Below are 114712 nucleotides of genomic sequence, written 5' to 3'. Positions count from 1 at the left end.
GTGGAGCCTGACCCACCCGAGCTATCTCGTGCTGCCCGAACCGCGCGACGCCGAGGACCTGGTCTCGGCGACACCGGCGCGGGTGCGGGGCGCCGGAGCCCTGGCGGGTCTCGCACGCACCGCGCAGGACGGCTCGGGGGTCGACATGTCGGTCTTCGACCGTGCGCTGATCCCGATGTACCGCGCGACCCGCGAGGTCGAGTCGTGGACCGTCATGCGGTGTGTGCGGCAGGTGCTCGACCAGCTCGATCACGTCGACGACCCGCTGCCCGAGTGGGTGCGCGACGAGCACGGCTTCGTGGGGCTCGACGAAGCGTTGCGCTCGATCCACCTGCCCGACACGAAGCAGGAGATCGACCGGGCGCGCGACCGCCTGCGGTTCGACGAGGCCGCCGCGGTGCAGCTCGTGCTCGCCGGACGCCGGCACGACGTCGAGGTGCGGTCGGCGCCGTCCTGCCCACGCCGCGAGGGCGGGATCGCCGACGAGTTCGACCGGCGGCTGCCCTTCGAGCTGACGGCCGGGCAGCTGTCGGTGGCCGACGAGATCGCGGCCGATCTCGCACGTGAGCACCCCATGAACCGGTTGCTCCAGGGTGAGGTCGGTTCCGGCAAGACCATCGTGGCGCTGCGGGCGATGCTGCAGGTGATCGACTCCGGTCGGCAGTGCGCGCTGCTCGCACCCACCGAGGTGCTCGCGGCGCAGCACGCGCGATCGCTCACGAAGATGCTCGGCGATCTCGCCGCGGCGGGCGAACTCGGTGCCCACGAACTCGCGACCCGCGTGACCCTGCTGACCGGCTCGATGGGTGTCGCGCGCAAACGGGCCGCACTCAACGAGGCGGTGACGGGCGATGCCGGGATCGTCATCGGCACGCACGCGCTGATCGAGGACACGGTGCAGTTCTTCGACCTCGGCCTGGTGGTGATCGACGAGCAGCACCGCTTCGGTGTCGAACAACGCGACGCCCTGCGCTCGCGAGGTCGCGACGGCGCGTCCCCGCACGTGCTGGTGATGACCGCGACGCCCATCCCGCGCACCATCGCGATGACGGTGCTCGGCGACCTCGAGGTCTCGACCCTGCGCGAGTTGCCCCGCGGGCGGTCGCCGATCGTCAGCCGCGTGGTCCCGGCGAAGGTGCATCCGAAGTGGGTCGACCGCGCCTGGGAGCGCATCCGCGAGGAGGTCGCCGAGGGGCGGCAGGCCTACGTGGTGTGTTCCCGTATCGGCGACGGTGATTCCGACGACGATGCGCTCTTCGATCCGGACGGGTCCGAGCCGTCGGGATCGGGGAAGGGCAAGCAGGCCCCGCCCGAGACCGTCTCGGTGCTCGAGCAGTTCGAGTTCCTCACCTCCGGTCCGCTGCGGGATCTGAGGGTGGGGCTGCTGCACGGTCGCCTCCCCGGCGACGAGAAGGACGCGGTGATGCAGGCCTTCAACGCCGCGGAACTCGACGTGCTCGTGTGCACGACCGTCGTCGAGGTCGGTGTCGACGTGCCGAACGCGACCGTGATGGTGATCGTCGACGCCGACCGGTTCGGTGTCAGCCAGCTGCACCAGTTGCGCGGTCGCGTCGGTCGTGGCGGCCACCAGGGTCTGTGCCTGCTCGTGACCGACGCGAAGCCCGCGACCCCGACGATGATGCGGCTCGAGGCCGTCGCCGGCACCACCGACGGTTTCGAACTCGCCCAGCTCGACCTGCAGCTGCGCCGGGAGGGCGACGTCCTCGGTGTCGCCCAGTCCGGCACGGTGTCGACGCTGCGGCTGCTCTCGCTCGTCGACGACGCCGACGTCATCGAGGCGGCCCGCGACTTCTCCCGGACGGTGACGGAGAAGGATCCCGGCCTCGAACACCACCCGGGGCTCGCGAGCATGGTGCGGGCCGCGCTCGACGCCGAGCGTGTGGCCTATCTCGACAAGTCCTGAGTCACGTCCCGTACCGGGTTACGTTCCGTACACCGTGCCCCAGAACCCGCGGTGAGGTTTCGGTGGCCGTGCCCGGCGTGTTGACGCCGTGTTACGGCGGAGCCGACTGCATCGTTCCAGTCGTGCCATCCGGACGCCTCGTCCCACGATGTGGAACGCGCGTCCGAGTCGGCATGTTACGGCGCGGTACCGTCGACCAATGTTCTCGAAAGTGCTTGTCGCCAACCGTGGCGAGATCGCGATCCGCGCGTTCCGTGCCGCCTACGAACTGGGTGCCGGGACGGTCGCGGTGTTCCCGTACGAAGACCGGAACTCCCTGCACCGGTTGAAGGCCGACGAGGCCTATCAGATCGGGGAGGAGGGGCACCCGGTCCGCGCATACCTGTCGGTCGAGAAGATCGTCGAAGCGGCCGTGTCGGCCGGCGCCGACGCGATCTACCCCGGCTATGGCTTCCTCTCCGAGAACCCGGACCTCGCTGCAGCGTGCGCGGAAGCGGGCATCACCTTCGTCGGTCCGTCGGCGGAGATCCTCGAACTGACGGGCAACAAGGCCCGCGCGATCGCCTCGGCGAAGGCCGCCGGCCTCCCGGTACTGGCGTCGTCGGAGCCGTCGTCGGATGTCGACGAGCTGCTCGCCGCCTCGGAGACGATGAACTTCCCGGTCTTCGTCAAGGCCGTCGCCGGTGGTGGCGGACGCGGCATGCGCCGGGTCGCCGAGCCCTCCCAGCTGCGCGAGGCCATCGAAGCCGCTTCTCGTGAAGCCGACGCCGCCTTCGGTGATCCCACCGTCTTCCTGGAGCAGGCCGTGGTCAACCCGCGGCACATCGAGGTGCAGATCCTCGCCGACAAGCACGGCAACGTCATCCACCTGTACGAGCGCGACTGCTCGGTGCAGCGCCGCCACCAGAAGGTCATCGAGCTCGCCCCCGCCCCGAATCTCGATCCCGAGCTTCGCGACCGCATCTGCGCCGACGCCGTGGCCTTCGCCAAGGAGATCGGCTACCAGTGCGCGGGCACCGTCGAGTTCCTCGTCGACGAACGCGGCAACCACGTGTTCATCGAGATGAACCCGCGGATCCAGGTCGAGCACACGGTCACCGAGGAGATCACCGACGTCGACCTCGTGCAGTCCCAGCTGCGCATCGCCGCGGGCGAGTCGCTCGACGAACTGGGCCTGTCGCAGGAAAGCATCACCATCCGCGGCGCGGCGCTGCAGTGCCGCATCACCACCGAGGACCCGGCCAACGGGTTCCGCCCGGACACCGGCCGCATCACCGGCTACCGCACCCCGGGTGGTGCCGGTATCCGTCTCGACGGTGGCACGTCGGTGGGCGCGGAGATCTCCGCCCACTTCGACTCGATGCTCGTCAAGCTCACCTGCCGCGGCCGCAACTTCGAGACCGCCGTCGCCCGCGCCCGCCGCGCGGTCGCCGAGTTCCGTATCCGCGGTGTCGCGACGAACATCCCGTTCCTGCAGGCGGTGCTCGACGACGAGGACTTCCGCGGCGGCAATGTCAACACCTCGTTCATCGAGGAGCGCCCGCATCTGCTGACGCTGCGCTCGTCCGCCGACCGCGGCACCAAGATCCTGCGGTACCTCGCCGACGTGACGGTGAACAAGCCGCACGGTGAGCGCACCACGACGGTGTACCCGCACGACAAGCTCCCCGCGATCGACCTGAACGCCGCGCCGCCGGCCGGTTCGCGTCAGCGCCTGCTCGAACTCGGCCCCGAGGGCTTCGCCCGTGCGCTGCGCGAGCAGAAGGCGATCGGCGTCACCGACACCACCTTCCGCGACGCCCACCAGTCGCTGCTCGCGACCCGCGTGCGCAGCAAGGACCTGCTGACCGTGGCCGGGCACGTGGCCCGGATGACGCCGCAGCTGCTGTCGATCGAGGCGTGGGGCGGCGCGACCTACGACGTCGCACTGCGCTTCCTGCACGAGGATCCGTGGGAGCGACTCGCGGCACTGCGCGAGGCGATCCCGAACATCAACCTGCAGATGCTGCTGCGCGGACGCAACACCGTCGGCTACACCCCCTACCCGGAGGCCGTAACCCGTGCCTTCGTGCAGGAGGCCGCCGACACCGGCATCGACATCTTCCGCATCTTCGACGCGCTGAACAACGTCGACCAGATGCGACCGGCGATCGACGCGGTGCGCGAGACCGGCACCACGCTCGCCGAGGTCGCGATGTCCTACACCGGTGACCTGTCGAACCCGAACGAGACGATCTACACGCTCGACTACTACCTGCGCCTGGCGGAGGAGATCGTCGAGGCCGGTGCGCACGTGCTGGCCATCAAGGACATGGCGGGTCTGCTGCGCGCCCCGGCCGCCGCGACGCTCGTGTCGGCGCTGCGCAGCAACTTCGATCTGCCGGTGCACGTGCACACGCACGACACCCCGGGCGGTCAGCTCGCCACCTACCTCGCGGCCTGGCACGCCGGTGCCGACGCGGTCGACGGTGCGTCCGCGGCCCTGGCCGGTACGACGAGCCAGCCCGCCCTGTCGGCGATCGTCGCCGCCGCGGCGAACAGCGAGTTCGACACCGGCCTCGACCTGCAGGCCGTGTGCGATCTCGAGCCGTACTGGGAGGCACTGCGGAAGGTGTACGCACCGTTCGAGTCGGGCCTGCCCGCACCGACCGGCCGCGTCTACACCCACGAGATCCCCGGCGGTCAGCTGTCGAACCTGCGTCAGCAGGCCATCGCGCTGGGACTCGGCGACCGCTTCGAGGAGGTCGAGGCCGCCTACGCCGGCGCCGACCGCCTCCTGGGCCGCCTGATCAAGGTCACGCCTTCGAGTAAGGTCGTCGGCGACCTCGCGCTGCACCTCGTGGGCGCGGGAGTCTCGGTCGACGACTTCGCCGCCGAGCCCGGCAAGTACGACATCCCCGATTCGGTGATCGGCTTCCTGCGCGGCGATCTCGGAACTCCGGCCGGTGGTTGGCCCGAACCCTTCCGCAGCAAGGCGCTGTCGGGCCGGGCCGAGCCCAAGCCGGTCACCCCGCTCGCGCCGGAGGAGGAGAAGGCCCTCGGCGGTTCGTCCGACGAGCGTCGCCGCATGCTCAACCGCCTGCTGTTCCCGGGCCCCGCGAAGGAGTTCGAGCAGCACCGCGAGACCTACGGCGACACCACCGAGCTGTCGGCCAACCAGTTCTTCTATGGTCTGCGGCACGGCGACGAGCACCGGGTGCGCCTGGACAAGGGCGTCGAACTGCTCATCGGTCTCGAGGCGATCTCCGATGCCGACGAGAAGGGCTACCGCACCGTCATGTGCATCCTCAACGGGCAGCTGCGCCCGGTGTCGGTGCGCGACCGCTCGGTGGCCGCGGAGATCCCTGCCGCGGAGAAGGCCGACCGCAACCATCCCGGTCATGTCGCGGCGCCGTTCGCCGGCATGGTCACCCTCGTCGTGTCCGAGGGTGACAGCGTCTCGGCGGGCGACACCGTCGCCACGATCGAGGCCATGAAGATGGAGGCCGCGATCACCGCGCCGCGCGGCGGACGCATCACGCGCGTCGCGATCGGACCGGTGCAACAGGTCGAAGGTGGCGACCTGCTCGTCGAGGTGTCCACGGGAGACAGCGCCGAGTGACACGGATCGTCGCCGGCCGGGCCGGGGGGCGGCGCCTGAAGGTGCCGCCCCGCGGGACCCGGCCCACCTCCGAACGGGTGCGCGAAGCCCTGTTCAGTTCGCTCGACGCACGCATGGACATCGACGGGGCCGCCGTCCTCGACCTCTACGCGGGGTCGGGGGCGCTCGGCCTCGAGGCGCTGTCCCGCGGCGCCGAGCACGCGATGCTCGTCGAGTCCGACGCGAAGGCGGCGGGCGTGATCCGCGAGAACATCGCGACGGTCGGACTGCCCGGTGCGGTGCTGCGTACCGCACCGGTGTCCGCAGTGCTCGCGGGCATCCCCGATCGCGTCTACGACCTCGTCCTGGCCGACCCGCCCTACGCCGTCACCGAGGAGGCCGTCACCGGCGTGCTCGGGGCGCTGGTCTCCGGGGGGTGGGTCGAGGACGGCTCGATCGTCGTGGTCGAACGGTCGTCGCGATCACCGGAAACGGTGTGGCCGCAGGGATTCGAGGTCGGCAGGTCGAAGCGCTACGGCGAGACCAGAGTGGAGATCGCCACCTGCTACGGTGCTGGGTCATGAGCCGCGCGGTCTGCCCAGGATCCTTCGACCCGGTCACCAACGGACACCTCGACGTCATCGGCAGGGTCTCGGCCCAGTTCGACGAGGTCGTCGTGACCGTCACGATCAATCCCAACAAGCAGGGGATGTTCACGATCGACGAACGCCTCGAGATGCTCTCCGACGCCACGGCGCACCTGCCGAACGTCACGGTCGACGCCTGGCAGGGTCTGCTCGTCGACTACGCCCGCGAACGGGGGATCACCGCGATCGTCAAGGGTCTGCGCGGCGCCAACGACTTCGACTACGAGCTGCAGATGGCGCAGATGAACCACAAGCTCACCGGCGTCGACACCCTGTTCGTCGCCACCAACCCGGTCTACAGCTACCTGTCGAGCTCGCTCGTCAAGGAGGTCGCGACCTACGGCGGCGACGTCTCCGAGATGCTGCCGGGTTCCGTGCACGATCGTCTGCTCGCGCGTCTCGCCGAGCGGGCCGCCGCGAAGTAGACCGACCCCTCCCGCACGACCTGTGACGGCCGTATCCCGACACACCGAGCGCAGGGCACACGAGCGTGCCCTGCGCTGCGGCAGACTGGACGGCGGCGCGACCGCACCGGTCGTGTCGAGCGAGTGATTGGGGTTGGGCGTGTACCGGGTATTCGAGGCACTCGACGAGCTGGTCGCAATCGTCGAAGAGGCACGTAGCGTTCCGATGACGGCGAGCTGCGTGGTACCGCGCGGCGATGTCCTCGAACTGCTCGACGACGTGCGCGATGCGCTGCCGCCCGAACTCGACGACGCGCAGGACGTCCTCGATCACCGTGACAAGCTGATCAACGACGCGCGGGCCCAGGCCGACAAGACGGTCGGGGACGCCGACGAGGAGGCACGCACCCTCCTCGAGGACGCGCGCGCCGACGCCGACCGCATGCTCGCGGACGCGAAGGCCCAGGCGGACCGGATGGTCAAGGAGGCCCGCGCCCACGCCGAGGAACTGGTGCGCGATGCGCAGGCCGAGGCCGACGATCTCGTCGCCGAGGGCAACAAGCAGTACGAGAGCGTGACCGGGCGTGCCCGCGTCGAGGCCGACCGTCTGGTCGAGTCCGGGCAGGCGTCCTACGAGCGTTCCGTGGCCGAGGGCGAGGCCGAGAAGGCGCGCCTGGTGTCGCAGACCGAGGTCGTGCAGGCCGCACACGCCGAGTCGGCGCGAGTCATCGATTCGGCCCACGCCGAGTCCGACCGTCTCCGGACCGAGTGCGACGAGTACATCGACGGCAAGCTGTCGGAGTTCGAGGAACTGCTCGGCACCACGCTGCGGTCCGTCGGCCGCGGCCGGCAGCAGTTGCGGCTGTCGGGTGCTCCCGACTTCGCGGAGGCCGATCACCGGGCGAGCCGTCGCCGCTGACCCGCGGGATTTTCGCTCCTGCCGCCCATCGCGTATCATGGAGCGGTTGCCCTATCACGACCGAGTCGTGTCCTGCGTCGTCCGAAGAAGGTGAGTTCCCCGTGTCCACCCGTGATTCCAGCACGTCCCGTTCCGGCCGGGACTCCGGGCTGGTGTTCGACACGCTCTCCCTGGGCCGTCGGCCCGGTTCGATGCGTACGGTCGAGCGGAAGGTGCCGTCACCCTCGCGCATCGGGCTCGATCTGATCGCGATCGAGGAAGGCTCCGAGATCGATCTCGATCTCCGCCTGGAGTCGGTGTCCGAGGGCGTCCTGGTCACCGGTAGTGTTCGTGCCGACGCCGTCGGTGAGTGCTCTCGGTGCCTCGAGTCGTTCACCGAGCCGGTGGACGTGTACCTCACCGAGCTGTTCGCCTACCCGAACAGCGTCACGGAGCAGACCACCGAGGACGACGAGGTGTACCGCGTCGAGAACGATCTCATCGATCTCGAACCGGTCCTCGTGAACGCGGTGGGCCTGGAACTTCCGCTGCAGCCGTTGTGTAGTGACGACTGTGCGGGATTGTGCCCCGAATGCGGCATTCGCCTGGCGATTGCGGAATCCGGGCACCGTCATGAGACAATGGATCCTCGCTGGGCTGGGTTGGCAGCCAAGTTCGGCGCGGGCTCCGAAGAACCCAGCAGTCAAATCGACAGCTCGAACAACGAGGAGAAGTAGACGTGGCCGTCCCCAAGCGCAGAATGTCGCGTTCCAACACCCGGTCGCGGCGCAGCCAGTGGAACACCACTGCGCCGACGCTCGTCACCTGCCCGAACCGGGGTTGCGGAGAGAAGAAGCTGCCCCACGTGGCGTGCCCGTCGTGCGGCACCTACAACGGCCGTCAGGTGACCGCGCCCGTCTAATCGGTATTCACGTGACGAGCAAGTCCTCCGAAACAGCTACCGAGGGCGGCGAAGAGAGCCACGAGTCTCTCCTCGCCGCCCTCGGCGTGCCTCTGGACGCAGAACTGCTGTCCTTGGCGCTCACCCACCGCTCGTACGCCTACGAGAACGGCGGGTTGCCCACCAACGAACGTCTCGAGTTCCTCGGCGATGCCGTCCTCGGGCTCGCGGTGACCGAAAAGCTCTACCTCACCCACCCGGACAAGTCCGAGGGCGAACTCGCCAAGATCCGCGCGAGCGTCGTCAACATGCACGCGCTCGCCGAGGTGGCGCGCGGCCTCGGAGAAGGTGGGCTCGGAGTGCACCTCCTGCTCGGCAAGGGCGAGGAGCTGACGGGCGGACGCGACAAGGCCAGCATCCTGGCCGACGGCATGGAATCGCTCCTCGGTGCCGTCCACCTCGCCCACGGCATCGATGTCGCGCGCGAAGTGGTTCTGCGCCTGTTCGCCGCGCTGCTCGAACGCGGCCCCCGTCTCGGTGCCGGTCTGGACTGGAAGACGAGTCTGCAGGAACTCACCGCCGAACGCGGTCTCGGTGTTCCGGCCTACGAGATCACCGCCACCGGTCCGGATCACGACAAGGAATTCACCGCCACCGCCCTCATCGGTGGCAATCCCTACGGCACCGGTGTCGGACGTACCAAGAAGGAAGCCGAGCAGAAGGCCGCGTCGGCTGCGTGGAACGCGCTGACCGAGGGCACTGCTGCCGCAGCCGGTGATGCCGGCACTTCCGATGAGCAGTCCGGATCCACCGACACGCCCACCGAGGGCAACTGACCGCAGGTGCCCGAACTTCCCGAAGTCGAGGTGGTCCGTCGCGGACTCGACGCGCACGTCGTCGGCGCGACGGTGGACTCGGTGCAGGTGCTGCATCCGCGTGCCGTCCGCCGGCACGAGCCCGGTCCGCGCGATCTCGCACTGCAGGTGACCGGTCAGAAGGTCGCCTCGGTCGAGCGTCGCGGCAAGTACATGTGGCTCGTGCTCGAACCGGCCGATCTGGCGCTCGTGGTGCATCTGGGGATGAGCGGGCAGATGCTCGTGCAGCCTCCGACCGTGCCGGACGAGAAGCATCTGCGTATCCGCGCAGTCCTCGACAACGGCGCCGATCTGCGCTTCGTCGATCAGCGCACCTTCGGAGGCTGGGCCCTGGCCCCGCTCGTGGAGGTGGACGGTGATCGTCTGCCGCTGCCGGTCGCGCACATCGCCCGCGACCCGATGGATCCCCGGTTCGACCCGGACGCGGTCGTGGCCGTGCTGCGCACCAAGCACACCGAGCTCAAGCGTGCGCTGCTCGACCAGACCGTCGTCTCCGGTATCGGCAACATCTACGCCGACGAAGCGCTGTGGCGCGCAAGGATTCACGGCAACCGGCCGACCGACGCGCTGTCGCGTCCGAAGCTCCGGTCGGCTCTCGACGCCGCCACCGAGGTGATGGCGGAGGCTCTCGGCCAGGGTGGTACGTCGTTCGACGCCCTGTACGTCAACGTCAACGGGGAGTCCGGCTATTTCGAGCGCTCCCTGAACGTCTACGGGCGCGAGAACGAGCCGTGCCGACGCTGCGGCGCGCCGATCCGTCGCGAGAAGTTCATGAACCGCTCGTCGTACAGCTGCCCGAAGTGTCAGCCACGACCGCGAACGGCCCGGTAGCGCACGCGCAGACCGGGCCGTTCGCAACGGTTCTCGTCAGATGTCGAAGAAGACCGTCTCGGCGCCGCCGTCCGGGGTGTCCTGCAGTCGGATGTCGATCGTGTAGACGGTGCGTCCGTCGCGCTCGGACCGCGACGCGATCAGCGTGTTGCGCCGCACCTCCCATTCGATGCCCTTCAGGACGGGATCCGCGGCGTTGAGTTCGGCCTCGTCCTCGAAGTAGACCCGCGTGTGCAGGCCGAGGTTGATGCCGCGCGCGAAGATCACCAGCAGGATGTGGGGTGCCGAGACGGAGCCGTCGGGGTTGGTGACGGCTCCGGGCTTGATCGTCTCGATCGTGAACACACCGGTCTCGAAATCGCCGCCGGTGCGTCCCCAGCCGCGGAAGTTGGGGTCGAGGTCCTTGTCCTGCGCGTCGTCCGGATGGGCGTACCGGCCGTGCGCGTTCGCCTGCCAGCTCTCGAGCAGGGCATCGCGCACCGGGGTGCCGGTGCCGTCGATGACGCGGCCCTCCAACACGATCCGCTCGCCCTCGGTCTCATCGGTGACGAGGACGTTGCCGAAGTTGTTGTCGAAGATGTCGAAGCCGGCCTGCTGCGGCGCCAGCCCGATGTGGACGTACGGGCCGCCGGTCTGCGAGGGCGTCTCCGGGAAACGCGTGACCATCGCGCGGGGGAGCAGCGGGGGCACGGGCCGGTAGGGGTCGGTGGGCAGGCTCATCGCGGGGCTCCCGGGAGGTCGGTGTTCTCGAAGAAGGTGGCGCGGCGACCGCGCAGGGTGATGTCCCAGCGGTAGGCGCGGGCGTCGAACGGCGCGTTGGAGGCGGGATCCTCCTGGGCGATCAGGCTGCGGAGCTGGTCCACGGTGGGGATCGTCCGCGCGATCGGGCACTTCTCGATGAGCGGGTCGCCCTCGAAGTACAGCTGGGTGATCAGGCGCTGCGCCCACCCGCGGCCGAGGATCGACACGTGGATGTGGGCCGGGCGCCAGGCGTTGCGGCTGTTGCCCCACGGATATGCGCCGGGCTTGATCGTCCGGAACTGGTAGTAGCCGTTCGCGTCCGTGAGCATCCGCCCGCAACCGCCGAAGTTCGGATCGATGGGAGCGAGATAGGTGTCCTTCTTGTGGCGGTACCGGCCACCGGCGTTGGCCTGCCACACCTCGACGAGTGCGCCCTCGACCGGATTGCCGAACTCGTCCTTGACGAAGCCGTGGACGATGATGCGCTCACCGATCGGTAGGCCGTCCTTGGAGAAGTTCAGGATCAGGTCGTTGTCGAGGGCGCCGAGTTCGTCGCTGCGGAAGACGGGGCCGGTGATCTCCGACAGGGTCGGCTTCGGCGTGATGAGCGCGTTCCGCGGTGCGCGCAGCACCGACGTGCGGTAGCCGGGGGTGAGCGCGGGTGGGTGCAGCGTGTGGTCGCGCTCGACGTATTCGCCGGTGGACATGCGATCTCCGATCTCTGAGCTGTGAGCACAACCATATGGCGAAGAAAAACTCATGTAAATTGACAAAAGAGCAGTTGATTCATAACTTCCAGTGATGCAATCCGAGTTCGGTCCGTCCTCGTCCGTCCCGGAGCAGGCGCGAAGAATCCGCCTCCGGCACCTGAGATGTTTCGTCACCGTCGCGCGCGAGGGTCAGGTCGGGCGGGCCGCCGATCTGTTGCAACTGAGTCAGCCGGCCGTCACGAAGACCCTGAACGAGCTCGAGGTGCTCGCCGGAGCGAAGCTCCTCGACCGCGGCCGGCACGGCGCGCGCCTCACAGCGGCAGGTCACCGCTTCCTGCGATACGCGCAGGACGTCACCACCTCACTGGACGCAGCAGTGGCCGCACTGGCGGGAGCGGCCGAACCCGCCCGCGAGCCGCTGCGGATCGGGGCCCTGCCCACCGTGGCCGGGTCCGTGCTCCCCGAAGCTCTGGTGGAGCTGCGCCGCGTGCGCGCTGATCTGGACATCCGGATCCGCACCGATCCCAATGCCGTCCTGTTGTCGGCGCTCGCCGCCGGCGCCCTCGACGTCGTCCTCGGACGCATGGCCGAACCGTCCCGGATGGTCGGGCTGTCGTTCGAGCTCCTGTACGCCGAGACGCTGATCCTCGTCGTCCGCCCCGGCCATCCTCTCGCCGGGCGTTCCGTCTCCGTCGCCGACGCACTCGAACACCCCCTGGTGGTCGCGACCAGTGGCACCGTGCCGCGCCACGCGACCGAGGCGTTGTTCGAGCGTCACGGCCTGCGATTGCCGGTCGGGCTCATCGAGACACTCGACCTCGCCGTGGCACGCGGGGTGGTCCGGCGCAGCGACGCCGTGTGGATCACCACCGAGCGTGCGGCCCGCGACGACCTCGCCGACGGGGTGGTCCGGCGCCTGGACGTGCCCACCGCGGGCACCGTCGAACCGGTCGGAGTGCTGCGACGCAGTGCCGACGCGTCGTCCGCCGCGGTCGAGGACTTCGTGACCATCCTCCGCGACATCCCCGTCGACGGGACATGGCAGGATTTCCCCCATGGCTGACCAGACTTCCGACCTTCCCGCCACCGAGCTGTGGGTCGAGCGCACCGGCACGCGCCGCTACACCGGACGCAGCTCCCGCGGCGCCGAGGTACTCATCGGCTCGGAGAGCGTCGAGGGCGTCTTCACCCCGGGCGAGCTGCTCAAGATCGCGCTCGCCGCGTGCTCCGGCATGGCCTCGGACTTCCCGCTGTCCCGCCGGCTCGGCGACGACTACGACGCGACGATCCGTGTCTCCGGTGCCGCCGACCGCGAGAACGAGGTCTACCCGCACCTCGAGGAGGAGATGGTCCTCGACCTGTCGGAGCTCGACGCTGCTGCGCGGGACCGGCTCATCGCCCTCGTCGAACGCTCCGTCGACAAGGTATGCACGGTGGGCCGCACCCTCAAGGCGGGCACCAAGGTCTCGCTGACGATCACCGCCGAGGACTGATCGATGAACGCCCCCGCAGACGTCGAACGGCTCACGGCGTGGGTGCACGGCCGCGTCCAGGGGGTCGGTTTCCGCTGGTTCACGCGTGCCCGCGCACTCGAACTCGGTCTCGTCGGGCACGCGACGAATCACCCCGACGGTCGCGTGATGGTCGTCGCCGAAGGCCCCCGTCCCGCACTCGAACAGCTCCTCGCGTGGCTGAAATCCGGCGACACTCCCGGTGGGGTGCGGCTCGTCGTCGAATCGTGGGATCCCGCGCGCGGCGACCTCACCGGTTTCGTCGAACGCTGACTTCGTCCTGTTTGTCCGTTCGGCTTGGTATCCTGCCGCGATCGGGTGGATGCGGCCGGGTGGTGCCGGTCGCGGTCGGCAAGGGGGAGACGCATGGGCAGGCGTGCACGTTCGACGATGGTGGCGGCAGCAGTCGCCGCTGTGGCAGTGACACCTCTGGGTGCAGCACCGGCGGCGGCCGATCCGGCTGCCTGCGCGCCGCGGACGGTCACGACGGTCGCGTCCGGACTCGGTGTCCTCGAGAATCTGGCGTTCGACGAGCGAGGCGGTCTGCTCGTCTCGGACACCTCCTTCGTCGGCCCCGGAGCGCTGCGCCGGATCGCTCCCGACGGCAGCATCACCACCGTGCTGCCCGAGGTGTCCGGTCCGGGCGGCATCGTCGTCGACGGTCCCACCGCGTACCTGAACGTGGGCAACACGACCGTCTCGGGGCTGGCCGGGACCGCCGACGGCACGATCGACACGCTCGACCTCGACACGGGTGAACGCGGCACCCACGGCACCGGGCTGGTCATGCCCAACGGCCTCGGCCGACTCTCGGACGGCTCGATGCTCGCCTCGCGCGATCTCGGCGAGGTCGGACTCACTCTCGTGCCCGCGGGCGGTGGCGACGTCCGTGTCGTCCGTACCGATCTCGGATCCGTCAACGGCATCGCCGTCGACGGCGACACGGTGTACACCGTGACGACCTTCGAGAACGTCAACCGGCTCCACATCCTCGACGCACGCGACCTCGAAGGACCCGTGCGCAGCATCGACCTGCCCGGGCCGGGCCTGCTCTCGATGCCCGACGACCTCACGATCGGCCCCGACGGAGCGCTGTACATCGCACTCAACCTCGCCGGCGCGGTCCTGCGGGTCGATCCGGCGACCGGGCACGGCTGCCGCATCGCCGAGGGCATCCCGCTGATGTCCTCGCTCGCCTTCGGTTCGGGACCGGGCTGGGACCCGAACGTCCTGTACACGACCGGTTTCGACGGGACGGTGCGCGCGGTGCACCCGGCCTAGGAAAGCGGTCACAACCCGCCGGTAGAGTTCTCACCCATGTACCTCAAGAGTCTGACGTTGAAGGGCTTCAAGTCCTTCGCCTCGTCGACGACTCTGCGTTTCGAACCGGGCATCACCTGTGTGGTCGGCCCCAACGGGTCCGGCAAGTCGAACGTCGTCGACGCACTCACCTGGGTGATGGGGGAGCAGGGCGCCAAGGCCCTGCGCGGCGGCAAGATGCAGGACGTCATCTTCGCCGGAACCGCCGGTCGCCCGCCGCTCGGACGCGCCGAGGTCACGCTCACCATCGACAACTCCGACGGCGCGCTGCCCATCGAGTACTCCGAGGTCTCCGTCACCCGCCGCATGTTCCGCGACGGCGCCGGCGAGTACGAGATCAACGGCAGTTCCTGCCGTCTCATGGACGTGCAGGAACTGCTGTCCGACTCCGGTATCGGCCGCGAGATGCACGTCATCGTCGGCCAGGGCCGCCTCGCTGTGATCCTCGAATCCCGCCCGGAGGACCGGCGCGCCTTCATCGAGGAGGCCGCCGGCGTCCTCAAGCACCGCAAGCGCAAGGAAAAGGCGCTGCGCAAGCTCGACTCGATGCAGGCCAACCTCGCCCGCCTCACCGACCTCACCGCCGAACTGCGACGCCAGCTCAAACCGCTCGGCCGGCAGGCCGAGGTCGCGCGTCGTGCCCAGACCATCCAGGCCGACCTGCGCGACGCGCGGTTGCGTCTGGCCGCCGACGACCTCGTCACGCGCCGCGCCGAACTCGCCGGGCACGACGAGCAGGAAAAGATGGTCCGGGAGCGACTCGACACCGTGCTCACGGCCTTCGACGACGCGAACGCCGAACTCGCCCGCCACGAACAGGCCCTCGCGCAGCTCACACCGGGTGCCGAAGCGGCGTCGCAGACGTGGTTCCGCCTGTCCGCCCTCGCCGAGCGTGTCTCGGCGACCGTGCGGGTCGCGCAGGAACGCGCCCGCCACCTGCACGCCGAACCCGAGGACCGTTCCGGTCAGGATCCCGACGAGATGGAGGCCCGCGCCGACCGGATCGCCGCGGAGGAAGCGGAACTGATCGAGGCCGTCGAGATCGCGCACGGCGCGCTCGAAGCGGCACGTGAGCAGCTCGCCGCGCAGGAGGAGGCCGCAGCGGCCGCCGAACGCGCGCATCTGGCCGCGGTGCGTGCCGTCGCCGACCGGCGCGAGGGCCTCGCGCGTCTCGCCGGCCAGGTCGAGACGATGCGCACCCGCGCCGAGTCGATCGACGCGGAGATCGCGCGCCTGACCGTCGCCATCGAGGAGGCCCGCCTCCGTGGCGTTGCCGCACAGGCCGAGTTCGAGACCGCTCAGGCACGCATCGACGATCTCGACGCCGGTGAGATCGATGCCGACGCGCAGCACGAACGAGCGCTCGAAGCGCAGCGGCTCGCCGACGAGCGGGTCGCCGAACTGCAGGAGGCAGAACGCGCCGCGGGCAAGGAGGTCGCCTCCCTCGGCGCCCGCATCGAGGCCCTGTCGATGGGCCTCGAACGTACCGACGGCGCGGCCTGGCTGATCGACACGCGGTCCGGCGACGGACTCGTCGGGCGCCTCGCCGACCGCCTCCGGGTGTCCCCGGGATACGAGGCCGCCGTCGCAGCCGCCTTCGGTGCCGCAGCCGATGCCCTCGAGGTGGAGTCGGCCGACGCCGCGATCTCGGCGGTCGCAGCGCTCGCCGACGCCGACCAGGGCCGGGTGGCGTTCGTCCTGCCCGGCGCAACCGGCCCCACCGACACCGGCGACCTGCCGACCGGTGCCCGGTGGCTCCGCGAGGTCGTCGAGTGTCCCGCCGACCTGCGCGGAGGCGTCGACGGCCTGCTGGCCCGCACCGTCGTGGTCGACGACCTGCCCACCGCCCTCGGGGTCAGCGCTGCCCGGCCCGACCTGCGCGCCGTGACGCGCGGAGGAGACCTCGCCGGCGCGGGCTGGGTGGTCGGCGGCTCGCACCGCGCCCCGAGCACCCTCGAGATCCAGGCGGCGATCGACACCTCCCGTGCCGGTCTCGAACAGGCCGAACGCCGCTCCGAGGAACTGGCCGCAGCCCTCGCGGGCGCACTCGCGGAACAGGCCGAACGCGCCGAACACGTCGAACAGACCCTCGCCGCCCTCAACGAGTCCGATGCGGCGATGTCTGCCGTCTACGAACAGCTCGGCCGGCTCGGCCAGGCGGCACGCACCGCCCACGCCGAATCCGGACGGCTCGCGTCCCAGCGCACCGAGGCCGAGAAGGAACGCGACGCGGCGCGGGAGAAGCTGGTCGAACTCGAGGAGCGACTGCGCCTGGCCGAGGACGACTCGGCCGGGAGCAGCGACGGTGCCGGCACCGATCACACCGCCGCCGAGCGGGAGATGGCCGCGGCCGCCCTCGCCGAGGTCCGGGCCGTCGAGGTCGAGGCGCGACTCGCGGCACGCACGGCCGAGGAACGCGCCGAAGCGCTTCGGGGCAAAGCGGATTCGCTCCGCCGCGCCGCGCAGGCCGAGCGCGAGGCACGTGCTCGTGCCGAACGTGCCCGGATCGCGCGTCGTCAGGCGGCGGCCGTCGCCGCGGCGGTGGCGGAATCAGGACAGCGACTCGCCGAACAACTCGACGTAGCCGTGGCGACGGCACTCGCCCAGCGCGACGAACTGAACCGGCGCCGCGCCGAGTGCGCCGAACAGCTCGAACGGGCCCGCGAACTCGTCCGCGAACTGTCCGCGCAGCGCGACCAGCTCACCGACGCAGTGCATCGCGACGAAGTGGCCCGGGCGCAGGCCTCGCTCCGGATCGAACAGCTCGAACAGACCATCCTCGAGCAGCACGGCATCGCCCTCGACGACCTCGTCGCCGAGTACGGCCCCGACGTGCCGCTGCCGCCCACGCCGCTGGAGATGGCCGAGTACGAGCAGGCACGCGAGCGCGGCGAACAGGTGGTCGCTCCGCAACCGATGCCCTACGACCGGGCCACCCAGGAGCGGCGGGCCAAGCGCGCGGAGAAGGATCTCGCGACGCTCGGGCGCGTCAACCCGCTCGCGCTGGAGGAGTTCGCGGCCCTCGAGGAGCGCTACAACTTCCTGTCGACCCAGCTCGAGGACGTCAAGAGCGCCCGCAAGGACCTGCTCGCCGTTGTCGAGGAGGTCGACGCGCGAATCCTGCAGGTGTTCACCGAGGCCTACGCCGACGTCGAGCGCGAGTTCGAACAGGTCTTCGCGAAGCTGTTCCCCGGCGGTGAGGGACGGCTCGTGCTCACCGACCCGAGCGACATGCTCACCACCGGAATCGAGGTCGAGGCCCGCCCGCCGGGCAAGAAGGTCAAGCGCCTGTCGCTGCTGTCGGGCGGCGAGAAGTCCCTGACCGCGGTGGCGATGCTGGTCGCGATCTTCCGGGCCCGCCCCTCACCCTTCTACGTGATGGACGAGGTCGAGGCCGCGCTCGACGACACCAACCTGCGACGGTTGATCGGGCTGTTCGAGCAGCTGCGCGAGAAGTCCCAACTCATCGTCATCACGCACCAGAAGCCGACGATGGAGGTCGCCGACGCGCTGTACGGCGTGAGCATGCGGGGCGACGGCATCACCCGGGTCATCTCGCAGCGACTGCGCGGACGCGAGATCGCGACACCGGTCCCCGAACCGGAGGAAGAGCTCCAGGCCTGACAGTATGGGTGCGTGAGTACCGGAGCCTGGATAGTCATCGCCGCCGCGCTGGCGGTCGTTCTCGTCGCGCTCGTCGTCGGTCTGACCCTCTACCGGCGGCGGCAGGTGTCGCTGAAGGCGCCCGAGACCCCGCAGCTCGATTCCGCCGAGACCAAGGACCGCTCGGGCGGTTACAAGGCGCAGAGCGGATTCAGTTTCTCGCAGGGCACGGCCGCGCCACCGGCGCCGGCCCCCCGGCCTGCGCCGAAACCGGCACCGAAGCCTGCGGCGAAGCCGGAGCCCGCGCCCCGCACGGTGCCGCTTCCGGAGGAGATCACCGAAGCTCCGCCGAGCGCACCCGCGGAGCCGAAGGCGGAACCGGCGCCTGCGCCGAAGGTGGAACCGAAGCCCGAGCCGAAGGCCGAGCCCAAGCCTGCAGAACCCAAGCCTGCAGAACCCAAGCCTGCAGAACCCAAGCCGGCCGAACCGAAGCCGGCCGAACCCGAGCCGGTCGAGCCCGAGGTCGCCCCGGAGCCGGAGCGTCCCGCTCCCGAGCCCGTCGAGCCGGAGGTCGCCCCCGAACCGACACCGGAACCGGAGGTCGCACCGGCGCCGGAGCCCGAGGTCGAGCCCGCCCCGGTGACGGAGACCGTCGCCGAACCCGAGGTCGTCGAACCGGAAATCGTCGAACCGGCCGGACCGGCCGCTGTTCCTCCGGCAGCCCCGATCGAGGAGATCGAACCCACCGCGGGTCGCCTCGTCCGCCTGCGCGGCCGTCTGGCCCGCTCGCAGTCGGCGGTCGGCAAGAGCCTGCTCGGTCTGCTCGGTGGCGGCGACCTCGACGAGGACTCCTGGGAGGAGATCGAGGACACGCTGCTCGTCGCCGACCTCGGCGCCGCGACGACCACCAAGATCGTCGACCGTCTGCGTGAGGAGATGGTCGTGAACAACGTGCGCAGCGAGGCCGACGCCCGCGCCGTGCTGCGCAGCGTGCTCGTCGACGAGCTCCGCCCCGAGCTCGACCGCTCCATCCGGGCCCTCCCGCACGAGGACCATCCCGCCGTGCTGCTCGTCGTCGGTGTCAACGGCACCGGCAAGACCACGACGACCGGCAAACTCGCCCGCGTGCTCGTCGCGGACGGACGCCGGGTGCTGCTCGGTGCCGCCGATACCTTCCGTGCCGCGGCCGCCGACCAGCTGCAGACCTGGGCCGAACGCGTCGGTGCCGAGGTCGTCCGCGGCAAGGAGGCAGCCGATCCCGCCGCGGTGGCGTTCGATGCCGTCGCGAGGGGCATCGACAACGGCGTCGACGCGGTCCTCGTCGACACCGCCGGCCGCCTGCACACCAAGACCGGCCTGATGGACGAGCTCGGCAAGGTCAAGCGCGTCGTGGAGAAGAAGGCCGCCGTCGACGAGGTGCTGCTCGTCCTCGACGCGACGATCGGTCAGAACGGCCTGATGCAGGCCCGTGTGTTCGCCGAGGTCGTCGACATCACCGGTGTGGTGCTCACCAAGCTCGACGGAACCGCCAAGGGCGGCATCGTCTTCCAGGTGCAGCACGAACTCGGCGTCCCGGTGAAGCTGGTGGGTCTCGGTGAGGGAGCGGACGATCTCGCCCCCTTCGAACCGGAAGCCTTTGTGGACGCTCTGCTGGGCTGATCCACACCGCGTCCGTCGCTCCGGCCGCTGTCCGCTCGTGCGGGCAGCGGCCGGTTCCGTCGGTGGAAATACGGTGTCCGAAAAGTGTGAAACAAGGATGAAACAAGGTCGGTTCCTGCGTTCACGCCCACGAAACAGCACGGCGCCTCCACGGAAACATCCGGGCAGCAAGCTTTCCCTCGACAACGCGCCGATCGGCGCGGCCTACAGGGAGGTTGCAAGTGGAGGAAGTGGTGAACACCGGCGACGCAGCGTGGATGCTGATAGCAGCGTCGCTCGTGCTTCTGATGACCCCGGGCCTGGCGTTCTTCTACGGCGGGATGTCCCGCTCCAAGTCCGTGCTCAACATGATGATGATGTCGTTCGGCTCCATGGCGATCATCGCGGTGATCTACGTCCTGTGGGGCTGGTCGATGTCCTACGGCACGGAGAACGTCCTCGGTATCTTCGCGAACCCGTTCGAACAGTTCGGTCTGCAGGGCGCCATCTACGATGACGAGGGTGGCTTCCTCCCCGGTCTCGGTGACTACCCGCAGATCATCGACATCGGTTTCCAGGTGACCTTCGCGATCATTACCACCGCCCTGATCAGCGGTGCGCTGGCCGAGCGCGTCAAGTTCGGTACGTGGATGGCGTTCGCGGCCATCTGGGTCACGTGCGCCTACTTCCCGCTCGCCCACATGGTGTGGGGTGGTGGCCTGCTGTCGGGTTCCGAGGACAGCATCGCTGCCGCACTGTTCGGCACCGTCGACGTCGACGGTGAGACGGTCGCCTCGGTCGCCCCGATCGACTTCGCCGGTGGCACGGTCGTCCACATCAACGCCGGTATCGCCGCTCTCGTCCTGGCCGTCGTCATCGGCAAGCGCGCCGGCTTCGGTCGCACCGCCTTCCGCCCGCACAACCTGCCGTTCGTCATGCTCGGCGCTGCACTGCTGTGGTTCGGATGGTTCGGCTTCAACGCCGGTTCCGCTTTCGCGGCCGACGGTCTCGCAGGTCTGGCCTGGGTCAACACCACCACCGCCACCGCTGCCGCCATCCTCGGCTGGCTCGTCACCGAGCGCATCCGTGACGGCAAGGCCACCAGCCTCGGTGCCGCGTCCGGTGCCGTCGCCGGCCTGGTCGCCATCACCCCCGCTGCCGGCTCGCTGAGCCCGGTCGGATCGATCGCCCTCGGCGTCATCGCCGGCATCCTGTCCGCCCTCGCCGTGGGTCTGAAGTACAAGTTCGGTTACGACGACTCGCTCGACGTCGTGGGTGTCCACCTCGTGTCGGGCCTGTGGGGCACGGTCGCCATCGGCTTCCTCGGCACCGAGACCGGATTGTTCTACGGTGGCGATTACAAGCAGCTCGTCATCCAGATCGTCATCGCAGTCGTCGCCCTGGTGTTCACCGCAGTCGTCACCGCAGTGATCGCCTTCGCACTCAAGCCCATGGGCTGGCGTGTGAGCGACGAGGAAGAGGCCCGCGGTATCGACGAAGCCGAACATGCGGAATCCGCATACGACTTCGCGCCGGCTCTCAAGTGATAAGAAGACCACGACAGCGAGCAGGGATGACAGCGGCCAGCGGGCTCTGGGAAGGATGAGGATATGAAGCTGATCACGGCGATCATCAAGCCGTTCACGCTCGAGGACGTCAAGGCAGGCCTGGAGCAGGCCGGTGTGCTCGGAATGACAGTCAGCGAGGTGCAGGGCTACGGCCGCCAGAAGGGCCACACCGAGGTCTACCGCGGAGCGGAGTACTCCGTCGACTTCGTGCCGAAGGTCCGCGTCGAGGTCGTCGTCGACGACTCCGCTGTCGACAAGGTCGTCGAGACCATCGTCGAGGCCTCCCGTACCGGGAAGATCGGCGACGGCAAGGTGTGGGTCACGCCCGTGGAAGCGGTGGTCCGGGTCCGCACCGGAGAACGAGGTTCGGATGCGCTCTGACCCCCAGGGGTCCGGCACTCGAGGCCCTGATCCCGCTGCTTCGGCAGCGGGGTCGGGGCCTTCGGTGTCCTCGGCCCGCACAACCGCACCGGCGGGCGCCGCCGATCTCGCGGCAGCCCGCGACACCCTGCTCTCCGGCGGCCCCCGCAGCCGCCGCCTCGACACCGTGGCCCTGCGTCACGCCCTCGTGGACCTGCACGAATTCTGGTTGACGACGAAGGGCTCCGAACTCGGCATCAAGCGCGAGGGAGGCTTCGCCATCGTCGCCGTCGGGGGTCTCGGACGCCGCGAGATGCTCCCGTACTCCGATCTCGATCTCATCCTCCTCCACGACGACATGGCGCCGTCCGTCGTGTCGAAGGTCGCCGACGAGCTCTGGTACCCGCTGTGGGACGCGCACATCAAGCTCGACCACAGTGTCCGGACGGTGCCCCAGGCCCTCCAGGTGTTCTCCTCCGATCTGACAGCCGCACTGGGAATGCTCGAGGCCCGGCACATCGCGGGCGACGCCCAGCTGAGCAATCTGCTCATCGGCGGTGTGCGACGTCAGTGGCGCACCGGCATCCGGTCCCGCTTCGACGAACTCATCGAGATGACCGAGGTGCGATGGCAGCGCAGCGGGCAGATCGCCCACCGGGCCGAACCCGACCTCAAGAGCGGTCGCGGCGGGTTGCGGGACGTGCAGTTGCTCAATGTCCTGTCCGTTGCGCAGCTCACCGACGGCATGCCGGGACTCGGACCCGACGTCCCGGGCGGAGGCCTCGCGGCCGCCCACCGGCGACTGCTCGACGTACGCACCGAGCTGCACCGCGTCGCCGGCCGCTCCCGCGACCAGCTGCGCGCCCAGGACGCCGACGAGATCGCCGCGGCGCTGCGGATCGGCGACCGTTTCGATCTCGCACGGGTGCTCACCGAATCGGCCCGCACGATCAGCTACTCCGTCGACGTCGGCCTGCGCACCGCGGCCAATTCGCTGCCGCGCAAGGGCCTGTCGCGGCTGCGCCGCGGACCGGTGCGGCGTCCCCTCGACGAAGGGGTCGTCGAGCACGGGGGAGAGGTGGCCCTCGCGCGCGACGCGCATCCGCGTCGCGATCCGGGCCTGATCACGCGGGTCGCGGCGGCCGCCGCGCAGGCCGGACTGCCGGTCTCGGCGGCCACGCTCACCCGGCTCGCCGATCACGCACCGGAACTGCGCGAACCCTGGCCTCGCGAAGCCCTTGACGACTTCCTGGTGTTGCTCGGCTCGGGACGTCGCGCGGTCGACGTCATCGAGTCGCTGGACCGCACCGGACTGTGGGGGCGGTTGCTCCCCGAATGGGGTGCGGTGCGCGACCTGCCGCCCCGCGACGCCGTGCACACGTGGACCGTGGACAGGCACCTCGTCGAGACCGCCGTCTACGCGAGCGAACTGACGACGCGGGTCGCCCGGCCGGACCTGCTCGTCCTCGGCGCGTTGCTGCACGACATCGGCAAGGGACGCGGCGGCGACCACAGCGTGGTCGGTGCCGAACTGGCCCTGCAGATCGGGCGGCGGATGGGCCTGTGGCCCTCGGATCTGGCGCTGCTCACCTCGATGGTGCGGCACCACCTGCTCCTGCCGCACACCGCGACCCGCCGCGACCTCGACGATCCGGAGACCGTGGCCGCGGTCGTCGACGCCCTCGACGGCGATCCGGTGCTGCTCGACCTGCTCCACGCGTTGGCCGAAGCGGATTCGCAGGCCACCGGCCCAGGAGTCTGGGGGGATTGGAAGGCGTCGCTGATCCGGGAACTCGTACGCCGCTGCCGCATGATGATGGCGGGCGACGAGCTCCCGGCGCCGGATCCGATCGATCCCGTCCTCGCGAACCTCGCCGAGGACGGTGCCCTGCACGTCGCGCTCGACCCGCGCGAGGACGGCCGCAGCTTCACCGCGACCTTCGTCGCGCCCGACGAGCGGGGCGTGCTCTCCGACGAGGCCGGTGTGCTCTCGCTGCACGGTCTGCGGGTGCTGTCGGCCTCGATCGGCAGCCACGCCGGCAGCACGGTCAACAGCTTCGTCGTGGCTCCGAGATTCGGCTCACCGCCCGAAGCGGCCCTGCTCCGGCAGGAACTCGTGCGGGCTCGCTCCGGCGATCTCGACCTCCTCGGTGCCCTCGAGGCCAAGGACCGCGCCGAACGCGAAAGCCGGCTTCCCGAGCGAACGGCCCGGGCGGTTCCAGTCAGCGCCGCTCTCGCGCCGCCGCGGATCATCTGGTTCGAAGGGTCCGAATCGGACCAGGTCGTGCTCGAGATCCGGTCGGAGGACCGGATCGGTCTGCTGTGCCGTCTCGCGGACGTCTTCGAGCGTGTCGGAGCCGACGTGCGGTGGGCGCGGGTGAGCACCTTGGGTTCGACGGTGATCGACTCGTTCTGCGTCGATCTCGCCGGTGCCCACACCCGTGTCTCTCGGGAACATCTCGAGAAGGAACTGCTGTCGGTCCTGCCTGCTCCCGAGCCGCCCGCGCCCGCCGACAGATCGTGACCGACGGATCGTGACCGCGCGGGTGGCCCGCCCTGTGGCGTGGCCACCCGCGGTCGCGACGGATCGGGAGCGGTTACCCTGGTTCGCAGCATTGTCCGCATCTTCGTCAGAGCTCAGGAGCGCATTCGGTGTTCGAATCCCTTTCCGACAGGTTGACAGGGGTCCTGAAGGACCTGCGCGGCAAGGGGCGGCTGTCCGACGCGGACATCGACGCGACCTGCCGTGAGATCCGCCTCGCCCTGCTCGAGGCCGACGTCGCGCTGCCCGTGGTGCGCGAGTTCATCAAGAAGATCAAGGTGCGCGCCAAGGGTGCCGAGGTGCACGGCGCGCTCAACCCGGCCCAGCAGGTCGTCAAGATCGTCAACGAGGAACTCGTCGGGATCCTCGGCGGTGAGACCCGTCGTCTGCAGTTCGCGAAGACCCCGCCGACGGTCATCATGCTCGCCGGTCTGCAGGGTGCCGGTAAGACCACACTCGCGGGCAAGCTCGCGAAGTGGCTCAAGGCGCAGGGGCACACCCCGATGCTGGTCGCCTGCGACCTCCAGCGCCCCGGCGCTGTGACCCAGCTGCAGGTGGTCGGTGAGCGTGCCGGCGTGTCGGTCTTCGCGCCCCATCCCGGCACCTCCATCGGCGGAGGCGAGAACGAACTCGGAGTCACCGCCGCCGACCCGATCGCCGTGGCCGAGCAGGGCATCGCCGAGGCGCGCAACAAGCAGTACGACGTGGTCATCGTCGACACCGCCGGTCGCCTCGGTATCGACCAGGAACTCATGGCGCAGGCCGCGGGCATCCGCGACGCCGTGCAGCCCGACGAGGTGCTGTTCGTCCTCGACGCGATGATCGGTCAGGACGCTGTGAGCACCGCCGAGGCGTTCCGCGAGGGTGTCGGCTTCACCGGCGTGGTGCTCACCAAGCTCGACGGCGACGCCCGCGGTGGTGCCGCGCTCAGCGTCCGCGAGCTCACCGGCCAGCCGATCATGTTCGCCTCCACCGGTGAGAAGCTCGAGGACTTCGACGTCTTCCACCCCGAGCGCATGGCCAGCCGCATCCTCGGCATGGGCGACGTGCTCACCCTCATCGAGCAGGCCGAGCAGGTCTTCGACGCCGAGCAGGCCGAGGCCACCGCCAGCAAGATCGGTTCCGGCGAGCTCACCCTCGAGGACTTCCTCGAGCAGATGATGGCCGTGCGGAAGATGGGCCCCATCGCCAATCTCCTGGGCATGCTGCCCGGAGCCGGGCAGATGAAGGACGCCCTCGCCAACGTCGACGAGAAGCAGCTCGACCGCATCCAGGCGATCATCCGCGGCATGACGCCGGAGGAGCGCGCCAACCCGAAGATCATCAACGGCTCGCGGCGACTGCGCATCGCCAACGGTTCCGGTGTGAAGGTCTCCGACGTCAACCAGCTCGTCGACCGGTTCTTCGAGGCCCGGAAGATGATGACGGCGATGGCCGGCCAGATGGGCATGCCGGGCGCACGCAAGAACCAGCGCAAGAAGGGCAAGAAGGGGAAGAAGGGCGGTCGCGGACCGACGCCGCCGAAGGTGCGGGGCGGTATGCCCGGCGGCTTCCCCGGTCTCCCGGGTGGCATGCCCGCCGGGATGCCCGACCTGTCGAAGATGCCGAAGGGCCTCGACGAGCTTCCTCCGGGTCTCGAGAACTTCGACCTGTCGAAGCTGAAGTTCCCCAAGAACTGAGCCGGGCCGGGGGATGACCGTGACCGAGGGTGATGCGCGTTCCTTCGTCGTGCGGGGCCGGTCGTTGGCCGACGGCGAACCCGTCGAGCTGTTCGTCGGGGCCGACGGAGCGTTCACGGACGAGCCCGGCCGCGACGCCGAGGTGCTCTGCGCCGACGGCTGGATCCTGCCGGGTCTCGTCGACGCGCACTGCCACGTCGGTATCCGGTTCGGCGGGGGAGCGGAGGACGAGGAGGGTCTGCTCGCGCAGGCCGTCACCGAACGCGATGCGGGTGTCCTGCTGCTCCGCGATGCCGGGTCGCCCGTCGACACCCGGGCCCTCGACCAGCGGGCGGACCTGCCCCGGATCATCCGGGCCGGCCGGCACATCGCGCTGCCCAAGCGCTACATCCGCGGGCTGCCCGTCGACCTCGAGGACGAGTCGCAGCTGCCCGACGAAGTGGCCCGTCAGGCCCGGGCCGGCGACGGCTGGGTCAAGCTCATCGGCGACTGGATCGACCGTGAGGTCGGCGACCTCGCTCCGCTGTGGAGCGACGAGATCCTCGTCGAGGCGATCGCCGCGGCCCACCGCGAGGGCGCGCGGGTGACGGCGCACGTCTTCGGTGAGGACGCCCTGCCCGGACTGCTCGCGGCGGGGATCGACTGCATCGAACACGGCACGGGCCTGACCGACGAGACCATCGCGACGATGGCCGCTCACGGCACCGCGCTCGTGCCGACACTGGTCAACATCGAGAACTTCCCGGACATCGCTGATTCGGCGACGCGATTCCCGGTGTACGCAGCGCACATGCGCGCCCTGTACGCGCGCCTCGACGAGACCATCGGCGCCGCCCACGAGGCCGGCATCCCGATCTACGCGGGCACCGATGCCGGTGGTCAGGTGCAGCACGGGCGCATCGCCGACGAGATCGCGTCGCTCGTGCGCGTGGGTCTCGACCCCACCGAGGCGTATGCCGCGGCGAGCTGGAAGGCCCGCGCGTGGCTCGGGCACCCGAGTCTCGAGCCGGGGACGTCGGCGGATTTCGTCGTGTACCGGGAGGATCCGCGCAGCGACCCGGCGGCGGCCCGTCCCGATCTCGTGGTTCTCCGCGGCCGGGTGGTCTCGGGCAGTCCCGCGCGCCTGTAGAGAGGGTGCGTGGGGTCACCGGGTGCCGGTTTCGTCCTGGCTCACGCGTCTGGCAGAATGGTTCGCTGTCGTCGCATCCGGTTACGTACCGCGCGGCGGTCACAGGCTAGAGGCAAAACCGGGCGTGCCAGAAGGGCGCGTCGTCCGAATTGCACGTGACACGCGCCTCGGCGCACCCCGAAGGAGAACACAGCAGTGGCTGTCAAGATCAAGCTCACCCGTCTCGGCAAGATCCGCAACCCGCAGTACCGCGTCGTCGTCGCGGACTCGCGCACCCGCCGCAACGGCCGGGCCATCGAGACCATCGGCAAGTACCACCCGAAGGAAGAGCCTTCGCTGATCGAGATCGACTCGGAGCGTGCGCAGTACTGGCTGAACGTCGGCGCCCAGCCGACCGAGCCGGTCCTCAACCTCTTCAAGATCACCGGTGACTGGCAGAAGTTCAAGGGCCTGCCGGGCGCCGAGGGCACGCTGAAGAAGGCGGAGCCGAAGCCGTCCAAGCTCGAGCTGTTCCAGGCCGCCCTCGCGCAGGCCGAGAACGAGCCGGCTGCCGAGGCCGTCACGCCCAAGAAGAAGAAGGCTGCCAAGGAAGAGTCCGCCGAGGCGTCCACCGAGGCCGAGTCCACCGAGGCCGCCGAGTAATGAGCGCCGTGGTCGCCGATGCCGTCGAGCATCTCGTTCGTGGAATCGTCGCCCATCCCGACGACGTCCGCGTCGACCTGATCGCGGGTCGTCGGGGCCGCACCGTCGAGGTGCACGTCAACCCCGACGACCTCGGCAAGGTCATCGGCCGCGGCGGTCGCACCGCGACCGCGCTGCGGACCCTCGTCACCGGAATCGGTGGCCGGGGTATCCGTGTCGACGTCGTCGACACCGACCGCTAGGCGAGCGTCGATGGAGCTCGTCGTGGGCCGTGTGGCCAAGTCGCACGGCATCCGAGGCGAAGTCGTCGTCGAGGTTCGCACCGACGAACCCGAGGAGCGCTTCGCTGTCGGCGCGGTCCTGCGTGGCCGTAAGCCTCGCGACAAGCACCTGCACGAGTACACAGTGGAAGCCGCCCGGGAACACTCCGGGCGGCTTCTGCTGCGCCTGCAGGGCATCGACGGTCGCGACGCCGCCGACGCACTGCGCGGGGTGCTGTTCGTCGTCGACAGCGCCGACCTTCCGCCCTCCGACGACCCGGACGAGTTCTACGACCACGAACTCGAAGGGTTGACGGTGCGGATCGTCGCCGGGCGTCCCGACGGTGGAACCGAGGTCGGCACCGTCCGCGAGGTCCTGCACACGGCCGCCGGCGAACTGCTGTCGATCCGGCCGGCCGGCCAGGAACGCGGGGAGCTGCTCGTCCCGTTCGTCACCGAGATCGTGCCGACGGTGTCGGTCCGGGACGGCGTGATCGAGATCGATCCGCCCGACGGGCTCCTCGACCCCGATTTCGGGGAACCGCCGTCCAAGAAGAAGAAGTCGACCGAGGGGAAGCAGTAGTCCGTGCGGCTCGACGTCGTCACCATCTTCCCCGAATATCTCGAACCCCTGCGCGTCGCTCTGCTCGGCAAGGCGATCGACAAGGGGCTCATCTCCGTCGGTGTGCACAACCTGCGCGACTGGACGCACGACGTGCACAAGGCCGTCGACGACGCGCCCTACGGGGGCGGCCCTGGCATGGTCATGAAACCCACCGTGTGGGGACCGGCGCTCGACGACGTGCTCGCCGGACCCGACGGTGGGACCGATCCCGACGTGCTGCTCGTCGTCCCGACGCCCGCCGGTCGCCGCTTCGATCAGGCCACCGCGCAACGCTGGTCGAAGGAGAAGCGGATCGTCTTTGCGTGCGGCCGCTACGAAGGTATCGACCAGCGCGTCTTCGACGATGCCGCGCGTCGCGTGCGCGTCGAGGAGGTGAGCATCGGCGACTACGTCCTCATCGGTGGGGAGGTCGCCGTTCTCGTCATGGTCGAGGCCGTCGTCCGGCTGCTGCCCGGAGTGCTCGGCAATCAGCAGTCGCACCAGGAGGATTCGTTCTCCGACGGACTGCTCGAAGGGCCGAGCTACACCCGGCCGGCGGTGTGGCGCGACCTCGAGGTGCCGCCGGTGCTGTTGTCCGGCGACCACGGGAAGGTCGCTCGCTGGCGCCACGAGCAGTCGCTCGAACGCACCCGCGAACGACGACCCGATCTGCTTCCGTCCGACGACTGACGCCGGGCCGGACGGCCCTCAGGGGCGGTGCGCGCTTCCGAGCGTCGTCTCGACCGCCAGCGTGACGGTCTCGCGCGCGTGCTGTGCGCTGCCGTCGTCCGTTGCGTCGTACATCGCCGTGTCGGGCAGGAAACCGGTGTCGTAGAAGGGATCCGACTCGTCGTAGGTGACGGTCTCCCGTGCCGCGACCACGACCACGTACCGGTGGTCGTCGCCGAAGAACCCGGTGGACAGGTGCAGCCATTCACCGGCCAGGCAGCACATCCACCCCTGCTTCACACCCAGCTCCGTGGAGTCTCCGAGCCCCTCGGGAAGCCCGAAACGCTGGTCGTATCCGTCGACGCCCTCGTCGGTGAACTCCACGAGATGGCCGACGATCCGGGCCGCACTCTCGTCACCGGATGCGCTGTCGCCGAGCAGATCGTCGTACCAGGTCAGCAGGTCCGACGCCGTCGTGGTCGTGTTCCACCACCAGGACCCCGGATCCGGGGGAGTCGTGCCGGTCAGGTTGTGCCGCTCCACGACGTGCTCGACGATCCCGGGGCCGCCGTAGGTCTCCCACAGCAGCGTCGCGGCGTTGTCGTCGGAGGAGCGCAGCATCGACCGGATCAATTCGTGGTCCTCGTCGGCGAGCGTCGCCTCGCCCGTCACCTCGCGGTACAGGACCTCCTCGGCGATGAAGAGCTTGACCGTCGAGGCGGTCTCGAAGGGCTCGTCCGTGCCGCCGAGCACGCGGGCCCCTGATTCGCGGTCGAGCACGGCGATGGTCAGACGCGCTCCGCGGCTGTAGGCGAGTGCGACGGCCGCGTCGATCTGCCGGGGGAGTTCGGCCGTCGACAGCGTCACGGTCGACTCGTCGGAATCGGTGTCCGCGACCGAGGCGAGACCGAGCGCCTCGTGCGGGAGCGGGTGGGTGTCCATCGAATCGCAGCCGGATACGGCCAGTGCGGTGGCCACGCACAGCATCATCGCGCCCGATCGTGCGCGTCCGCGCCCGTGCTTCATTTCCGGTTCCTGCATTCCATTGTGCTGTGGACGATAGCGCCGGTCCACCCGACAGCCTGCACGGACCCCGAGTGCGAGCGCTCGCGGTCACAGGCGCGAGCGCCTACGGGGTCACAGGCGCGAGCGCCTACGCGGTCACAGGCGCGTGCCGAGGTCGGCAACTGTAGGGTCGTTCGACGTGACGACCGAACTCGACACCGTGAACCGGCGGATCGCCCAGGAACTCGACGTCCGCGAAGACCAGGTGGCCGCGGCCGTGGGACTGCTCGACGGCGGCGCGACCGTGCCGTTCGTCGCGCGCTACCGCAAGGAGGCGACCGGCGGTCTCGACGATGCCCAGCTGCGCACCCTCGAGGAACGCCTCCGCTATCTGCGCGAACTCGACGAGCGCCGCGTCGCGATCCTCGAATCGATCGAGGCGCAGGGCAAGCTCGACGACACGATGCGCGGACAGATCATGCTCGCCGACACCAAGGCGCGGCTCGAGGACATCTACCTGCCGTTCAAGCCGAAGCGGCGCACCAAGGCACAGATCGCCCGCGAGGCCGGTCACGAACCCGTCGCCGACGCGCTCATCGGCGACCCCACCACCGATCCTGCCGGGTACACCTCCGAGCAGCTCGACGGTGCGCGCGCCATCCTCGTCGAACGTTTCGCCGAGGACGCCGACCTCGTCGGCGAGCTCCGCGAGGCGATGTGGACGCGCGGCAAGGTGAGCTCCACCGTGCGGTCCGGCAAGGAGAACGACGGCGCGAAGTTCTCCGACTACTTCGAGTTCTCGGAACCGTTCACCCAGCTGCCCTCGCACCGCATCCTCGCCCTCCTGCGCGGCGAGAAGGAGGAGGTGCTGTCGCTGTCGTTCGATCCCGAGATCGACGAGCCGGTGCCCGGCGAGCGCAGCTACTACGAGGGCCGGATCGCGACGCGCTTCGGCATCGCCGACGAGGGACGTCCCGCCGACACGTGGCTGCTCGACACCGTGCGGTGGGCGTGGCGCACCAAGCTGCAGATGTCGCTGTCGCTGGACATCAGGATGCGGCTGCGGCAGTCCGCCGAGAAGGATGCGGTCGACGTCTTCGCCGCCAACCTCAAGGACCTGCTGCTCGCCGCACCGGCCGGCACGCGCCCGACGATGGGCCTCGACCCCGGCTATCGCACCGGCACGAAGGTCGCCGTCGTCGACGCGACCGGCAAGGTCGTCGACCACACCACCATCTATCCGCATCAGCCGCACAACAAGCGCGACGAGGCCCTCGCGGTGCTCGCCGCGCTGGTCGCGCGGCACGGTGTCGAACTGATCGCCATCGGCAACGGCACGGCGTCTCGTGAGACCGACGCTCTCGCAGCCGATCTCGTGTCGCTGGCGAAGGTGCCCGGGCTGACGAAGATCGTGGTGTCCGAGGCGGGCGCGTCCGTCTACTCGGCATCCGAGTACGCCACCAAGGAACTCCCGGACCTCGACGTGTCCATCCGCGGTGCGGTCTCCATCGCGCGTCGTCTGCAGGATCCGCTCGCCGAACTGGTCAAGATCGACCCGAAGTCGATCGGTGTCGGCCAGTACCAGCACGACGTGTCCGAGACGATGCTCGCGCGGTCGCTCGGTGCGGTCGTCGAGGACGCGGTGAACGCCGTCGGTGTCGATGTCAACACGGCGTCGGTTCCGCTGCTGTCGCGGGTCTCGGGTATCACCGGCTCGCTCGCGGAGAGCATCGTCGCCCACCGCGACCAGAACGGTCCGTTCCGGGCGCGCACCGCGCTCAAGGACGTCCCGAGACTCGGTCCGAAGGCCTTCGAGCAGTGCGCGGGCTTCCTGCGAATCCCCAACGGCGACGACCCGCTCGACGCGTCCGCGGTGCACCCCGAGGCGTATCCGGTGGTGCGGCGGATCGTCGACCGGACCGGCAGCAGCGTCCGCGAACTGCTCGGTAACACCGCGACCCTGCGGAAGCTGCGCGCGGACGAGTTCGCCGACGACCGCTTCGGTGTCCCGACCGTCACCGACATCATCTCCGAGCTCGAGAAGCCCGGCCGCGACCCGCGTCCGGAGTTCAAGACCGCGACCTTCGCCGCCGGTGTCGAGAAGGTCGCCGACCTGAAGCCCGGCATGGTCCTCGAGGGAGTGGTCACCAACGTCGCGGCGTTCGGTGCGTTCGTCGACGTCGGTGTGCACCAGGACGGCCTTGTGCACGTCTCCGCCATGTCGCGCAGCTTCGTGAAGGATCCGCACGACGTCGTCCGGTCCGGGGAGGTCGTCAAGGTGAAGGTCCTCGAGGTCGACGTCGCGCGTCAGCGCATCGGTCTGACGCTGCGACTCGACGACGAGATCCCCACCCCGGGCGCCGAGAAGTCGGGAGGTCAGCCGCGCGGAGGTGGCCGGCGTCCCGGAGGCCAGGGCGGCGGGAACCAGGGCGGCGGGAACCAGGGCGGCGGACGGGGTCGCAACGCTCAGGGCAATCGTGGACAGCAGGGCAATCGTGGGCAGCAGGGCCGCGGTGGCGACCGCCGTTCGGCGCCGGCCGCCTCCGGATCGATGGCCGACGCCCTGCGACGCGCCGGTTTCGGCAACAACTGACGCGAATCACCGGGTCACTCCTGCAATGCTGTGGACATGAGATCCACGGTGGCCGGGGTGATCCGGTGATGCTCGACTGGGTGCAGCGCGAGATCGTCGATCAGGGGCGCCTGCCGCTGTTGTTCTTCCTGCTCGGTTTCGTGGCCGCGTTCGTCTTCATCCGGATCAGCGTGCGGTTGATCCGCGCGCAGGTGCGCTGGTGGCCCGGCAACATCACCCCGGGCGGTCAGCACGTGCACCACGTGGTGTTCGGTGTCGTGACGATGGTGATCGCCGGTGGGGGACTGATCGCGATCTCCGAGGACGCCAACCGCATCGCCGCCTGCGTCCTCGCGGCGCTCTTCGGGATCGGCGCCGCCCTGACCCTCGACGAATTCGCCCTGATCTTCTACCTGAACGACGTGTACTGGGAAGAACAGGGACGGGTCTCCGTCGACGCCGTATTCGTGGCGATCGCCGTGACCGGGATGTGGTTGCTCGGCCTGCGACCGTTCGAACTCGGGGACACCGCGAATTTCGAGGACAGCGGTGACTGGGCCGGACGGGCCGCGCTGGTGGTGGCCGTGCTCGTGAACCTCCTGCTCGCCGCGATCGTCCTGGCGAAGGGCAAGATCTGGACCGGCCTGGTGGGGCTGTTCGTCGTTCCGCTGCTGTGGGTCGGCGCGATCCGGCTCTCCCGGCCCGGGGCGCCCTGGGCTCGCTGGCGGTACGGCAAGCGGCCCCGCCGCATGGCGCGCGCGCTCGAACGCGAACGTCGACTGCGGCGCCCGGTGATCCGCGCCAAGATCTTCGTGCAGGATCTCGTCGCGGGCGCACCGACGCTCGAGACCGTGCGGGGCAGTGTCGCGCACTCGCGCACCGCGACCGAGGCGGAACTGGACCGCCGCGTCAAACCGGCGCCACCGCCGATTTCCTCGATCGATATTCCGTCTGGCACAATGGACGGGTTGCCCCGTTCGGGCACGCCTACCTGACCTGGGCACGAACCGGTCGAGCCCGCCACACGGCGGTCGCCGCCAGGTTCCTCTGCTCGAGCGAACAAGAGGATGAAAAACCGATGAACACCCTGGACTTTCTGGACGCCAAGTCGCTGCGCGACGACATCCCGGACTTCCGTCCCGGCGACACTCTCGATGTGCACGTCAAGGTCATCGAGGGCAGCAAGGAGCGTGTGCAGGTCTTCAAGGGCGTCGTGATCCGGCGTCAGGGCGGCGGCATCCGCGAGACCTTCACCGTCCGCAAGGTTTCCTTCGGCGTCGGCGTGGAGCGCACCTTCCCGGTGCACAGCCCCAACCTCGCCAAGATCGACGTGCTGACCCGTGGCGACGTCCGTCGCGCGAAGCTCTACTACCTGCGTGAGCTGCGCGGCAAGGCTGCCAAGATCAAGGAGAAGCGCTGATCTTCGGCCGCTGACCAGCCCCCTGGGCTGCTCGGCACGGCTCTCGAGCCACCCGATACAGCATCCGACGACCCGGCCCGGACTTCCGTCCCGGCCGGGTCGTCGTCGTTGTGGGCAGCGGTCCGTCGCCCACCCGTCCGGTCGACGGTCGTCCTCGGCGGGCCGCCGTGCCGCAGACGCTAGTCTGTCGAGGTGGCAGATTCCCCGCACGATCCGGCTCGACCGGATGTGAACCGCAACGATGTTCGAGGTTCGGCTCGGAGCGATCGAGCCGACGGTGCACACCACCGGCGCGAGGACCCCGCAGCGAACGACACCGCCCCCAAGGCGAAGAAGCAGAAGTCGTTCTGGCGTGAACTGCCGATCCTGGTCGTCGTCGCACTGGCCCTGAGCTTCCTGCTGCAGACCTTCGTGGCGCGGGTCTACCTCATCCCCTCGGAATCGATGGAGCCGACACTGCACGGCTGCCCGGGCTGCACCGGCGACCGCATCGTCGTCGAGAAGGTGGGATACCGCTTCACCGACCCGCGCCCCGGCGACGTCATCGTCTTCGAAGGCCCCGAATCGTGGTCGGCCGGCTACACCTCGACCCGTTCCGACAACGTCGTCGTGCGGGGACTGCAGGAGATCGGTTCGCTCGTCGGCGTCGTGCCGCCGGATGAGAACGACCTCGTCAAGCGCGTGATCGCGACCGGCGGGCAGACGGTGGAATGCTGCGACGACGAGGGCCGTGTCCTCGTCGACGGTGTCCCGCTCGACGAGCCGTACGTGACCATGGACTTCCCGTTCACCCCGGGTGTCGTCACGTGCGAGACCGAGGTGCCCTCCGGGCGTTGCTTCGGGCCCGTCACCGTGCCCGAGGGCCACGTCTGGGTGATGGGCGACAACCGCAGCAACTCGGCCGACTCGCGCTACCACGTCGGGGACGAGCATCAGGGCTCGATCCCGCTGGACAATGTCATCGGAAAAGCCCGCTTCATCGTGCTGCCTCCCGGCCGATGGGGCCTGATCGACTCACCGGAGATCCTTCCCTCGTGACTGCTTGGCCACCTCGACCCGTGATCCGTCGCTCCTCGGGACTGCGCACCATGGAGTCCGCGCTCGCGCGGTGCGGTCTCGGTCCGGTCGCGGGGGTCGACGAAGCCGGCCGCGGTGCCTGCGCCGGGCCGCTGGTCGTCGCCGCCTGCGTGCTCGGCGACCGGCCGCACGCGTCGCTCGACCGGCTCGACGATTCGAAGAAACTCACCGAACGCACCCGCGAGGAGCTGTACTCGGTGATCGTGAAACGCGCCCGGGCGTGGAGCGTGGTGGTGATCCCCGCGGAGGAGGTCGACGCGATCGGCATCCACGTCGCCAACATCGAAGGCATGCGACGCGCGGTGGCAGGGCTGTCGACACCGCCCGGCTACGTGCTCACCGACGGCTTCCGGGTGCCCGGACTACCCGCACCGTCCCTGCCCGTGATCGGCGGCGACGCGGCGGCCGCGTGCATCGCGGCGGCCAGCGTGCTCGCGAAGGTCACACGCGATCGCATGATGGTCGACCTCGACGGCGAGCTACCGGAGTACGGTTTCGCAGTACACAAGGGCTACAGCACTCCGACGCACATGGCGGCGTTGGCCGAGCACGGCCCGTCGCCGCAGCACCGGCGGTCGTGGGCCAATGTGCGCTCCGTGTGCGGAGTGCCCGCGGTGCGACGTCGACTGTTCGCCGACGACCTGGTTCGTCGCTCGTATGCAGACGACCTGGAGCGTCGATTGTTCACCGACGAGGCGGATGCGGGATGATTGCAGGACACACCAGACTGGGAGGACACCGAGACCGATGAGTGCCGAGGATCTCGAGAAGTACGAAACCGAGATGGAACTCTCGCTGTACAGGGAGTACCGGGACATCGTCGGTCAGTTCGCGTACGTCGTGGAGACCGAGCGCCGGTTCTACCTGGCGAACGCGGTCGAATTGCTGCCGCACAACGCCAACGGCGAGGTGTACTTCGAGGTACGCATGTCCGACGCCTGGGTGTGGGACATGTACCGTCCCGCACGCTTCGTCAAGCACGTCCGTGTCATCACGTTCAAGGACGTGAACATCGAAGAGCTCGACAAGCCCGAACTGAGACTGCCCGACAAGCTGGGCTGACGCCCTCGGGGACGATCCTGCGCGCAGCGGCCGCATCCTAACCGGGGCGCCGACACCGAGCCGTTCGCCGCGGCTCGTCGTCCGCGGTTGTGCACAGGCACCGCACTCATCCACAGATCCCCGATCTCCGTGCTCGGACCCCGATTCCGCGTGCCTCGGTCCTCCACAGTGGGGGCATGCAGGGGACGAATCGGACATCACACAATCGGGATCTGGGCGCGCGAGGCGAGGACCTCGCCGCCGAATACCTCGAATCGACCGGCATGGTCGTGCTCGAACGCAACTGGCGCAGCCGATACGGCGAACTCGATCTCATCGCACAGGACGGCGCGGCCGTCGTCTTCGTCGAGGTCAAGACCCGCACCGGCACCGGCTACGGCACCCCCGCCGAAGCGGTGACGCACGCGAAGGCCGAACGCATCCGTCGCCTCGCCGGACAGTGGTTGTCCGAGCAGACGCGCCGCTGGTCGCACATCCGCGTCGATGTGGTCACCGTCCTGCTCGCACGGGGGCACGCTCCGGAGATCACCCACCGCAAGCAGGTCCTCTGATGGCGCTCGGACGCGCCTGGTCGGTCGCGGTCTCCGGAATCGACGGGCAGGTCGTCGAGATCGAAGCCGACATCGGGCGAGGTCTGCCGGGTGTGACGATGGTCGGGCTGCCCGACACCGCGCTTCAGGAGTCGCGCGACCGGGTGCGCGCCGCCGTGTCGAATTCCGGTGCCAAGTGGCCGGATTCGAAGGTCGTGCTCGCACTGTCGCCGGCCACGCTGCCGAAGGTCGGCAGCGTCTACGATCTCGGACTGGCGTGCGCGGTGCTCGACGCGGCGGATGTCGTGCCGACCGAAGCCGTCTCCCGGACGGTGCTGCTCGGCGAACTTGCGCTCGACGGGCGCGTCCGCCCGGTGCGCGGGGTGCTGCCCGCCGTGCTCACGGCGAAGAAACACGGCTGGTCGCGCGTGGTGGTGCCGACCGCGACGATGACCGAAGCGGCGCTCGTCGACGGCATCGACGTCTACGGCGCCGAGACGCTGCGGGAGTTGGTGCTCTGGCTCCAGGGCGACGGTCCGCTCGAACGGCCCGATCCGCGTGCGCTGCCACCGCGGGCGGTGCGCGGCGATCTCAGCGAAGTGGTCGGTCAGCACGAAGCGCGACGCGCGATCGAGGTCGCTGCGGCCGGTGCACACCACCTGATGTTGACCGGTCCGCCGGGAATCGGGAAAACGATGCTTGCGCAGCGACTTCCGGGGATCCTGCCGGACCTGAGCGAAAATCATGCCCTCGAGGTGACGGCCATCCATTCGGTGGCGGGCACCCTCACCAGCGACCGGCCGCTCGTGACGGAACCACCCTTCATCGCGCCCCACCACACCGCGTCGGTGAGTTCGCTGATCGGAGGCGGCACCGGCATGGCGAAACCCGGTGCGGTGAGCCGGGCGCACCGCGGCGTGCTGTTCCTCGACGAGGTCGCCGAGATGGGGACGAAGACACTCGAAGCGCTGCGGACACCGCTCGAGGACGGGGAAGTGCGCATCGCCAGACGGGACGGTGTCGCGCGATATCCGGCCCGTTTCCAGCTGATCCTCGCCGCCAACCCGTGCCCGTGCGCACCTCCACGCGACGCCGACTGCGTGTGTGCGCCGACCGCACGTCGCCGCTATCTGGGACGCCTGTCGGGTCCGCTCCTCGACCGCGTCGACCTGCGGGTCCGGATGCAGGCCGTCGCGACGAGCGCCTTGATGGGGGAGACGGGCGAGAGCACCGACGAGGTGCGGGCGCGCGTCGCCCGGGCGAGAGCCGCGGCACGCGAACGGTGGGCCGACCACGGCTGGGCCACCAACGCCGAGGTGCCCGGACCGGCCCTCCGGCAGAAGTTCCGCCTTCCGCGTGCTGCGCTCGAACCCGTCGAATGGGCGCTGCGCAAGGGCGCGATCACCGCGCGAGGAGCGGATCGCGCACTGCGGGTCACCAGTGCACCTAAACAGCGGAACTCGTGTCACACTGCACGCGTGCGAGTATCTATGTACCTCCGGCAGTCACAGGACCGGACGGGTGACGAGTACGGCATCGAACGGCAGCGCGAGCAGGTGCAGCAGCTCGCGGCGCAGCGCGGATGGACGATCGTCGCCACCTATGTCGACAACGACGTGAGCGCGACCTCGCGCAAGCCTCGGCCACAGTTCGAGCAGATGCTCGCCGACCTCCAGACCGGAGCGTTCGACGTCATCTGTGCGCGGCACATGGACCGCCTGCTGCGACGACTGTCCGACCTGGAGCGCGTCCTGGAGCTGTGCGAGCCGCACGGGGTCGCGATTGTCACCGCCGCCGACGGCGTGGACACCACGACCGACGGCGGTCGGCTCGTCGCGCGCATCCTCGGATCGGTCGCACAGGGCGAGGTCGAACGGAAGTCGGCCCGGCAGCGCGCCGCAGTGCTCCAGGCAGCGCAGCAGGGTCGGTGGGTCGGCGGACGGCGCGCGTTCGGATACGAGTCCGACGGTGTGACGCTGCGAGAGGACGAGGCCGCGGCGATCCGCAAGGGCTACGAGGCGGTGCTCGCGGGAGAGCCGGTCACCGCCATCGCGAGGATGTGGAACGACGCGGGCCTGTCGACCACACAGCTCAAGCGCGACGGCAGCCCGGGGCAGTGGCAACGCTCGGGCACTCGCGACGTCCTGCTCAACCCTCGGAACGCCGGTCTACGCCGCCACCGCCCCGAGGGCGATCAGAGCGCGTTCCGGAAGAACCCCGAGGCGTTCGTCGTCGGTCGCGCCGAGTGGCCCGCGATCGTCGACGAGGACACGTGGAGAGCGGCGGTGCGTGTGCTCGTGTCCCCGGATCGCCGCCGCGCTCCCACACGCGGACGGCAGCTCCTCACCGGCGTCGGTCGCTGCCACTGCGGCAGCACGGTCCACACCGGGGGAGCGCGCCGCGACTACCGGACCTATAGGTGCAAGGCACAGCCCGGACACCTCGCACGCAAGGCGGACCCGATCGAGGCGTACGTGGAGGCGGTGGTCGTCGAACGGCTCTCACGGCCCGACGCGCTGCGTCTGCTCGTCCCGTCGCCCACCGTGGACACCGCCGCGCTCGGCGCCGAGGCGGACGTCCTGCGGCGGCGTCTGGACGATCTCGCCGAGGACTACGCCGACGGAGTGCTCACCCGGCAGCAGTTCCGCACGGCGAACGACCGGGTCCGCGCGCGGCTGGCGGAGATCGAGTCCACGCTCGCCGAGTCCGGGGCGGGGGACCTGCTCGCGCCGATCCTCACCGGCGGCGATGTCGCGGCAGCGTGGGCGGATCTCAGTGTTGCGCGCAAGCGCACGGTGATCGACGCGCTCATGACGGTCACGCTGCATCCGGTCGGGCGTGGCGTGCGGACGTTCCGACCCGAGTCCGTCGGGATCGAGTGGCGGCGGTAGGCGGTCAGCCTCCGAGCGGCGCGGCCCACTGACGTGCTCGGCGGTGCATCTCCCGAGCGTGCAGCACCTCGGGCGCGGCGTCGGGGTCGCGGCCCTCGGCGAGCGCGCGGTTACGCGCGGCTGAGGCGGCGACGAGCGCGTCCAGGTCGGGACGTGCACCACCGACGGGGCGGGGACCCGCGACGGGGGAGCGCTGCATGGTGCCGATCGGAGCGGCGATAGAACCGGCACCCGCGCCGCGAGCGAGGACGTCATGGGCGATCACGAACGCAGCGAGGGAGTCGGGCTGGTGCTGTCCGGCCTGCCATCGCACCGCGGCGTCCTCCAGCTCCGGGAAGTGGCCCGCCAGTCGGCACGTCCCGACCTCCAAGGCTTGGATGAGCGGCGCGCTACGGGCGGCGGCGTCCCCGAGTCGGCCCGCTCCCTTGGGAGGCCAGGACGTCACGCGGATCGGACGGGTGACCCCACGCCGACGCAGCGCGTCCCTCACGACGCGGATGTACGTCTCCCTCGCGGTGTAGCCCTCGACCGCGATCTCCGACGCGCCGACCTCCACAGCGAGATCCACCGCACGCTGCGCCCACTGCTCCGAGGTCATCGGCTCGGACACGTCGCGGATGAGCGTCACCACGCCGTCGCGGGTGCGGCTGGCGGCGACCAGGCCGCAGGCGTCACCGCGCCCCGAGTCCGATGGGTCGACGCCGACAACCGTCGCGACCGGGTACTCCGGCGGGGCGGGGAGACGCCACTGCTCGAACCACTCGCGTCGGATTAGACCACCGCCGGGTGGTGTGGGAATGCCCTGGTAGAGCGCGTGCCAGACACGCTCGCCGACCGATCTGCGGAGGTCTGCGAAGTCCTCCGCAGTACGTCCCGGTGCCGAGGTCAGCACTGCTCCGGGCTCGCGTCCGAGGGCGTCGGGGACTCCGTGCTCGGCGATCGCGGGGATGTTCACGTGCTGCCACCGCTCGGGTTCCTCGGCCAGCAGAGTGCCCGCGAGGTCGGACTCGTGCCAACGGGTCTGGACGAGGACGACGGACGCGCCCGGGTGCAGTCGGGTCATGAGCGTCGACCGGAACTCGTGCAACACCCGCGACCGGTGCGTGGCGGAGTCTGCCTCCTGCATGTTCTTCGTCGGGTCGTCGATGAGCAGCAGGTCAGCACCGAACCCCGTGATCCCCGAGAGAATCCCGGCAGCGAGCAGACCCCCGCGTCGGCCCTCGACCCGCCAGCGACCCACCGCAGTCTTGTCCTGGCTGAGACGGAATCCGAGGAGGTCGGCGTGCTCGGCGATCAGTGCGCGGGCCTCGTGGGAGTGCTCGCGGGCGAGGTCGTCACCGTAGGCGGCGAGGATCACCCGGGCGTCGGGGTTGTGCCGCAGCGCCGCCAGCACGCCGACCTGGGAGATGAGCGTCGACTTCCCCTCGCGCGGCGGCACGGTGACGATGTAGCGCCGCCCCGGCTGCATGATCGCGTCGTGCAGCACGTCGGCCAGGAGAGCGATTGCGGGCGTGACCCGGTAGTCGGGGATCATCGCCGCCGCCAGCTCGGCGGGGTGCGAGGGTCGGCGTCGGCGGCGCGCAGCCCGCAGGGACCGCGCTGCGGTGAGGGAGCGGACGGCGCTCTGCTCGTGGGTCATCTCGTCGGTCCTCTCGGGGTCTGCTCGTCATAAGGCCCTCTTATGACTATCAGGAATGGTTTTCAGTAACGCCTCGTCGGGCGACCGCCAGCCACTCGGTCAGCTCCCCGGCAGGGATGCCGCCGCGTGCCAGCACCGCGCGGGTGATCTCCACCTGGAGCGGCCACAGGGGGTCGTCGGGACCGATCACCTCGCGGACGAGCGCCGTGCACTCGGTCACCGTCGCGGCGGCGAGATCCGCCTCGGTCAGCGTGCCGGTCGACAGGTCGGTCGCGACCGCCATCGCCGCCTTGATCGCGTCTGCGCTCACTGGACTACCTCACCCTCGATCGCTGTCTGTTGTCTCGCCTCGAACGCCGCCAGCAAGTCCGCCTCGGCGCGCGCCAGGATCGCGGTCGGGGTCTGCGACACGGCGACGTCGATCGTGTGGCGATCGGGCGCGTGGAGCCCGTACAGCTTGGCGAGTTCGATGTCTTCACGGCTCGCGATCGCGGCGAGCTTGGAGTACGCATCGACGTCCCCGGCCTCGTACGCCCGCTGCATGAGCACGAACGTCTGGGAGGTCACGATCTTCCGGCGGGTCAGCACTTCGTCCAGGGTCACGTCCGCGTCGTCGCGCGGGTTCCTGGCGCGGTGACGCTTGTAGGCGCTCTGCACAGCGCCGATCGACCCGTAGCCCTCCTCGTGCATGATCGTCCGCCAGCTCTGCCCAGCCACGCGGCGGAAGTAGACCCGCTCGGCGCGGGCGCGACTGTCGGCGGTGGACATCTTCGGTGCCATACCGCTTATGTACCGCATGAGGGTGCACGCGCCATGGAGATGCGTTGCGGCGCATTATCACTCGTCGTTAATCGCCGCAGGTCGGAGACGAAACGGACCCCGGCCGGCTCGGGTCCGGTCGGGGTCCGTTGGGTTGGAGGTCAGTCTTCCTAGATGGGGTCTCCGTTCTCGTCGAACTCGGTCACGTCGGGTCGACGATCGGGAGCGACCGCCACGATGTGCTGCCTAGCGATGTAGATGTACTGCGTCGAATCGATTCCCTCGTCCGAAGAGTCTCCGTCTTCGAGCCCCACGTAGTCATATTCGGACGCTGTGTTCACGGCGGGGAGGCTCACGATGAGTCCGCAGTGCTCGTTTCCGTCGCTGGTGTACACCCGGACAGGGATCTTCTGAGCGAAGAGATCGCCGAGTAATGCACGCATAGAGAACTCCTTTTGACCTGTTACTTGTGTGGTCCGTGAGGTTAGCGGCAAACGTCGGCGATCGGGGCGGAATATCGCCCCGTACCAAGAGACGCAGCCGCGGCCTCGACGTGGTCACGGCTGGCCTGGCATGGAGTCACTGCGCTGTGTCTTCGGTCGCCGCCCACACGGCTCGGTGTGTTGTTTCTTCTCTTCCGTCCCCAACGTCCGCCCATCGGCCCATCCCTAAGGGATGGGGCCGAAGGCCGATAGGGATGGGCCTGTATCTGCCCGTCACAAGAGGCCGATAGAAATGGCACGTCAGGCGGTGTTTTCTGTCCCTATCGGCCCCTATCTGCCCGTCTTGATGGGCTGATACGTGGGGACCTATCTGCCCCTCGAAACGGGCCGATACGTTTCCGCAGGTCAGGCGGTATTTCCTGTCTCGAACGGTGATGCGACGCCCTCAGCACTCAACGGGTCTCCCTCCGGCAGCCGGTAGAGCTTCGCGCGGCCCTGGAGGCGTTCCACGACGAGACCGAGTCGGACACCCTCGTCGATCGCGCCGTCCACCAATTCCTTGTTTCCGCCGACGGCGGCGCGCAGCTGTGTCTTATTCATCTCCGACGTGCCGACACTCTGGCTGTCCGCGAGCGTGTCCAGGACGTCCTGGAGCCGCTTGTCCACCTTCCCCTTGCCTTTCTGCTCTGCGCGGGTGCCCCCGGCATAGGTGAGGTGCTGTGTGTCCGGATCGAACGTGAGCAGCCCCTCGGGGACGTCGGGGCAGTCCCGGACCTGGGAGGTGAAGTACTTCGGGGACGTCGGGACGTACGGGTCCTCGCGGACAAGCTTCCAGTTGCCGTCGGACCATCCGATGATCCGGGAGTCACCGCGGGCGCGCTCTCCGGTGTGGCCCATGTGGTGCGCGATCACCGCGTTCTCGACACCTGCCTCCGAGAGCAGCTGGTCGAACGGCTCCAGGAACTTCCCCGCCTCGCGGTTCTCGTCGAGGCCGAGCGCGTCGAGCACCGGACGCAGGCAATCGAAGATCAGGAAGTCACACCCGAGGTCCCGTAGCCGCTTCGCCCACTCGCCGCGGCGGCGATCGTCCCCAAGATCGAACAATCCTGCCTGTCCGCGCAGTGCCACGACATCGGCGACGGCGGACAGATTGCGGATGCCCTGGCGCCGCAGCCAGCGCCGCAGCATCCCCTGACTCATCTCGTTGTCGATCATGACGAGCCGCTTCGCGGGCGTATGTACCTCGAACGCACCGAGGAACGGGTCGCCGTCGGCGAGGGAGCGTGCGAGGTTACCGAGCAGTGTGGTCTTACCCGCCTTCTCGGGCGCGGCGAACATGATCCGTGCGCCGTCGGCGGGGATCACGTCTTGGATGAGGTACCGGACCTCGGTGTCGTCCTGCGCGAGTAGGTCCGCCAGGCCCGTGACGGGCGGCAGCGCTGCGTCGAAGGTGTCGAGTGCCCGGAGCCGTTTAGTCGCCTCCTGGTCCGCCAGCTTCCATTGCAGACGCTCCTGGACGAGGGCGTCGTACTGCGCGGCGCGCTGTTGCTCCCGCTCCTCGGTCTTGAGTTCGAGTACCCGGGTGTAGGTGATCGGGGTGAGCGCGTCCACCTCGGCGGCGGGGACGTGGGCGGTGACCAGCTCCTCGCCGGTGACGACCAGCTTCGGCGGGTACTTCACGTCGCGGGTCAGGTTCGACCGTTCGATGTTCTGCGCCTGCCTGCGGGCGCGTGGTGCTGCCGTCTGCGCTGCCACCTCCGCGACCGAGTAGAAGGTGTTGCGACGGCGGTGTTCCTCCTCGGTCGACTTCTCGGCCCTCTCACGCGCCTTGTCATTGTCGAACGGGTTCTCGTCGGTCGGTGCGCCGCCCTTGGTCGCCTCCGCAGAGTCGTCTCGGACATCCTCCGGACCCGCGAACATGTCGGCGGCGGTGGGCCTTTCGGTGTTCGGTCGGGTAGAGTCGGTGTCGAGCCCGTCATGCTCGTAGCGTCCCGCAGCATCCCCATGCTGCGGGGCGTTCTTGTTTGCGCTCATGTCTTTCTGTTCTCCTCGTGGAGTCTGTAATCGGGCTCCCGTGGATGGCGAGGAGCGGGTGGGCTACTGCCAGTCAGGTCCGCTGACGTCCTCGTCGCGGCGGGTAGTGGATTCGGCGAGTTCGACCACCGGTCGCAGCAGCGACTCGATGTCGTCGACTCGGATACGCATCGGTGCGTTGGAACGCGGACCGATGCGGTAGGCCGGGAGCAGTCCGTCGTCCACGTACTGACGGATCGTCCAGCGGCTCAGACCGAGACGGCGCGCAGCCTCGGCGACGGACACCATGTGTGGCTCGTAGGTGGTTGTCGTGGTCACGTTGTGCCCTCCTCGTAGAGCGGTGGTGGCGGTAGCGGAGAGTAGATGGAAACCGTGCAGTGATAACCCGTTGAAAGACAGCGGATTACGTCATTGGGTCTGCGCAACCGGGGCGCTGCCGAGGACCGCACGGATGAGATCGCACTGCGCAGCGGTCAGCGTCGGCGCGGTGTCGACCAGGCGGATGATCTCGGCGCGGTAGTCGTCGGTCTCCGAGGCGGGCGCGGCGGCGGTGTCGACAGAGCGCGACCCACGAGCGCGCGCCCAGGCGTCGACCTCGGCGGCGACGAACCGCAGCCGGTTGCCGAGGCGGTAGGTGGGAAGGCCCTTGGTTGCGACGAGCGTGCGGACGGTCGTAGGGGAGACCTGGAGACGGTCCGCGACCTCGCGGGTCGTGAGGTAGGTGGTCGTGGTGGGCACGGCGGAAGCTCCCAAGTGGTGAGGGATGTTTCCGCGGGTCCCGTCCGGGCAGGCTCTCCACGCAGCCTCCGGTGCAGACCTCGCGAGGGCGGAGCCCTGGCGGCGAGCGCGTCCCGCCGTGCGCCTGCCGGGTCGTCTACGTCGGACTCGGTGGTTCGGTCGGGCGGAGTCCCGGCTCACGTGGAGCGGATCATTGCCGGGAACGTGTGCGAACTTACGCGATCTTGTGCGGATCGGACAACCCGTGTGAGCGTGTATTGTGCTGCACCGCAATGGATTCCGGCACGTTAAACGGTCGGTGACCTGCTAAAATGGACCCGAGGAATCCTCGCCTCGCAGTCAGTCATCCACGTGCACCGCGTCACCCGTACCCGCAGTTCGGTAGACGCCACACCGCCCCCGATCCTGGATGCCGATCGGGGGCGGTGTCGCGTCTAGGGGGTTGGCCGGCTCAGGTCTGCAAGCCGGTGACCAGCGGCGTTTACCGCGTCGGCGTCGGCAGGAAACCCGCGCGGATCGCCGACGCCTGCGCCGACAGATGCCCATTGCTCTCAGGTATCCCGAGCGCCGCGCAGACGGTCGCGTGGTCGGCGCTGCCGTGCTGATTGAGACGCCGGGCCACGGTCGCCACGGCGGGCCAGCACGTCTCGATGAGGTTGACGACCTCCAGCGGGAGCGGACCGCCGCTCGCGATCAGGTGGTCGTAGTCACCGCTGCCGTCGTCGGCGCACTGCCCGTCCAGCACGGACCGGATCTCGCGGACGCTCGGACTCTTCCCGTAGGTCAGACGTGCCTCACCGACGGGTCCGGCGAGCGCGACCGCAGCCACAGCCGAGGCGGTGAGTTCGCCGTCGTAGGTGCAGCGTCCGAACCGCTCGGGGTGCTCGGGTGTCAGTGCGACTGTGTCGATGCGTGCGCCGTGCAGCGCGGCGACGACGGCGTGTGCAGCTTCGTGCGCACATGCTGCGGCTCTCTCGCGGACAGTCATGGTCATCGGTCTACCTCTCTCGTTCGATGTGCGACGGGACGCGGTGCGCAACCGGACCGCCTCGTCGGGAAGATGAGCGACGTCGCTCGGTGCGGTGCACAACCGGGCCACCGAGCGACGTCGCGGGGGTCATACCTGCTGTCCGAGTCCGAGGTCGGCGAGCTGTCGCAGCTCGTCGTCGGTCGCACCGAGGCGCCGCAGCTCCCGCGACAACTTCGGTTCCGCCGTCCTCGCTGCCTCCAGCTGGTCGAGGCGGCGCTCGGCGTCACGCACCGCCCGGTCGACGATCCGCAGAGCACCCTCGACACGTTCCGACACGCTCGCGGCGTTCCCGGTCTCCCCGGGCGGTCGAGCGTGAGCAAGGTAGTCCCGCAGCGGCTCGTTGAGCGGCAGCACGTGATCGGTCAGCACCGACGTCCAGGTATCCGATCTCAGTGCCTCCGAGGTGATCTCAGGGGTCGTCGGACGCTCCCACGCCGCCACCGCGAGCCGGACCATCCGCGTCTGTGCCTCGTAGCCGAGTGCAGCGGCGCGACGGCGGGCCTCGCGCTCGGCGAGAAGCTGACCGAGGTCGGTCGCCAGCTCGTTCACCGCCGCCGCGACCTCGCGGACGACGTGCGGGTGCCGGGCGACGTCACGGTCCGTGAGCGGGGCGAGGACCGCGTCGATCTCAGCAATGAGGTTGAACGTGCCGGTGTAGTGGATCGACAGGTGCAGACGGCGCCGTTTGCGTTGCTCGTCCTGTGACAGCACCGACGGGTCGGTGCTGCGCACGGACTCGAAGATGCGCCGACGCGGTGCGCTGCTGCGCCTGCGGAAGATGGTCACGGCGTCTCTCCGATCTCCACGGCGGTCGCCAGGCACTCGTACCCCGCGACGATGGTGCGCTCGGCGATCGCGGCGCGGAGGTTCTGGTCGGGCGAGAGGGTGTCCTGCTCGAAGATCTCCGACCGGAACACTGTCACCGGACCGGTCGCGACCAGGGTGCTGCCGAGCACGACGTCGTAGCCGGACCCGAACGCCAGCGCGGTACCGAGGCGGGTGCGCGGGATCGGCCCGCTGCCGACGATCACCCCGGCGGCGTCCAGCGCGGCGGCGTAGCGGCGGGACAGGTGGATCACCCCGGGGATCGCCGCGTCACCGATCTGCACCTCCAGCTCACCGATCGCCGAGACGAGGTCCACCGCCGGGGTCGCTGCGCCTGCGTCGGAGAGGATGCGTGTCGCGAAGTGCGTTTCGACGAGATTCTGCTCGTGCAGCCGGACGTTGTGGAGCGCGCGCGCCTTGATCTCGGCGGGGTCCTCGTCGGGACTGCACTGGTCGTAACCCCACACGACGAGCGGCGTGAAGGTCTCGCTCACCGCCGCGCGGTCGCCTGCCTTGATGTCGTCCTCACCGGGGTCGGCGCAGGGTTCGACGTCCCAGGTGCCGTAGCCGGTCGCGCAGTTCATCGACCAGATGTCCACACCGCTCAGCAGACGATTCGCCCCGGGATGGTCGAGCAGGGTCGCAGCGAGGTAGAGACCTTGGGTAGTCGGGTTGACCGGCGGTGCGTCGTACTGCACGGGAAGGTAGCTCGGCGCGCTCATGCCTTCACTGCCTCTCCGGTGATGTAGGCGACGAGATCACGCTTACGGTCGTCGTCCAGGTCGGCGAGGGTCTGCTCGTCCAGGGCGCGGCGTCCGCGGTGGTAGGCGAGCGCGGCGCGGCACTCCTGCACTCGGGGATCGTCGTCGGGGACCTGTCGGGACTTGAAGGCCGCCAGGCGTGCGGACCAGGACTTCGCGGGTAGCTCGTGGGGTTCGGGGATAGCCATGTGCGGGGAGGCTACGCAGCGACCGTGCAGCGCAGCGGGGACAAGCGCAAAACCGGATTAGACATCCATACGTGTCGGTACCAGCGGATAGATTCCTGCGCCATGCAGGTGAAGCAGTTGACTCTCAAAGAGTTGAGGCGGTTGACGAGCCAGAGTGTCCTTCGAGCAATCGAGGAATGCGATCGACTCGGGCGTGAGAAGTTCCTCGCCGATAATGGTTTCAAGTCCGCGCACGAGTACTTTCTTATCCACGATGGAAAGGCATACGACTCGAAAGCGATCGCGGGAGTTGCGTACCGTTTCGAGACTGGCCGGAAGGTCGTCGCACGTGACTTCTCCGGCGGGCAAAACATCGCTGCTGTACTTGCGGGCCTCGGCTTCCGTGTTACGGGCGATGCAGATTGGACGTGGCCCGAGCTAGTCCTTGCCTGCGACCTTCTGTACAAACGCGGCTGGATTACGACGATCCGTGACCACGATCCCGCGGTGCAAGATTTGTCGCGCTATCTTCGGTCACTGAATCCGGACTTGGCACTGTCGGAGAACTACCGCAGCCCGGGCAGCGTGAAGGGGAAGCTAGAGAACATCCGTACAGCCCATCCCGACTATCCGGGTAAGCCGACGCGTGGCAATCAGCTGGACCCGATCGTGCTTCAAGCCTTCCTTGCCGACCCCGAGGGGATGCACGCGACGGCAAAGCGTCTGCGTTCTGATCGGTCTCTCGCAGAGACTGTTCAGGAGGATGCTGACGAATACCCCGATTTCAAAGAGCTGGACACATTGACCACGGCGGGTGTGGTGTCGGCGCTTGAGGGAGCGGTGAAGCGGCGTTGGGCGGCATCACGCGAGCGAGATCCCAAGCTACGGAAGGAGAAGATCGCCCAGTCCATGCGCGATCGAGGCGAGGTGTCCTGCGAGGTTTGCAGTTTCGATTTCGCCCGGATGTATCCAGGGCACGGTGACGGTTATATCGAGGTCCATCACCGTGTTCCCCTGCACGTATCGGGCGAGGTTCCGAGTACGCTCGACGACCTCATCCTGCTGTGTGCGAACTGTCACAGGATGATTCACCGTAAGAAGACTTGGCTCACGCCGGAAGAATTGCGTGAGATTCTCGCCAGCAGTCGGATAGGGGAGGACCGCGGCTGAGGTGGCATCCTTTGCCTAGAGTTCGCTCACCACCTTGCTTGAGCGAGCCGATCGGGAGCGAAGCGTGAGCCCCCACAGGTCTTCGCCGTTCGGCTCAATAGTGCGATCAGCCGACACGCTAAAGACTCTCCATCCTTTGCTGCCGTATTCCCATCGGTCTCGTCTCGCCCCAGCTAGTTTGCGTCGAAGCTCAGAGAGGGGATCGTGGGAGAGGCCAGGGGGAGGAGGAAAATGCGCGATCTTCCAATCGCGGAACGCTAGTTCCTCGTCGTCCCACAAATCAACCTCTCTGCCTGCCGACTTGACGTCCTCGATTCCGGGCGACAAGTGTTCATTTACCGTGTCCCAAAACCATTGATAGAATTTGCGGACGCTCTGAGAATAATCCTCGACTATGGAAAGAAAATCAATCCTGTCCGGCTGGGAGTCGAGATAGGTCTTCGATCGCTCTGTCCAACTGTCGGACTTCAGGAGTGTTTCTTTATTGAGGTAGAGATCGTTCCTGTGGAAGATCGGGCCGCCCTTTTCCCATTTAATCTCTGTCGACGTTAGCGGAACCGGAAGGGTGTAATGGACTGCATAATTTCGAAGATCCAGCAGGAACTTGAACTCGTCCTTGCCGTAGATTTCCTCGATCTTAGGATCCCATACTCCCAATTCCCATATTGTCTTTTTCGGTTCGCCGGATTTCTTTTTCTTATTTGGGTCCTTTGGGGGCTTCTCCGGCCATAGCTTCTTATGGACCATGCGTTGGACATCTCGGAGGGTGGCCGCGGATGCCAAGAAGTTGTGGAAGGTGCGTGTGAGGTCGGTTTCGTACTCGTCTCCCAACGAACCAGGCATTTCCTCCGTGCCGACAAACTTCTGCACGTGTGAACTCAACTCAATGAGGTTCCCGGAGAACACGGCTGATGCGCGATTTAATGCCTGGAGATGTTGGCCGGAAGCGAAACTGGGCGACGTCGTGACCAGCTCGCGGCGGCGATTCACCTCGTCGAGTAGCGTCGCGTTCTCGTTAGATGCAGGATCCGTCATGGGTGGCACCGTACCGGGCATTCCGGGCCAGGGGGCGTCATCTGTAGGCGAGAGCCCGGCGGCATCCGGCGGTCTGTCCGTGTCGGAGGCCATAGATAGGGTCCGCCTCGTGGACATATGGATTCCGTTACTCAGTATCGGTCTGACGGCACTGGTGACCTGGGTAGGTATTCCAGTGACTCGGTGGCTGTCGAAACGCGACGCGCGATCTCAGATCAAAGCCGACTGCGAACTGTACGCAGAACTCGACGACCGCGTGCCTCACAAGCGCCTACTCAGTGCAAGCATCGACCTGCGTGTGCGCGAGCTGGCTATCAGGGACATCGCGGCAGTGGGTATACGGGAGCACACCGAGAAGTGGCGCAAGCAGCGTGTCGAAGGGGTCTGTGTGGTGGTCGGTGGACTGGCCTTGGTGTCCGTAAGTGCGCGTCTGATGGGATCGGAGAGCGCGCCGAAGTGGACTGTTTCCGTGACACTCGTGGTAGGGGCGATCTGTTTGATCCTGGGTTCGTATCTGACAAGCGCCGCTGTTGAAAGGCTGCGAGCCGTGCAGCGTAACGGTGCCGAGCAGGTGTCGGAACTGGTTCGGATGGTGAATCGCTCCACTTCCGAACAGCGTGACGGTGCCGACCAGGTGTCGGAGCCCGCCACTTCTGACAATTCGCAGCCCTAGCGGTCGCGTGGACGCTGAGCGACCTCGACGGTTCCGATTCACCGTCGGCGACCCATGTCGCTGCCGCACTCGACTTCCGGGATCGGGGTGTCGCATGAACGGACACGACGACGAACGGCGCCTGGCCTGGGCCTATCTGTCCACTGTCGCGCAGGGTGCGTCACGATCGTTGGCGGCGGCGGTCGAGGCCGAGGGTGTACTCGAGGTGGCCGCCGCCATCCGGTCGGGTTCGGGCCTCGGCGAACTCTCGTCGCGGTACTCGGTGCGGGCGCACCTCGACACCGCGGCGCGGGATCTCGACCGCCTGGGGCGGGCCGGCGGGCGACTGGTGACCCCCGACGACGACGAATGGCCCGCCTGGCAGATGCTCGGCTTCGGCGCCCTCGACACCGCCACCGACGCCGAGGGGCCACCCCTCGCCCTGTGGGTGTGGGGGAGCCGGCGGATCGACGACCTCGCCGAACGCGCGATCGGCATCGTCGGAACTCGCGCCGCGAGTGGTTACGGGGAGCACGTCACCGCCGAGATCGCCGGGGATCTCGCCGCCGACGGATGGACGGTCGTGTCCGGTGCGGCCTTCGGCGTCGATGCTGCCGCACACCGCGCGGCGCTCGGGGTGGGCGGCACCACCGTCGCGATCCTGGCCTGCGGTGTCGATCGGGCGTATCCGGCAGCACATGCGACGATGCTGCGGCGGATCTCCGAATCCGGCCTCGTGGTCAGCGAATATCCACCGGGCACGACTCCGGCGCGGTACCGGTTCCTCGCCCGCAACCGCCTGATCGCGGCGTTGTCCGCGGGCACGGTCGTCGTCGAGGCGGGTTGGCGCAGCGGGGCGCGCAACACCGCGGCGTGGGCGCGACGACTCGGCCGGCCGGTCATGGCGGTCCCCGGACCGGTGACCTCGGCGGCCTCGCAGGGTTGTCACCGCATGATCAGGGAGGGGGAGGCCCGGTTGGTGGGTGCGGCGCGCGACGTCGTCGAGGAGTGCGGTCCGCTCCTGGCGTGCGGGGACGACGACCGCGACGGCCTGTTCCGCCGCGACCTGGACGGACTGTCGGGCGACATGGCGCTGGTCTACGAGGCGCTTCCGGCGTCGGACGTCTGTGATCCGGCGACGGTGGCCGAGTCGGCGGGGCTGCCGATCGAGCGGGTGCGGGCGGCGCTGCCCCTGCTCGAACTCGACGGTCTGGTGGTGGCGACTGACGGAGGGTGGCAGCGGACGTGATGGTGGCCCGACGCCGGACCGGTCTACCCGCGGTGAGGAAGGGCGCCGAACATGCGGTCGCGCAGGCTGTCGTAGATGGGCGGGACCCGCGTGGAATACGCCACGACGACGGCGCAGATCGTCGCGGCGAGCATCGGGACCGTCACTCCCGTCGCCGCGGTCATCTCCACGACGAGGACGACTCCGGTGATCGGGGCCCGCACCGACGCACCGAAGAGAGCGGCCATCCCCGCGATCGCCATCGGCACGGCCAGGGACGACCCGATCCCGGGGACGATCGCGGTGCAGATCCCGGCGCACAACAGGCCCCAGAGAGCACCCAGTGCGAGAAGTGGCGCGAACAGTCCGCCCGGTGTCCCGGCCGCGTACGACAGCGGACCAGCGACGAACCGCAGCAGGACGTACCAGGCGACCACCGGCAGTGCGAGCGCACCACCGCTCACCACGTGCTGGACGAGGGAGTCGCCGCCCCCACCCGCCCACGGTGCGACCACCGACAACAACCCGATGAGCCCGCCGATGATCGCGGCCTTCGTCACCGGGGAGAGCGACCGGACCGACTCCACCACGCTCAGCGATCCCAGGACCATCCGGTTGTAGGCCGCGCCGAGCAGTCCGGTGAGCAGACCGAACACCACGAAGACGGGCAGCAGGACGATGGACGGGGGAGCGATGGGGTCCACGGCGAAGTCGGGGGTGTCGCCGACGATCGTCCGCGAGCACGCGACCGCGGCGGCCACCGACAGGACGACGGGCACGACGGTGCGGAACCGGAAGCTGCCGGTGACCTCCTCGACGACGAACAGCGCACCACCGATCGGCGCATTGAACGCGACGGCGAGTCCGGCACCGGACACCGAGGTCTGCAACAGACGTTCGTGCTCGGGACGCCGGGCACGGCGTGCGGTCTCGGCGCCCACCGCGGCACCCATGTGCACGATCGGGCCCTCCCGTCCCAGGACGAGACCCGACCCGATCGACAGGAGCGCCCCGACGAATCTGGAGGGCAGCACCGACAGCGGTGGTGGCTCGGCCTGCCCGCGGTCGACGGCTTCGACGTGCTGGATTCCGCTACCCGAGGCAAGAGGGACCATCCGGACGATCAGCGCCGCGAGCAGAGCGCCGAGGATCGTGATTCCCACCGGCACGAGCCATCCCGGACCGGGGAGTTCGTGCGCCCATTCGACGGTGTGGATCCGCCATCGCTCGAGCCGTTCCAGACACCAGCGGAAGGCCCCGCCGACGACGCCGATGACGGCGCCGGCCACGATCGCCAGCACACAGATCGTCGCCAGTTCGCGAGCGGGAACGGAAGGTTCCCGCACGTTCTCGATGTCCACCCGGCGCCCTCCGACCTGCCGCCGACGCGCCGATCCGCCCGGCGGTGCCGGAGACGGTCGCGCGAAGGAGTCGTGACCGTATGTTCACAGACTCCGAGACGTTTCGCCGGGACGCGCGAGGGTGAATTCGGAGGAGGACCGCCTACTCGGCCGAGGTGTCGGCGGTCGGCTCGTCCTCGACGTACCAGGCGCGGTCCTCGCGGTCCCACTTCACGGCACCGCGGTGGGCCTTCCGGAACTCCTTGAGGACGGCGCGGTCGATCGACGGGTGGCCGTTGTCGTTCACGTAGATCCACTCGGAACCGAACTTGGCCTCGATCGCGTCGACCATGTCGGTCTGGGTGACCCTGCGTTCGGTGGTGATGATGTCGGTCATCCAGGTGGCGATGTCGGCCGCGGTGGTGCTCATGTTCTCGAGCCTAGAGCCTCGCCGATCGTGACCTCCCCGCCGCATCCCGCGACAGAGTACGGTGACGCGAGAATAGGTAACCCTAATAGGAGGTTCGGTGGCACGGAAAGCGCCCATGGGGACGACACTCACGGTTCTGCGGACCGAAACGATCGGCGAGCACTTCGTCCGCGTCGTGCTCGGCGGAGACGGCTTCGGAGAGTTCCAGGCCCGCGCGGAGACCGACAGCTACGTGAAGATCGAGCTGCCCGCGGGGGACGAGACGGTCGTCCGCACCTACACCGTCCGGCGTGTGGACCCGGACGCCCGGGAGATCTGGATCGACTTCGTCGTGCACGGCGACGAGGGCGTTGCGGGGCCGTGGGCCCGCTCGGTACAGCCGGGCACGCAGGTCGTGGTGCGAGGACCCGGCGCCGGATACCGGCCCGATCGCTCCGCCGACTTCCATCTGCTCGCCGGCGACGAGACCGCGATCCCCGCGATCGCGGCTGCGCTCGAGGACCTGCCCGCCGACGCGCGGGGTGCGGTCTTCCTGGAGGTCATCGGTCCCGGCGACGAACTGAAACTCGACGCCCCGGCGGGTGTGGACATCACGTGGCTCCATCGCGGTGTCGCGGCCGGTGACGCCGGTGCCGACCTGATCGACGGCAACTCGCCGCTCGTCGCCGCGGTGAAGGCCTTGCCCTGGCCGGGCGGCGACGTGCAGGTCTTCGTGCACGGTGAGGCCGAGGCCGTCATGAAGCACATCCGGCCGTACCTGCGGAAGGAACGGGCCGTGCCGCCGGCACGCGCGTCGATCTCGGGTTACTGGCGTCGCGGACGCACCGAGGAGGGTTTCCGCGTGTGGAAGAGCGAACTGGCGGCCGTCGAGAGCAACTGACGGCCGGTCGTTCACGTCAGCTCGCGGACTCGCGCGCCGGCACCGCGGCGGAGTCACGCGCCGGCACCGCGGCGGAGTCACGCGCCAGCACCGCGGCGGAGTCACGCGCCAGCACCGCGGCGGAGGTGAGCGCGAGTCCCGAGCAGACCACGATGGCGACGGCCATCGGGATACCGGTGCCTTCGCCGCCGAGCCCGACGAGCGGGGAGACCACGGCAGCGAGACCGAACTGGGAGGCGCCGATCACGGCGGAGCCCGTACCGGCCGCCTTCGGGACCTGCGACTGGGCCAGCGCGGTGGCGTTGCCCAGCGTCAGGCCCATCATGCTGATCGCGACGAACAGCAGCGGCAGGATCAGCGCCGCGACGTAGCCGACGACGACCATCGTCAGCAACAGCAGCGCACCTGCCGTGAACATGGTGGTCACTCCGAAGAGCAGCAGTGTCCGCACCTCGAACCGGCCGATGAGGCGGGTGTTGACGGCATTGGCCAGCACGAGACCGGCCGAGTTCACGGCGAAGACCAGAGAGAACTGGCCCGGGCTCAGACCGAGGATGTTCTGGGTGACGAAGGGTGAGGCGGAGATGTACGAGAACATCGCGCCGAAGCCCAGGGCCATCGCGGCGGCGTAACCGACGAAGCGTCGCTGCCGGAGAACGTATCCGAAGTTGCCGGCCATCGTCTTCAGACCGCCACCGTGCCGCTTCTCCGGCGGCAGGGTCTCCGGGACGAACGCGAAGGCACCGACGGCCATCAGGACGGCCAGGCCCGTGAGCACCCAGAAGATGCCGCGCCATCCGATCGGACCCAGCAGCACACCACCGAGCAGAGGAGCGGCGACGGGCGCGATGCCACCGATGATCATCATCAGGCTGAACAGCTTGGCAGCCTGATTGCCTCGAGCCCGGTCGGCGATGACCGCCCGGGCGAGGACGATGCCGGTGCCGCCGCTGAAGCCCTGGACCAGACGCGCAGCGATCAGGATCTCGACGGTGGGCGCCATCGCGCAGATCGCGCTGCTCACCGCCAGGACGATCGTGCCGGCGAGGATCAGCCGTCGACGGCCCCAGCCATCCGACAGGGGACCCACGAGCAACTGGCCGAGCCCGAGACCCGCCATGAAGGTCGTGAGTGTGAGCTGGACGCCGACGGTCGAACTGCCCAGGCTCTCCGCCATGACGGGAAGTCCCGGGAGGTACATGTCCGTAGCGAGCGGCGCGATCGCCGACAGCAACGCCAGGGCGCACAACATCGGTACCGGGATCGTTTTGTTCACGAAAGCACCTTAGTCGGCGCGGGTCGTTGCACCCGAGCCGGTCGTGCCGCACGGTAGACCCATGCGAGGCAACGAATCCGACATGCTCCCGGCGACGCTGGACGTGCACCTCGGGGACTTCGTCGACCACCTGCGCCTCGAAGGCAACCGCTCGGAACACACGATTCGCGCCTATCGCACCGACACCCGCTCGCTGTTGCAGCACCTCGCCGACCGGAATCCCGATGCGCGCATCACCGACCTCGATCTCGATCTGCTGCGGTCCTGGCTCGCCGGGATGGTGGCGGCGGGAGCGGCCCGCACCACGCTCGCGCGGCGCACCTCGTCGGCACGCGTCTTCACGGCATGGCTCGTGCGCACCCGGCGACTCGACGCCGACCCGGCGACGCGTCTCGTCTCACCGCGTCCGCACCGCTCACTGCCCGCCGTGCTCCGCGACGACCAGGCACTGGAGATCATGGAGGCCGCGAAATCCGGTGCGCGTGAACTCGATCCCGTCGCACTGCGTGACCGGGCGATCGTCGAGCTGCTGTATGCGACCGGAATCCGGGTCGGTGAGCTGTGCGCGGTCGACATCGACGACGTCGACGCCGAGCGGCGGGCCGTCCGGGTTCTCGGTAAGGGCGACAAGGAACGGATCGTTCCCTACGGAGGTCCCGCGGCAGAGGCGCTCGACGCGTGGCTGCGTCACGGACGCCCGCATCTCGCACGACCGTCGTCGGGTGCGGCGCTGCTGCTGGGCAAGCGTGGTGGTCGGATCGACCAGCGGCAGGTCCGGTCGGTGGTGCACGACGCCGTCTCGTCGGTGCCGGGCGCACCCGACCTCGCGCCGCACGGTCTGCGGCACAGCGCTGCGACGCACCTGCTCGAAGGGGGAGCGGATCTGCGGGTGGTCCAGGAGGTGCTGGGCCATTCGAGTCTGGCCACCACGCAGCTCTACACCCACGTCTCGGTGGCGCGTCTGCGCGCCGCGCACGATCAGGCCCATCCCCGCGCCTGATCGGCTTGCCCGAGAAGCCGTCCCGGTTTGATAGCGTGCGCCGGCACCATCGAATCGGGGGAACAGATGAGACGCAACGAACCGGGTCCTGCCGTGCCCGCCTGGCTGCAGGACCCACCGGAATCCGGAACCGACCACGCGCGACGCGGCCTCCGCCGCGCGGCCAGAGGCACCGAGACGCCCGGTCCCTCCACTTCGCCCGGCGACGGTGCGACTCCGCCCGCTCCCTCCGCTCCGCTCGAGATGACGGCCTCCGTGCCTCTCGGCATGGCGTTGCGGCCCCGGGTCAGTTCCGAGGCCGACCCGGAGCCGGAAGTGTCCGAAGCCGCTCTCACGCACGAACCGGCGCGACCCGAAAGGCGTGTTCTCCCGCCCGCGGAGCGCGAGGCGACGGTCCCGGCGGAGCCCGAGGCGACGTTTCCCGCAGTGCCCGAGGCGACGTTTTCCGCAGTGCCCGAGGTGACGGTCCCGGCAGCCGCGACCGAACCCGGGCCTGCGCCCGTCTCCGTGGATCCGGTTCCCGACGTCGCGGAGCAGCCCGAGGCCGAGGCACCTGCACCTGCACCTGCACCGGAGGTGTCGAGTCCGGAGGCCACGGAGGTCGCACCCGATCCGGTCGACCCCGAGCCCGCATCGGTCCAGGCCCCGCTACCGGCACGAACGGACGCTCCGGTCGACGACCTGCAACACGAGGCCCGTCGTTTCGACCATCAGCCGTCCAATGTCGACCTCGCCTCGGGAGTGCTGGTCCGCAGGTCACGACGTTCCACGCGACGGTGGCGGGAGCGGGTCGACCGGCTGACCGGCGGCAGGCTCGACGGAGGAGGCAGCGAGCGCCGGGAGGAGCTCGTCGCCCGGATCCGCCAGCCGATCCCGGGCGACTACCGGATCGCGGTGCTGTCGCTGAAGGGCGGGGTGGGCAAGACCACCACGACCGTCGGACTGGGGTCGACGTTCGCGTCACTGCGCGGCGACTGCGTCATCGCCGTCGACGCGAATCCGGACTTCGGCACCCTCGGGCAGAGGATCCCGCAGCAGACCACCTCGACCGTGCGGGACCTGCTCGCGAACGCGTCGGGCATCCGCCGGTACTCGGACGTGCGTGCCCACACCTCGCAGGCGCCGAGCCGGCTCGAAGTGCTCGCGAGCGAACGCGATCCCGCTGCCTCGGAAGCGTTCAGCGAGGAGGACTACCGCCGCGTCGTCGACATCCTGCAGGTCTACTACAACGTGATCCTCACCGACTGCGGCACCGGGATCATGCATTCGGTCATGCGCGGCGTGCTGGACCTGGCGAACACCCTCGTGCTCGTCGCGTCGCCCGCAGTCGATGCGGCGCGCAGTGCGGCGGCGACCCTCGACTGGCTGCAGGCGCACGGCTACTCCGACCTGGTCGAGCGCACGGTCGTGGTGATCAGTTCGCCGCGCCCGGGTGCGGCGAGCATCGACATGGACGCGCTGACCGCGCATTTCCTCGCGCGGTGCCGCGCGGTGAAGGTGCTGCCTTTCGACGAGCACCTCGCGGAGGGAGCCGAGATCGATCTCGAACGGCTCCGCCCCGCGACACGCACGGCGTTCGTCGAACTCGCCGCGATGGTCGCCGACGACTTCCCCGTACTGTCGGGTCGACACGCAGTGCATTAGGCGGGCGTACGGGCCACCAGGGCGTCATACCGGCAGCAGGCGGATCACCGGGCGCTCGACGAGCGGCAGCGGATCGAGATAGTCGTCGCGGCCGCGTCGGAGTCCCCAATGCAGGCATGCGGGGGAGACGCCTCCCTCGTGACCGGCGACGACGGTGCCGATGGGATCGCCCCTCGTCACCCGGCGACCCGCGGCGACCGCCGCCTCCACCGGCTCGTAGGTCGTGCGCAGCCCGCCCTCGTGATCGATGGAGACCACAGGCTTCCCGGCCACGACACCGGCGAACGCGACGACGCCGTCACCTGCCGCCACGACGGTCTGCCCCACGTGTGCGTCGAGATCGACACCGCGGTGACCGGGGAGCCAGTTCTGCTCGGGCAGGTCGAACTCCCGGCTCACGACCGGCCGGGGATCGAGCGGCCACACGAACCGTCCGGCGTCGGCCGATCCGGTTCCCGGCGCAGCGGTGAGCACGACGAACGCGGCGATCACGACGGCGAGCGACCGGAGGCGAGCGGCGAGGAGCATGCCCGCCAGTCTCGTGAATCGGAGTCGCTGCGCACCAGAGGGCGACGCGATCTGTGGACAACCCCGGATCCGTCCACAGGCCCGGCGACTCCCGGTTAGGGATCCGCGCCTGCTCCGCGTACACTTGTCGGGCGGTCTGTATACGCAGATCGACTTCGCGCGTCCGCGCATCGATGCCGACCCGTTTCTCCGGGCCGCATCGGAAATGGCCGTCGGCCGGTCCCGCAAGGGTTCGACGGGCATGTGGACGCCAGGGCGGGGATCGGAAGATCCACCGCGGAAACCGACACGAAAGAGAGAAACAGGCATGCCTGTTGTGACTATGCGGCAGCTGCTCGACAGCGGCGCCCACTTCGGACACCAGACCCGTCGCTGGAACCCGAAGATGAAGCGGTTCATCTTCACCGACCGCAACGGCATCTACATCATCGACCTGCAGCAGACCCTGACGTACATCGACAAGGCGTACGAGTTCGTCAAGGAGACCGTCGCTCACGGTGGAACCGTGCTGTTCGTCGGCACCAAGAAGCAGGCTCAGGAATCCATCGCCGAAGAGGCCACCCGCGTGGGCATGCCCTACGTGAACCAGCGCTGGCTCGGCGGCATGCTCACCAACTTCTCGACCGTCCACAAGCGCCTGCAGCGCCTGAAGGAGCTCGAGTCGATGGAGCAGACCGGCGGCTTCGAGGGACGCACCAAGAAGGAAATCCTCATGCTCACGCGTGAGAAGAACAAGCTGGAGCGCACCCTCGGCGGCATCCGCGACATGGCGAAGGTTCCGTCGGCGATCTGGGTCGTCGACACCAACAAGGAGCACATCGCCGTCGGTGAGGCCCGCAAACTGAACATCCCGGTCATCGCGATCCTCGACACCAACTGCGATCCGGACCTCGTCGACTACCCGATCCCGGGCAACGACGACGCGATCCGTTCCGCGGCGCTGCTGACCAAGGTCGTCGCTTCCGCCGTCGCCGAGGGCCTGCAGGCCCGCGCCGGCAAGAGCAGCGACGCCGAGGCCAAGCCCGAGGCCGGTGCCGAGCCTCTCGCCGAGTGGGAGCAGGAGCTGCTCGCGCAGGCCACCCCCGCCGCCGACGCCGAGGCGCCCGCAGCGGACGCAGCCCCCGCAGCAGACGCGGCCCCCGAGGCCTGATTCGTTGCCCGGCCCCGACCTTCCGATCGAGAGATCCTGGTCGGGGCCGTCGCATCGCGGCCCGAGCCCATCCGCGCGGTAGGGCCGCCCCCAGAGACTTTTCCACCACAGACACAGGAGGCTCGCTTCCATGGCGAACTACACCGCCGCCGACGTCAAGCGTCTCCGTGAGCTCACCGGCTCCGGAATGCTGGACTGCAAGAACGCTCTCGCCGACAACGACGGCGACTTCGACAAGGCCGTCGAGCAGCTGCGCATCAAGGGTGCCAAGGACGTGGGCAAGCGCGCCGAGCGCTCCACCGCCGAGGGCCTCGTCGTCGCCAAGGACGGCGTGCTCGTCGAGCTGAATTCCGAGACCGACTTCGTCGCCAAGAACGACGAGTTCCAGGCTCTCGCCGACAAGGTCGTCACCGCTGCCGCACAGGCCCGCGCGAACGACGTCGAGGCGCTCAAGGCCGTCGAGGCCGACGGCAAGACCGTCGACGCCCTCGTCCAGGAGCTGTCCGCGAAGATCGGCGAGAAGCTCGAGCTGCGTCGCGTTGCCGCTTTCGACGGTCAGACCGCCGTCTACCTGCACAAGCGTGCTTCCGACCTGCCGCCGTCCGTCGGCGTGCTCGTCGAGTACACCGGTGAGGGCGACGCTGCTGCCGAGGCTGCTCGCGCTGCCGCCATGCAGATCGCCGCTCTGAAGGCCAAGTACGTCACCCGTGACGAGGTTCCCGAGGACATCGTCGCCAACGAGCGTCGTATCGCCGAGGAGACCGCCAAGGCCGAGGGCAAGCCGGAGCAGGCTCTGCCGAAGATCGTCGAAGGCCGCGTCAACGGCTACTTCAAGGACGTCGTCCTGCTCGAGCAGGCGTCCGTGACGGACTCGAAGAAGACCGTCAAGGCGATCCTCGACGAGGCCGGCGCGAACGTCGTCCGCTTCGTGCGTTTCGAGGTCGGCGCCAGCTAGTTCTTCCACTCCACGACCCCGTCGGTGCTGCTACCGGCGGGGTCGAGGTGTGTCGGGCCACGCCGCCTCGGGGCCCGGAGGCGCCCGCGCGTGCTGCGCGGTGACAGGTGTGGCGTGTCTATCCGCCCGATCTCGGTTCCCTCGAGCGGATGAGGCAGGATGATAAGGGCCGATTCATGCGCAACCAGAGGAGAGTCATGTCCGACCACGCCCACGATCGGCCCGGATTCCGCCGGGTACTGCTCAAGCTCGGCGGCGAGATGTTCGGCGGCGGCAAGGTCGGACTCGACCCGGACGTGGTGACGACGGTGGCCCAGCAGATCGCGGAGGTCGTGCGCGGGGGCGCCGAGGTCGCGGTCGTGATCGGTGGCGGCAACTTCTTCCGCGGCGCCGAACTCCAGCAGCGCGGTCTCGAACGCGCACGGTCCGATTACATGGGCATGCTCGGAACGGTCATGAACTCCCTTGCGCTGCAGGACTTCCTGGAGAAGGAAGGCATCGACACCCGCGTGCAGACCGCCATCACGATGGGACAGGTCGCCGAGCCCTACCTGCCGCTGCGTGCGCGCCGCCACCTCGAGAAGGGGCGCGTGGTCATCTTCGGTGCGGGCATGGGTATGCCGTACTTTTCCACCGACACCACCGCTGCGCAGCGCGCCCTCGAGATCGGCGCCGAGGTCGTCCTCATGGCGAAGGCCGTCGACGGGGTCTACTCCGACGACCCCCGCACGAACCCGGATGCGGAGCTGTTCGAGGAGATCACCCACCGCGAGGTCATCGAGCAGGGCCTCAAGGTCGCCGACGCGACCGCCTTCAGCCTGTGCATGGACAACGCCATGCCGATCATGGTCTTCAATCTGCTGACCAAGGGCAATATCGCCCGAGCCATCGCCGGTGAGAAGATCGGAACACTCGTACGGTCATGAACGGACAACGGAACATGGAGGAACTGCCGTGATCGATGAAGCCCTCTTCGAAGCCGAAGAGAAGATGGAGAAGGCCGTCACGGTGGCCCGGGACGATCTGGGTGGCATTCGGACCGGTCGCGCGAACCCGGGCATGTTCAACCGCATCGTCGTCGACTACTACGGGGCTCCCACGCCGATCACGCAGATCGCCAGCATCAACGTTCCCGAGGCGCGCATGGTCATCGTCAAGCCGTACGAGGCCTCGCAGCTGAACGCGATCGAGACCGCGATCCGCAACTCCGATCTCGGTGTCAACCCCACCAACGACGGCAACATCATCCGCATCTCGGTCCCGCAGCTCACCGAGGAGCGTCGCCGCGAACTCGTCAAGCAGGCCAAGGCCAAGGGCGAAGACGCCAAGGTCGCCGTGCGCAACGTCCGCCGCAAGGCGATGGAGGAACTCGGCCGCATCCAGAAGGACGGCGAGGCCGGCGAGGACGACGTGAACCGCGCCGAGAAGGAACTCGACAAGACGACCGCCAAGTACGTCGGTCAGATCGACGAGTTGATCAAGCACAAGGAAGCCGAACTGATGGAGGTCTGACAGTGGGTCGAGCCGACGGGTCCTCCGACCCGCAGCTTCCACTCGGTGCCGGAGCCGACTCCGGTGCCACCCCTGCAGACCCGACGCCGGCCCCCGACCCCGCGTCGGAGCCGGTGAAGAAACCGTCACGGGCCGGACGCGACCTGCCGGCCGCCTTCGCGGTCGGCGGTGGTCTGGGCGCGCTCGTCATCGGGATCCTGCTGTTCGCCCCGAAGGCGTGGCTCGCCGTGGTCGCAATCGCCATCGGTATCGCGACCTGGGAGGTCACCAAGCGTCTGCGCGAAGCCGACGTGCTCGTCCCCAGAGTGCCGTTGCTGGTCGGCGGGCAGGCGATGATCTGGCTCGGGTGGCCCTACGGCACGACGGGTGTGCTCGGTGCGTTCGCGGGCACGGTCGTCGTGACGATGCTGTGGCGCCTGTTCGGACGCGGCCTCGGCGCGCAGCCGCGCAACTACCTGCGGGATACCGCGGTCGCGGTCTTCGTCGCGGCCTGGTTGCCGTTGCTGGCGTCGTTCGCGACCCTCATGGTCCTCGAGGACCAGGGTGCCCAGCGGGTGTTCTGCCTGATGATCGTGTGCGTGGCGTCGGACATCGGCGGCTATGCATCCGGGGTGCTGTTCGGCAAGCACCCGATGGTGCCGGCGATCAGCCCGAAGAAGTCGTGGGAAGGCTTCGCCGGGTCGGCGGTGGCGTGCATCGCTGCCGGTGTGCTCACCGTGATGTTCCTGCTCGACGGTCCGTGGTGGGCAGGTGCGTTGCTCGGCGCGGTGCTCGTGGTGACGGCGACGGCCGGCGATCTCATCGAGTCGCAGGTCAAGCGCGACCTCGGCATCAAGGACATGGGCACCTTGTTGCCCGGACACGGCGGCATCATGGACCGGCTCGACTCGATCCTGCCGTCGGCCTTCGTCACCTGGCTGATCCTCACGGCCTTCGTGTAGTCGCCCGATGGTGCGTTCGTCGAAGCTCCGTACACCGAAGCCCGGTACACCGAAATCGGGGAGCGGTGTGATCGCCAGCCCCAACATCTGGCACTGGCCCGAGGTGTACGAGGAGGAGAACCGCGCGCAGGATCCCCGCGGCGCCGTGTACGCGGCGCTGCGGGAGGCCGCGGACTGGACCGGCCGCGACGTCGTCGACGTCGGGTGCGGTTCGGGTTTCCACCTTCCGATGTTCGCGGCCGACGCACGCACGGTGACCGGGATCGAACCGCATCCGCCGCTGGTCGCCGCGGCCCGCATCCGCGTGGACGGTCTTCCGTCGGTCACCGTGACGGAAGGCTCCGCGGCTCACATGCCGCTTCCCGACGCTTCGGTCGATCTCGTCCACGCCCGCACCGCCTACTTCTTCGGCCCGGGGTGCGGCGCCGGAATCCTCGAGGCGATGCGTGTGCTGCGTCCGGGCGGCGCGCTCGCCGTCGTCGATCTCGACGCCACCGCCCATCCCTACGGCGACTGGATGCGCGACGACCTGCCGCACTACGACCCGGCCGCGGTCGAGGCGTTCTTCGAGGCGCAGGGATTCGATCTGCGCCGCGTCGACACGCTGTGGGAGTTTCCGGACCGAGCGACCCTCGAGCGGGTGCTCGGCATCGAGTTCGCACCACGCGTCGCGACCCGGGCGATCCGCGAGACACCCGGCACGACGCTCACCGTCCGCTACCGGCTGCACGTGCGCCGCAGACCCCTGGGCCTGGAACTGAGCTGAGAGCGGTCAGCGCGACCGGCCGATACCGAACATTCGCGCCAGCTCGGTGATCTTCTTCGCCTTCGCGAGGTTCGGCAGGTCGCTGCCGTCGCGGACGTTGCGTCCGTCCTCACCGAGTTTGTCGATGATGCCTTCCGCCCAGTCCACGTCCGTGCTGTTCGGGCTCAGAGCCACGTTCGCGTACGACGCGCGTTCGCCGGTCATGCACAATTTGCCGGTCATCCCCATCGAGCGGGTCAGCTCGGCCTCACGTTCGAGGACCTCGGGGTCGTCGCTGAGTGTGGGTCCGTCGATGGGTCCCGGCAGGCGCGCGGCGCGGCTCGTGATGACCAACCTCGACCGCGCGTACGCCATCGCCATCGGGCTGTCGCTCATGCCGGTGTCGCGCCGGAAGTCGCCGCTGCCGAAGACCAGGCGGAAGGTGCCCTCCGCACGGGCGATCTCGGGAGCCGCCTCGAGACCCATCGCCGACTCGATCAACACGAGGATGCGCGTGCCCTCCGGCAGCAGATCTGCGGTGGCCTCGACCTGGTGACCACTCTCCGCCTTCGCGAGCATGACGCCCTGCAGGCCCGGGAGGCCGGCGAGTGCGGCGAGATCGTCGGCCCAGAACGACGTGGTGGCGTCGTTGACCCGCACCCAGGCCTTCCCACCCTCGCGCAGCCACGCCACGATGCCTTCGCGAGCAGCGGGTTTGGCCGCGGCGGGTACGGCATCCTCGAGGTCGAGCACCACCGCATCCGCCGGCGAGTCGGCGGCGGTGTCGAAGAGATCGGGGGAGCGGCCCGGAACGAGCAACCACGAGCGTGCGACTTCGGGAGCGACGAGACCGGTCATGATGTCCATGCTCCCGTATTCCCCCTCCGCGCCCGGGCGACTCGGCGTGAGGGAGACCGACCGGTGACACCGGCCCGGGAATGGGGGCGAGTATCACAGCAACGCCCGGACCCATCCGTCCCGGATCATGGGACAATAGGTGATTATGGCTTCTTCCCTGCCCCTGGTCTTCGATGCACCCAAGCGTGGTCTTCCGCCGCGCCATCTCGCCGACCTCGACGCAGATCAGCGTCGTGATGCGGTGCGCGAACTGGGGCTTCCGGCCTTCCGCGCCGACCAGCTCGCCCGCCAGTACTACGGGCGGCTCGAGGCGGATCCGGCGAAGATGACCGATCTGCCCGCCGCCGTCCGCGACAAGGTGGGGGAGGCGTTGTTCCCGCCTCTGCTCAGCGCGGTCCGGCACATCGCGTGCGACGGAGGCGAGACCCGCAAGACCCTGTGGCGCGCCCACGACGGCACCCTGCTCGAGAGCGTCCTCATGCGCTATCCCGATCGCGCCACGCTGTGCATCTCCAGCCAGGCCGGATGCGGCATGGCATGCCCGTTCTGCGCGACCGGCCAGGGCGGTCTCGACCGCAACCTGTCCACGGCCGAGATCGTCGACCAGGTGCGCGCGGCCGCCGCTGCCCTGCGCGACGGCGACGTCGCCGGCGGACCGGGACGGTTGTCGAACGTCGTGTTCATGGGCATGGGCGAGCCGCTCGCGAACTACAAGCGCGTGGTCGCGGCGGTGCGGCGCATCACCTCACCTGCGCCCGAAGGCCTCGGTCTGTCGCAGCGTTCGGTCACCGTCTCCACGGTGGGACTCGCACCGGCCATCCGCCGCTTCGCCGACGAAGGGCTCAGCGTCACCCTCGCGGTGTCGCTGCACACCCCGGACGACGAACTGCGCGACACCCTCGTCCCGGTCAACAACCGGTGGTCGGTCGCCGAGGTCCTCGAGGCGGCGCGGTACTACGCCGACAAGACCGGCCGGCGCGTCTCGATCGAGTACGCCCTCATCCGCGACGTCAACGACCAGCCGTGGCGCGCCGACATGCTCGGCAAGAAGCTCCACAAGGCTCTCGGGTCGCTCGTGCACGTGAACCTCATCCCGCTCAACCCCACCCCGGGCAGCGAGTGGGATGCCAGCCCGAAGGACGTCGAACGCGAGTTCGTGCGGCGCGTGCAGGCCCAGGGCGTGTCGTGCACCGTCCGCGACACCCGCGGCCAGGAGATTGCCGCAGCGTGCGGTCAGCTCGCCGCGGAAGGCTGAGCCGACAGACACGAAAGGGCCCGTCCGGAGAATTCCGGACGGGCCCTTTCGTCGATGGACTAGCGCAACCGGCGGCGACGCACCGCATCGCGCGCGACGATGAACACCAGCAGAGCCGCCGAACCGATGAGGTACAGGCTCTCGACATGGCCTTCGTGATTGCCGATCAGCATCAGCAGCAGGAACGCCGCCACGATCAAAGCCATCACGCGGAAGAACTTGGGGGCTTCCCCGCTCCAACCCCACTCGGCGGACGGCACTTCCGCCGCCACATCACCACGAGTGGACTGCAACTCGGTACCGGCCACGGTTTCCTCCTGCTCACCAGATGCTGCTGTTGCTGCTTATCGTGACATACGACCCCGCGTCGTACGAAGCGGGGCATGCGTGTGGCGCCTGTCGAGAGGTGGAGACCGGGCGGTTCAGGAACCGTTCAGGTGCGTGGGGAACAATGCTCGCGTGGCCGACACTCGATCTTCTTCCCGCACCCGGGTGCTCCTGCTGGGTAGTACCGGTTCCATCGGTACCCAGGCACTCGACGTGATCGCCGCCAACCCCGACGACTTCGAAGTCGTCGGTCTCGCCGCGGGCGGAGGCAAGACGGATCTGCTCGCCGAGCAGATCCGCGCAACGGGTGTCCGCGAGGTCGCCGTGGCCGACCCCGACGCCGCCGCACGTCTCGACCTGCCGGTTCGGAGCGGCCGGACCGCTGTCACCGAGCTCGTGCGCGAGGTCGAGGCCGACGTCGTGCTCAACGCCCTCGTCGGCTCCCTCGGCCTCGAACCGACGCTCGCGGCGCTCGGTACCGGTGCGCGACTCGCGTTGGCGAACAAGGAGTCGCTGGTCGCGGGCGGCTCGCTCGTCACGAAGGCGGCGGCGCCCGGCCAGATCGTGCCGGTCGACTCGGAGCACTCCGCGCTTGCGCAGTGCCTGCGCGGCGGCACCGGCGACGAGGTGGCGCGTCTCGTGCTCACCGCCTCGGGCGGTCCGTTCCGCGGCTGGACCGCCGACCGCCTCGAATCGGTGACTCCCGAACAGGCCGGCGCCCACCCCACCTGGTCGATGGGACCGATGAACACCCTCAACTCGGCGACCCTCGTCAACAAGGGACTCGAACTCATCGAGACCCACCTGCTCTTCGGCGTGGACTACGACCGGATCGACGTGACGGTGCACCCTCAGTCGATCGTGCACTCGATGGTCACCTTCGTCGACGGGTCGACTCTGGCCCAGGCGTCGCCGCCGTCGATGAAGCTGCCGATCGCGCTGGCCCTCGGCTGGCCGCACCGCGTTCCGCACGCCGCCCCGGCACTCGACTTCTCGACGGCGTCCACCTGGGAGTTCGAACCCCTCGACGACGACGTCTTCCCGGCCGTGCGGCTCGCGCGCCAGGCGGGCGTGGGCGGCGGATGCCTCACCGCCGTCTACAACGCGGCCAACGAGGTCGCCGCCGAGGCATTCCTCGCGGGGACGCTGTCGTTCCCGCGGATCGTGCAGACCGTCGAGGCCGTGCTGAACGACGCACACGAGTGGTCCGCCGAACCCAGTACCGTGGACGACGTGCTCGCCGCCGACGGCTGGGCCCGCGACCGGGCGCGCACACTCGTATAGGAGGATCGGCCACTCATGATGTTCGTACTGGGCGTGGTGCTGTTCGCCCTCGGCATCGCCATCTCCATCGCCCTGCACGAGGCCGGCCACATGTGGACCGCGCAGAAGCTGGGCATGAAGGTCCGGCGCTACTACATCGGGTTCGGCCCCCGCGTGTTCGCCTTCCGCCGCGGTGAGACCGAATACGGTCTCAAGGCGGTTCCGGCCGGCGGGTTCTGCGACATCGCCGGCATGACGGCCCTGGACGAACTCGCGCCCGACGAGGTCGAGCGCGCGATGTACAAGCAGAAGACGTGGAAGCGCCTCGTCGTGATGTCGGGTGGCATCGCGATGAACTTCCTGCTCGGCATCGTGCTCATCTACGGCCTCGCCGCCAGTGCGGGGCTGCCCAACACCGACAACCGCGCGGTGGTCGGCACCGTCGGCTGTGCCGCGCCGACCCAGGACGGCCCGCCCGATTACACCCCGGCCGACTGTTCGGGTCCCGGTCCGGCCGAGCAGGCCGGCATCGAACCGGGCGACGTGATCGTCGCCGTGGACGGGCAGTCCGTCGAGACCTTCGGCGACCTCGTCCGGGCCACGCAGCCCCTGTCGGGCACCGTGCCGTTCACCGTCGAACGCGGCGAGGAGACCCTCACCGTGCCGGTCACGGTCCAGCAGGTCCAGCGCTGGGTCTACGAGAGCGAGTCGCCCGACGCCGAACCCGTCTCCCGCACCGTCGGTGCGATCGGTGTCGGGGGAGAGCCGGGAATCATCGAGTACACGCCGCTCTCGGCGATCCCCGCGACCTTCGACTTCACCGGTTACCTGGCGGTCCGCACGGCCGAGGCGCTCGTGAGCCTGCCGAGCAAGGTCGCCGACCTGTGGACGGCGGTCACCGGGGGAGAGCGCGCGGTCGACACCCCGGTCAGCGTCGTCGGCGCCAGCGTCATCGGCGGCCAGTTCGCCGAGCGCGGCATCTGGGAGTCGTTCGTGTTGTTGCTCGCACAGCTGAACTTCTTCCTCGGTGCGTTCAACCTCCTCCCGCTGCTGCCGCTCGACGGCGGGCACATGGCCGTCGCGATCTACGAGAAGGCCCGGAACTGGCTGCGCGGCCTGCGCGGACTGCCGGTCGGCCCGCCCGTGGACTACATGAAACTGCTGCCGCTGACCTATGTGGCGGTGGTCATCGGGGGCGCCTACATGGTGCTCACCCTCACAGCAGACATCGTCAACCCCATCAAGCTGTTCTGATCTGCGCCGGTAGACTTGCCGAGTAGCGACGAAAGAAGGCGAACTGTGACCAGCCCCGTCGGATTGGGCATGCCCGAAATTCCTGCGGTCCTCGCACCCCGACGCAAGACCCGCCAGCTCATGGTCGGAAATGTCGGCGTCGGCAGCGATCATCCGGTGTCCGTGCAGTCGATGACCACCACGAAGACGCACGACGTGAACGCCACCCTCCAGCAGATCGCGGAGCTCACGGCGTCCGGCTGCGACATCGTGCGTGTGGCGTGCCCGCGTCAGGAGGACGCCGACGCGCTCCCGATCATCGCGAAGAAGAGCAAGATCCCGGTGATCGCCGACATCCACTTCCAGCCGCGGTACATCTTCGCCGCGATCGACGCCGGCTGCGCGGCCGTGCGCGTCAATCCCGGCAACATCAAGGAATTCGACGGTCGCGTCAAGGAGGTCGCCAAGGCGGCCGGCGATGCCGGGATCCCCATCCGTATCGGCGTCAACGCCGGTTCCCTCGACCCCCGGTTGCTCGCCAAGTACGGCAAGGCCACGCCGGAGGCGCTCGTCGAATCCGCCCTGTGGGAGGCGAGCCTGTTCGAGGAACACGGCTTCGGCGACATCAAGATCTCCGTCAAGCACAACGACCCCGTCGTGATGGTCGAGGCCTACCGGCAGCTCGCCGCGCAGTGCGACTACCCGCTGCATCTCGGCGTGACCGAGGCCGGCCCCGCCTTCCAGGGCACCATCAAGTCGGCCGTCGCCTTCGGCGCGCTGCTCAGCGAGGGCATCGGCGACACCATCCGCGTGTCGCTGTCGGCGCCGCCCGCCGAGGAGATCAAGGTCGGCACGCAGATCCTGCAGTCGCTGAACCTGCGTCCCCGCAAGCTCGAGATCGTCTCCTGCCCGTCCTGCGGGCGCGCCCAGGTGGACGTCTACTCCCTCGCCAACGAGGTCACCGCCGGACTCGAGGGCATGGAGGTGCCGCTGCGGGTCGCGGTGATGGGGTGCGTCGTCAACGGACCCGGTGAGGCTCGTGAGGCGGACCTCGGTGTGGCCTCCGGAAACGGCAAGGGCCAGATCTTCGTCAAGGGCAAGGTCATCAAGACCGTGCCCGAGGCGCAGATCGTCGAGACCCTCATCGAGGAAGCGATGCGCATCGCCGACGAGATGGAAGGCAACGCCTCGGGCGGCGGCCCCGTGGTGTCGGTCGGCTGATACGGGTGGGGCGCACGGGACGGCGTTCTCTCACTTTCGAGGACTCAGGTTTCCACGCCGCCGTCCGGCATGGCACTCTGATCTCGTATCGGCTTGTCGACGGGTGGTGAGCGAGTGCTCAAGCTTCTGGGTGTCCGGTCGTTGGGTGGACGTGACACCGCCGCGGTGCTCCGGGTGCTCTCCCGCGACCCCGTGGCCGCGTGCATGGTGGCCGGCCGCGTCGAGGAGTACGGACTCGACGGGCGTGCCGTCGGCGGTGAGATGTGGAGCCGCGGCGGCCCCGAGACCTCGCTGTGCTTCTCCGGCGCGAACCTCATTCCGCTGCTGGGCAGTCCCGACGACATCCAGGCGTTCGCCGAGCGCGCGAGTCGCGGGCCGCGACTGTGTTCGTCCATCGTCGGTCGCGCCGAGTACGCGCTGCCGATGTGGGAGCGGCTCGAATCGGCGTGGGGCGCTCCCCGCGAGGTGAGGGCCGAACAACCCCTCCTCGTTCTCGACCGCGAGCCGCTCGTCGAACCCGACCCGCAGGTCCGTCCCGTGCGGCCCGAGGAACTCGATGTCTATCTGCCGGCCGCGATCTCGATGTTCATCGAGGAGGTCGGTATCGACCCGCGCACCGGCGACGGCGGTGCGGGTTACCGGCGCCGCGTCGCGAGCCTCATCGCGGCGGGACGCGCCTGGGCGCGATTCGAGGACGGACAGGTGGTGTTCAAGGCGGAGGTGGGCTCCCAGTCGTCCACGGTGGGCCAGATCCAGGGCGTCTGGGTCGATCCCGCGCATCGAGGTTCGGGCCTCGGCACGATCGGCACCGCCGCCGTGGCCTGCGCGGTTGCTCGCAGCGGTCGCCTGCCCAGCCTCTACGTCAACAGTTTCAACGCCCCGGCCCGCGGAGCCTACGCCCGCGCGGGTTTCCGCCAGGTCGCGACGTTCTCCACGGTGCTGCTCGACTGATTTCCCGTCGGCTCTGCCTACGATGACGGGCGATGAGACCTCGAAGTTCCACCCCGGCATCCCCGTACGCACGCGCACTCCGGATCGGCGCTGTGCTGTCGGTGGCCGTCGTGCTCCTCGGCCTGGCCGTCGCGTGCACGCCGCGCCCGGCCGGGCCGGAGGCCGCCGCCCAGGCGTTTCTCGACTCGTTCGCCGCTCAGGACGTCGCGTCGGCGGCGGACCGCACCGACCGCCCCGACGACGCGGCCGTCGCGATGCAGGAAGTCCTGGACGGGCTTCAGGCCGAATCCCTCACCGCCACCACGACATCCACCCGGATCAGCGGCGACTCCGCGACCGTGGGCTACAACTACGAGTGGCACCTGCCGAAGGAACGGGTGTGGCAGTACACCGGTGAGCTCAACATGGGGCGCAGCGGGAACGACTGGATCGTGCGGTGGGCGAAATCCGCGCTGCACCCGCAGCTCGGCGAACGGCAGACCATGCAGCTCCGCAGCAGCCCGGCGCCGCGCGCCCGGGTCAACGAGCACGCGGGCAGCGACATCCTCGTCCCCGGCACGGTCTACGGCATCGCCTTCGACGCCTCGCAGACCACCGACGTCGCCGGTGCGGCACGACAGCTCGCGTCGACGTTGTCGGAGTTCGATTCCTCGCTCACGGCGCAGGCGATCGCGGAATCGGTGACGGCCTCGTCCGGGCCGCGGTCGGTGATGCGACTGCGCGAGGACGACTACGAGCGCGTCGCCCCACGTCTCGCCGGGATCGACGGTGTCGTGGTGACCGAGCAGGCCGACCTCGTCGCGACCGATCGCAACTTCGCGCCTGATCTCGTGGGCCAGATCAAGAAGACCGTCATCGACGAGGTCGACGGCACGGCCGGGTGGAGCGTCGTCGTGGTGAACCAGTACGGCGTGGACACCGGGGTGCTCACCGAGACGCCGCCGCAGCCGGTGCCGTCGTTCTCGGTCAGCCTCGACCGTCCCCTCCAGCTCGCGGCTCAGGCGGCCGTCGATGCCCGCACCGAGCAGGCGATGACGGTCGTGATCGAGGCGTCCACGGGTGCGGTGCTGGCGGTGGCTCAGAACAAGGCCGCCGACAGGGACGGCCCGGTCGCGCTGGCCGGCCAGTACCCCCCGGGCTCGACGTTCAAGATCGTCACCTCGGGTGCGGCGATCGCCGAGGGTCGCGCGACCCCGAACACGATGGTGCCGTGCCCCGGTCGCATCACGATCGGCGAGCGGAGCGTGCCGAACTACAACGAGTTCGAGCTCGGGACGGTCTCTCTCGCCACCGCTTTCGCCCGATCCTGCAACACCTCCTTCGCCAAGCTCGCCTCCGAGATGGCCCCGGACGCGCTGACCGTCGCCGCCTCGCAGTTCGGTATCGGTGTGGACTACGAGGTGGTGGGGATGCCGACCTTCACCGGATCGGTTCCGCCCGCGGAGGATCTCGTCGAACGGACCGAGGACGGTTTCGGTCAGGGCAAGGTGGTCGTGAGCCCGTTCGGGATGGCGCTCACCGCGGCGACGGTCGCCGCCGGCCGTACTCCGGTGCCCTATCTCATCGCGGGTCGCGAGACGGTTGTGAACGGTTCGCCGCCGCCGGTGACGCCGGAGATGGTGGAGGGTCTGCGCGAGATGATGCGCTTGGTGATCACGAGCGGTACCGCCGACCGTATCCGGGACCAGGGCGACGTCTACGGCAAGACCGGTGAGGCCGAGGTCGAGGGCGGGTCGCACTCGTGGTTCGTCGGCTACCGCGGCGATCTGGCGTTCGCGACGCTCGTCGTGCGCGGCGGCAGCTCCGACAACGCGGTCGCGGTCACCCGCGACATGTTCGCCGCCCTGCCGCCGGAGTACGACGAGGGAGCCTGAGCTCAGGCCAGGGCCGGATCCTCGGCGAGGGAGGCGAGCTGTTCGAGCAGCGGTGCCGCCGCGACGAGTTCGGCGGCATCGACCGGATCCATCGCTGCGAGCACCTCCTGCATCCGTGAGATCCACATACGCCGAATGAGATTCCCGTTGTGCTCCGCCAGGGGAGTGCGGTGCAGATGGTGCGACCGCCCGTCGTTCGGGTTGGTCGTGCGGGAGACGAGGCCGCGGGCGACGAGGCTGCGCACCGTGGCACTGACGTTGCTGCTCTGCAGTCCGAGCATGCGCGCGAGATCGGACACGGTGATGCCGGGATGGTCGGAGAGCACCCGCAGGACCTCGATCTCGGACTGGGGGATCCCGACCAGGCCCGATTCGCGTTCGCCGACGCGCTGCAACTTCCACACGAGCGTGCGCACGCTGTCGGCCAGCCGGTCGACGTCGGCGTCGCTGATCCTCGGGTCGTCGGGCATGCCTCGATCGTAGGCTAGAATCTATATATCAATTTATATATAGATTCGAACTTATCGATCGAGGTGTGATGAACCGACCCTCCGAGGCCGCAACCGGAGTGAAGACCGACGAGCACGGATCCGGCGGCCGTTCGCTGTCCGGCATGTCCGTGGCGTCGCTCGGTCTGCTGGCCGCCCTGGCCCCGCTCGCCGTGGACATGTACCTGCCCGGCTTCCCCGACATCGCCGAGGAATTCGGCAGTACCGCGTCCGCGGTGCAGTTCACGCTGACGGCCTTCCTCATCGGCATGGCCCTCGGCAACCTGATCATCGGACCGATGTCCGACCGGTTCGGTCGCCGCTCGTCCATGCTCATCGGCACGGCCGTGTGCGCCCTCGCGAGCGTCGCGTGCGCTCTGGCGCCCACCGTGGAACTGCTCGCGGTCTCCCGCTTCGTCCAGGGCTTCGCCGGCGCCGCCGGCATCGTCGTGGGTCGAGCCGTCGTCTCCGACCGTGCCGAGGGCATGGCCGCGGCGAGGCTGTTCGGCCTGCTCGTGCTCGTCAGCGCAGTGGCGCCCATCGCGGCGCCGCTCGTCGGCGGCGGCATCATCCTGTCCGTCGGCTGGCGCGCCGTCTTCTGGTTCCTGGCCGCGCTGAGCCTCGTGATGCTCGCGGCGATCGTCTTCTTCCTGCCCGAGAGCCTCCCGGCCGACCGTCGCTCGGCAGGTGGCCTCGGCGGCCTGGCGAGCGGGATCGCCGTCGTCGTCCGCGACCGCACCTATCTCGGCTACCTGCTGGCCCACACCTTCGCGTTCGGTGTGCTCTTCGCGTACATCTCCGCGTCGCCGTTCGTCATGCAGAAGATCCACGGCCTGTCGACCGGCTGGTTCACCCTGCTGTTCGCGTTCAACGCCGTGGGCATCAGCCTCGGTAATGTGGTGAACCAGAAGCTGCTCCAGCGCACGACCCCGCACCGGCTGCTCGGCATCGGGTCGGCGCTGCTCGTCTTCTGGTCCGCCGTGCTCACCGTCAACGCCCTCGCGGGACCCGTCCTCGGAGTGACCATAGTGGCGTTGTGGTTCGGCGTCGCGAGCCTCGGGCTGGTGCTCGCCAACGCCGCGACCCTCGCTCTCGGTCAGGTCCGGCACGCTGCCGGCACCGGCTCGGCGCTCCTCGGCGCCCTCCAGTTCCTGCTGGCGGCCGTAGTCGCTCCGATCGTCGGCGCCTGGGGTGAGGACACCGCGGTCCCCATGTCCCTCGCCATGCTCGTCACCGCCGTCCTCGGCCTCGGCTCGATGGCGTTGGTCCGCAACCGCTGACGGACCCTCAGCTCTCCTCACGATCCGTCGTACTCGCGGGCCGGCCGTCGCGCCGGCCCGCGAGTCGCGTCACCAGCCACAGCACCACGCCGATCCCGAGCAGCACCCCGGCCGTCCGGTACTGGGTCGCAGGCCGGTCGACCCACGGTAGGACGAGGAACAGGCAACTGGTCGCCCCGAGCACCGGAAGGATCGTCGGCGCGCGGAAGTGCCGGTGCTCCACGTGGTCCCGGCGCAGGACCAGGGCCGCGACGTTGACGATCGCGAACACCCCCAGCAGGAGCAGCGCCGTCGTACCCCCGAGTTCGGGCACCCCGCCGACGAAGACGACGAGACCGACCGCGAGCAGCGTCGTGAACACGATCGCGACATAGGGCGTGCGGCGGGTCGGGTGCACCCGCCCCAGGACGGCGGGCAGGACGTCCTCGCGGGCGATGCCGTAGATCAGCCGGCTCGCCATCAGCATGTTGATCAGCGCGGTGTTGGCCACCGCGAACATCGTGACGAAGGCGAAGATCCCGACCGGGAACGCCGGGGCGCCGACCTCGACCACCCGCAGCAAGGGCGTCTCGCCCGCCCCGAGTTCGTCGGGCGGGACGAGCGCGATCGCGGTGATCGACACGAGCACGTACACCAGCGCAGCGAGACCCAGGCCGAGCAGCAGCATCCGGGGGAAGATCCGGGTGGGCTCCTTGCATTCCTCGGCCATGTTCACCGAGTCCTCGAATCCCACCATCGCGAAAAAAGCCAGGGCTGTCCCCGCGACCACCGCGGAGAAGACGGACCGGTCGCCGGGATCGATCTCGACCACACGCGAGAAATCGCCGCCGCCGAAACCCAACGCCCACATGCCGATCGCGACGATGATGAGCAGGCCGCCCAACTCGATCATCGTGAGCACCACATTGGTCTTCACGCTCTCGGCGACCCCGCGGAAGTTGATCACCGCGAGGACGAGGACGAAGACCAGCGCGATCACGGTGATCCCGGCCGTGCCGGCCAGGTCGAGTCCGAAGGCCTCGGCGATGTTCGCGGCGAACGCCCGCGCAGCCGTGGCGGCAGAGGTGATGCCCGAGGACATCACGGCGAAGGCCACCAGGAAGGTCAGGAAGTGCACGCCGAACGCCTTGTGCGTGTAGAGCGCCGCTCCGGCCGCCCGCGGATACTTCGTGACCAGCTCCAGATAGCTGAACGCCGTCACCGTCGCGACGGCGAACGCGACGAGGAACGGCAGCCACACCACGCCACCGACCTCGTTCGCGACCTCCCCGGTGAGGGCGTAGATGCCGGTGCCCAGGATGTCGCCGATGACGAACAGCAGGAGCAGACCCGGCCCGAGAACGCGGACGAGCTGGGGTGAGTCGGTCGTCTCGGCCACCGCAGGCCCCCTTCCGCGCACCCTGTCCACTGCCGGCGGGGACCGACCGGATTCAGGGCAGCAGACCCGATTTTCGCGCGGCGACGACGGCCTCGTGGCGGGAATGGACGTCGAGCTTGCTCATGGCGCTGCGCAGGTAGCTCTTGACCGTCTCGGCGCCGACCGACAGGCGCTGGGCGATCTCGGCGTTGCTGCACCCCAGCGCCACATGGGACAGCACGTCGGTCTCGCGGGGGGACAGCACGACGTCCGTCGGTTCCGGTTCCGTTCCGTCGAGCACCCCGGCGAGACGGTCGGACAACGAGCGGAGCTTCTCCTGCAGCGCCGGATCGGTCGTGCCCTGCGCGAGCACCCGCAGATCGGCATGGACCTCGCGGACCTGCGCAGTCGCGACGGGATCGCGGTCGCCGGACGACCGCTCGAGCATCGCGAGTCGCCGATCGACCTCGTCGCGCACCTCGATCTCGTGCGCGAGACGAGCCGCCGCCTGCGCGAACGCCGTCACAGCCCGATCGCCGACGGGCGCGCACTCGCGCGCGGCGCCGTACAACACCGCGCGGGCCTTGCCCTCGACGAGTACCGGCACCGCGAGGATGGACCGCAATCCCTCGTACAGAACGGGACGGTCGAAGTGGTGCGTGATCGACGCGGAGCGACCGTAGTCCGACACCGTCACCACCCGCGACTCCGCGAGGACGCGACCGCCGAGACCCGCCCGCGGAGGCACCACGACCCCGGCCAGGCTGTTGGTGCGGGTGCCGAAGAATTCGCTGAGTTGCAGCGATCCCTGCTGGACCTCGCCGGCGAAGACCACCGGCAGCTGGGCCTGCGCCGCGGTGCGGCGGAGTTCACCGCGCAGGGCATCACCGTCGCGGGGACGCAGCAGCGCCGACGAGGAGGACGACACGAACGCCACCCCTTTCCGGGGGTATCGGGGAACATGGTGTGACTCGAATCATAGACGTCGAACGGGTGTGCTCCCCAGATCGGGAACACCCTGGCCGGTACGGACGAAAGGACCACAATGGGCGACACAGCGAGCCGCGTGCGGACACTGCTCGAGCGGTACGACACGGCAGACGCCTGCGCAGCCCGACTGCTGTGCGACGACCATCCCGCCGACGCGGTGGCGTTCACCGTCGTCGATGCCGACCTGAGCTCGACGGATCTCACCTACGGTGAGCTCCGCGAACGGTCGGCCCGCTTCGCCGCGGCGCTGGCGGATCTCGGTGTCGAACCCGGCGACCACGTCGCGACGCTCATGGGCAAGTCGGCAGACCTGGTGGTCGCGGTTCTCGGTATCTGGCGTCGCGGCGCCGTGCACGTGCCGCTCTTCACCGCCTTCGCCCCGCCGGCGATCGCCTTCCGGCTCGACGCGAGCGGCACCAAGGTGGTCGTGGCCGATCGGGATCAGGCCGGCAAGCTCGCCGCCGGATCGGATCTTCCAGCCGAGGTGCCGTGGCAGGTCGTCGTGGCCGGCCAGGGCGACGCAGACGCGTCCGGTCGTGAGGGCCGCGACTTCGGCGAACTGATCGCCGCGCAGTCGGCCGACGACCCGCGTGGCGAGGCCGTCGCCGTCGGCGCCGAGGGGCGTCTGGTCCAGCTGTTCACCTCCGGCACGACCGGCACTCCCAAGGGTGTCCCCGTCCCGGTGAAGGCGCTGGCGTCCTTCCATGCCTACCTGGAGTTCGGCCTCGACGTGCGCGAGGACGACGTCTTCTGGAACGCGGCCGATCCGGGATGGGCGTACGGGCTCTACTACGCGCTGCTCGGGCCGCTCGCGGCCGGTCGGCGCAGCCTCCTGCTGCACGCCGGTTTCTCGCCCGCGCTCACCTGGCAGATCCTCGACACCTTCGGGGTGACCAACTTCGCGGCGGCCCCGACGGTCTACCGCAGCCTCAAGGCCGACACCGCCGAGCACCCGCCGGTCCGGCTGCGTCGTGCCTCCTCGGCCGGTGAGCCGCTGACCCCGGACGTCCTCGAGTGGTCGCAGGAGACCCTCGGTGTCGTGGTGCGCGACCAGTACGGACAGACCGAACACGGCATGTTCGTCGTCGACGCGTGGGCGGACGAACTGCGCGAGGACACCCCGGCGCGTTCGATGGGCAAGCCGCTGCCGGGCTGGAGTTGCGCGGTGCTGCGCGAGGACAGCGACGAGATCGCCGAGCCGGGTGAGGTCGGGCGCGTCGCGATCGATGTGCATGCGAGCCCGCTCGTGTGGTTCACCGGCTACGTCGACGCCCCCGAGAAGACCGCCGACCGGTTCAGCGAGGACGGCCGTTGGTACCTGACCGGCGACGCCGGCAAGGTCGACGAGAACGGATTCTTCTTCTTCTCGTCCCGCGACGACGACGTGATCATCATGGCCGGTTACCGCATCGGCCCGTTCGACGTCGAGTCGGTGCTCGTGATGCACCCCGACGTGATCGAGGCCGCCGTGGTGGGGCTGCCGGACGAACTGCGGGGTGAGGTCCTCGAGGCGTTCGTGGTGCTGCGGGAAGGTGTCGAGGGCGACGACGCGCTCGAGGCGGAACTCCAGAAGCTCGTGAAGCAGAAGTACGCCGCCCACGCCTACCCGCGCGCGGTGCACTTCGTTCCGCATCTGCCCAAGACGCCGAGCGGCAAGGTCCAGCGTTTCAAGCTGCGCCAGGCGGGCGCCGTCGGCTGATCGATGCACGACGGCCCGATCGGTGGATGACGGGGGAGCGGGGCGCGGCAGCTAATCTGGAAGTCATGGCTACCCGCGCTCCGCTCGTCCCCGGCACTCCGACTCCCGTCCGGGAGGTGCCCGCATCGATCGAACGGCCGGAGTACGTGTGGAAGCCCACGGCGAAGGAAGGCAACGAGCCGTGGGTGCAGACACCCGAGACGATCGAGAAGATGCGACTCGCCTCGAAGATCGCCGCGCAGGCCCTCGTGGAGGCCGGTAAGGCCGTCGCGCCGGGCGTGACCACCGACGAGATCGACCGCATCGCGCACGAGTACATGTGCGATCACGGCGCCTACCCGTCGACGCTCGGCTACCGCGGCTTCACCAAGTCGTGCTGCACCTCGCTCAACGAGGTCATCTGCCACGGCATCCCCGACTCGACCGTCGTCGAGGACGGCGACATCGTCAACATCGACGTCACCGCCTACATCGACGGGGTCCACGGCGACACCAACGCGACCTTCCTGGCCGGCGACGTCTCCGAGGAGGTCCGCCTGCTCGTCGATCGCACCCGCGAGGCGACGATGCGCGGCATCAAGGCGGTCAAGCCGGGCCGCGCCCTCAACGTCATCGGCCGGGTCATCGAGTCCTACGCCAACCGCTTCGGCTACGGCGTCGTCCGCGACTTCACCGGCCACGGCATCGGCGAGACCTTCCACAACGGCCTGGTGATCCTGCACTACGACCGGCCCGACATCGACACGATCATCGAGCCCGGCATGGTGTTCACCATCGAACCGATGATCAACCTCGGTACGCCCGACTACGAGATCTGGGACGACGGTTGGACGGTCGTCACCAAGGACCGCAAGTGGACCGCGCAGTTCGAGCACACCATCGTCGTCACCGATACCGGCGCCGAGATCCTCACCCTGCCGTGACCTCCGCTCGCTGGAGCGAGCACGGAGTTCGGCCCCGACCCGGAAAGGGTCGGGGCCGAACCTGTTCCGGAAGGCGGCCGGCCTAGGGTGCCGCGTTGCGGACGACCTGACAGGTCGCACCCACCCACACCGCGGCGACCAGCAGGGGAAGGACCACCAGGGTCGTCGTCGGCGACGTGTCGACGATCCACGACCACAGCGACGACCACGACCGGGTCCACGTGACGAGGATCGCGGCGAGACCGCCGATCACGACGACGGACGCGGCAGCCGTGAGCAGACCCGTTGCACGCCAACGGTGCTGGATCGCGCCGGTGAGCATCGACAACGCGACGATCAGGAGCATCGTGGCGAAGAAGCCAAGGAACTGCACCACGGAACTGTCGGTGACGAAACGCAGGATCCCGAACATCCGCATGTCCACACCCCAGCCCCCGGTCGCGGCCTCGAGCACCGAGAGGATCTGGAAGGCGACCGCGAACACCGCCGACTGGGCCACCGCGATCGCCACTATCGACTGCATGTAGTGCGATCGCGTGGAGCCGAGACGCAGTGCGAACGAGAACATCTGGGTCATCGCCAGGATGTAGAACGCGACGACGAAGCCGTAGACCGACAGTATGCTGCCGGTGACGTTGTACTCCGCACCCGTGTCGACGAGAGAGAAGATCACCCACGGGATGAGAGCCGAGGTGATCAGCAGCCCGACGGGCCACGCGACGAGCAGCGGCCACGAGACGAGTTGCAGGCGGGCGACGGACAGGACACGTGCCGACCCGGTGACGACCGGAGCGGGCAACGGGATCGCGGTGGTCACAGCGATGCCTCCTCGTTCGTCGTGACGGTCTCGGGTGTCCGGTGGAGGTGGACCACGAGGTCCTGGAGCGAGATCGGTTGCACGTCCACACGTCCGGAGGCGTGGGGGAGTTCGTCCGCGTCGTTGCGGAGGAAGGCCGTGCGGGCGATACCACCGAGGCTCTCCGCGTGCAGGACGGTGCTGTCGCCGACGATTCGCGCCACCTCGTCCGCCGGGCCGGTCGCCTGTGCGGCGCGGGTGCGCAGCGTATCGGTGTCCTCGTCGACGACGAGATGTCCGCGGTCGAGCACGAGGATGTGTTCGAGCAGGTCGGCGGCCTCGTCGATCAGGTGGGTCGACAACACGATCGTGCGCGGCCGCTCCGCGTAGTCGAGCAGAAGTTCGTCGTAGAACATCTGCCGGGCCACGGCGTCGAGACCGAGATACGGTTCGTCGAAGATCGTCACCGGTGCGCGCGACGCGAGACCCACCACGATGCCCAGTGCGGAACTCATGCCGCGGGAGAGCTTCTTGACCTTGCGTCCGCAGGGCAGCGCGAACTTCTCGGCCAGCCGCTGCGCGTATTCCCGATCCCACAGCGGCAGAAGCAGTTCCGCCGAGGCGAGCACGTGCCCGACGCGCATGTCGTCGGGATAGCGCTGGGTGTCGGCGACGAAGCACAACTGCTGGAGCACCGCGGTGTTCTCGTACGGATCGGCGTCGAACACCTCGACGCTGCCGGTCGTGGGGCGCATGTGGCCTGCGAGCAGTTGCATCAGGGTGGTCTTGCCGGCGCCGTTGCGGCCGAGCAGGCCGTAGATCGTGTTCCGGCGGAGTGTGAAGTCGGCGTCGGTGAGGGCGGCGACGTCCCCGAACCGCATGCCGAGGTGACGTGCGCGGACGACGGGCGGAGTGATGGTCATACGTGCTCCCGTGTGTCGAGCATGGACTTGAGCTCGTCGATGCCAATTCCGAGTTTCTCGGCCTCGAGGACGAGCGGGACGACGTACTGCTGGGCGAACCGATCCCGTCGGCGGGCGATCAGTTTGTCGCGGGCGCCGGTGGTGACGAACATGCCGATTCCTCGCTTCTTGTAGAGGATTCCGTCGGCTACCAGTGCGTTGAGGCCCTTCGCGGCCGTGGCCGGGTTGATGCGGTGGAAGGCCGCGAGCTCGTTCGTCGAGGGAACCTGCGATTCCTCCGCGAGGCTGCCGTCGACGATCGAGTTCTCGATGAGCTCGGCGATCTGTTGGAAGAGGGGCTTGCCCTCGTCGTTCAGCACGACGCCCCGGGGCCCGAGGGCGGGTGCATCGGTTCATTACTCATGTAATGAACCATAGGACCTCGTCGTCGATACGGCAAGAGGCAGGGCGCGTAGCGCGGCCATGTAGCGTTTGCCCATGGAATCGAGGACGGTGACCACGCCCGGTGGGGACGTGCAGGTTCGGATCGGCGGCCCCGAAAGTCGTTACACGGTGCTGCTCTTCCCCGACGCGGGGGAGGACGCAGGTGTGTACGACGTCGTGTGCGAGCGGCTGCACACCTCCGACCTGCGGACGATCGTGGTCGAGAAGATCGACGGGCTCGCGCCCGCCGACGTGTTCGCCCTACTGGACGCGCTCGCCCTGCCCTGGGTTCATCTGGCGGGCAGCGGCGCGGGAGCCGAGCTGGCATGGGCCGTCGCCGCAGGGCGCTTCGGACGGTTCGCGAGCCTGGTGGTCGCCGACCGCGGCCATCCCGCGGTCCCGGATCGTGACGGCACGGTGCGCGACGAGTCGGCGCCGCCCGCGGAGGTGCCCACCACGGTCGTCGTGGGCGATGCATCGCGCCGACCCGAAGCGGACGCGTCGATGCGCTACGTGACGGGGGAGTTCCGGGTGGTCGAACTCGCCGGTGTCGCCAACGTGCCCGCCGAGGCGCCCACCGACTTCGCGTCCGCGATCGCGCTGCGCACCGGAAGCTGGTGAGACGCGTGTGGCCTGCCGCCCGGACGGGCAGCAGGCCACACGGCATCGATGAGGTGCTCAGGGGCCCAACAGTTCGGAGACCCCGGCGAGTTCAGAGACCCAGCAAGGCGTTCTCGACGAGTTCGGGCAGCGCCGGGTGGATCCAGTACTGGCCCGTCGCCATCTCCCGCGCGGGCAGACCGAACGACATCGCCTGGATGAGCGGCTGGATGACCGTCGACGCCTGCGCCCCGATGATGTGGGCGCCGAGCAACAGACCCGTCGACCGGTCGGCGATCAGCTTGCAGAAGCCTTCGGTGTCCTCCATCGCCCAGCCGTAGGCGACGTTCCCGTAGTCCTGGATCTTGACGGAGATGTCGTATCCCGCCTGCCGGGCCTCGGCCTCGGTGAGACCGACCGACGCGATCTGCGGATCGGTGAACACCGCGGACGGGACGTAGCGGTGATCCGTCCGCTGCAGACCCGCGGTGCCGCCGCTCCACGCGTCGTGCAGCAGGTTGTGCTGGACGACCCGCGCCTCGTGGTTGGCGACGTGCTTGAGCTGGTAGGGCGACGACACGTCGCCGAGCGCGAACACGCCCGCAGCGGACGTGCGCTGGAACTCGTCGACCACGATCCGGCCCTTCGCATCGAGTTCGATGCCGGCCGCCGCTGCGTCGAGCAGGTCTCCGTTGGGCTGCCGGCCCGTCGCGACGAGCAGGGCGTCGCCGCTCACGACGGTGCCGTCGGCGAGTTCGACCTCCACTCCGTCACCGACCGGACGGAACGCCCGGGCCGGGTTGGCGAGGTGGACGTCCCACTTGGCCGCGGCGAGCGCCGTGAACCGCTCGGAGACGTCGGCGTCGAGGTGCCGCAGCAACCGGTCGGTCCGCGCGACCACCGACACCCGCGTGCCGAGCGCCGAGAAGACGTGGGCGAACTCCATCGCGATGAAGCCCGTCCCGAGGATCACGAGGGACTCGGGCAGTTTCGGCAGCCGCATGACGTCGTCACTCGTGTGATATCTCACACCGGAATCGAGGACGTCCTGCGGGATCGCAGGTCGCGAACCGGCCGCGACGACCACCTGATCCGCGGTGATCACCTCGCCGGTTCCGGTGTCGATGCGGCGTTCGCCGACGAACCGCGCGTGACCGTCGTAGACGGTGACGTTCGCGCAGTCCTCGCGGCGGTAGCGCTCACCGCCCGCAGCGATGGGATCGATGCGACCGAACACCCGGTCGACGATGTCGTTCCACCGCACCCCGTCGATCGACGCGTCGACACCGTACTTCGACGCGGTGCGGACCGTGTGGGCGACCTCTGCGGCGTAGACGTACATCTTCGTGGGGATGCAGCCCACGTTGAGGCAGGTGCCCCCGAAGGTGCCTTCTTCGAGGAGAGCGACGCGCTTTCCGTCGTACCGCTCGTCGAGGATCGAGTTCCCCGATCCTGTGCCGATGATCGCGAGGTCGTAGTGGGTCACGCGTGCTCTCCCATGGGTCGGTGCAGTACGGAAACGGTGGCGGAGCCGGCGGAGTCGTCGGTCTCGGTTCGGGAACCGGAGGTGTCCGCCTCGTCCGCTCCGTCCAACCATTCCAGCCACAGGTCCAATTCCCGGAAGGCCTCCGCCAGGGGACCGGGTGTGGACAGGAACACGTCGTGACGGGCACCGTCGATCGGCACGATCGTCGTGCGGTTGCCCAGGCAACCCGCCCATCGGGCTATCTGGCGGACATCGAGGACGGCGTCGAGGGTGTCGACGCTCGCGTCGTACCGCGGAGCGGAGCGCGACGCACCGGATCGCAGGATCAGCGACGGCACCCCGATGTCGAGCCCGCGGTGCAGGACGGCCTGGCCCCGCCGCACGGCACGCAACCAGCCGAACCGGACGGGGAAGCCGGCCAGGGGCTTCCAGTCGAGGTCGTAGCGCCAGCCGTCGGATTGCAGACTGCGTCCGTAGGCCTCGGTCTTCGGCAGCGGGATGAGCGCGCGGGGCCGCAGGCGGCCGACGACGTCGATGGCTGCCGTGCCGACATTGCGCAGGTAGGACGGCCCCTGCAGGTCGAACCACGGACTGTTCAGGACGAGACCCACGATGCCCGTCGCGGCCACACCCCCGGGACGGCGACGGAGCCGGTCGAGCCACAGCGGAAGGACCAGTCCGCCCGTCGAGTGGGCCGCCAGCAGCACACCGCCACCGACCTCCTCGCGGACCACGCGCAGCGCCTCGTCGAGCTCGGCGTCGTAGTGGGAGAGATCGGTGACGAAGTGAGGAGTGTGCCCGGGTGCCCGGGATCGGCCGCACTTGCGCAGGTCCAGCGCGAAGAAGCGGTAGCCGCGCGCCGCGAAGTGCTCGGCCAGGTGCTGCTGGAAGAAGTAGTCGGTGAAGCCGTGGACGTAGAGCACCGCACGGTCGGGGAGATCGGTGGTCGTCGGCTGGTAGCGCACGAGGGTCGCCGAGATCTCGCCTTCGCCGTCGGGGTCGGTGCCCAGCGGCAGTTCGAGCTGCTCGTAGCCGTCTCCGAGGACGTCAGGACGCCAAGTAGTCACTATCACACCCTAGGTGTGTTCGCCGACCAGCGCTCATGGGTACACAATGAGGTGAAATGAAACGCCGGACCACGCGCGGGTAACCTGTCGGTCGCATTCGCGCGCCGCGTTGACGGGACACCCACGCGAGACGGTACCTCCGTACTTCGGCGGCGCGTGCGAACCAGACAAGGAAGTCGATTTCCCAGTGTCAGAGAACGTAGTAGCGAAAACCGACGTCGTGCTCGTGGGCGCGGGCATCATGAGCGCAACCCTCGGTGCGTTGTTGCGTCAGGTGCAGCCCGACTGGTCGATCACCGCGTTCGAGCGCCTCGACGCAGCGGCCGCCGAGAGCAGCGACCCCTGGAACAACGCCGGTACGGGCCACTCCGCGCTGTGTGAGCTCAACTACACCCCCGGGAAGCCGGACGGTTCGGTCGACATCGCGAAGGCCGTCAACGTCAACGAGCAGTTCCAGGTCTCGCGTCAGTTCTGGGCGTACGCCGTCGACAACGGCATCCTGTCCGACCCGAAGAACTTCATCAACCCGGTCCCGCACGTCAGCTTCGTGCACGGCGCCGAGAACGTGAAGTACCTGCGCGCCCGCTACGACGCCCTCGCCGGCCACCCCCTCTTCGAGGGCATGGAGTACACCGAGAACCCCGAGGTCTTCTCCGAGCGCCTGCCGCTGATGGGCAAGGGCCGCGACTTCTCCGACCCGGTCGCCCTGAACTGGACGCAGACCGGCACCGACGTCGACTTCGGCGCCCTCACCAAGCAGCTCATCAACCACGTCGCGGCCTCCGGCGGCACCGTCTTCTTCGGCCACGAGGTCACCGACGTGTCCAAGCAGTCCGACGGCGGCTGGATCGTGAAGGTCCGCAACCGCCGCACCGGCGAGTCGCGCAAGGTCCAGGCGAAGTTCGTCTTCGTCGGCGCCGGCGGTGGCGCGCTGCACCTGCTGCAGAAGTCGGGCATCAAGGAGATCAAGGGCTTCGGCGGCTTCCCCGTCTCCGGTGCCTTCCTGCGCTGCACCAATCCCGAGGTCATCGCGCAGCACAGCGCCAAGGTCTACGGCAAGGCCGCAGTCGGTGCCCCTCCGATGTCGGTGCCGCACCTCGACACCCGCGTCATCGGTGGCAAGCAGGGCCTGCTCTTCGGTCCCTACGCCGGCTGGTCGCCCAAGTTCCTCAAGCAGGGCGGCATCATGGACCTGCCCAAGTCGGTCAAGCCCGGCAACCTGATGTCGATGCTCGGCGTCGGCGTCACCGAGCTCGGCCTGGTCAAGTACCTCGTCGGTGAGCTCATGCAGTCGCCCGCCGACCGCATCGGCACCCTCGCCGAGTTCGTGCCCGAGGCGCGCCTCGAGGACTGGGAGCTCATCGTCGCCGGTCAGCGCGTGCAGGTCATCCGCCGCAAGGGTGCGGGCGGCGTTCTCGAGTTCGGTACCGCCGTGGTCAACGCGGGCGACGGATCGATCGCCGGTCTGCTCGGTGCGTCACCGGGTGCCTCGACGGCCGTTCCGGCCATGCTCGACGTCCTCGAGCGCTGCTTCCCGCAGCAGTGGGCGGGCTGGCAGTCCAAGCTCCGCGAGATGGTCCCGTCGCTCGGCGTGAAGCTGTCCGACAACCCCGACCTGTTCCGCCAGGTCTGGGACCACAGCACGAAATCGCTGCAGCTCGACGTCGTCTCCGACACCGTCGCCGAGGCGCCCGCAGAGGCCGCCGCGGTCTGATCCGATCACTGCACCTGTGGCCCGAGGCGATGCCCGGGCCACAGGTGTCCTGAAGGTGGGTCCGATCGGATTCGCCCCGACACGAGAGATGGGGAGATGCCCGTGTCCGCTGCCGCTGAGGACGAGACCAGTTACCTGGTCGGACTCGATCTTCGTGGACGCCGCGTCGTGATCGTCGGAGGAGGCAGCGTCGCGCAGCGGCGTCTCGGTCTGCTCGTCGCGTCCGGTGCCGATGTCCACGTCGTCGCCCGGGCCGCGACCCCCGTGGTCGAGAGCATGGCGACGAAGGGCCGCATCTCCCTCGACCTGCGCGACTACCGCGACGGCGACCTCGACGGTGCGTGGTACGCCATGGCCTGCACCGACGAACCCGAGACCAACGCCGCGGTCGTCGCCGAGGCCGAACGCAACAGGATCTTCTGCGTCCGCGCCGACAACGCCCGCCACGGCAGCGCCGTCACCCCCGCCACGGCCCGCTACGAGGGACTGACCGTCGGCGTGCTCGCCGGTGGCGACCACCGCCGGTCCGCCGCGGTGCGCACCTCGATCCGCGACGCCCTCGCCGGAGCAGCCGTCACCGAGTTCGCGGAGACCGCGCCGAAGCCGGTCGGTGTCGCCCTCGTCGGCGGAGGACCGGGCGATCCCGATCTGATCACCGTGCGCGGCCGCCGTCTCCTCGCCCGCGCCGACGTGGTCGTCGCAGACCATCTCGCCCCCCAGGAGCTGCTCGCGGAACTCGACTCGCACGTCGAGGTGATCGACGCGGCGAAGCTCCCGTACGGGCGGGCCATGGCCCAGCAGGTCATCAACGACACCCTCATCGACCGCGCGAAGGCCGGCAAGTTCGTCGTCCGGCTCAAGGGCGGCGACCCGTACGTCTTCGGACGCGGCTACGAGGAACTCGAAGCCTGCACTGCGGCCGGCATCCCGGTGACCGTCGTCCCCGGCATCACCAGCGCGATCTCCGTGCCGTCCGCGGCCGGGATCCCCGTCACCCACCGCGGGGTCACCCACGAGTTCGTCGTGGTCAGTGGTCACGTCGCACCCGGGCACCCCGATTCGCTCACCGACTGGGACGCGCTCGCCAAGCTGCGCGGCACCCTGGTCCTGCTCATGGCCGTCGAACGCATCGAGCAGTTCGCCGACGCCCTGATCGCCGGCGGGCGCCCCACCGACACCCCCGTGGTCGTCGTGCAGGAGGGCACTCTGAGCAGCCAGCGAGTGGTGCGTGCCGACCTGTCGACCGTCGCGCAGCGCGTCCGGGACGAGGCCGTGCGCCCGCCCGCGATCGTCGTGATCGGGCCGGTGGCCGGATTCGGACTCGATCCGCAGACCGGCTCCGACTCGGACGGTGGGTAACGTTGGGTCACGTGTCAGCCACCTCGCATCCGTCGGCCACCCGCGCGGTCGCTCTGGCCATGCTGGTCCTCAGCGGCCTCCAGTTGATGGTCGTGCTCGACGGAACGGTCGCGAACCTCGCGCTCGCGCCGCTGCAGAGCGATCTGGGACTCTCGGACGCCGGTCGCAACTGGGTCCTCACCTCCTACGCCCTCGCCTTCGGCGGGCTGATGCTCCTCGGCGGTCGTCTCGGCGACAGCTACGGGCGCAAACGCATGTTCATGGGCGGGGTCGGTCTGTTCACCCTGGCGTCACTGCTGTGCGGTCTGGCGACCGGCGAAGCGATGCTCATCGGCGCCCGCGCGCTGCAGGGTGTCGGCGCCGCGGTCGCGTCACCGACCGCCCTCGCGCTCGTCGCGACGACCTTCGCCGCAGGTCCGGCACGTAACCGCGCCATCGCGGTCTTCGCCGCCATGACCGGTGTCGGGTCCATCGCCGGACTGATCCTCGGTGGTGCGCTCACCCAGGTGTCGTGGCGCTGGATCTTCCTCATCAACGTCCCCATCGGCGTCCTCATCGTCGTGCTCGCCGCGATCGCGCTGCGTGAGACCGTCTCCGAACGCCTCGCGCTCGACGTGCCCGGAGCCGTTCTCGCGACGCTCGGCTGCACCGGCCTGGTCTTCGGTCTCACCGAGGGTCCCGAACTGGGCTGGGCGAGCCCCTCCGTGATCGGCGCGATCGTCGCCGGCTTCGTGCTGCTCGGAGTGTTCCTGCTCGTCGAGCGACGGGCCGAGAACCCGCTGCTGCCGTTCGTGCTGTTCCGCAACAAGGACCGCGTCGCGACCTTCGTGGCGATCTTCTTCGCGGGCGCCGTGATGTTCAGCCTCGCGGCCTTCGTCGCCCTGTTCGTGCAGGACATCCTCGGCTACAGCCCGCTCGCCGCGGGCCTGGCCTTCGTGCCGTTCGCCTTCGGTCTCGGTGGCGCGGCCGCGGTGTCGTCGAAGCTGGTCGCCCGGATCGAACCGCGCTGGCTCGTGGTCACCGGCTCGGCGATCATGACCGTCAGCCTGCTCTACGGCTCGACCATGGACGGCAGCGTCCGCTACTTCCCGACCCTGTTCGTGCTGGTGCTCGTCGTCGGCTTCGGTGTCGGTCTGGCCGTCGTTCCGCTGCCGCTGTGCGCGATCTCCGGGGTGGGACCGCACGAGATCGGACCGCTCTCGGCGATCGCGCAGGTCGCCCAGACCCTCGGAGGTCCGGTCGGCCTCGGCGTGATCGGCGCGATGGCCACCTCGCGGACGATGTCGCTCGGCGGTGTCTCCGGAGCCGTCGCCGACATGACCGATGCCCAGCTCGTCGCCCAGGGCAAGGGATACATGTTCGCGCTCGTCGGCTGCGCGGTGTGCGCGGTGATCGCCGGCGTCGCGGCCCTGTTCATCCGCTTCACGCCCGAAGAGGTCGCGCAGGCGCAGGAAGCCGAGAAGGCCGCACAGACCTCCTGACCGCCGGACCGGCGCTCGGCGGACAGGCGACTGCTGCGGCGGATGAGTTTGCTCACGCCTGCCGTACCCGAACCCCGGGTACCCGGCACTCATGCAGGTCGGTGTTCTCGAACGGGGCAGATTCGTCGGATCGTGGATCGTCCGGGCCGTACGCGAGGCCGGACACGAGCGGTACGTCGCCCTCCAGGCGTTCCGGTCCACGCTCGCCGCGGTCGTCGCGTGGCTGGTCGTGACCGAGGTCTTCCACTTCCAGCAGGCATTCCTCGCGCCCTACGTCGCGGTCTTCCTCGTCGAGGCGACGCTCGTGCGCTCGCTCCAGCAGGCGGTGGTGCAGGTCGGGGCGGTGGTTGCGGGTCTGCTGGTCGCGGTCGTGGTGACACGGCTCGTGGAGTCGACGACCGTTGCGATCGGGTCGGCCGTTGCGGTCGGCTACTTCGCGGGTCGCTGGCGGCGGTTCGGGGCCAGCGGCATCTGGGTGGCGATCACGGCGCTGCTGGTGATCGCGACGGGCGCTTCGGACAGTCCGATCCTGCTCGGTGAGCGACTCGCGGAGACGATGATCGGCGCGGCGATCGGCGTGGCCGTGACGGCGCTGGTCTTCCCACCGGTGTACTCGGCGGGCAAGGAGGCCCGCGAACTCACCGGTGAGCTGCGCGACCTGCTGCGGGACATGGCGTCCGGATGCCGTGAGGGATCGTCGGGGGTGCGGGACTGGGTGCAGCGCGCGCGGGGCATCGACGGTCTCGTGCAGCGAGCCTTCGACGAATCGCGGTGGGCGCACGAGAGTACCCGGATGAACCCGCGCCCCGCGGCCGCACGGGCAGGGGAATGGGCACGTCGCTGGGACCGGACACTCGACGACCTCTCGTCGGTGTCCAGCGCAGTCGAGGAACTCGCGCACGCTCTGGACCCGGTACTCGGCGCCGACCTCGCCGAAGCCGACCGTGACCGCCTGCGGACGGGGATCGCAGCGATGCTCGACGCACTCGCCGAGATGGTCGACGCCGTGGGGGCGGGCCGCGAGGTCGACCCCGACGGGGCGTGCCGCAGCAACCTCACCGAGCTCGAGCGGTTCGCCACCGGATCGGACGACCTGGTCCTGACCGCGCGACTCGGCGCCGTCCTGCACACGGCCCGCCGGATCGTCGCGGCGATGGGACTCGAGGTCAGGTGAGCACGACCAGCTCGGTCGGCGATTCCACCTCGACCCTCAGTCCCGCCTTCGACGCCACGCGGGCGAGTGCTCGGATGTCGCTCGGCTCCGCGCGGGTGAGGACCAGCGCGCGGGCCAACAGGCCCTTGTGGTGCTTGTTGAAGTGACTGACGACCTTGCGGGTGCCGTCGGGCTGCTCGGTGAGCACGGTGGCGGTCACTGCGCCCGGCACGGGACCGAGCTGCTGGTAGACACCGGAGCGGAGATCGACCACCAGGTCGCCGTCGGCCTCGGCCACCAGCGCGTCGGTGAGTTCGTTCCGCCACACCGACTTCGACGTGCCGAAGCCGGGCAGTTTCGACCCTCCGGAGAGGCGGTAGGCGGGGATCGGATCCGCGGCGCGGACCGCGCCGAACAGCGCCGATCCGATGCCGAGGCGCCGGTACGCCTTGTCGCGCTGCGCCTTCGTGAACGCTCCCGCGTCGAGCGCGTCGTAGAGCACCCCGGTGTACCGCTCGAGTGCCGGGCGGGTGGGGGAGACCCACAGCTTCGCGTTGCGTTCGATCTCGTCGGCGCCCTTCGCGCCCAGCCCGAGTGCGCGGCTCGACTCCTCGGGGTCGGCGGCGAGGTCGACGAGGGCCTGCACGAGCATCTCCCGCGTCTCCGTCAACTGCGGCATCGACAGGTCGGCGAGATCGAGCGGACCGCCGTCGCCGCCGTCGGACTTGGTTTCGGATGGGGGGAGAAGCACCAGCACAACCGGTAACCGTACCGACGTCACTCGAGGCGGCCACGGTAGGCTGCAGGGTCGTGATCACCCGCATGTCGCACCTGTTCCTCCGCACCCTCCGAGACGACCCGGCCGACGCCGAGGTCGCGAGCCACAAGTTGCTGGTCCGAGCCGGATACGTGCGACGTATCGCGCCGGGTGTGTACTCGTGGCTGCCCCTGGGCCTGCGGGTGCTGCGGCAGATCGAGCGGGTCGTGCGCGAGGAGATGAACTCCATCGGTGCGCAGGAGATCGCTCTTCCCGCGTTGCTGCCGCGCGAGCCCTACGAGGCCACCAACCGGTGGACGGAATATGGCGACAGCCTGTTCCGGCTGAAGGACCGCAAGGGTGGCGACTATCTCCTCGGCCCCACCCACGAGGAACTCTTCGCGCTCACCGTGAAGGGTGAGTACAACTCCTACAAGGACTTCCCGGTCACCCTCTACCAGATCCAGACGAAGTACCGCGACGAGGAGCGTCCCCGCGCCGGCATCCTCCGCGGCCGCGAGTTCGTCATGAAGGACTCCTACAGCTTCGACCTCACCGACGAGGGCCTGTCCCAGTCGTACAAGGCGCACCGCGACGCCTACGAGCGCATCTTCGCGCGCCTCGGCGTGAAGTACGTGATCGTCTCGGCCACCTCCGGCGCGATGGGCGGCAGCGCCTCCGAGGAGTTCCTGGCCGACTCGCCCGCCGGCGAGGACACCTACGTGCGGTGCCTCGAGTCCGGCTACGCCGCGAACGTCGAAGCGGTGAAGACCCTCGCGCCCGAACCGCTGCCGATCGACGGACAGCCCGAGGCGGTCGTGCACGACACCCCCGACACCCCGACGATCGCCTCGCTCGTCGCTGTGGCGTCGGAGGTCCTCGGCCGGGAGGTCACCGCGGCCGAGACGCTCAAGAACGTCATGGTCAAGGTCCGGCAGCCCGGTGGCGACTGGGAACTGCTCGGCATCGGCATCCCCGGCGACCGCGAGGTCGACGACAAGCGCCTCGAGGCCTCGCTCGAACCCGCCGAGGTGGAACTGCTCACCGACGCCGACTTCGAGGCCAATCCCTTCCTCGTCAAGGGGTACATCGGCCCGAAGGCGCTGCTCGCCAACGGTGTCCGTTACCTCGTCGACCCCCGCGTGGTCGACGGCACGAGCTGGATCACCGGCGCCGACGAGCAGGGCAAGCACGTCTTCGGGTTGGTCGCCGGTCGCGACTTCACCCCGGACGGCACGATCGAGGCCGCCGAGGTCCGCGACGGCGATCCGTCGCCCGACGGAGCCGGCGCGCTCGTCTCCGCCCGCGGCATCGAGATCGGCCACGTCTTCCAGCTCGGCCGCAAGTACACCGACGCCTTCGCGGTGGACGTCCTCGGCGAGAACGGCAAGCCCGTCCGTCCGACCATGGGGTCCTACGGCGTCGGTGTGTCGCGTCTCGTCGCGGTGGTCGCCGAACAGCAGCACGACGAGAAGGGTCTGCGCTGGCCGTCGGAGATCGCGCCGTTCGACGTGCACCTGGTGATCGCCAACAAGGACGAGCAGGCCCGCGAAGGCGCCGAGAACCTCGCCGAGGAACTCTCGAACGCCGGCCTCGAGGTGCTCCTCGACGACCGCAAGGCGTCGCCCGGCGTGAAGTTCAAGGACTCCGAGCTGCTCGGTATGCCGCTGGTCGTGGTGGTGGGCCGCGGCTTCGCCGACGGCAAGGTCGAGGTCCGCGACCGCTTCTCCGGCGAGGCCGACGAACTGCCGATCGGTGAGGTCGTCCAGCGCATCGTCAACCGCTGACACACTCGCATTCCGGTGCCCCTGCGACCTGCCGTCGCGGGGGCACCGGCGTATGTGGCAGAAGACGCCGTGGTGCGCTGCGCGCCGAACCACAATGAGGTGCATGGCCGACAACTGGAGTGCGACCGACAACTACCTCACCGACACGCTGATCGGCGACGATCCTGCGCTGAGTTCGGCGCTCGAGGCGAACGCCGCAGCGGAACTGCCGCCCATCGACGTCTCCGCGCCGCAGGGCAAGTTCCTGCACCTGCTCGCACGGATCCGGGGTGCCCGCCGGGTCCTGGAGATCGGCACCCTCGGCGGGTACTCGACCATCTGGCTCGCCCGGGCGGTCGGGGAGTCCGGCCGGGTGGTCACCCTCGAATACGAGCCGAAGCACGCCGAGGTGGCCCGCGGCAATCTCGACCGAGCCGGCGTCGGTGACCGCGTGGACATCCGGGTCGGCCCCGCCCTGGACTCGCTGCCGGGCCTGGTCGACGAGGATCCCTTCGACCTGGTGTTCATCGACGCCGACAAGGAGAACAACAGCAACTACGTGCGCGCGGCCCTCGGGTTGTCACGCCCCGGCACCGTCATCGTCGTCGACAACGTGGTGCGGGCAGGGGCGATCGTCGACCCGGACAGCGACGACGAACGGGTGCGCGCGTCGCGCGACGTGCTCGAACTGCTCGCCCGTGAGCCGCGTCTCGACGCGACGGCGCTGCAGACCGTGGGGACGAAGGGCTGGGACGGCTTCGCGCTGGCGGTCGTGACCGGGTGACCCGTGCTTCGGGGCCGACCGGATCAGGGTTGACCGGGGAAGGCCACCGACGGCACGACCCCGCGGCTCTGCCGCCACCGTGCCGCCCGCAGCGCCGCCTCGGTGAGTGCACCCACGGCCGTGGCCCGGGTGGCCTCGCTGCGTGCCCGCTCGACGACCGAGCGCCACGCGACCGCCGTGTCGCTCTCGATCTGCTCGGCGAGCTGCGCGGCGGACGCGGCGTCGACCACCGGGAACGGGACGGTGTAACCGGGTGCCGCGACCGGCGGCTCGACGCTGGCGGCACGAAGAGCCTCGACCGTCGCATCACGTCGTGCGCGGTGCGCGGCGGTGTCCTCAGCCACGGCGTCCGCGCGGGCGGGATCCGCGAAGGCCGCGATCACGCCGTATCCGTAGACCGCCGCGTGTTCGGCCTCGAGCGCGTCGACGAGGGCCTGCTGTTCGGAACCGAGTTCGGGTGAGCTCACGGCAACATCACCGCCGTCTGCACGGCACAGGAGGCACTGATCGAAGCGAGCAGGCCCGCGCGGTAACCCGAGAGTGTGCGGGCGAGGTCGGCGGCTTCGCGCTGCGACCGGTTCAACCGCTCACGGAGCTCCTCGACGGTCGGCAGCTCCCCGGCGGGGGTGGTGACGGTGGTCGACGGGGGAGTGAAACTCGTGGTGGCGCCCTCCATCCGGGCGATCTCGGCCTCGAGCGCGTCGGCGTGGGAGGTCCGTTCGGCCGCGATCGTGGTGAGCGCCGCGGACAGCTCCGGCGCCCGCGCGACCAGCACGGTCGCGATCGCGGCGTCGGTGCGGGCGCGGGTCGCCTGGCCCGCCAGCGGATCGGGTTCGGCGGCATCCTCGTCGGAGGCGCCGCACGCGGTGATCGTCGTTATTCCGAACCCGCCGACGGCGACCGACGACCATCGAAGGAGGGTTCGTCGGGAGAGGGTGGGACGGTCGAGTGACATCGGCACCGGACCATCCTGCCAGTCTCCTCGCCCGGTGAAGGACGCCGCCCTGGTCACGGCAGCACGAAACGCGGGTTAGGCTTGATGTCTGCCGGTACGCATCCGTTCCGGCCCGCTGTCCGCTGCGACCACAACTGAACGAGGAGCCTGCCCGCCATGCCTGTGCCGCCCCCGGAGAGGATCGTCGAGCTCGTCTCCGATCTGCTCGCCAGAGAGGGATACGACCTCGAGGACGTGGTGGTCACGGCCGCCGGAAAGCACAGTACGGTGCGCCTCCTCGTCGACAGCGACGCAGGTCTCGGTCTCGACGAGGCGGCCCGCCTGAGCAGGATCGTCTCCGAGGCCTTCGACGGCGTCTCGGACTTCGGCGAGTCGCCCTACGTCCTGGAGGTCACCAGCCCCGGGATCGGCCGGCCCCTGACCGATCCCCGCCACTGGCGGCGCGCCCAGGGTCGCAAGGCGAAGGTGGAACTGGCCGACGAGACCCTCGTCGCACGCATCGGCGAGCTCGTCGGCGACGAGATCAGGCTCGTCCTGCCCGATCGGTCCGGGCCGGTCGTGCGTTCGGTCCCGCTCTCGGAGGTGCGCAGAGCGGTGGTGGAGGTGGAGTTCTCCCCGCCGCCGCCGCGGGAACTCGAGCTCGCGGGCGGGGTTCCGGACGGCCGGGTCGCGGCCGGGGAGCTGGTCGAAGGACCCGAGGACGAGACCGGCAGCGACGACCACGACGAGACGAACGAAACGAAGGTGGACAAGTGAATATCGAGATCGCCGCCCTGCGCATGCTCGAGGCGGAGAAGAACATCCCGTTCGACGAGCTGATCGCGACGCTCGAGACGGCCCTGCTCACGGCGTACCGGCACGTCGACGGACACCAGCCGCACGCGCGGGTCGTGGTCGACACGAAGACCGGCGCCATCCAGGTCCTCGCCGAGGAGCGCGACGCCGACGGCAACCTGATCGCCGAGTGGGACGACACTCCCGAGGACTTCGGCCGGATCGCGGCGACCACCGCGCGCCAGGTCATCATGCAGCGCATCCGCGACGCCGAGCACGAGCAGCGCTTCGGTGAGTTCGCGACCCACGAGGGCGAGATCGTCAGCGGCGTCGTGCAGCGCGACTCGCGTGCCAACGCCCGCGGCATGGTCGTCGTGAAGATCGGTGGCGAGACCAACAACGCCGAGGGACTGATCCCGCCGGCAGAGCAGGTGCCGGGGGAGACCTACGAGCACGGCGACCGCATCAAGTGCTACGTCGTAGGCGTCTCCCGCGGACAGCGCGGCCCGCAGATCACCCTGTCGCGGACGCACCCCAACCTCGTACGCAAGCTGTTCGCCCTCGAGGTCCCCGAGATCGCCGACGAATCGGTGGAGATCGTCGCCGTCGCCCGTGAGGCCGGCCACCGCTCGAAGATCGCCGTGCACTCGACCGTCCCGGGCCTCAACGCCAAGGGTGCGTGCATCGGCCCGATGGGGCAGCGCGTGCGCAACGTCATGCGTGAGCTCGGCGAGGAGAAGATCGACATCATCGACTACGACGAGGATCCCGCCAAGTTCGTGGGCAACGCACTCTCGCCGTCGAAGGTGGTTTCGGTCACGGTCGTCGACCCCGACGCGCGTGCCGCCCGGGTGGTCGTGCCCGACTTCCAGTTGTCCCTCGCGATCGGCAAGGAAGGGCAGAACGCCCGGCTCGCGGCCCGGCTGACGGGCTGGCGGATCGACATCCGCAGCGACGCGGCACCGGCGGGGAACGACGATTCGCGCGGCGGCTCGACAGGCTCTTAGGAGTGGGATGCGGGATTCCGGGCAAATCAGCGGTACAGTGGTCGATGGTTCAGCATGACCTGCCCTCGACCGGCGGGGAACGCGCCACTACGGTGCGGACCTGTGTCGGATGTCGGCAGCGAACGCTGGCTGCCGAACTGCTCCGGGTGGTGGCGCGCGAGAAGGAACCGTCAGGTTTCGCCGTGATTCCCGATCCCCGACGCAGGCTTCCCGGGCGAGGTGCTTGGTTGCATCCCACTCCGGAATGTCTGGGCCTGGCGGTTCGGCGTCGAGCATTCGGCAGGGCACTGCGTGTGACCGGACAACCGGACACCGCAGCGCTGGATCAGCTGGTCGGGTCCACGGAACAGTGATCACGGACGCATCGAAACGGCTTCGGCCGGATAGACGGACGTGGGAACGACGACGAGGAACACCAACAGTGACATCGCACTCTGAGAAGAACAGGCACGAACACTCATGAGCACACCGTGAAGCACCAGCGATGAACGTCCATCGGAGATAACCCGAGGTCGTGCGGGCAGTCGGCCGCTCGACCTCATCAGTGAGGAGAGCAGTGGCAGGCAAGGCCCGCGTGCACGAGTTGGCGAAAGAACTCGGTGTCACCAGCAAGGAACTACTCGCACGCCTGAAGGAACAGGGCGAGTTCGTCAAGTCCGCGTCGTCGACGGTCGAACCGCCGGTCGCGCGTCGACTCCGCGAATCGTTCGGTAAGTCCGAAGGCGATGCAGCCGCGAAGGCTGCACCCACCCCCGCACCGAAGCCCGGTGCCCCCCGGCCGGGTCCCCGGCCCACCCCTGCGAGCCCGGCCCCCGCGGCCGAGACCGCACGTCCGAAGCCGGGCGCACCGAAGCCGGCCGCTCCCAAGCCGGCTCCGGCACCGGAGAAGCCCGCGGCTCCCACGCCGCAGGCCCCTGCCGCCCAGGCTGCACCGCAGTCCCCGGCTGCTCAGGCTCCCGGCGCCACACCGCAGGCCCCCGCGGCCAAGCCCGGCCCCAAACCGGCCGGTCCGCGTCCGGGTCCGAAGACCCCGCGCGTCGGTAACAACCCGTACTCCTCGGCTCCGGCCGAGCGTCCCGCTCCGCGTCCGGGTGCTCCGCGCCCCGGCCCGGGCGGACCGCGTCCGACTCCCGGACAGGGCGGACCCCGCCCCACGCCCGGACAGGGACGTCCCGCAGCAGGCCCCGGTGGCCCGCGTCCCGGACCCGGCCAGGCCGGTCCGCGTCCGGCTCCCGGTCAGGGCGGTCCCCGCCCGGCGCCCGGTCAGGGCGGACCCCGTCCGTCCCCGGGTTCGATGCCCCCGCGTCCCAATCCGGGTGCGATGCCGCAGCGTGCTGCGCGTCCGGCCGCGTCCGGTCGTCCGGGTCGTCCGGGTGGAGCTCCCGGTGGACGTCCCGGCGGTGGCGGCGGCTACCGCGGTGGCGGCGGTGGCGGCGCACCCGCAGGTGCAGGCGCTCCCGGTGGTTTCCGCGGTCGCCCCGGTGGCGGCGGCGGTGGACGCGGTCGCGGCGGTGCAGCCGGCGCGTTCGGTCGTCCCGGTGGCGCTCCGCGCCGTGGTCGCAAGTCGAAGCGGCAGAAGCGGCAGGAATACGATTCGATGCAGGCGCCGTCGGTCGGCGGCGTGCGGTTGCCGCGTGGCAACGGCGAGACCATCCGTCTCGCTCGCGGCGCATCGCTGTCCGACTTCGCCGAGAAGATCGACGCGAACCCGTCGGCCCTGGTGCAGGCGCTGTTCAACCTCGGTGAGATGGTCACGGCCACTCAGTCGGTGAACGACGACATCCTCGAGCTGCTCGGCTCGGAGATGAACTACGTCGTGCAGGTCGTCTCGCCCGAGGACGAGGACCGCGAGCTGCTCGAGTCGTTCGACATCCAGTACGGCGAGGACGAGGGTGGCGAGGAAGACCTCCGCCAGCGTCCGCCGGTGGTCACCGTCATGGGTCACGTCGACCACGGCAAGACCCGCCTGCTCGACACGATCCGCAAGGCGAACGTCGGCGAGGGCGAGGCCGGTGGCATCACCCAGCACATCGGTGCCTACCAGGTGATGACGCACCTCAATGGTGAAGATCGCCTGATCACCTTCATCGACACCCCGGGTCACGAGGCGTTCACCGCCATGCGTGCCCGCGGTGCGAAGTCGACGGACATCGCGATCCTCGTGGTCGCCGCCGACGACGGCGTCATGCCGCAGACGGTGGAGGCGATCAACCACGCGCAGGCCGCCGATGTCCCGATCGTGGTCGCGGTGAACAAGATCGACAAGGAGGGTGCGAACCCTCAGAAGATCCGTCAGCAGCTCACCGAGTACGGGCTGGTCGCGGAGGAGTACGGCGGCGACACCATGTTCGTCGACATCTCCGCGAAGCAGAACCTGCACATCGAGCAGCTGCTCGAAGCGGTGCTGCTCACCGCCGACGCGGCGCTCGATCTGCGGGCCAACCCGGACATGGAGGCGCAGGGCGTCGCCATCGAGGCGCACCTCGACCGCGGTCGCGGTCCGGTGGCCACGGTGCTCATCCAGCGCGGCACCCTGCGAGTCGGCGACTCGATCGTCGCCGGCGACGCCTACGGCCGCGTGCGGCGCATGGTCGACGAGCACGGTGAGGACGTGCTCGAGGCACTGCCGTCGCGTCCGGTCCAGGTCGTCGGCTTCACGTCGGTGCCCGGCGCCGGCGACAACCTGGTCGTCGTCGAAGAGGACCGCATCGCGCGTCAGATCGCCGACCGGCGTAATGCCCGCAAGCGCAACGCGCTCGCAGCACGCAGCCGCAAGCGCATCAGCCTCGAGGACCTCGATGCCGCTCTCAAGGAGCACAACGAGCTCAACCTCATCCTCAAGGGCGACAACTCGGGTACCGTCGAGGCCCTCGAAGAGGCGCTCATGGGTATCGAGATCGACGACGAGGTGCGTCTGCGCGTCATCGACCGCGGTGTCGGTGGTGTCACCGAGACCAACGTCAACCTCGCTGCCGCGTCGAACGCCGTGATCATCGGCTTCAACGTCCGCGCCGAGGGCAAGGCCACGGAGCTCGCGAACCGCGAGGGCGTCGACATCCGCTACTACTCGGTCATCTACCAGGCGATCGACGAGGTGGAGAAGGCCCTCAAGGGCATGCTCAAGCCGATCTACGAGGAGGTCGAGCTCGGCCGCGCCGAGATCCGTGCGATCTTCAAGTCGTCGAAGGTCGGCAACATCGCGGGTTGCCTCGTGCAGTCCGGCATCGTCAAGCGCAACGCGAAGGCCCGCCTCATCCGCGACAGCAACGTCGTGGCCGAGACGGTCACCATCTCGTCGCTGCGCCGCGAGAAGGACGACGTCACCGAGGTCCGCGAGGGCTTCGAGTGCGGTATGACGATCACCTACTCCGACATCAAGGTCGGCGACGTGATCGAGGCGTACGAGTTGCGCGAGAAGCCGCGCGACTGATCCACCCGCACCCGTGGCGGTGAACGATTCGTCGTTCGCCGCCACGGGTGTGTCGGGACGCCCGACCGGGCCGGTGCAGAGCCGACCGGACGGGCGACCGGACGGTCCTCGAGGGGAGAAGCGGATATATCTGGGAGCGCTCGAACTCGACCTGCTGCTCGGCGACGTGCATTCGCTCAAACAGAAGAGATCGGCGATCCGTCCGGTGATCGCGGAACTGCGCCGGTTCGGGGTGTCCGCCGCCGAAACCGGGGAACACGATCTGTACCGCCGGGCGCAGGTGGGTGTGGCGGTCGTCGCCCCCGACCTCGCGCACGTCGGAGAGATACTGGACAAGTGTGAGCGGCTGGTCGCCCAGCGGCCCGAACTCGACCTGCTGTCGGTCAGACGCAGGCTGTACGGGCCCGAGGACTGATCCCGGCCGCACGACGGGCCGCCTGCCGGCGGCCACAGAAGGGAACGAACGACATGGCCGATCCAGCACGGGCCCGCCGACTCGCGAAGCGCATCGCCACCATCGTGGCCACCGCCATCGACCTCGAGATCAAGGATCCGCGGCTCGAGTTCGTGACGATCACCGACGCGAAGGTCACCGCGGATCTGCACGACGCCACCGTCTACTACACGGTCCGCGGCGCGGATCTGAACACCGAACCCGATCACGAAGCAGCTGCTGCCGGCCTCGAGAAGGCCAAGGGCGTGCTCCGCTCGAAGGTCGGCGCCGGCACCGGTGTGCGGTTCACCCCGACGCTGACGTTCGTCACCGACACCGTGCCCGACACGGCACGGCACATGGAGGAACTCCTCGCACGCGCTCGCGCGGCCGACGACGAGGTCGCACGCGCCCGTGAGGGTGCCGTTCCGGCCGGCGACGCCGATCCCTACAAGGAACCCCGTGAACGCGACGCCGGTGACGACGACGAATAACGCACCGGTGCCCGACCCGACTCCTCCGGTGATCCCGTCGCACCGGGACGATGCCGCTCTCCCGTCTGCCCCGGCAGGATCCGTCGACCTGCCGGGTGCCGCCGCACTGCTGGATGCGGCGGCCACCGTGACGGTGCTGTGCCACATCAATCCCGACGCCGACACCCTCGGCAGCGGGCTGGCCCTCGGGCTCGCGCTCGAGCGGCGCGGTGTCGCCGTGCAGGTGGCGTTCGGTTCGCCGGCGAACATGCCGGACTCGATGCGGTCGCTGCCGGGCGCACACCTGGTCACGCCGGTCTCGGAGGTGCGCCGCGAGGCCGATCTCGTGGTGACCGTCGACTGCGGTACCGCGGGCCGTCTCGGTGTCCTGCGCGACCGTTTGAAGACCGCCCCGAACGTCCTGGTGATCGATCACCACCTGTCCAACACGCGGTTCGGCACCCACAACCTCATCGACCCGGAGTCCGAGGCCACCGCGATGGTGCTCGCCGACCTCTTCGACGTGTGGGGTGTCGAGATCGATGCCGCACTCGCGCACTGCCTGTACGCGGGACTGGTGACCGACACCGGATCGTTCCGGTGGGGTCGCCCGCAGGCCCACGGACTCGCCGAGCGTCTGCTCGCCACCGGGATCGACGGCACGTCGATCACGCGTGCCCTGCTCGACACCCATCCCTTCGGGTGGCTGCCGATGCTGTCGTCGGTGCTTGCCACTGCCACGCTCGAACGCGACGCCGCGCAGGGCAGGGGACTGGTCTACGCCTTCGTCCGGCGCGCCGACTCCGCACATCTCGGTCCGGAGGAGGTCGAGAGCGTCATCGACATCGTGCGCACCACCGCGGAGGCCGAGGTCGCCGCAGTGTTCAAGGAGGTCGCTCCCGAGGAGTGGACCGTCTCGCTGCGCGCCAAGAGCTCGGTGGACGTGTCCGCCGTCGCCACCGCACTCGGCGGCGGAGGACACCGCCTGGCGGCGGGGTACACCGCCCACGGCGACACCGATCGGATCGTCGCCGCCCTGCGCGGCGTGCTCGGTTGACGGCGTCCGGCGAGTCGCCCGCCTCGGATATCTCCGGACGGCGCATTCTCGGACTCGCCCTTCCCGCGCTCGGGGTGCTCGCGGCCGAACCGCTCTACCTGCTGTTCGACATCGCCGTCGTCGGCCGGCTCGGGGCGCTGCCCCTGGCCGGTCTCGCGATCGGCGGATTGATCCTCGCTCAGGTGAGCACCCAGCTCACCTTCCTGTCGTACGGCACCACCTCGCGTGCGGCGCGTTTCCACGGCGCGGACCGGCACGACGACGCGGTCGGCGAAGGCGTGCAGGCGACGTGGCTCGCGATGATCGTCGGACTGGCCATCCTGATCGTCGGGCAGGCGCTGGCCGGCCCCGTCGCGCGGCTGCTCGCCGGTGATGCCGAGATCGCCGACGCCGCCGTCTCCTGGCTGCGTGTCGCGCTGTTCGGGGCACCCCTGATCCTCGTCGGCCTGGCAGGGAACGGCTGGATGCGCGGCGTGCAGGACACGATCCGGCCGCTGCGTTTCGTCATCACCGGTCTCGCCCTGTCGGCGGTGCTGTGCCCGGTACTGGTCCACGGTCTGCTGGGTGCTCCCCGGTGGGAGCTCGTCGGTTCCGCCGTCGCCAACGTGATCGGGCAGTCCGTGACGGCCGTCCTGTTCGTCGTGGCGCTGTTGCGGTCCGGGGTTCCGCTGCGACCGCGACCCGCCGTGATCGGCGCGCAGTTGCGGCTCGGCCGCGACCTGATCGCCCGCAGCCTCGCGTTCCAGGCCTGCTTCCTGTCCGCGGCGGCGGTGGCGTCGCGCTTCGGTGCGGCCGCGGTGGCCGGTCATCAGGTCGTGCTGCAACTGTGGAACTTCGTGACCCTGACCCTGGACTCGCTGGCGATCGCCGCGCAGGCCCTCGTCGGAGCAGCACTCGGTGCGGCCGATCGGCGGGGCGCGACGCGCCTGGCGTGGCGGTTGTCGGCCTGGTCGGCGGTCTTCGCGGTCGTCCTCGCGGTGGTCTTCGTGGTCGGCAAGGACGTGATCCCGGGTCTGTTCACCACCGACACCGAGGTGCTCGACCAGATCGGCGTCGCGTGGTGGTTCTTCGTCGCGATCATGCCGCTCGCGGGAATCGTGTTCGCACTCGACGGTGTTCTCCTCGGTGCCGGGGACGCCGCCTTCCTGCGCACCGCGACGCTGGCCTCGGCGTTGTTCGGCTTCCTGCCGTTGATCTGGTTGTCGCTCGCGTACGACTGGGGTCTGGCGGGTATCTGGACGGGGCTTACGGTGTTCATCGTGTTCCGGATGATCGCCGTCGTATGGCGCACGCTCTCGGGACGATGGGCGGTGACGGGCGCGGACCGGCAGGTGCGTGTCCAGGACGAGTCGGGAGGTTAGTGCGTGGCAGCGAAGCTGTGGGCGATCAGCGACATCCATGTGGGCCATCGGGGCAACCGGCCGGTCACCGAGGATCTGTATCCCGAGTCGCCCGACGACTGGTTGATCGTCGCGGGCGACGTGTCGGAGAAGACCGACGACATCCGGTGGGCGCTGTCGCTGCTCCGCAGCCGGTTCGCGAAGGTGATCTGGGTGCCCGGCAACCACGAACTGTGGACGACCGCCAAGGATCCGGTGCAGATGTTCGGGGTCGCGCGCTACGACTACCTCGTCACGATGTGCCGCGAACTCGACGTGCTCACCCCCGAGGATCCCTATCCGGTCTGGGAGGGCGAGGACGGGCCCGTGGTGCTCGTGCCGATGTTCCTGCTCTACGACTACTCGTTCCTGCCGGAGGGCACCACGACGAAGGCGGACGGTCTCGCTCTCGCGCGCGAACGCAACGTCGTCGCGACCGACGAGTTCCTGCTGAAGCCGGATCCGTACATCACGCGCGACACCTGGTGCCGGGTGCGTGTGGAGCAGACCCGCGCCCGTCTCGACGCGCTCGACCCCGCCCTGCCCACCGTGCTGATCAACCACTTCCCGCTGGTGCGCGAACCCACGCGGATGCTGTTCTACCCCGAGTTCGCGCTGTGGTGCGGTACCACCGAGACGGCCGACTGGCACCTGCGCTACCGGGCGCTGTGCAGCGTCTACGGCCACCTGCACATCCCGCGGACCACCTACTACGACGGGGTGCGCTTCGAGGAGGTCTCGGTCGGCTACCCGCGCGAATGGCAGCGACGCGGCATGCCGGAGCAGCCCCTGCGGCAGATCCTGCCGGTCCCGGAGTATCCGCCGGGCAGCCTGAACAAGTGGGGCGGTCATTTCACCGTGACCCCCGAGATGGAAGCGGAGGCCGAGAAGATGCGGGCTCAACGAGAGAAGGAGTTGCGGTGACCGAACCGGACACCGGCCAGAAGACGGACACGCGCGGCGCGCTGATCGGGCGCATCGTGCCGGACGGCGTCGCTGCAGCCGAGTTGTTCGAGGACCCACCGGGACTGCGGCCGCATCCCCAGGAGGAGCCGCTCGTGGCGCGGGCCGTGGAGAAGCGGCGCCGCGAGTTCGCCGGTGCCCGTCACTGCGCCCGACAGGCCATGCGCACCCTCGGCGTCGACCCGGCGCCGGTACTGCGCGGGGAGAAGGGCGATCCGATCTGGCCGCGCGGCGTCGTCGGCAGCCTCACCCACTGCGACGGTTATCGCGGTGCCGTGCTGGGCTATTCGCTGCAGATCCGTTCGCTCGGCATCGACGCCGAGCCGCACGACGTGCTCCCCGACGGGGTGCTGCCCGCGGTGAGCCTCGAACCCGAACGCGAGTGGCTCGCCTCGGCCGGCGACGACCTGCACTGGGACCGTCTGCTGTTCTGCGCCAAGGAGGCCACCTACAAGGCGTGGTTCCCGCTGACGAAGCGGTGGCTGGGCTTCGAGGACGCCCACATCACGTTCGAACGCGACACCACCGCGGACGCGGTCACCGGCACCTTCCACTCGCGACTGCTCGTCCCCGGCGACACCCTCGACGGGCAACCGCTGACGGGCTTCGACGGACGGTGGCTCATCGCCGACGGTCTCGTCCTCACCGCGATCACGGTGCGTTGATGAACGACACCGTCCCCTCGCAGGAACATCCGGCCCTCGCCCGCGCAGGCCTGCTCGTCGTCGACAAGCCCGCCGGCATGACGAGCCACGACGTGGTGGCGCGCTGCCGCCGACTGCTCGGCACCCGCAAGGTCGGGCACGCGGGCACCCTCGACCCCATGGCGACGGGCGTGCTCGTCCTCGGCGTCGAGCGCGCCACGAAGCTGCTCGGGCTGCTCGCGCTGACGACCAAGTCGTACACCGCGACGATCCGTCTCGGGCAGAGCACCGTCACGGACGATGCGGAAGGCGAGACCGTCGCGACCACCGATGCGACGCACGTGACCGACGAGCAGATCGGCGAGGGCGTGGCGGCGCTGACCGGCGACATCCAGCAGGTGCCCGCCAGCGTCAGCGCCATCAAGATCGACGGCAAGCGCGCCTACGCCCGGATGCGTGAAGGGGAGGCGGTCGAGCTGAAGGCCCGGCCCGTCACCGTCTCGCGGTTCGACGTCCTCGTCCGGCGCGATGTGCCCGAGAGCGGCTTCGTGGACCTCGACGTCGACGTGGACTGCTCGTCCGGCACCTACATCCGGGCGCTCGCACGCGATCTCGGCGCGGCCCTCGGAGTGGGCGGCCATCTGACGGCGCTGCGTCGCACGAAGGTCGGCCCGTTCGGACTCGAACACGCCCGCACGCTCGAACAGCTCGCCGACGACCCGACGCCGAGCCTCGACATCGACGCGGCGGTGCGCACGGCCTTCGAGTGCCGGACCATCAGCGACGAGGAGGCGGGGCTGCTCGCGAACGGCCGCTGGCTCGAGCCCGTCGGGATCCGCGGGGTCTACGGCGCCGTGGATGCGCAGGGCCGGGCCGCGGCGCTGCTGCAGGAGAAGGGCAAGCGGGCCGCGGCGGTGTTCGTGGTGCGGCCCTCCAACATGTGAGCCGGCTCAGACCAGCCAGATCGCTTCGGCGGCCGGGTGACCGAGGTCGATCGTGCGGCCCTCGGTCCGGCCCAGCCGGACCGAGATGGTCCCGGCGAAGTCGCGGCGTTCGAGGACCGTGATGTCGGTGTCGAGCGCGATCCCGACCTCGTCGAAGTAGCGCAGCATCGCGGGGTCGGAGTCGGAGATGCGGGCCACCCGGCCGTGGTCGCCGTCGTTGAACTCGCTCAGGGCGCGGGCGGGCGGTGCCGGGATCGTGCCGTCGGGCGACGGGATCGGGTCGCCGTGCGGGTCGCGTTCGGGATGGCCGAGTTTGGCGTCGATCGCCGCGACCATCCGTTCGGAGACGGCGTGTTCGAGGATCTCGGCCTCGTCGTGCACCTCGTCCCACCCGTAGTCGAGCTCGCGGACCAGGAAGGTCTCGATGAGGCGATGGCGACGGACCATCGCCACCGCGGCCTGCCGACCCTCGTCGGTGAGCGAGATCGCGCCGTATCGCTCGTGGTCGACGAGTCCCTGGTCGGCGAGGCGGCGCACCGCTTCGGACACGGTGGACGCCGACACGCCCAGCTTCTCGGCGAGCAGCTTGGTGGAGATCTTCTCCCCGGACCACTCCTGGACCGTCCACATGATCTTGAGATAGTCCTGTGCGACCGAGGACAACATCTCGGTCGCGGTGGTCTCGTTACTCTCAGGCACGCGTCCAGCTTAGGTAACCGTCACCCGGGAATCACGCTCTCCGTCGGCTCGCTCGCCCTTTCGCCCTCCGGGGCGCGGCGACGCGTCACGAGCCGGGTGAGGACGCCCTGCCGCGGCGCGAACAGGTACGCGAGGGTGAAGACCACGGCCTGGGCGAGCACCACCACGCCGCCGGTCGCAGCATCGGTGTAGTAGCTCGTGTACACACCGACCACCGACGCGATCACCGCGAGTACCGGTGCGATCACCAACATCCGGGCCATCCGGTCGGTGAGCAGATAGGCCGTCGCGCCCGGGATGATGAGCATCGCGACGACCAGGATCACACCGACCGCCTGCAACGCGCTGACGATCGTCACCGCGAGCAGCGACAGCAGCAGCGCCGACAGCGCGGCGGGGGACAGGCCGAGGGTGTGCGCCTGGACGCGGTCGAAGGCGAACAGCGTCAGATCGCGGCGCTTCGCGACGAGGACAGCCAGCACGACGGCCGCCAGGATCGACACCTGCCAGACGTCGCCCGTGGCGAGACCGAGCAGGTTCCCGAACAGCACGTGGTGCAGGTCGATCTGGCTCGGGTTCTTCGAGATCAGAACCACGCCCAGGGCGAACAGTGTCGTGAAGACGATGCCGATGGTCGCGTCCTCCTTGACGCGGCTCGTGCCGCGGACGAGCCAGATCAACGCGACGGCGATGCCGGCGAAGACGAGGGCTCCGAGCGCGAAGGGCACCCCCACCAGATAGGCGAGGACGACACCGGGCAGCACGGCATGCGAGACCGCGTCGCCCATCAGCGACCAGCCGATGAGCACGAGCCAGCAGCTGAGCAGCGCGCACACGATCGTCGCGGCCACCGCGACGAGCAGCGCGCGCTGCATGAAGCCGTACTGCAGGGGTTCGATCAACGTGTCGATCATCGTCCGGCCTCCTGTGCGTACGTCTCCCGTGCGAAATCCTCGGCCCGCCCACCGTTCGCCGGTGGGGGAGCACCGAAGGCGCGGGCGAGGTTCTCCGGGAGCAGGACCTCCTCGGGGGAGCCGTGCACGAGCACGCGCCGCTGCAGCAGCACCGCCTCGTCGCACAGTTGCGCGAGACCCGCGAGATCGTGGGTGGCGACGAGGATCGCGTGACCGCTCGCCGCCAGTTCGCGGATGACGGCGGTCAGCGCGTGCTCGGTGGTGGTGTCGACCCCCGCGAACGGCTCGTCGAGCAGCAGCAGCGGCGAGCCCTGCGCGATCGCCCGTGCCACGAAGACACGCTTGCGCTGACCGCCCGAGAGCTGCCCGATCTGCCGGCCGGAGAGCGCGGTCATGCCCACGCGTTCGAGCGCGGCGTCGACGGCCTCGTGGTCGGCGGGGCGCGGACGGCGCAGGAAGCCCTGGTGGCCGTAGCGTCCCGTCATGACGACGTCGCGTACGCCGATCGGGAAGTTCCAGTCGACGGCCTCGGACTGCGGCACGTAGGCGACCTGCGTGCGGCGACGCGCCACGGCGGTGGTCGTCCCGCCGATGGTGACGCGACCCGAGGTGGGTCGCACGAGACCCATGATCGTCTTGAACAGCGTCGACTTGCCCGAGCCGTTCGTGCCCACGAGTCCGCAGACGCGGCCCGGTGCGAGCTTCAGGGTGACGTTCTGCAGGGCCAGGACAGTGTCGTAACGCACCGTCACGTCGTCGACGAACAGTGCCGGTGTGTCGAGTGTCGAAGTCATGGCCTCAGTCCCGTCGTGATGACGTCGATGTCGTGTCGGAGCAGATCGAGGTAGGTGGGGACGGGGCCGTCCGCCTCGGAGAGCGAGTCGACGTAGAGGATTCCGCCGAATTCCGTTCCGGTGTCGGCGGCGACCTGCCGTTGCGCCTTGTCCGAGACGGTCGATTCGCAGAACACCGCCGGCACCTCGTTGGTGCGCACGAAGTCGACGGTGCGGGCGATCTGCTGGGGGGTGCCCTGCTGGTCGGAGTTCACCGGCCACAGATAGGCCTCCTGCAGCCCGGCGTCCCGCGCGAGATAGCTGAACGCGCCCTCACAGGTGACGAGTGCGCGCCGGTCGGCGGGCACGCCGTCGAGGGCGGTGACGAGTTCGGTGTGGAGACCGTCGAGTTCGGCCTTGTACGCCTCGGCGCGGGCCGCGAAGTCGTCCGCGTATTCGGGGGCGAGGTCGGCCAGTGCCGCGGCGATGTTGTCGACGTAGACGCGGGCGGCGAGCGGGGACATCCAGGCGTGGGGGTTGTACGGGCCCGTCGTCGCGCCCTCGCCGATCGGCAGGGGGTCCACGCCCTCGCTCACGACCACGTGCTCGGCGTCGACGTCGGCGACGAACTGCTCGAACCACCGCTCGAGACCGAGTCCGTTGTCGAGGACGAGATCGGCCTCGGTCGCGAACCGCAGGTCGCCCGGGGTGGGCTCGTAGCCGTGGACCTCGGCGCCGGGTTTCGTGATGGACTCGACCCGCACGTGTTCGCCGCCGACGTTGCGTGCCATGTCGGCGAGGACGGTGAAGGTGGTCAGGACCAGGGGCCGGTCGTCGGCGGAACCGGTGGTGGAACACGCCGTGAGGGCGGCAGCGCAGGCCGTGGCCGCGAAGACGGCGATCATGCGACCGGCGCGGGAGGATACGGACCGTGTTCTGTGGGCTCTCGACGAAAAGTTCGGCACACCGAAATTATGCATTCGCAGGGCCGTCAACGTCATGTGGGGCACGCCGGGAGCCATCCGGGCGTGCCCCACCCGCTCATGAGCCGTAGGCTGCCGATGTGCAGAGATGGCGAGGTCTGGACGAAATTCCTGCGGACTGGGGTCGGTGTGTACTCACGATCGGCGTGTTCGACGGTGTACACCGCGGCCATCAGCAACTCATAGCGCGTGCCGTCGAGGCCGCGCGGGCACGCGGTGTGGCCGCCGTGCTCATGACCTTCGATCCCCACCCCATGGAAGTGGTACGCCCCGGCAGTCACCCGGCGCAGCTGACCACCCTCGCGCGGCGCGCCGAACTCGCCGAGGAACTCGGCATCGACGTCTTCTGCGTCATGCCGTTCACCCCGGAGTTCATGAAGCTCTCACCGGAGCGGTACGCCCACGAGATCCTCGTCGAGCGACTGCACGTGGCCGAGGTGGTCGTGGGGGAGAACTTCACCTTCGGCAAGAAGGCTGCCGGCACCGTCGACATGCTCCGCTCGATCGGTGAACGCTTCGGGTTCGCGGTGCAGGGGCTCACGCTGGTCGCCGAGCACGCCGTGACGTTCTCGTCGACGTACATCCGTTCGTGCGTCGACGCCGGGGACGTCGTCGCGGCCGCGGACGCACTCGGGCGCCCGCACCGGGTCGAGGGTGTGGTCGTGCACGGCGACGGCCGCGGTCGCGGACTCGGATTCCCGACCGCCAACGTCGCACCGCCGATCTACGCGGCGATCCCCGCCGACGGCGTGTACGCGGCCTGGTTCACGGTGCTCGACTCCGGTTCGCCCGTCGAGGGACTCACGGCCGGTCAGCGTTACCTCGCGGCCGTGTCGGTGGGTACCAATCCGACCTTCTCCGGACGCAAGCGCACGGTCGAGGCGTTCGTCCTCGACGAGAAGGCCGATCTGTACGGCCAGCACGTGGCGGTCGACTTCGTCGAGCGGCTGCGGGGCATGGAGAAGTTCGATTCGGTCGAGGCGCTCATCTCCGCGATGCACCGCGACGCCGAACGAGCGCGAGAGGTCCTTACGAAGACTCCCGACTGACGCCGGTGTCGTTCGGGTGGCCGGTGTCGTCCGAACGAACGAAACTGCGAGTTCGGTAGCAAGAACCGCTTGTATGGCGTCACAATCGGCTACATGCTTTTTCGAGAGTGGAGGTCCGCGCGCCTTTCGTGGGTCGATGCGGGTAACTACTTTCAGTCGATCCCGGGACGGCCCACCGATTGGTGGTCGTTCGCCGTGTTCTCCGAGGACCGGGGACGCACTCCGGACCGCGAGGCGGTTCTGTCGTTCTTCGCCTCCCGGATGCACCTGGTCAGCGCTCTGGCACGTCGGATCGCCGACGCGCCGGGCTCACTGGACTATCCCTACTGGGTGAAGGCCGACCTCGCCGTCGACGACGTGGTCACCGTCCACGACGCGCGCAGTTCCACCTTCGAGGACTGGCTCGGGTCGGTGGCGCGACTGTCCGCCGACGGCGTCGACGCCGCCCGGTGCCCGTGGCAGGTGCACGTCTTCCCGGGCGTCCCCGATCCGGACGAGCCCGGCGCGACCGTCACCGTCGCCGCGATCCAGGCGAGCCATGCCATGCTCGTCGGTTCCTCCGCCCGGGGGCTCCTCGAAGCCCTGTTCGGTGAGGAGGGCCGGCCGCTGGAGGTCGACGGTCTCGCGCCGCCCGCCGGCACGACCCATCCCGTCGCGGCCACGACGCACGGCATCGCCCGTCTCGCGATCTGGCCGGTCGTCGCGCTCGACGGGCTCGTGCGGGCACATCCGGAGGCGCGTCGTCGCCGTCAGGATCCGCTGCCCGGAACGGTAAGCGCGGATCCCGCCCCGGACAGGACTCCCGTCGTGCAGACGAACCGCCGGGTCATCCGCATCCTGCGGCCCGACCTGTCGGCGCTGGCCGGACGATCGTGGACGGTGACCGCCCTCGGGCTGACGGCGGTGTCGCTCGCGATGGAGCGCTATTACCGCGAGCGCGGGGAGGATGTGCCCTCGGAGTACGCGGCGGTGCCCGTGGCGCTCGGCGAGTCGGCGGCCGGGCTCGGGGTGAATCGCGTCGCGGGCGGTCTGGTGCCCCTGCACGTCGAGATCCCCGAGCCTGCGCAGCGCGCGGCGACGATTGCCGACTCCCTCGCGCGTGAACGGGCCCGCGTCGACTCGGCGGAGAGCATCGACGCGATGCACCGCACGGGCGCCGCGCCCTATCCGGTCTTCCGGCGTGTCTCCCGCGCGCTGGCGCGCGCGCTCGCGTCCGGAGCGGTCCCCGGCGTCGCGACGGCGCTCAGCAGCGTCAACTGCGGTGCGGACGTACGGTGGTCGGTGCCGTGGGGGCACCTGAAGTTCATTGCCGGTGTGCAGGCCCTCGTGCCGCGTGTCGACTTCATGCACACCTTCGCGCGGGCGGGGGATGCGTTCGCGGTCACCGTCCTGGCCCCGGCACGGGACGACAACCGTCCCAACCGCGACATCGACCGGTACGTCGAGCTGCTCGATCAGGGTTTCGCCGAGGTGTCGGCCGCGGTGGGCCGCGCGGGTGCCGGCCGGCGTTGAACCCCGCTCGTGGTTCGGCGGCGGAAGCCGGCTCTGATAGGCTGGACCGTCGGTGCGCGCTGCGGTTCGCGGTGGCCGTACCGGGCGGACTCCGGTCCGTCTACCGTCACGCGGACGTCAGTTGTACAGGAGTGACCCAGTGGCTCTGACCACCGAACAGAAGAAGCAGATCCTCGGCGAGTACGGCCTCCACGAGACCGACACCGGTTCCCCCGAGGCGCAGGTGGCACTGCTCACCAAGCGCATCGTGGACCTCACCGAGCACCTCAAGCAGCACAAGCACGACCACCACTCCCGCCGCGGCCTGCTGCTGCTGGTCGGTCGTCGTCGCCGCCTGCTGAAGTACGTCGAGAAGGTCGACGTCGAGCGTTACCGCTCGCTCATCCAGCGTCTGGGTCTGCGTCGCTGACGCGGACACGACACGACCTGATCTGCATTCGCTGATCTTTTCCGGCAGCCGACGGGGTACCCACTACACTGGGCCCCGTTGGCTGTCGGTGTTTGTGCCGGTTCGGCCGGCGACTTCCATCGCCTCCAATGGTGATGATCCGTATGCACCGACGGTGTCGGTCCTCGGTAGTGACCTTCCGGTCCCGTCGGGTGTCGTATCCCGAATCCGCCGGAGGGTTTCGATCGACGACCGCCTCCGTGAGTCGGTGCGCAGCCGTGGCCACGGGGGTCGCGGCGCCCGCGCGGGTACGGCGAAGACGAAGAGGGAAGAGAAGACATACAGATGACAAGCACTACCGCAGTCGAGATCGACGAAGGGGTCTACGAGACCACCGCGACGCTCGACAACGGTGCCTACGGCACCCGCACCATCCGTTTCGAGACCGGCCGCCTCGCACGCCAGGCCGCCGGTTCGGTCGTCGCCTATCTCGACGACGAGACCATGCTGCTCTCGGCTACCAGCGCCTCGAAGCAGCCCAAGGACCAGTTCGACTTCTTCCCGCTGACGGTGGACGTCGAGGAGCGCATGTACGCCGCGGGTCGCATCCCCGGCTCGTTCTTCCGTCGTGAGGGACGCCCCTCCACCGACGCGATCCTGACCTGCCGTCTGATCGACCGGCCGCTGCGCCCGTCCTTCGTCGACGGTCTGCGCAACGAGATCCAGGTCGTCGTCACGGTTCTGAGCCTGAACCCGAACGACCTCTACGACGTCGTCGCGATCAACGCCGCGTCGGCCTCCACCCAGCTCGCCGGCCTGCCGTTCTCCGGCCCGGTCGGTGGCGTGCGTGTCGCGCTCATCGTCTCCGACGACAACAAGTCGGGCCAGTGGGTCGCGTTCCCGACCGTCGAGCAGCTCGAGAACGCCGTCTTCGACATGGTCGTCGCCGGTCGCATCGTCGGTGGGGGAGACAACCCCGACACCGCCGACGTCGCGATCATGATGGTCGAGGCCGAGGCGACCGAGAACGTCATCGCGCTCGTCGACGGTGGCGCCCAGGCGCCCACCGAGTCCGTCGTGGCCGAGGGCCTCGAGGCAGCGAAGCCGTTCATCGCCCGCCTGTGCATCGCGCAGCAGCAGCTCGCCTCCGCCTCCGCGAAGCCCACCGGTGAGTTCCCGCTGTTCCCGCCCTACCAGGACGACGTCTACGCCGCGGTCGAGTCCGCTGCGTCGGAGAAGCTCGCCGAGGCGCTCACCATCGCCGGCAAGCAGGAGCGCGACGACCGCACCGACGAGATCAAGGTCGAGGTGCTCGAGCAGGTCGCTCCGAACTTCGAGGGTCGCGAGAAGGAGATCGGCGCTGCCTTCCGTTCGCTGACCAAGAAGCTCGTGCGCCAGCGCATCCTGCGCGACCAGTTCCGCATCGACGGCCGCGGTGTCACCGACATCCGTGCCCTCTCCGCCGAGGTCGCGGTCGTTCCCCGCGCCCACGGTTCGGCGCTGTTCGAGCGCGGCGAGACCCAGATCATGGGTGTCACCACGCTCGACATGGTGAAGATGGCGCAGCAGGTCGACTCGCTCGGTCCCGAGACCAGCAAGCGCTACATGCACCACTACAACTTCCCGCCGTACTCCACCGGTGAGACCGGTCGTGTCGGCTCGCCGAAGCGTCGCGAGATCGGCCACGGTGCCCTCGCGGAGCGCGCGCTCATCCCGGTTCTGCCGAGCCAGGAGGAGTTCCCCTACGCCATCCGTCAGGTCTCCGAGGCCCTCGGCTCGAACGGCTCGACGTCCATGGGTTCGGTCTGCGCCTCGACGCTGTCGATGCTCAA

General features: G+C 69.2%; 112 protein-coding genes (2 of these 112 cut by a window edge). 76 read left to right on the top strand and 36 right to left on the bottom strand.

The genetic code is table 11. The features are described 5' to 3' along the window. The 9 genes from recG to mutM all read left to right on the top strand — a co-directional run. Positions 1–1924, top strand: partial view of an ATP-dependent DNA helicase RecG gene (gene recG, locus ACPCXD_RS07935; protein WP_016691906.1) — the 3' portion only. Its footprint begins 368 nt before the window's first position; 1924 of the gene's 2292 nt are visible here — the last part of the coding sequence; its start codon lies beyond the left edge, outside the window; its stop codon occupies positions 1922–1924. Between the two features lie 199 nt (positions 1925–2123). Next, positions 2124–5525, top strand: coding sequence for a pyruvate carboxylase (locus tag ACPCXD_RS07930; RefSeq protein ID WP_229567912.1), 3402 nt, complete (start codon positions 2124–2126; stop codon positions 5523–5525). Further along, complete coding sequence (gene rsmD / locus ACPCXD_RS07925) at positions 5522–6088, top strand: 16S rRNA (guanine(966)-N(2))-methyltransferase RsmD (protein WP_145691820.1); 567 nt, start codon at positions 5522–5524, stop codon at positions 6086–6088. The genes ACPCXD_RS07930 and rsmD overlap by 4 nt, the downstream gene beginning before the upstream one ends. Then, positions 6085–6576 carry a pantetheine-phosphate adenylyltransferase gene (gene coaD / locus ACPCXD_RS07920; protein WP_160876530.1) on the top strand — a complete coding sequence of 164 codons (492 nt, stop codon included), beginning with the start codon at positions 6085–6087 and terminating at the stop codon, positions 6574–6576. Before rsmD ends, coaD begins: the two co-directional genes overlap by 4 nt. Before the next feature lie 139 nt (positions 6577–6715). Next, complete coding sequence (locus tag ACPCXD_RS07915) at positions 6716–7474, top strand: DivIVA domain-containing protein (protein ID WP_088897337.1); 759 nt, start codon at positions 6716–6718, stop codon at positions 7472–7474. A 101-nt stretch (positions 7475–7575) separates the two neighbouring features. Beyond that, positions 7576–8190 (top strand): YceD family protein, encoded by a 615-nt coding sequence (locus ACPCXD_RS07910; protein ID WP_120282236.1) that lies wholly within the window; start codon positions 7576–7578, stop codon positions 8188–8190. Positions 8191–8192: 2 nt separating this feature from the next. Then, positions 8193–8375 (top strand): 50S ribosomal protein L32, encoded by a 183-nt coding sequence (gene rpmF / locus ACPCXD_RS07905; RefSeq protein WP_006551208.1) that lies wholly within the window; start codon positions 8193–8195, stop codon positions 8373–8375. A gap of 11 nt (positions 8376–8386) precedes the next feature. Continuing rightward, positions 8387–9190, top strand: a complete 804-nt coding sequence (gene rnc / locus ACPCXD_RS07900; protein ID WP_160876528.1) for a ribonuclease III — start codon at positions 8387–8389, stop codon at positions 9188–9190. A 6-nt stretch (positions 9191–9196) separates the two neighbouring features. After that, positions 9197–10060: a bifunctional DNA-formamidopyrimidine glycosylase/DNA-(apurinic or apyrimidinic site) lyase gene (gene mutM, locus ACPCXD_RS07895; RefSeq protein ID WP_160876526.1), complete on the top strand. Its 864-nt coding sequence runs from the start codon at positions 9197–9199 to the stop codon at positions 10058–10060. A 36-nt stretch (positions 10061–10096) separates the two neighbouring features. Here mutM and pcaG read toward each other — a convergent pair whose 3' ends face one another. Together pcaG and pcaH are read right to left on the bottom strand one after the other, a co-directional pair. Next, the gene (gene pcaG / locus ACPCXD_RS07890) at positions 10097–10780 is read right to left on the bottom strand and encodes a protocatechuate 3,4-dioxygenase subunit alpha (protein WP_160876524.1); all 684 of its coding nucleotides are present in this window, start codon (positions 10778–10780) and stop codon (positions 10097–10099) included. Next, positions 10777–11508, bottom strand: a complete 732-nt coding sequence (pcaH, locus tag ACPCXD_RS07885) for a protocatechuate 3,4-dioxygenase subunit beta (protein WP_006551212.1) — start codon at positions 11506–11508, stop codon at positions 10777–10779. The genes pcaG and pcaH overlap by 4 nt, the downstream gene beginning before the upstream one ends. A 94-nt stretch (positions 11509–11602) precedes the next feature. On the opposite strand from pcaH, the gene ACPCXD_RS07880 reads away from it, so the two are divergent. The 15 genes from ACPCXD_RS07880 to trmD all read left to right on the top strand — a co-directional run bounded on the left by ACPCXD_RS07880 (position 11603) and on the right by trmD (position 29057). Then, positions 11603–12574, top strand: coding sequence for a LysR substrate-binding domain-containing protein (locus tag ACPCXD_RS07880; RefSeq protein ID WP_229567913.1), 972 nt, complete (start codon positions 11603–11605; stop codon positions 12572–12574). Further along, positions 12567–13004, top strand: a complete 438-nt coding sequence (locus ACPCXD_RS07875; RefSeq protein WP_145691818.1) for an OsmC family protein — start codon at positions 12567–12569, stop codon at positions 13002–13004. Before ACPCXD_RS07880 ends, ACPCXD_RS07875 begins: the two co-directional genes overlap by 8 nt. Before the next feature lie 3 nt (positions 13005–13007). Next, on the top strand, positions 13008–13295 hold the full coding sequence (locus tag ACPCXD_RS07870) for an acylphosphatase (RefSeq protein WP_229567914.1): 288 nt from the start codon (positions 13008–13010) through the stop codon (positions 13293–13295). Positions 13296–13388: 93 nt separating this feature from the next. Next, positions 13389–14303, top strand: coding sequence for an SMP-30/gluconolactonase/LRE family protein (locus ACPCXD_RS07865; protein ID WP_229567916.1), 915 nt, complete (start codon positions 13389–13391; stop codon positions 14301–14303). 36 nt (positions 14304–14339) lie between these two features. Further along, complete coding sequence (smc, locus tag ACPCXD_RS07860) at positions 14340–17966, top strand: chromosome segregation protein SMC (RefSeq protein ID WP_423659117.1); 3627 nt, start codon at positions 14340–14342, stop codon at positions 17964–17966. Positions 17967–17978: 12 nt separating this feature from the next. Then, the gene (gene ftsY, locus ACPCXD_RS07855; RefSeq protein WP_229567918.1) at positions 17979–19604 is read left to right on the top strand and encodes a signal recognition particle-docking protein FtsY; all 1626 of its coding nucleotides are present in this window, start codon (positions 17979–17981) and stop codon (positions 19602–19604) included. Between the two features lie 221 nt (positions 19605–19825). Beyond that, a complete protein-coding gene (locus ACPCXD_RS07850) occupies positions 19826–21130 on the top strand; it encodes an ammonium transporter (RefSeq protein WP_016694627.1) in 1305 nt (434 codons plus the stop codon). 63 nt (positions 21131–21193) lie between these two features. Next, positions 21194–21532: a P-II family nitrogen regulator gene (locus ACPCXD_RS07845; protein ID WP_016694628.1), complete on the top strand. Its 339-nt coding sequence runs from the start codon at positions 21194–21196 to the stop codon at positions 21530–21532. Continuing rightward, complete coding sequence (locus tag ACPCXD_RS07840) at positions 21522–24035, top strand: [protein-PII] uridylyltransferase (protein ID WP_160876514.1); 2514 nt, start codon at positions 21522–21524, stop codon at positions 24033–24035. Before ACPCXD_RS07845 ends, ACPCXD_RS07840 begins: the two co-directional genes overlap by 11 nt. Positions 24036–24163: 128 nt before the next feature. After that, a complete protein-coding gene (ffh, locus tag ACPCXD_RS07835; RefSeq protein ID WP_059381161.1) occupies positions 24164–25732 on the top strand; it encodes a signal recognition particle protein in 1569 nt (522 codons plus the stop codon). Positions 25733–25745: 13 nt separating this feature from the next. Continuing rightward, the gene (locus ACPCXD_RS07830) at positions 25746–26861 is read left to right on the top strand and encodes an amidohydrolase family protein (protein ID WP_088897330.1); all 1116 of its coding nucleotides are present in this window, start codon (positions 25746–25748) and stop codon (positions 26859–26861) included. Positions 26862–27056: 195 nt separating this feature from the next. Next, positions 27057–27503 (top strand): 30S ribosomal protein S16, encoded by a 447-nt coding sequence (gene rpsP / locus ACPCXD_RS07825; RefSeq protein ID WP_088897329.1) that lies wholly within the window; start codon positions 27057–27059, stop codon positions 27501–27503. After that, on the top strand, positions 27503–27745 hold the full coding sequence (locus ACPCXD_RS07820) for an RNA-binding protein (RefSeq protein ID WP_006550954.1): 243 nt from the start codon (positions 27503–27505) through the stop codon (positions 27743–27745). Before rpsP ends, ACPCXD_RS07820 begins: the two co-directional genes overlap by 1 nt. A 10-nt stretch (positions 27746–27755) precedes the next feature. After that, positions 27756–28346, top strand: coding sequence for a ribosome maturation factor RimM (gene rimM / locus ACPCXD_RS07815; protein ID WP_088897328.1), 591 nt, complete (start codon positions 27756–27758; stop codon positions 28344–28346). Between the two features lie 3 nt (positions 28347–28349). Then, entirely contained in the window at positions 28350–29057 is a 708-nt protein-coding gene (trmD, locus tag ACPCXD_RS07810) for a tRNA (guanosine(37)-N1)-methyltransferase TrmD (RefSeq protein ID WP_088897327.1), read from the top strand. 18 nt (positions 29058–29075) lie between these two features. Here trmD and ACPCXD_RS07805 read toward each other — a convergent pair whose 3' ends face one another. Beyond that, a complete protein-coding gene (locus ACPCXD_RS07805) occupies positions 29076–30062 on the bottom strand; it encodes a serine hydrolase (protein WP_229567919.1) in 987 nt (328 codons plus the stop codon). A gap of 178 nt (positions 30063–30240) precedes the next feature. Between ACPCXD_RS07805 and ACPCXD_RS07800 the strand changes: the two genes are divergently transcribed. From ACPCXD_RS07800 to ACPCXD_RS07765, 8 genes are all read left to right on the top strand, one after another. Further along, complete coding sequence (locus ACPCXD_RS07800; protein ID WP_229567920.1) at positions 30241–32634, top strand: Tex family protein; 2394 nt, start codon at positions 30241–30243, stop codon at positions 32632–32634. 68 nt (positions 32635–32702) lie between these two features. Next, on the top strand, positions 32703–33608 hold the full coding sequence (locus tag ACPCXD_RS07795; RefSeq protein ID WP_160876510.1) for a hypothetical protein: 906 nt from the start codon (positions 32703–32705) through the stop codon (positions 33606–33608). An 83-nt stretch (positions 33609–33691) separates the two neighbouring features. Next, positions 33692–34033, top strand: a complete 342-nt coding sequence (gene rplS, locus ACPCXD_RS07790) for a 50S ribosomal protein L19 (RefSeq protein ID WP_006550960.1) — start codon at positions 33692–33694, stop codon at positions 34031–34033. 228 nt (positions 34034–34261) lie between these two features. Further along, positions 34262–35071 carry a signal peptidase I gene (gene lepB / locus ACPCXD_RS07785; protein WP_088897323.1) on the top strand — a complete coding sequence of 270 codons (810 nt, stop codon included), beginning with the start codon at positions 34262–34264 and terminating at the stop codon, positions 35069–35071. Next, complete coding sequence (locus tag ACPCXD_RS07780) at positions 35068–35820, top strand: ribonuclease HII (protein WP_198430678.1); 753 nt, start codon at positions 35068–35070, stop codon at positions 35818–35820. The genes lepB and ACPCXD_RS07780 overlap by 4 nt, the downstream gene beginning before the upstream one ends. A gap of 37 nt (positions 35821–35857) precedes the next feature. Beyond that, positions 35858–36172 (top strand): DUF2469 domain-containing protein, encoded by a 315-nt coding sequence (locus ACPCXD_RS07775; RefSeq protein WP_006550963.1) that lies wholly within the window; start codon positions 35858–35860, stop codon positions 36170–36172. Between the two features lie 176 nt (positions 36173–36348). Then, positions 36349–36723, top strand: coding sequence for a YraN family protein (locus tag ACPCXD_RS07770; RefSeq protein ID WP_016691241.1), 375 nt, complete (start codon positions 36349–36351; stop codon positions 36721–36723). Then, on the top strand, positions 36723–39593 hold the full coding sequence (locus tag ACPCXD_RS07765; protein ID WP_423659111.1) for a YifB family Mg chelatase-like AAA ATPase: 2871 nt from the start codon (positions 36723–36725) through the stop codon (positions 39591–39593). The genes ACPCXD_RS07770 and ACPCXD_RS07765 overlap by 1 nt, the downstream gene beginning before the upstream one ends. 4 nt (positions 39594–39597) lie before the next feature. Here ACPCXD_RS07765 and ACPCXD_RS07760 read toward each other — a convergent pair whose 3' ends face one another. The 11 genes from ACPCXD_RS07760 to ACPCXD_RS07710 all read right to left on the bottom strand — a co-directional run bounded on the left by ACPCXD_RS07760 (position 39598) and on the right by ACPCXD_RS07710 (position 48010). Further along, positions 39598–41232, bottom strand: coding sequence for a terminase large subunit domain-containing protein (locus tag ACPCXD_RS07760; RefSeq protein ID WP_423659109.1), 1635 nt, complete (start codon positions 41230–41232; stop codon positions 39598–39600). 49 nt (positions 41233–41281) lie between these two features. Then, a complete protein-coding gene (locus ACPCXD_RS07755; RefSeq protein WP_423659107.1) occupies positions 41282–41542 on the bottom strand; it encodes a flagellar hook-length control protein in 261 nt (86 codons plus the stop codon). Beyond that, positions 41539–42000, bottom strand: a complete 462-nt coding sequence (locus tag ACPCXD_RS07750; RefSeq protein ID WP_423659105.1) for a hypothetical protein — start codon at positions 41998–42000, stop codon at positions 41539–41541. Before ACPCXD_RS07750 ends, ACPCXD_RS07755 begins: the two co-directional genes overlap by 4 nt. Before the next feature lie 161 nt (positions 42001–42161). Beyond that, positions 42162–42434: a hypothetical protein gene (locus tag ACPCXD_RS07745; RefSeq protein ID WP_423659103.1), complete on the bottom strand. Its 273-nt coding sequence runs from the start codon at positions 42432–42434 to the stop codon at positions 42162–42164. A 405-nt stretch (positions 42435–42839) separates the two neighbouring features. Further along, positions 42840–44468 carry an ATP-binding protein gene (locus ACPCXD_RS07740; protein ID WP_423659101.1) on the bottom strand — a complete coding sequence of 543 codons (1629 nt, stop codon included), beginning with the start codon at positions 44466–44468 and terminating at the stop codon, positions 42840–42842. A 63-nt stretch (positions 44469–44531) separates the two neighbouring features. After that, positions 44532–44786 (bottom strand): helix-turn-helix domain-containing protein, encoded by a 255-nt coding sequence (locus ACPCXD_RS07735; RefSeq protein WP_423659099.1) that lies wholly within the window; start codon positions 44784–44786, stop codon positions 44532–44534. Between the two features lie 90 nt (positions 44787–44876). Next, positions 44877–45206: a helix-turn-helix domain-containing protein gene (locus tag ACPCXD_RS07730; protein ID WP_423659097.1), complete on the bottom strand. Its 330-nt coding sequence runs from the start codon at positions 45204–45206 to the stop codon at positions 44877–44879. Positions 45207–45687: 481 nt separating this feature from the next. Continuing rightward, positions 45688–46200, bottom strand: a complete 513-nt coding sequence (locus ACPCXD_RS07725; protein ID WP_423659095.1) for a hypothetical protein — start codon at positions 46198–46200, stop codon at positions 45688–45690. A gap of 123 nt (positions 46201–46323) precedes the next feature. Continuing rightward, entirely contained in the window at positions 46324–47022 is a 699-nt protein-coding gene (locus ACPCXD_RS07720) for a hypothetical protein (protein WP_423659093.1), read from the bottom strand. Beyond that, positions 47019–47783, bottom strand: a complete 765-nt coding sequence (locus ACPCXD_RS07715) for a hypothetical protein (protein ID WP_423659091.1) — start codon at positions 47781–47783, stop codon at positions 47019–47021. The genes ACPCXD_RS07720 and ACPCXD_RS07715 overlap by 4 nt, the downstream gene beginning before the upstream one ends. Further along, positions 47780–48010, bottom strand: coding sequence for a hypothetical protein (locus tag ACPCXD_RS07710; RefSeq protein WP_423659090.1), 231 nt, complete (start codon positions 48008–48010; stop codon positions 47780–47782). The genes ACPCXD_RS07715 and ACPCXD_RS07710 overlap by 4 nt, the downstream gene beginning before the upstream one ends. 102 nt (positions 48011–48112) lie before the next feature. Here ACPCXD_RS07710 and ACPCXD_RS07705 point away from each other — a divergent pair, with 102 nt between their 5' ends. Beyond that, the gene (locus tag ACPCXD_RS07705; RefSeq protein WP_423659088.1) at positions 48113–49159 is read left to right on the top strand and encodes an HNH endonuclease; all 1047 of its coding nucleotides are present in this window, start codon (positions 48113–48115) and stop codon (positions 49157–49159) included. Between the two features lie 15 nt (positions 49160–49174). On the opposite strand, the gene ACPCXD_RS07700 is transcribed toward ACPCXD_RS07705, so the two are convergent. Then, on the bottom strand, positions 49175–50194 hold the full coding sequence (locus ACPCXD_RS07700; protein WP_423659086.1) for a hypothetical protein: 1020 nt from the start codon (positions 50192–50194) through the stop codon (positions 49175–49177). Between the two features lie 109 nt (positions 50195–50303). Between ACPCXD_RS07700 and ACPCXD_RS07695 the strand changes: the two genes are divergently transcribed. The 3 genes from ACPCXD_RS07695 to dprA are packed head-to-tail and all read left to right on the top strand — an operon-like array spanning position 50304 to position 52095. Continuing rightward, positions 50304–50867: a hypothetical protein gene (locus ACPCXD_RS07695; RefSeq protein WP_423659084.1), complete on the top strand. Its 564-nt coding sequence runs from the start codon at positions 50304–50306 to the stop codon at positions 50865–50867. A gap of 14 nt (positions 50868–50881) precedes the next feature. Beyond that, complete coding sequence (locus ACPCXD_RS07690; RefSeq protein WP_423659209.1) at positions 50882–50965, top strand: hypothetical protein; 84 nt, start codon at positions 50882–50884, stop codon at positions 50963–50965. Continuing rightward, entirely contained in the window at positions 50962–52095 is a 1134-nt protein-coding gene (gene dprA, locus ACPCXD_RS07685; protein ID WP_088897322.1) for a DNA-processing protein DprA, read from the top strand. The genes ACPCXD_RS07690 and dprA overlap by 4 nt, the downstream gene beginning before the upstream one ends. Before the next feature lie 23 nt (positions 52096–52118). On the opposite strand, the gene ACPCXD_RS07680 is transcribed toward dprA, so the two are convergent. Together ACPCXD_RS07680 and ACPCXD_RS07675 are read right to left on the bottom strand one after the other, a co-directional pair. After that, entirely contained in the window at positions 52119–53435 is a 1317-nt protein-coding gene (locus tag ACPCXD_RS07680) for a H(+)/Cl(-) exchange transporter ClcA (protein ID WP_229567937.1), read from the bottom strand. Between the two features lie 142 nt (positions 53436–53577). After that, positions 53578–53844, bottom strand: coding sequence for a DUF6953 family protein (locus tag ACPCXD_RS07675; RefSeq protein ID WP_006550968.1), 267 nt, complete (start codon positions 53842–53844; stop codon positions 53578–53580). Between the two features lie 115 nt (positions 53845–53959). Between ACPCXD_RS07675 and ACPCXD_RS07670 the strand changes: the two genes are divergently transcribed. After that, positions 53960–54724, top strand: coding sequence for a siderophore-interacting protein (locus ACPCXD_RS07670; RefSeq protein ID WP_016691237.1), 765 nt, complete (start codon positions 53960–53962; stop codon positions 54722–54724). 16 nt (positions 54725–54740) lie between these two features. Here ACPCXD_RS07670 and ACPCXD_RS07665 read toward each other — a convergent pair whose 3' ends face one another. Further along, positions 54741–55976, bottom strand: a complete 1236-nt coding sequence (locus tag ACPCXD_RS07665; RefSeq protein WP_423659207.1) for a multidrug effflux MFS transporter — start codon at positions 55974–55976, stop codon at positions 54741–54743. 85 nt (positions 55977–56061) lie between these two features. On the opposite strand from ACPCXD_RS07665, the gene ACPCXD_RS07660 reads away from it, so the two are divergent. Beyond that, the gene (locus ACPCXD_RS07660; RefSeq protein WP_088897319.1) at positions 56062–57000 is read left to right on the top strand and encodes a tyrosine recombinase XerC; all 939 of its coding nucleotides are present in this window, start codon (positions 56062–56064) and stop codon (positions 56998–57000) included. A 66-nt stretch (positions 57001–57066) separates the two neighbouring features. Further along, a complete protein-coding gene (locus ACPCXD_RS07655; protein WP_229567939.1) occupies positions 57067–58644 on the top strand; it encodes a MinD/ParA family ATP-binding protein in 1578 nt (525 codons plus the stop codon). 24 nt (positions 58645–58668) lie between these two features. Here ACPCXD_RS07655 and ACPCXD_RS07650 read toward each other — a convergent pair whose 3' ends face one another. Beyond that, the gene (locus ACPCXD_RS07650) at positions 58669–59172 is read right to left on the bottom strand and encodes a murein hydrolase activator EnvC family protein (protein ID WP_160876496.1); all 504 of its coding nucleotides are present in this window, start codon (positions 59170–59172) and stop codon (positions 58669–58671) included. Positions 59173–59479: 307 nt separating this feature from the next. Here ACPCXD_RS07650 and rpsB point away from each other — a divergent pair, with 307 nt between their 5' ends. From rpsB to ACPCXD_RS07620, 6 genes are all read left to right on the top strand, one after another. Further along, positions 59480–60322: a 30S ribosomal protein S2 gene (gene rpsB, locus ACPCXD_RS07645; RefSeq protein ID WP_060650992.1), complete on the top strand. Its 843-nt coding sequence runs from the start codon at positions 59480–59482 to the stop codon at positions 60320–60322. A 130-nt stretch (positions 60323–60452) separates the two neighbouring features. Further along, complete coding sequence (tsf, locus tag ACPCXD_RS07640; protein WP_006550975.1) at positions 60453–61277, top strand: translation elongation factor Ts; 825 nt, start codon at positions 60453–60455, stop codon at positions 61275–61277. Between the two features lie 197 nt (positions 61278–61474). Continuing rightward, entirely contained in the window at positions 61475–62203 is a 729-nt protein-coding gene (gene pyrH / locus ACPCXD_RS07635) for a UMP kinase (protein ID WP_059381181.1), read from the top strand. A 28-nt stretch (positions 62204–62231) separates the two neighbouring features. Beyond that, on the top strand, positions 62232–62789 hold the full coding sequence (frr, locus tag ACPCXD_RS07630) for a ribosome recycling factor (RefSeq protein ID WP_024100638.1): 558 nt from the start codon (positions 62232–62234) through the stop codon (positions 62787–62789). A 2-nt stretch (positions 62790–62791) separates the two neighbouring features. Then, positions 62792–63730: a phosphatidate cytidylyltransferase gene (locus ACPCXD_RS07625; protein ID WP_085468007.1), complete on the top strand. Its 939-nt coding sequence runs from the start codon at positions 62792–62794 to the stop codon at positions 63728–63730. 67 nt (positions 63731–63797) lie between these two features. Then, the gene (locus ACPCXD_RS07620) at positions 63798–64496 is read left to right on the top strand and encodes a class I SAM-dependent methyltransferase (protein ID WP_423659077.1); all 699 of its coding nucleotides are present in this window, start codon (positions 63798–63800) and stop codon (positions 64494–64496) included. A 6-nt stretch (positions 64497–64502) separates the two neighbouring features. On the opposite strand, the gene ACPCXD_RS07615 is transcribed toward ACPCXD_RS07620, so the two are convergent. Beyond that, positions 64503–65342, bottom strand: a complete 840-nt coding sequence (locus ACPCXD_RS07615; protein ID WP_160876490.1) for an HpcH/HpaI aldolase/citrate lyase family protein — start codon at positions 65340–65342, stop codon at positions 64503–64505. A 136-nt stretch (positions 65343–65478) separates the two neighbouring features. Between ACPCXD_RS07615 and rlmN the strand changes: the two genes are divergently transcribed. After that, the gene (rlmN, locus tag ACPCXD_RS07610) at positions 65479–66588 is read left to right on the top strand and encodes a dual-specificity RNA methyltransferase RlmN (protein ID WP_160876488.1); all 1110 of its coding nucleotides are present in this window, start codon (positions 65479–65481) and stop codon (positions 66586–66588) included. Positions 66589–66647: 59 nt separating this feature from the next. Here the strand turns inward: rlmN and ACPCXD_RS07605 are convergent, their stop codons facing one another. Beyond that, positions 66648–66896: a DUF2631 domain-containing protein gene (locus ACPCXD_RS07605; protein ID WP_120282265.1), complete on the bottom strand. Its 249-nt coding sequence runs from the start codon at positions 66894–66896 to the stop codon at positions 66648–66650. Positions 66897–67029: 133 nt separating this feature from the next. Between ACPCXD_RS07605 and dxr the strand changes: the two genes are divergently transcribed. The 5 genes from dxr to ACPCXD_RS07580 all read left to right on the top strand — a co-directional run bounded on the left by dxr (position 67030) and on the right by ACPCXD_RS07580 (position 73457). Next, positions 67030–68199: a 1-deoxy-D-xylulose-5-phosphate reductoisomerase gene (gene dxr, locus ACPCXD_RS07600; RefSeq protein ID WP_420714486.1), complete on the top strand. Its 1170-nt coding sequence runs from the start codon at positions 67030–67032 to the stop codon at positions 68197–68199. 15 nt (positions 68200–68214) lie between these two features. Further along, the gene (locus ACPCXD_RS07595; RefSeq protein ID WP_160876484.1) at positions 68215–69432 is read left to right on the top strand and encodes a M50 family metallopeptidase; all 1218 of its coding nucleotides are present in this window, start codon (positions 68215–68217) and stop codon (positions 69430–69432) included. 45 nt (positions 69433–69477) lie between these two features. Further along, entirely contained in the window at positions 69478–70632 is a 1155-nt protein-coding gene (gene ispG / locus ACPCXD_RS07590) for a flavodoxin-dependent (E)-4-hydroxy-3-methylbut-2-enyl-diphosphate synthase (protein ID WP_016691224.1), read from the top strand. 114 nt (positions 70633–70746) lie between these two features. Then, positions 70747–71583, top strand: coding sequence for a GNAT family N-acetyltransferase (locus tag ACPCXD_RS07585; RefSeq protein WP_145691800.1), 837 nt, complete (start codon positions 70747–70749; stop codon positions 71581–71583). Between the two features lie 32 nt (positions 71584–71615). Continuing rightward, positions 71616–73457 carry a penicillin-binding transpeptidase domain-containing protein gene (locus tag ACPCXD_RS07580; protein ID WP_229567943.1) on the top strand — a complete coding sequence of 614 codons (1842 nt, stop codon included), beginning with the start codon at positions 71616–71618 and terminating at the stop codon, positions 73455–73457. 2 nt (positions 73458–73459) lie between these two features. Here ACPCXD_RS07580 and ACPCXD_RS07575 read toward each other — a convergent pair whose 3' ends face one another. Continuing rightward, positions 73460–73927 carry a MarR family winged helix-turn-helix transcriptional regulator gene (locus ACPCXD_RS07575; protein ID WP_423659074.1) on the bottom strand — a complete coding sequence of 156 codons (468 nt, stop codon included), beginning with the start codon at positions 73925–73927 and terminating at the stop codon, positions 73460–73462. Between the two features lie 68 nt (positions 73928–73995). On the opposite strand from ACPCXD_RS07575, the gene ACPCXD_RS07570 reads away from it, so the two are divergent. Then, the gene (locus ACPCXD_RS07570; RefSeq protein ID WP_229567944.1) at positions 73996–75225 is read left to right on the top strand and encodes a multidrug effflux MFS transporter; all 1230 of its coding nucleotides are present in this window, start codon (positions 73996–73998) and stop codon (positions 75223–75225) included. A gap of 7 nt (positions 75226–75232) precedes the next feature. Here the strand turns inward: ACPCXD_RS07570 and ACPCXD_RS07565 are convergent, their stop codons facing one another. Both ACPCXD_RS07565 and ACPCXD_RS07560 read right to left on the bottom strand, forming a co-directional pair. Beyond that, complete coding sequence (locus ACPCXD_RS07565) at positions 75233–76603, bottom strand: APC family permease (RefSeq protein WP_229567945.1); 1371 nt, start codon at positions 76601–76603, stop codon at positions 75233–75235. Between the two features lie 52 nt (positions 76604–76655). After that, a complete protein-coding gene (locus tag ACPCXD_RS07560) occupies positions 76656–77519 on the bottom strand; it encodes a LuxR C-terminal-related transcriptional regulator (protein ID WP_088897308.1) in 864 nt (287 codons plus the stop codon). Between the two features lie 108 nt (positions 77520–77627). Between ACPCXD_RS07560 and ACPCXD_RS07555 the strand changes: the two genes are divergently transcribed. Together ACPCXD_RS07555 and map are read left to right on the top strand one after the other, a co-directional pair. Next, entirely contained in the window at positions 77628–79271 is a 1644-nt protein-coding gene (locus ACPCXD_RS07555; RefSeq protein WP_088897307.1) for an AMP-binding protein, read from the top strand. Positions 79272–79336: 65 nt separating this feature from the next. Further along, positions 79337–80194: a type I methionyl aminopeptidase gene (map, locus tag ACPCXD_RS07550; RefSeq protein WP_026060949.1), complete on the top strand. Its 858-nt coding sequence runs from the start codon at positions 79337–79339 to the stop codon at positions 80192–80194. Between the two features lie 82 nt (positions 80195–80276). Here map and ACPCXD_RS07545 read toward each other — a convergent pair whose 3' ends face one another. From ACPCXD_RS07545 to ACPCXD_RS07535, 3 genes are read right to left on the bottom strand one after another with little or no spacing between them, the layout of a single operon-like run. Further along, entirely contained in the window at positions 80277–81011 is a 735-nt protein-coding gene (locus ACPCXD_RS07545; protein ID WP_016691215.1) for a hypothetical protein, read from the bottom strand. Next, on the bottom strand, positions 81008–81913 hold the full coding sequence (locus ACPCXD_RS07540; RefSeq protein ID WP_016691214.1) for an ABC transporter ATP-binding protein: 906 nt from the start codon (positions 81911–81913) through the stop codon (positions 81008–81010). Before ACPCXD_RS07540 ends, ACPCXD_RS07545 begins: the two co-directional genes overlap by 4 nt. Continuing rightward, entirely contained in the window at positions 81910–82269 is a 360-nt protein-coding gene (locus ACPCXD_RS07535) for a GntR family transcriptional regulator (RefSeq protein WP_026060947.1), read from the bottom strand. Before ACPCXD_RS07535 ends, ACPCXD_RS07540 begins: the two co-directional genes overlap by 4 nt. Positions 82270–82390: 121 nt before the next feature. On the opposite strand from ACPCXD_RS07535, the gene ACPCXD_RS07530 reads away from it, so the two are divergent. After that, the gene (locus ACPCXD_RS07530) at positions 82391–82957 is read left to right on the top strand and encodes an alpha/beta fold hydrolase (protein WP_037189752.1); all 567 of its coding nucleotides are present in this window, start codon (positions 82391–82393) and stop codon (positions 82955–82957) included. A gap of 91 nt (positions 82958–83048) precedes the next feature. On the opposite strand, the gene mtr is transcribed toward ACPCXD_RS07530, so the two are convergent. Both mtr and ACPCXD_RS07520 read right to left on the bottom strand, forming a co-directional pair. After that, entirely contained in the window at positions 83049–84422 is a 1374-nt protein-coding gene (mtr, locus tag ACPCXD_RS07525) for a mycothione reductase (protein WP_016691211.1), read from the bottom strand. Beyond that, complete coding sequence (locus tag ACPCXD_RS07520) at positions 84419–85489, bottom strand: alpha/beta hydrolase (RefSeq protein WP_016691210.1); 1071 nt, start codon at positions 85487–85489, stop codon at positions 84419–84421. The genes mtr and ACPCXD_RS07520 overlap by 4 nt, the downstream gene beginning before the upstream one ends. Positions 85490–85676: 187 nt before the next feature. Here ACPCXD_RS07520 and mqo point away from each other — a divergent pair, with 187 nt between their 5' ends. The 4 genes from mqo (at position 85677) to ACPCXD_RS07500 (ending at position 91217) form a co-directional block, all read left to right on the top strand. After that, positions 85677–87203, top strand: coding sequence for a malate dehydrogenase (quinone) (mqo, locus tag ACPCXD_RS07515; RefSeq protein ID WP_423659069.1), 1527 nt, complete (start codon positions 85677–85679; stop codon positions 87201–87203). Between the two features lie 96 nt (positions 87204–87299). After that, on the top strand, positions 87300–88562 hold the full coding sequence (gene cobA, locus ACPCXD_RS07510) for a uroporphyrinogen-III C-methyltransferase (RefSeq protein WP_423659067.1): 1263 nt from the start codon (positions 87300–87302) through the stop codon (positions 88560–88562). A 59-nt stretch (positions 88563–88621) separates the two neighbouring features. Then, the gene (locus ACPCXD_RS07505; RefSeq protein ID WP_202400147.1) at positions 88622–90043 is read left to right on the top strand and encodes an MFS transporter; all 1422 of its coding nucleotides are present in this window, start codon (positions 88622–88624) and stop codon (positions 90041–90043) included. A 91-nt stretch (positions 90044–90134) separates the two neighbouring features. Continuing rightward, positions 90135–91217, top strand: coding sequence for an FUSC family protein (locus ACPCXD_RS07500; RefSeq protein WP_160876472.1), 1083 nt, complete (start codon positions 90135–90137; stop codon positions 91215–91217). Here the strand turns inward: ACPCXD_RS07500 and yaaA are convergent. Continuing rightward, entirely contained in the window at positions 91210–91953 is a 744-nt protein-coding gene (gene yaaA / locus ACPCXD_RS07495) for a peroxide stress protein YaaA (RefSeq protein ID WP_145691793.1), read from the bottom strand. The genes ACPCXD_RS07500 and yaaA overlap by 8 nt on opposite strands. A 53-nt stretch (positions 91954–92006) precedes the next feature. On the opposite strand from yaaA, the gene ACPCXD_RS07490 reads away from it, so the two are divergent. Both ACPCXD_RS07490 and ACPCXD_RS07485 read left to right on the top strand, forming a co-directional pair. Next, positions 92007–93740 (top strand): proline--tRNA ligase, encoded by a 1734-nt coding sequence (locus tag ACPCXD_RS07490; protein WP_016691204.1) that lies wholly within the window; start codon positions 92007–92009, stop codon positions 93738–93740. 103 nt (positions 93741–93843) lie between these two features. Further along, on the top strand, positions 93844–94503 hold the full coding sequence (locus ACPCXD_RS07485; RefSeq protein ID WP_016691203.1) for an O-methyltransferase: 660 nt from the start codon (positions 93844–93846) through the stop codon (positions 94501–94503). 23 nt (positions 94504–94526) lie between these two features. Here the strand turns inward: ACPCXD_RS07485 and ACPCXD_RS07480 are convergent, their stop codons facing one another. Further along, on the bottom strand, positions 94527–94970 hold the full coding sequence (locus ACPCXD_RS07480) for a ferritin-like domain-containing protein (RefSeq protein ID WP_016691202.1): 444 nt from the start codon (positions 94968–94970) through the stop codon (positions 94527–94529). Further along, positions 94967–95458 (bottom strand): hypothetical protein, encoded by a 492-nt coding sequence (locus ACPCXD_RS07475; RefSeq protein ID WP_186455159.1) that lies wholly within the window; start codon positions 95456–95458, stop codon positions 94967–94969. Before ACPCXD_RS07475 ends, ACPCXD_RS07480 begins: the two co-directional genes overlap by 4 nt. 156 nt (positions 95459–95614) lie before the next feature. On the opposite strand from ACPCXD_RS07475, the gene rimP reads away from it, so the two are divergent. The 11 genes from rimP to truB all read left to right on the top strand — a co-directional run bounded on the left by rimP (position 95615) and on the right by truB (position 106562). After that, positions 95615–96214, top strand: a complete 600-nt coding sequence (rimP, locus tag ACPCXD_RS07470) for a ribosome maturation factor RimP (protein WP_186455145.1) — start codon at positions 95615–95617, stop codon at positions 96212–96214. Continuing rightward, a complete protein-coding gene (gene nusA, locus ACPCXD_RS07465) occupies positions 96211–97239 on the top strand; it encodes a transcription termination factor NusA (protein ID WP_145691791.1) in 1029 nt (342 codons plus the stop codon). The genes rimP and nusA overlap by 4 nt, the downstream gene beginning before the upstream one ends. Positions 97240–97283: 44 nt before the next feature. Further along, complete coding sequence (locus ACPCXD_RS07460; protein ID WP_145691790.1) at positions 97284–97592, top strand: YlxR family protein; 309 nt, start codon at positions 97284–97286, stop codon at positions 97590–97592. A 203-nt stretch (positions 97593–97795) separates the two neighbouring features. Then, positions 97796–100669: a translation initiation factor IF-2 gene (infB, locus tag ACPCXD_RS07455; RefSeq protein ID WP_145691789.1), complete on the top strand. Its 2874-nt coding sequence runs from the start codon at positions 97796–97798 to the stop codon at positions 100667–100669. A 124-nt stretch (positions 100670–100793) separates the two neighbouring features. Next, positions 100794–101084 carry a DUF503 domain-containing protein gene (locus ACPCXD_RS07450; RefSeq protein WP_026061433.1) on the top strand — a complete coding sequence of 97 codons (291 nt, stop codon included), beginning with the start codon at positions 100794–100796 and terminating at the stop codon, positions 101082–101084. A 53-nt stretch (positions 101085–101137) separates the two neighbouring features. Then, positions 101138–101596 (top strand): 30S ribosome-binding factor RbfA, encoded by a 459-nt coding sequence (gene rbfA / locus ACPCXD_RS07445; RefSeq protein WP_016693580.1) that lies wholly within the window; start codon positions 101138–101140, stop codon positions 101594–101596. A gap of 28 nt (positions 101597–101624) precedes the next feature. After that, on the top strand, positions 101625–102632 hold the full coding sequence (locus ACPCXD_RS07440) for a DHH family phosphoesterase (RefSeq protein WP_016693579.1): 1008 nt from the start codon (positions 101625–101627) through the stop codon (positions 102630–102632). Continuing rightward, complete coding sequence (locus ACPCXD_RS07435; protein ID WP_145691788.1) at positions 102629–103993, top strand: MATE family efflux transporter; 1365 nt, start codon at positions 102629–102631, stop codon at positions 103991–103993. Before ACPCXD_RS07440 ends, ACPCXD_RS07435 begins: the two co-directional genes overlap by 4 nt. 3 nt (positions 103994–103996) lie before the next feature. Beyond that, a complete protein-coding gene (locus ACPCXD_RS07430) occupies positions 103997–104935 on the top strand; it encodes a metallophosphoesterase family protein (RefSeq protein WP_145691787.1) in 939 nt (312 codons plus the stop codon). Between the two features lie 41 nt (positions 104936–104976). Beyond that, positions 104977–105639 (top strand): 4'-phosphopantetheinyl transferase Npt, encoded by a 663-nt coding sequence (npt, locus tag ACPCXD_RS07425; protein ID WP_026061431.1) that lies wholly within the window; start codon positions 104977–104979, stop codon positions 105637–105639. Beyond that, positions 105639–106562: a tRNA pseudouridine(55) synthase TruB gene (truB, locus tag ACPCXD_RS07420; protein WP_145691786.1), complete on the top strand. Its 924-nt coding sequence runs from the start codon at positions 105639–105641 to the stop codon at positions 106560–106562. The genes npt and truB overlap by 1 nt, the downstream gene beginning before the upstream one ends. A 6-nt stretch (positions 106563–106568) precedes the next feature. Here the strand turns inward: truB and ACPCXD_RS07415 are convergent, their stop codons facing one another. From ACPCXD_RS07415 to ACPCXD_RS07400, 4 genes are read right to left on the bottom strand one after another with little or no spacing between them, the layout of a single operon-like run. Further along, the gene (locus ACPCXD_RS07415; RefSeq protein WP_016693574.1) at positions 106569–107261 is read right to left on the bottom strand and encodes a metal-dependent transcriptional regulator; all 693 of its coding nucleotides are present in this window, start codon (positions 107259–107261) and stop codon (positions 106569–106571) included. Between the two features lie 20 nt (positions 107262–107281). After that, on the bottom strand, positions 107282–108175 hold the full coding sequence (locus ACPCXD_RS07410) for a metal ABC transporter permease (protein ID WP_145691785.1): 894 nt from the start codon (positions 108173–108175) through the stop codon (positions 107282–107284). After that, complete coding sequence (locus ACPCXD_RS07405; protein ID WP_145691784.1) at positions 108172–108969, bottom strand: metal ABC transporter ATP-binding protein; 798 nt, start codon at positions 108967–108969, stop codon at positions 108172–108174. Before ACPCXD_RS07405 ends, ACPCXD_RS07410 begins: the two co-directional genes overlap by 4 nt. Next, entirely contained in the window at positions 108966–109853 is an 888-nt protein-coding gene (locus ACPCXD_RS07400; RefSeq protein WP_145691783.1) for a metal ABC transporter substrate-binding protein, read from the bottom strand. Before ACPCXD_RS07400 ends, ACPCXD_RS07405 begins: the two co-directional genes overlap by 4 nt. 158 nt (positions 109854–110011) lie before the next feature. On the opposite strand from ACPCXD_RS07400, the gene ACPCXD_RS07395 reads away from it, so the two are divergent. From ACPCXD_RS07395 to ACPCXD_RS07380, 4 genes are all read left to right on the top strand, one after another. After that, positions 110012–110980 carry a bifunctional riboflavin kinase/FAD synthetase gene (locus tag ACPCXD_RS07395; RefSeq protein WP_160875921.1) on the top strand — a complete coding sequence of 323 codons (969 nt, stop codon included), beginning with the start codon at positions 110012–110014 and terminating at the stop codon, positions 110978–110980. Positions 110981–111073: 93 nt separating this feature from the next. Then, positions 111074–112492, top strand: coding sequence for a wax ester/triacylglycerol synthase domain-containing protein (locus tag ACPCXD_RS07390; RefSeq protein WP_423659060.1), 1419 nt, complete (start codon positions 111074–111076; stop codon positions 112490–112492). A gap of 139 nt (positions 112493–112631) precedes the next feature. Continuing rightward, complete coding sequence (gene rpsO / locus ACPCXD_RS07385) at positions 112632–112901, top strand: 30S ribosomal protein S15 (RefSeq protein ID WP_006551263.1); 270 nt, start codon at positions 112632–112634, stop codon at positions 112899–112901. 324 nt (positions 112902–113225) lie between these two features. Continuing rightward, positions 113226–114712: the 5' portion of a polyribonucleotide nucleotidyltransferase gene (locus ACPCXD_RS07380; protein WP_060650958.1), read on the top strand. 799 nt of this gene lie beyond the right edge of the window; the window shows 1487 of its 2286 coding nt (coding positions 1–1487); it begins with the start codon at positions 113226–113228; its stop codon lies beyond the right edge, outside the window.

This window comes from Rhodococcus sp. AB351 (assembly GCF_049538275.1).
Classification (GTDB): Bacteria; Actinomycetota; Actinomycetes; order Mycobacteriales; family Mycobacteriaceae; genus Rhodococcus.
This window is presented reverse-complemented; position numbering and strand designations above follow the sequence as displayed.

Excerpts from the sequence above, each read along its gene's own strand:
- ACPCXD_RS07930 (WP_229567912.1), top strand. The coding sequence starts at position 2,124 with ATGTTCTCGAAAGTGCTTGTCGCCAACCGTGGCGAGATCGCGATCCGC.
- coaD (WP_160876530.1), top strand. The coding sequence starts at position 6,085 with ATGAGCCGCGCGGTCTGCCCAGGATCCTTCGACCCGGTCACCAACGGA.
- pcaG (WP_160876524.1), bottom strand. The coding sequence starts at position 10,780 with ATGAGCCTGCCCACCGACCCCTACCGGCCCGTGCCCCCGCTGCTCCCC.
- pcaH (WP_006551212.1), bottom strand. The coding sequence starts at position 11,508 with ATGTCCACCGGCGAATACGTCGAGCGCGACCACACGCTGCACCCACCC.
- ACPCXD_RS07880 (WP_229567913.1), top strand. The coding sequence starts at position 11,603 with ATGCAATCCGAGTTCGGTCCGTCCTCGTCCGTCCCGGAGCAGGCGCGA.
- ACPCXD_RS07875 (WP_145691818.1), top strand. The coding sequence starts at position 12,567 with ATGGCTGACCAGACTTCCGACCTTCCCGCCACCGAGCTGTGGGTCGAG.
- ACPCXD_RS07870 (WP_229567914.1), top strand. The coding sequence starts at position 13,008 with ATGAACGCCCCCGCAGACGTCGAACGGCTCACGGCGTGGGTGCACGGC.
- ACPCXD_RS07865 (WP_229567916.1), top strand. The coding sequence starts at position 13,389 with ATGGGCAGGCGTGCACGTTCGACGATGGTGGCGGCAGCAGTCGCCGCT.
- smc (WP_423659117.1), top strand. The coding sequence starts at position 14,340 with ATGTACCTCAAGAGTCTGACGTTGAAGGGCTTCAAGTCCTTCGCCTCG.
- ACPCXD_RS07845 (WP_016694628.1), top strand. The coding sequence starts at position 21,194 with ATGAAGCTGATCACGGCGATCATCAAGCCGTTCACGCTCGAGGACGTC.
- ACPCXD_RS07840 (WP_160876514.1), top strand. The coding sequence starts at position 21,522 with ATGCGCTCTGACCCCCAGGGGTCCGGCACTCGAGGCCCTGATCCCGCT.
- ACPCXD_RS07830 (WP_088897330.1), top strand. The coding sequence starts at position 25,746 with ATGACCGTGACCGAGGGTGATGCGCGTTCCTTCGTCGTGCGGGGCCGG.
- ACPCXD_RS07820 (WP_006550954.1), top strand. The coding sequence starts at position 27,503 with ATGAGCGCCGTGGTCGCCGATGCCGTCGAGCATCTCGTTCGTGGAATC.
- rimM (WP_088897328.1), top strand. The coding sequence starts at position 27,756 with ATGGAGCTCGTCGTGGGCCGTGTGGCCAAGTCGCACGGCATCCGAGGC.
- ACPCXD_RS07805 (WP_229567919.1), bottom strand. The coding sequence starts at position 30,062 with ATGAAGCACGGGCGCGGACGCGCACGATCGGGCGCGATGATGCTGTGC.
- ACPCXD_RS07795 (WP_160876510.1), top strand. The coding sequence starts at position 32,703 with ATGCTCGACTGGGTGCAGCGCGAGATCGTCGATCAGGGGCGCCTGCCG.
- rplS (WP_006550960.1), top strand. The coding sequence starts at position 33,692 with ATGAACACCCTGGACTTTCTGGACGCCAAGTCGCTGCGCGACGACATC.
- ACPCXD_RS07775 (WP_006550963.1), top strand. The coding sequence starts at position 35,858 with ATGAGTGCCGAGGATCTCGAGAAGTACGAAACCGAGATGGAACTCTCG.
- ACPCXD_RS07770 (WP_016691241.1), top strand. The coding sequence starts at position 36,349 with ATGCAGGGGACGAATCGGACATCACACAATCGGGATCTGGGCGCGCGA.
- ACPCXD_RS07765 (WP_423659111.1), top strand. The coding sequence starts at position 36,723 with ATGGCGCTCGGACGCGCCTGGTCGGTCGCGGTCTCCGGAATCGACGGG.
- ACPCXD_RS07760 (WP_423659109.1), bottom strand. The coding sequence starts at position 41,232 with ATGACCCACGAGCAGAGCGCCGTCCGCTCCCTCACCGCAGCGCGGTCC.
- ACPCXD_RS07750 (WP_423659105.1), bottom strand. The coding sequence starts at position 42,000 with ATGTCCACCGCCGACAGTCGCGCCCGCGCCGAGCGGGTCTACTTCCGC.
- ACPCXD_RS07745 (WP_423659103.1), bottom strand. The coding sequence starts at position 42,434 with ATGCGTGCATTACTCGGCGATCTCTTCGCTCAGAAGATCCCTGTCCGG.
- ACPCXD_RS07740 (WP_423659101.1), bottom strand. The coding sequence starts at position 44,468 with ATGAGCGCAAACAAGAACGCCCCGCAGCATGGGGATGCTGCGGGACGC.
- ACPCXD_RS07725 (WP_423659095.1), bottom strand. The coding sequence starts at position 46,200 with ATGACCATGACTGTCCGCGAGAGAGCCGCAGCATGTGCGCACGAAGCT.
- ACPCXD_RS07715 (WP_423659091.1), bottom strand. The coding sequence starts at position 47,783 with ATGAGCGCGCCGAGCTACCTTCCCGTGCAGTACGACGCACCGCCGGTC.
- ACPCXD_RS07710 (WP_423659090.1), bottom strand. The coding sequence starts at position 48,010 with ATGGCTATCCCCGAACCCCACGAGCTACCCGCGAAGTCCTGGTCCGCA.
- ACPCXD_RS07705 (WP_423659088.1), top strand. The coding sequence starts at position 48,113 with ATGCAGGTGAAGCAGTTGACTCTCAAAGAGTTGAGGCGGTTGACGAGC.
- ACPCXD_RS07700 (WP_423659086.1), bottom strand. The coding sequence starts at position 50,194 with ATGACGGATCCTGCATCTAACGAGAACGCGACGCTACTCGACGAGGTG.
- dprA (WP_088897322.1), top strand. The coding sequence starts at position 50,962 with ATGAACGGACACGACGACGAACGGCGCCTGGCCTGGGCCTATCTGTCC.
- ACPCXD_RS07675 (WP_006550968.1), bottom strand. The coding sequence starts at position 53,844 with ATGAGCACCACCGCGGCCGACATCGCCACCTGGATGACCGACATCATC.
- ACPCXD_RS07670 (WP_016691237.1), top strand. The coding sequence starts at position 53,960 with ATGGGGACGACACTCACGGTTCTGCGGACCGAAACGATCGGCGAGCAC.
- ACPCXD_RS07665 (WP_423659207.1), bottom strand. The coding sequence starts at position 55,976 with ATGTTGTGCGCCCTGGCGTTGCTGTCGGCGATCGCGCCGCTCGCTACG.
- ACPCXD_RS07660 (WP_088897319.1), top strand. The coding sequence starts at position 56,062 with ATGCGAGGCAACGAATCCGACATGCTCCCGGCGACGCTGGACGTGCAC.
- ACPCXD_RS07655 (WP_229567939.1), top strand. The coding sequence starts at position 57,067 with ATGAGACGCAACGAACCGGGTCCTGCCGTGCCCGCCTGGCTGCAGGAC.
- ACPCXD_RS07650 (WP_160876496.1), bottom strand. The coding sequence starts at position 59,172 with ATGCTCCTCGCCGCTCGCCTCCGGTCGCTCGCCGTCGTGATCGCCGCG.
- rpsB (WP_060650992.1), top strand. The coding sequence starts at position 59,480 with ATGCCTGTTGTGACTATGCGGCAGCTGCTCGACAGCGGCGCCCACTTC.
- tsf (WP_006550975.1), top strand. The coding sequence starts at position 60,453 with ATGGCGAACTACACCGCCGCCGACGTCAAGCGTCTCCGTGAGCTCACC.
- pyrH (WP_059381181.1), top strand. The coding sequence starts at position 61,475 with ATGTCCGACCACGCCCACGATCGGCCCGGATTCCGCCGGGTACTGCTC.
- ACPCXD_RS07615 (WP_160876490.1), bottom strand. The coding sequence starts at position 65,342 with ATGGACATCATGACCGGTCTCGTCGCTCCCGAAGTCGCACGCTCGTGG.
- rlmN (WP_160876488.1), top strand. The coding sequence starts at position 65,479 with ATGGCTTCTTCCCTGCCCCTGGTCTTCGATGCACCCAAGCGTGGTCTT.
- ACPCXD_RS07595 (WP_160876484.1), top strand. The coding sequence starts at position 68,215 with ATGATGTTCGTACTGGGCGTGGTGCTGTTCGCCCTCGGCATCGCCATC.
- ACPCXD_RS07580 (WP_229567943.1), top strand. The coding sequence starts at position 71,616 with ATGAGACCTCGAAGTTCCACCCCGGCATCCCCGTACGCACGCGCACTC.
- ACPCXD_RS07575 (WP_423659074.1), bottom strand. The coding sequence starts at position 73,927 with ATGCCCGACGACCCGAGGATCAGCGACGCCGACGTCGACCGGCTGGCC.
- ACPCXD_RS07570 (WP_229567944.1), top strand. The coding sequence starts at position 73,996 with ATGAACCGACCCTCCGAGGCCGCAACCGGAGTGAAGACCGACGAGCAC.
- ACPCXD_RS07555 (WP_088897307.1), top strand. The coding sequence starts at position 77,628 with ATGGGCGACACAGCGAGCCGCGTGCGGACACTGCTCGAGCGGTACGAC.
- map (WP_026060949.1), top strand. The coding sequence starts at position 79,337 with ATGGCTACCCGCGCTCCGCTCGTCCCCGGCACTCCGACTCCCGTCCGG.
- ACPCXD_RS07540 (WP_016691214.1), bottom strand. The coding sequence starts at position 81,913 with ATGACCATCACTCCGCCCGTCGTCCGCGCACGTCACCTCGGCATGCGG.
- ACPCXD_RS07530 (WP_037189752.1), top strand. The coding sequence starts at position 82,391 with ATGGAATCGAGGACGGTGACCACGCCCGGTGGGGACGTGCAGGTTCGG.
- cobA (WP_423659067.1), top strand. The coding sequence starts at position 87,300 with ATGCCCGTGTCCGCTGCCGCTGAGGACGAGACCAGTTACCTGGTCGGA.
- ACPCXD_RS07505 (WP_202400147.1), top strand. The coding sequence starts at position 88,622 with ATGCTGGTCCTCAGCGGCCTCCAGTTGATGGTCGTGCTCGACGGAACG.
- ACPCXD_RS07500 (WP_160876472.1), top strand. The coding sequence starts at position 90,135 with ATGCAGGTCGGTGTTCTCGAACGGGGCAGATTCGTCGGATCGTGGATC.
- ACPCXD_RS07485 (WP_016691203.1), top strand. The coding sequence starts at position 93,844 with ATGGCCGACAACTGGAGTGCGACCGACAACTACCTCACCGACACGCTG.
- ACPCXD_RS07475 (WP_186455159.1), bottom strand. The coding sequence starts at position 95,458 with ATGTCACTCGACCGTCCCACCCTCTCCCGACGAACCCTCCTTCGATGG.
- rimP (WP_186455145.1), top strand. The coding sequence starts at position 95,615 with ATGCCTGTGCCGCCCCCGGAGAGGATCGTCGAGCTCGTCTCCGATCTG.
- ACPCXD_RS07460 (WP_145691790.1), top strand. The coding sequence starts at position 97,284 with ATGGTTCAGCATGACCTGCCCTCGACCGGCGGGGAACGCGCCACTACG.
- rbfA (WP_016693580.1), top strand. The coding sequence starts at position 101,138 with ATGGCCGATCCAGCACGGGCCCGCCGACTCGCGAAGCGCATCGCCACC.
- truB (WP_145691786.1), top strand. The coding sequence starts at position 105,639 with ATGAACGACACCGTCCCCTCGCAGGAACATCCGGCCCTCGCCCGCGCA.
- ACPCXD_RS07410 (WP_145691785.1), bottom strand. The coding sequence starts at position 108,175 with ATGATCGACACGTTGATCGAACCCCTGCAGTACGGCTTCATGCAGCGC.
- ACPCXD_RS07405 (WP_145691784.1), bottom strand. The coding sequence starts at position 108,969 with ATGACTTCGACACTCGACACACCGGCACTGTTCGTCGACGACGTGACG.
- ACPCXD_RS07400 (WP_145691783.1), bottom strand. The coding sequence starts at position 109,853 with ATGATCGCCGTCTTCGCGGCCACGGCCTGCGCTGCCGCCCTCACGGCG.
- ACPCXD_RS07390 (WP_423659060.1), top strand. The coding sequence starts at position 111,074 with ATGCTTTTTCGAGAGTGGAGGTCCGCGCGCCTTTCGTGGGTCGATGCG.